This is a genomic window from Streptomyces sp. NPDC001851, from assembly GCF_040297165.1.
Classification (GTDB): domain Bacteria; phylum Actinomycetota; class Actinomycetes; order Streptomycetales; family Streptomycetaceae; genus Streptomyces.
On sequence record NZ_JBEOYR010000001.1, the window covers coordinates 114328 to 197870 of the forward strand.

At 71.8% G+C, this 83543-nt stretch carries 73 protein-coding genes, 2 tRNA genes and 2 pseudogenes; 28 read left to right on the forward strand and 49 right to left on the reverse strand.

Annotation, left to right across the window (positions count from 1 at the left end):
- Positions 1 to 73 precede the first annotated feature (73 nt).
- The 8 genes from def to ABT171_RS00560 form a co-directional block, all read right to left on the reverse strand.
- Positions 74 to 724, reverse strand: a complete 651-nt coding sequence (def, locus tag ABT171_RS00525; RefSeq protein ID WP_351238187.1) for a peptide deformylase — start codon at positions 722 to 724, stop codon at positions 74 to 76.
- A gap of 73 nt (positions 725 to 797) precedes the next feature.
- Positions 798 to 1778, reverse strand: coding sequence for a tetratricopeptide repeat protein (locus tag ABT171_RS00530; protein WP_351238189.1), 981 nt, complete (start codon positions 1776 to 1778; stop codon positions 798 to 800).
- A gap of 99 nt (positions 1779 to 1877) precedes the next feature.
- The gene (locus tag ABT171_RS00535; protein WP_351238191.1) at positions 1878 to 3170 is read right to left on the reverse strand and encodes an HD-GYP domain-containing protein; all 1293 of its coding nucleotides are present in this window, start codon (positions 3168 to 3170) and stop codon (positions 1878 to 1880) included.
- Positions 3167 to 4477 (reverse strand): HD-GYP domain-containing protein, encoded by a 1311-nt coding sequence (locus ABT171_RS00540; RefSeq protein ID WP_351238193.1) that lies wholly within the window; start codon positions 4475 to 4477, stop codon positions 3167 to 3169. Before ABT171_RS00540 ends, ABT171_RS00535 begins: the two co-directional genes overlap by 4 nt.
- Before the next feature lie 115 nt (positions 4478 to 4592).
- Entirely contained in the window at positions 4593 to 4895 is a 303-nt protein-coding gene (gene rsrA / locus ABT171_RS00545; RefSeq protein ID WP_351238195.1) for a mycothiol system anti-sigma-R factor, read from the reverse strand.
- Positions 4892 to 5587 carry an RNA polymerase sigma factor SigR gene (gene sigR, locus ABT171_RS00550; RefSeq protein WP_351238197.1) on the reverse strand — a complete coding sequence of 232 codons (696 nt, stop codon included), beginning with the start codon at positions 5585 to 5587 and terminating at the stop codon, positions 4892 to 4894. The genes rsrA and sigR overlap by 4 nt, the downstream gene beginning before the upstream one ends.
- A 256-nt stretch (positions 5588 to 5843) precedes the next feature.
- Positions 5844 to 6470 carry an alpha/beta hydrolase family protein gene (locus ABT171_RS00555; protein WP_351238199.1) on the reverse strand — a complete coding sequence of 209 codons (627 nt, stop codon included), beginning with the start codon at positions 6468 to 6470 and terminating at the stop codon, positions 5844 to 5846.
- A 1-nt stretch (position 6471) separates the two neighbouring features.
- On the reverse strand, positions 6472 to 7287 hold the full coding sequence (locus ABT171_RS00560; protein ID WP_351238201.1) for an SOS response-associated peptidase: 816 nt from the start codon (positions 7285 to 7287) through the stop codon (positions 6472 to 6474).
- A 50-nt stretch (positions 7288 to 7337) separates the two neighbouring features.
- Between ABT171_RS00560 and ABT171_RS00565 the strand changes: the two genes are divergently transcribed.
- The 4 genes from ABT171_RS00565 to ABT171_RS00580 all read left to right on the forward strand — a co-directional run bounded on the left by ABT171_RS00565 (position 7338) and on the right by ABT171_RS00580 (position 10836).
- Positions 7338 to 8060 carry a M50 family metallopeptidase gene (locus tag ABT171_RS00565; RefSeq protein ID WP_351238203.1) on the forward strand — a complete coding sequence of 241 codons (723 nt, stop codon included), beginning with the start codon at positions 7338 to 7340 and terminating at the stop codon, positions 8058 to 8060.
- A 29-nt stretch (positions 8061 to 8089) separates the two neighbouring features.
- Positions 8090 to 9406, forward strand: coding sequence for a 3-phosphoshikimate 1-carboxyvinyltransferase (aroA, locus tag ABT171_RS00570; RefSeq protein WP_351238205.1), 1317 nt, complete (start codon positions 8090 to 8092; stop codon positions 9404 to 9406).
- Between the two features lie 11 nt (positions 9407 to 9417).
- Positions 9418 to 10428: a ribosome small subunit-dependent GTPase A gene (gene rsgA / locus ABT171_RS00575; protein ID WP_351238207.1), complete on the forward strand. Its 1011-nt coding sequence runs from the start codon at positions 9418 to 9420 to the stop codon at positions 10426 to 10428.
- 84 nt (positions 10429 to 10512) lie between these two features.
- Positions 10513 to 10836, forward strand: a complete 324-nt coding sequence (locus ABT171_RS00580; protein WP_351238209.1) for a DMT family transporter — start codon at positions 10513 to 10515, stop codon at positions 10834 to 10836.
- An 18-nt stretch (positions 10837 to 10854) separates the two neighbouring features.
- Here ABT171_RS00580 and ABT171_RS00585 read toward each other — a convergent pair whose 3' ends face one another.
- Genes ABT171_RS00585 through ABT171_RS00595 form a run of 3 tightly spaced genes read right to left on the reverse strand, consistent with a single transcriptional unit; the run spans position 10855 to position 14536 of the window.
- A complete protein-coding gene (locus ABT171_RS00585; RefSeq protein ID WP_351238212.1) occupies positions 10855 to 12648 on the reverse strand; it encodes an ABC transporter ATP-binding protein in 1794 nt (597 codons plus the stop codon).
- The gene (locus ABT171_RS00590; RefSeq protein WP_351238214.1) at positions 12645 to 13550 is read right to left on the reverse strand and encodes an ABC transporter permease; all 906 of its coding nucleotides are present in this window, start codon (positions 13548 to 13550) and stop codon (positions 12645 to 12647) included. The genes ABT171_RS00585 and ABT171_RS00590 overlap by 4 nt, the downstream gene beginning before the upstream one ends.
- Entirely contained in the window at positions 13547 to 14536 is a 990-nt protein-coding gene (locus tag ABT171_RS00595) for an ABC transporter permease (protein ID WP_351238216.1), read from the reverse strand. Before ABT171_RS00595 ends, ABT171_RS00590 begins: the two co-directional genes overlap by 4 nt.
- A gap of 135 nt (positions 14537 to 14671) precedes the next feature.
- On the opposite strand from ABT171_RS00595, the gene ABT171_RS00600 reads away from it, so the two are divergent.
- Positions 14672 to 16357 (forward strand): ABC transporter family substrate-binding protein, encoded by a 1686-nt coding sequence (locus ABT171_RS00600; protein ID WP_351238218.1) that lies wholly within the window; start codon positions 14672 to 14674, stop codon positions 16355 to 16357.
- Positions 16358 to 16610: 253 nt separating this feature from the next.
- On the opposite strand, the gene ABT171_RS00605 is transcribed toward ABT171_RS00600, so the two are convergent.
- Entirely contained in the window at positions 16611 to 17216 is a 606-nt protein-coding gene (locus tag ABT171_RS00605) for a TetR/AcrR family transcriptional regulator (RefSeq protein WP_351238220.1), read from the reverse strand.
- 170 nt (positions 17217 to 17386) lie between these two features.
- On the opposite strand from ABT171_RS00605, the gene hisN reads away from it, so the two are divergent.
- Both hisN and ABT171_RS00615 read left to right on the forward strand, forming a co-directional pair.
- Complete coding sequence (hisN, locus tag ABT171_RS00610) at positions 17387 to 18187, forward strand: histidinol-phosphatase (protein ID WP_351238222.1); 801 nt, start codon at positions 17387 to 17389, stop codon at positions 18185 to 18187.
- 148 nt (positions 18188 to 18335) lie between these two features.
- On the forward strand, positions 18336 to 18731 hold the full coding sequence (locus ABT171_RS00615) for a CBS domain-containing protein (protein ID WP_351238224.1): 396 nt from the start codon (positions 18336 to 18338) through the stop codon (positions 18729 to 18731).
- Between the two features lie 117 nt (positions 18732 to 18848).
- Here the strand turns inward: ABT171_RS00615 and ABT171_RS00620 are convergent, their stop codons facing one another.
- On the reverse strand, positions 18849 to 20300 hold the full coding sequence (locus ABT171_RS00620) for a catalase (protein ID WP_351238226.1): 1452 nt from the start codon (positions 20298 to 20300) through the stop codon (positions 18849 to 18851).
- 156 nt (positions 20301 to 20456) lie between these two features.
- Here ABT171_RS00620 and ABT171_RS00625 point away from each other — a divergent pair, with 156 nt between their 5' ends.
- Positions 20457 to 20873: a Fur family transcriptional regulator gene (locus ABT171_RS00625; RefSeq protein WP_351238228.1), complete on the forward strand. Its 417-nt coding sequence runs from the start codon at positions 20457 to 20459 to the stop codon at positions 20871 to 20873.
- 119 nt (positions 20874 to 20992) lie between these two features.
- On the opposite strand, the gene ABT171_RS00630 is transcribed toward ABT171_RS00625, so the two are convergent.
- The 4 genes from ABT171_RS00630 to ABT171_RS00645 all read right to left on the reverse strand — a co-directional run bounded on the left by ABT171_RS00630 (position 20993) and on the right by ABT171_RS00645 (position 26180).
- Positions 20993 to 21066: transfer RNA gene (locus tag ABT171_RS00630), tRNA-Met, on the reverse strand.
- A gap of 76 nt (positions 21067 to 21142) precedes the next feature.
- Positions 21143 to 22954 carry a tetratricopeptide repeat protein gene (locus ABT171_RS00635; RefSeq protein WP_351238230.1) on the reverse strand — a complete coding sequence of 604 codons (1812 nt, stop codon included), beginning with the start codon at positions 22952 to 22954 and terminating at the stop codon, positions 21143 to 21145.
- A 204-nt stretch (positions 22955 to 23158) separates the two neighbouring features.
- Positions 23159 to 23232, reverse strand: a tRNA-Met gene (locus tag ABT171_RS00640).
- 41 nt (positions 23233 to 23273) lie between these two features.
- Positions 23274 to 26180: a UPF0182 family membrane protein gene (locus ABT171_RS00645; protein ID WP_351239079.1), complete on the reverse strand. Its 2907-nt coding sequence runs from the start codon at positions 26178 to 26180 to the stop codon at positions 23274 to 23276.
- Positions 26181 to 26344: 164 nt separating this feature from the next.
- On the opposite strand from ABT171_RS00645, the gene ABT171_RS00650 reads away from it, so the two are divergent.
- Entirely contained in the window at positions 26345 to 26890 is a 546-nt protein-coding gene (locus tag ABT171_RS00650; protein ID WP_351238232.1) for a PPA1309 family protein, read from the forward strand.
- Positions 26891 to 26968: 78 nt separating this feature from the next.
- Here ABT171_RS00650 and ABT171_RS00655 read toward each other — a convergent pair whose 3' ends face one another.
- The 4 genes from ABT171_RS00655 to ABT171_RS00670 all read right to left on the reverse strand — a co-directional run bounded on the left by ABT171_RS00655 (position 26969) and on the right by ABT171_RS00670 (position 30153).
- On the reverse strand, positions 26969 to 28066 hold the full coding sequence (locus tag ABT171_RS00655; RefSeq protein ID WP_351238234.1) for a YlbL family protein: 1098 nt from the start codon (positions 28064 to 28066) through the stop codon (positions 26969 to 26971).
- A 48-nt stretch (positions 28067 to 28114) separates the two neighbouring features.
- Positions 28115 to 28288 carry a hypothetical protein gene (locus tag ABT171_RS00660; RefSeq protein WP_351238236.1) on the reverse strand — a complete coding sequence of 58 codons (174 nt, stop codon included), beginning with the start codon at positions 28286 to 28288 and terminating at the stop codon, positions 28115 to 28117.
- Between the two features lie 182 nt (positions 28289 to 28470).
- Positions 28471 to 28929 (reverse strand): molybdenum cofactor biosynthesis protein MoaE, encoded by a 459-nt coding sequence (locus tag ABT171_RS00665; protein ID WP_351238238.1) that lies wholly within the window; start codon positions 28927 to 28929, stop codon positions 28471 to 28473.
- Between the two features lie 108 nt (positions 28930 to 29037).
- Positions 29038 to 30153 carry an SDR family oxidoreductase gene (locus ABT171_RS00670; RefSeq protein ID WP_351238240.1) on the reverse strand — a complete coding sequence of 372 codons (1116 nt, stop codon included), beginning with the start codon at positions 30151 to 30153 and terminating at the stop codon, positions 29038 to 29040.
- A gap of 191 nt (positions 30154 to 30344) precedes the next feature.
- Between ABT171_RS00670 and ABT171_RS00675 the strand changes: the two genes are divergently transcribed.
- Together ABT171_RS00675 and ABT171_RS00680 are read left to right on the forward strand one after the other, a co-directional pair.
- Positions 30345 to 31793 carry a zinc-dependent metalloprotease gene (locus ABT171_RS00675; protein ID WP_351238242.1) on the forward strand — a complete coding sequence of 483 codons (1449 nt, stop codon included), beginning with the start codon at positions 30345 to 30347 and terminating at the stop codon, positions 31791 to 31793.
- On the forward strand, positions 31790 to 32311 hold the full coding sequence (locus tag ABT171_RS00680; RefSeq protein ID WP_351238244.1) for an NUDIX hydrolase: 522 nt from the start codon (positions 31790 to 31792) through the stop codon (positions 32309 to 32311). The genes ABT171_RS00675 and ABT171_RS00680 overlap by 4 nt, the downstream gene beginning before the upstream one ends.
- A gap of 55 nt (positions 32312 to 32366) precedes the next feature.
- Here the strand turns inward: ABT171_RS00680 and ABT171_RS00685 are convergent, their stop codons facing one another.
- The 4 genes from ABT171_RS00685 to ABT171_RS00700 all read right to left on the reverse strand — a co-directional run bounded on the left by ABT171_RS00685 (position 32367) and on the right by ABT171_RS00700 (position 36226).
- On the reverse strand, positions 32367 to 33122 hold the full coding sequence (locus ABT171_RS00685) for an AIM24 family protein (protein WP_351238246.1): 756 nt from the start codon (positions 33120 to 33122) through the stop codon (positions 32367 to 32369).
- Between the two features lie 17 nt (positions 33123 to 33139).
- On the reverse strand, positions 33140 to 33820 hold the full coding sequence (locus ABT171_RS00690; RefSeq protein WP_351238248.1) for an AIM24 family protein: 681 nt from the start codon (positions 33818 to 33820) through the stop codon (positions 33140 to 33142).
- 12 nt (positions 33821 to 33832) lie between these two features.
- Positions 33833 to 35500 carry a TerD family protein gene (locus ABT171_RS00695; RefSeq protein WP_351238250.1) on the reverse strand — a complete coding sequence of 556 codons (1668 nt, stop codon included), beginning with the start codon at positions 35498 to 35500 and terminating at the stop codon, positions 33833 to 33835.
- A 129-nt stretch (positions 35501 to 35629) separates the two neighbouring features.
- Complete coding sequence (locus ABT171_RS00700; RefSeq protein WP_351238252.1) at positions 35630 to 36226, reverse strand: M48 metallopeptidase family protein; 597 nt, start codon at positions 36224 to 36226, stop codon at positions 35630 to 35632.
- Positions 36227 to 36526: 300 nt separating this feature from the next.
- On the opposite strand from ABT171_RS00700, the gene ABT171_RS00705 reads away from it, so the two are divergent.
- Both ABT171_RS00705 and ABT171_RS00710 read left to right on the forward strand, forming a co-directional pair.
- A complete protein-coding gene (locus ABT171_RS00705; protein ID WP_351238254.1) occupies positions 36527 to 37744 on the forward strand; it encodes a TOMM precursor leader peptide-binding protein in 1218 nt (405 codons plus the stop codon).
- Entirely contained in the window at positions 37737 to 39107 is a 1371-nt protein-coding gene (locus ABT171_RS00710) for an ABC1 kinase family protein (protein WP_351238256.1), read from the forward strand. Before ABT171_RS00705 ends, ABT171_RS00710 begins: the two co-directional genes overlap by 8 nt.
- A gap of 114 nt (positions 39108 to 39221) precedes the next feature.
- On the opposite strand, the gene ABT171_RS00715 is transcribed toward ABT171_RS00710, so the two are convergent.
- The 5 genes from ABT171_RS00715 to ABT171_RS00735 all read right to left on the reverse strand — a co-directional run bounded on the left by ABT171_RS00715 (position 39222) and on the right by ABT171_RS00735 (position 43125).
- The gene (locus tag ABT171_RS00715; protein ID WP_351238258.1) at positions 39222 to 39434 is read right to left on the reverse strand and encodes a hypothetical protein; all 213 of its coding nucleotides are present in this window, start codon (positions 39432 to 39434) and stop codon (positions 39222 to 39224) included.
- A 142-nt stretch (positions 39435 to 39576) separates the two neighbouring features.
- Positions 39577 to 39900 (reverse strand): putative WhiB-interacting protein, encoded by a 324-nt coding sequence (locus ABT171_RS00720; RefSeq protein ID WP_351238260.1) that lies wholly within the window; start codon positions 39898 to 39900, stop codon positions 39577 to 39579.
- Positions 39897 to 40265, reverse strand: coding sequence for a WhiB family transcriptional regulator (locus ABT171_RS00725; RefSeq protein WP_023546912.1), 369 nt, complete (start codon positions 40263 to 40265; stop codon positions 39897 to 39899). Before ABT171_RS00725 ends, ABT171_RS00720 begins: the two co-directional genes overlap by 4 nt.
- A 173-nt stretch (positions 40266 to 40438) precedes the next feature.
- Positions 40439 to 40765 (reverse strand): hypothetical protein, encoded by a 327-nt coding sequence (locus tag ABT171_RS00730; protein ID WP_351238262.1) that lies wholly within the window; start codon positions 40763 to 40765, stop codon positions 40439 to 40441.
- 164 nt (positions 40766 to 40929) lie between these two features.
- The gene (locus ABT171_RS00735) at positions 40930 to 43125 is read right to left on the reverse strand and encodes an ATP-dependent DNA helicase UvrD2 (RefSeq protein ID WP_351238264.1); all 2196 of its coding nucleotides are present in this window, start codon (positions 43123 to 43125) and stop codon (positions 40930 to 40932) included.
- A gap of 177 nt (positions 43126 to 43302) precedes the next feature.
- Between ABT171_RS00735 and ABT171_RS00740 the strand changes: the two genes are divergently transcribed.
- On the forward strand, positions 43303 to 43560 hold the full coding sequence (locus ABT171_RS00740; protein ID WP_351238267.1) for a mycoredoxin: 258 nt from the start codon (positions 43303 to 43305) through the stop codon (positions 43558 to 43560).
- Positions 43561 to 43629: 69 nt separating this feature from the next.
- Here the strand turns inward: ABT171_RS00740 and ABT171_RS00745 are convergent, their stop codons facing one another.
- Complete coding sequence (locus ABT171_RS00745) at positions 43630 to 43800, reverse strand: hypothetical protein (RefSeq protein WP_351238269.1); 171 nt, start codon at positions 43798 to 43800, stop codon at positions 43630 to 43632.
- A gap of 445 nt (positions 43801 to 44245) precedes the next feature.
- Between ABT171_RS00745 and ABT171_RS00750 the strand changes: the two genes are divergently transcribed.
- The 4 genes and pseudogenes from ABT171_RS00750 to ABT171_RS41835 all read left to right on the forward strand — a co-directional run bounded on the left by ABT171_RS00750 (position 44246) and on the right by ABT171_RS41835 (position 46274).
- A complete protein-coding gene (locus ABT171_RS00750; RefSeq protein ID WP_351238271.1) occupies positions 44246 to 44461 on the forward strand; it encodes a hypothetical protein in 216 nt (71 codons plus the stop codon).
- Entirely contained in the window at positions 44448 to 44957 is a 510-nt protein-coding gene (locus tag ABT171_RS00755; protein ID WP_351238273.1) for a DUF6879 family protein, read from the forward strand. Before ABT171_RS00750 ends, ABT171_RS00755 begins: the two co-directional genes overlap by 14 nt.
- A 50-nt stretch (positions 44958 to 45007) precedes the next feature.
- Positions 45008 to 45786, forward strand: a pseudogene (locus ABT171_RS00760) (helix-turn-helix domain-containing protein).
- Positions 45787 to 46067: 281 nt separating this feature from the next.
- Positions 46068 to 46274 (forward strand): DUF7848 domain-containing protein, encoded by a 207-nt coding sequence (locus ABT171_RS41835; protein ID WP_503072527.1) that lies wholly within the window; start codon positions 46068 to 46070, stop codon positions 46272 to 46274.
- Positions 46275 to 46505: 231 nt separating this feature from the next.
- Here the strand turns inward: ABT171_RS41835 and ABT171_RS00765 are convergent, their stop codons facing one another.
- From ABT171_RS00765 to ABT171_RS00780, 4 genes are all read right to left on the reverse strand, one after another.
- Complete coding sequence (locus tag ABT171_RS00765) at positions 46506 to 47090, reverse strand: recombinase family protein (RefSeq protein ID WP_351238275.1); 585 nt, start codon at positions 47088 to 47090, stop codon at positions 46506 to 46508.
- 186 nt (positions 47091 to 47276) lie between these two features.
- Positions 47277 to 48605 (reverse strand): hypothetical protein, encoded by a 1329-nt coding sequence (locus tag ABT171_RS00770; protein ID WP_351238277.1) that lies wholly within the window; start codon positions 48603 to 48605, stop codon positions 47277 to 47279.
- A 613-nt stretch (positions 48606 to 49218) separates the two neighbouring features.
- Positions 49219 to 49569 carry a hypothetical protein gene (locus ABT171_RS00775; protein ID WP_351238279.1) on the reverse strand — a complete coding sequence of 117 codons (351 nt, stop codon included), beginning with the start codon at positions 49567 to 49569 and terminating at the stop codon, positions 49219 to 49221.
- Positions 49570 to 49826: 257 nt separating this feature from the next.
- Positions 49827 to 51530, reverse strand: coding sequence for a recombinase family protein (locus tag ABT171_RS00780; protein ID WP_351238281.1), 1704 nt, complete (start codon positions 51528 to 51530; stop codon positions 49827 to 49829).
- 54 nt (positions 51531 to 51584) lie between these two features.
- Here ABT171_RS00780 and ABT171_RS00785 point away from each other — a divergent pair.
- Positions 51585 to 51680 (forward strand): annotated as a pseudogene (locus tag ABT171_RS00785) (thioredoxin domain-containing protein); the annotation flags it as partial.
- A gap of 88 nt (positions 51681 to 51768) precedes the next feature.
- Here the strand turns inward: ABT171_RS00785 and nudC are convergent.
- The 5 genes from nudC to ABT171_RS00810 form a co-directional block, all read right to left on the reverse strand.
- Positions 51769 to 52713 (reverse strand): NAD(+) diphosphatase, encoded by a 945-nt coding sequence (gene nudC, locus ABT171_RS00790; RefSeq protein WP_351238283.1) that lies wholly within the window; start codon positions 52711 to 52713, stop codon positions 51769 to 51771.
- 154 nt (positions 52714 to 52867) lie between these two features.
- Complete coding sequence (locus ABT171_RS00795) at positions 52868 to 54271, reverse strand: dipeptidase (protein WP_351238285.1); 1404 nt, start codon at positions 54269 to 54271, stop codon at positions 52868 to 52870.
- A gap of 47 nt (positions 54272 to 54318) precedes the next feature.
- Positions 54319 to 57897, reverse strand: a complete 3579-nt coding sequence (locus ABT171_RS00800; RefSeq protein WP_351238288.1) for an ATP-dependent helicase — start codon at positions 57895 to 57897, stop codon at positions 54319 to 54321.
- A 116-nt stretch (positions 57898 to 58013) separates the two neighbouring features.
- On the reverse strand, positions 58014 to 61364 hold the full coding sequence (locus ABT171_RS00805) for an ATP-dependent helicase (protein ID WP_351238290.1): 3351 nt from the start codon (positions 61362 to 61364) through the stop codon (positions 58014 to 58016).
- 254 nt (positions 61365 to 61618) lie between these two features.
- Entirely contained in the window at positions 61619 to 62005 is a 387-nt protein-coding gene (locus tag ABT171_RS00810) for an MGMT family protein (RefSeq protein ID WP_351238292.1), read from the reverse strand.
- A gap of 186 nt (positions 62006 to 62191) precedes the next feature.
- Here ABT171_RS00810 and ABT171_RS00815 point away from each other — a divergent pair, with 186 nt between their 5' ends.
- Both ABT171_RS00815 and ABT171_RS00820 read left to right on the forward strand, forming a co-directional pair.
- Complete coding sequence (locus ABT171_RS00815; protein ID WP_351238294.1) at positions 62192 to 65059, forward strand: lysylphosphatidylglycerol synthase domain-containing protein; 2868 nt, start codon at positions 62192 to 62194, stop codon at positions 65057 to 65059.
- Between the two features lie 83 nt (positions 65060 to 65142).
- The gene (locus ABT171_RS00820) at positions 65143 to 66690 is read left to right on the forward strand and encodes an alpha/beta hydrolase (protein WP_351238296.1); all 1548 of its coding nucleotides are present in this window, start codon (positions 65143 to 65145) and stop codon (positions 66688 to 66690) included.
- Positions 66691 to 66741: 51 nt separating this feature from the next.
- Here the strand turns inward: ABT171_RS00820 and ABT171_RS00825 are convergent, their stop codons facing one another.
- On the reverse strand, positions 66742 to 67308 hold the full coding sequence (locus ABT171_RS00825; protein ID WP_351238299.1) for a cupin domain-containing protein: 567 nt from the start codon (positions 67306 to 67308) through the stop codon (positions 66742 to 66744).
- A gap of 133 nt (positions 67309 to 67441) precedes the next feature.
- Between ABT171_RS00825 and ABT171_RS00830 the strand changes: the two genes are divergently transcribed.
- Positions 67442 to 68359 carry a LysR family transcriptional regulator gene (locus ABT171_RS00830; RefSeq protein WP_351238301.1) on the forward strand — a complete coding sequence of 306 codons (918 nt, stop codon included), beginning with the start codon at positions 67442 to 67444 and terminating at the stop codon, positions 68357 to 68359.
- A gap of 291 nt (positions 68360 to 68650) precedes the next feature.
- Positions 68651 to 68962 (forward strand): hypothetical protein, encoded by a 312-nt coding sequence (locus tag ABT171_RS00835; protein WP_351238303.1) that lies wholly within the window; start codon positions 68651 to 68653, stop codon positions 68960 to 68962.
- Positions 68963 to 69242: 280 nt separating this feature from the next.
- Here the strand turns inward: ABT171_RS00835 and moeZ are convergent, their stop codons facing one another.
- The 7 genes from moeZ to ABT171_RS00870 all read right to left on the reverse strand — a co-directional run bounded on the left by moeZ (position 69243) and on the right by ABT171_RS00870 (position 78376).
- Positions 69243 to 70421: an adenylyltransferase/sulfurtransferase MoeZ gene (gene moeZ, locus ABT171_RS00840; protein WP_351238305.1), complete on the reverse strand. Its 1179-nt coding sequence runs from the start codon at positions 70419 to 70421 to the stop codon at positions 69243 to 69245.
- Positions 70422 to 70484: 63 nt separating this feature from the next.
- Positions 70485 to 71234 carry a spherulation-specific family 4 protein gene (locus ABT171_RS00845; RefSeq protein WP_351238307.1) on the reverse strand — a complete coding sequence of 250 codons (750 nt, stop codon included), beginning with the start codon at positions 71232 to 71234 and terminating at the stop codon, positions 70485 to 70487.
- On the reverse strand, positions 71222 to 72181 hold the full coding sequence (locus tag ABT171_RS00850) for an NAD-dependent epimerase/dehydratase family protein (protein ID WP_351238309.1): 960 nt from the start codon (positions 72179 to 72181) through the stop codon (positions 71222 to 71224). Before ABT171_RS00850 ends, ABT171_RS00845 begins: the two co-directional genes overlap by 13 nt.
- Before the next feature lie 243 nt (positions 72182 to 72424).
- Positions 72425 to 73534 (reverse strand): hypothetical protein, encoded by a 1110-nt coding sequence (locus ABT171_RS00855; RefSeq protein WP_503073047.1) that lies wholly within the window; start codon positions 73532 to 73534, stop codon positions 72425 to 72427.
- Positions 73535 to 73752: 218 nt separating this feature from the next.
- Positions 73753 to 75459, reverse strand: coding sequence for a DUF3492 domain-containing protein (locus ABT171_RS00860; RefSeq protein WP_351238313.1), 1707 nt, complete (start codon positions 75457 to 75459; stop codon positions 73753 to 73755).
- Between the two features lie 237 nt (positions 75460 to 75696).
- Positions 75697 to 77385: a DUF3152 domain-containing protein gene (locus ABT171_RS00865; protein ID WP_351238315.1), complete on the reverse strand. Its 1689-nt coding sequence runs from the start codon at positions 77383 to 77385 to the stop codon at positions 75697 to 75699.
- Between the two features lie 7 nt (positions 77386 to 77392).
- Positions 77393 to 78376: an alpha/beta fold hydrolase gene (locus tag ABT171_RS00870; protein ID WP_351238317.1), complete on the reverse strand. Its 984-nt coding sequence runs from the start codon at positions 78374 to 78376 to the stop codon at positions 77393 to 77395.
- A 228-nt stretch (positions 78377 to 78604) separates the two neighbouring features.
- On the opposite strand from ABT171_RS00870, the gene ABT171_RS00875 reads away from it, so the two are divergent.
- From ABT171_RS00875 to ABT171_RS00890, 4 genes are all read left to right on the forward strand, one after another.
- Entirely contained in the window at positions 78605 to 78829 is a 225-nt protein-coding gene (locus ABT171_RS00875; RefSeq protein WP_351238319.1) for an Rv3202a family protein, read from the forward strand.
- A gap of 157 nt (positions 78830 to 78986) precedes the next feature.
- Positions 78987 to 79628 carry a TetR/AcrR family transcriptional regulator gene (locus ABT171_RS00880; RefSeq protein WP_351238321.1) on the forward strand — a complete coding sequence of 214 codons (642 nt, stop codon included), beginning with the start codon at positions 78987 to 78989 and terminating at the stop codon, positions 79626 to 79628.
- Positions 79629 to 79762: 134 nt separating this feature from the next.
- Positions 79763 to 79990 carry a DUF3107 domain-containing protein gene (locus ABT171_RS00885; RefSeq protein WP_351238323.1) on the forward strand — a complete coding sequence of 76 codons (228 nt, stop codon included), beginning with the start codon at positions 79763 to 79765 and terminating at the stop codon, positions 79988 to 79990.
- Between the two features lie 169 nt (positions 79991 to 80159).
- On the forward strand, positions 80160 to 80426 hold the full coding sequence (locus tag ABT171_RS00890) for a hypothetical protein (RefSeq protein WP_351238325.1): 267 nt from the start codon (positions 80160 to 80162) through the stop codon (positions 80424 to 80426).
- 106 nt (positions 80427 to 80532) lie between these two features.
- Here ABT171_RS00890 and ABT171_RS00895 read toward each other — a convergent pair whose 3' ends face one another.
- Positions 80533 to 81279: a ferritin-like fold-containing protein gene (locus ABT171_RS00895; RefSeq protein WP_351238327.1), complete on the reverse strand. Its 747-nt coding sequence runs from the start codon at positions 81277 to 81279 to the stop codon at positions 80533 to 80535.
- A 505-nt stretch (positions 81280 to 81784) separates the two neighbouring features.
- Here ABT171_RS00895 and ABT171_RS00900 point away from each other — a divergent pair.
- Positions 81785 to 83543, forward strand: a 1759-nt coding sequence (locus ABT171_RS00900) for a DEAD/DEAH box helicase (protein WP_351239081.1), incomplete at its 3' end; no start/stop codon positions are given.

Below are 83543 nucleotides of genomic sequence, written 5' to 3' on the forward strand. Positions count from 1 at the left end.
AGCGAGTCGGGGCATGCGAAGGGCGCCCGACCGGGAGTGATCCCGGCCGGGCGCCCCGACGAGCCCCTGCCGCCTAGTCGTTGGCGACCACCGGATAACGTGGCTCGTTCTCGGCCATCTGCCGCAGCGCGTCCTTGCGGTCCCGCTTGGACAGCCGGTCGATGTACAGGTAGCCGTAGAGGTGGTCGGTCTCGTGCTGCAAACAGCGTGCGAAGTAGCCGGTGCCGCGCACCCTGACCGGGTTGCCCTGCTCGTCCTGGCCGGTCACCTCGGCGTAGTCGGGGCGCGCGAGCGGCGCGTACGCGGTCGGCACGGACAGGCAGCCCTCGTTGCTGTCGTCCAGCCGGCGCCGGTCGGCGGGCAGGTCGACCAGCTTCGGGTTGCACACCACGCCGACGTGCCGGACGCCCTCGTCGTCCATGCAGTCGTAGACGAAGACCTTCAGGTCCACACCGATCTGGTTGGCGGCCAGGCCCACGCCCTCGGCGGTGCGCTGGCTGGCGAACATGTCGGCGACGAGCTGCTGCAGCTCCTCGCCGAACTCGGTGACGTCCTTGCACTCCTTGTGCAGCACCGGGTTGCCGACGACCGTGATCGGCCGCGAGGTCCCGCGCTCCCGCCAGGCCTTCTCGCGCTCCTCGCAGTCCTCCGTGTCGACGACATAGCCCTCGTCGTCGACAGGGAGCACGCCCGCGTGCTGCTGATCGGTGTCCTGCTGCGCCATGACCGACGTACGCCTTCCTGCAAACCTGTGAAAAGTCTCGGGTACAGCCTAAAGGCGGCCGGTCACCGTCGGCTCAGCAAACCTCTTCGAGATCCCGCCAGTCCCTGGAGTCCGGGCTGTCCGCGACCCACCCGTCCAGCAGCCCCCGGACCAGCGAAGCCGGCGCGGCCACCCCGCACTCCCGCTCGGGCACCCACAGCTGCCCGTCCGTCCGGTGCCCCAGCGGGCCGGGGTGACCGGGCTCGCTGTGGTCGTGCGGGTCGAGATGCACGCCTTCGCCCTCGTCCGAGGGCATCCGTGACTCCGAGCACATCCGGCACAGCAGCCGCACCGACGAGGACCAGTCCTCGGCGGCGAACCCCGCGTCGGCGGCCAGCTGCTCCAGCGCGTCCCGGTCCGCCTCCGTGGCCGCCTCCAGCAGGACCACCCAGGTGGGCACGGGCGAGGGCGCCCACAGCTCGATCTCGTCGAAGACCGGGTAGGAGTGCCCGGCGGAGGTCGTGCGCTCGCCGTGCGGGACTCCGTCGTGCAGCACGACCTCGCCCCAGCGCCGCCCGGACGAGGGAAGCGGGATGGACAGCACCTCCAGCCGCGCCGGGTCCAGCCTGCGGCCCCACACGACCTCGGCCTCGCCCTCCGGGGAGAGCCGTACGGCCGCGCTGCCCAGCTCCATGCCGAGCGGCTCGGCGGAGGCGGCGGCACCCCCGGGCACCTTCAGTCCGTACGCCTGCCAGGCGCGGCGGGCCAGCGGCCAGTCCTGCAGGGCGGTGGCGGCGATGCCGACGTTCCACCAGTCGGGCGCCCCTGTCTCCCGCTCCAGCAGCGCGACCGCCCGGAGCCCGGCCGCGCGGGCCTGCTCCCAGTCGTGCCGGAACTTGTGCAGCAGGGCCAGGTTGAACCAGGACTCCGACAGCCAGGGCTCCAGATCGGCGGCCCGTGTCAGCAGCTCGCCCGCGTCCTCGTATCGGCCGTCGCCGATCAGCGTGAACGCGCGGTCCGTGGCCTGCCGCCAGGAGGCGGAGGGCCGGTGCCGTCCCTTGCCGAAGATCCTCACGATTCCCGCCTGCCAGTTCCATTTCCCGCTGTGGGCTGGCTTGTGCCCCCGGACACCCTCTCCCTCGCATCCAACCACGTACGGCGGGAAAGGCGCTCATTACCCATGGGTTACCCACCCGCGCACGGGGTCAGACAGTGCTGTGCGTCTCCCGTCGCCCTCCGCCGGCGCGCCCTCGCGGCAGGCCCGCGACCGGGCGAGGACCCGGGCGAGGGACTCCACCACGTCGGGAGCGTAGTCACCCGCGGTGCCGAGGCGCAGCTCCTCCAGCGCCCGCAGGGGGCCCTCGGGTCCGGCGTCCCGGGCCTTCTCCTCATAGGCGTTCACGGCCCGGATGATCCGCGCGGCGACCGGCTGTTCGCGGTAGGGGTCCGCCTGCCGTTCCACCATCACGGCGACGGCCGCGGCCACACCGGTCTGCCGTACGACGGCCCCGCCGAGCAGCGCGATGCGCCGCTGCTCGGCGGGGGGCAGGCCGGCGGTGGCACCGGCCGGGACCGGGTCGACCAGGCTGAGCTGGCCGATGTCGTGCATCAGGGCCGCGTACTCCAGGACGGTCAGCTCGCCCTCGCTCAGGCCGAGGTCCCGGCCGACGGCGAGGCTGAGCTGGGCGACCCGGCGGGCGTGTCCGGCGGGGGTGTAGCCGGCGATCTCGGTGGCGCGGGCGAGGGAGGCGATGGTCTGCCGGTTGGTGGCACGGACGGCCGCGTACCGGCGCACGGACAGCTGGGTGAGCAGCAGGGGCAGGCAGAACACGGGCAGTGCCCACAGGCCGACGACGGCGACGGCGAGCGCGATCACCGCGCCGGTCGCGCAGACGGCGGAGCCGATGCCGAGCAGGCCGCGCAGTTCGTCGCGCAGCAGCGGGCCGAACGGCCAGCGGGTGCGGGAGTGGGCGAGGGCCGCGGCGAGGACGGCGTCGCACAGGGCGGTCAGGACGAGCAGGGCGACGAGCAGGAGGGCGTAGGCGGGGCCGCTCCAGGACGCGAACACGCCCTTGTTGAAAAGGGGTTGGAAGCACACGGCGGCGAATCCGACGCTCAGCACGCGGCGGGCGAGGTGGTCGAGGGTGGGGGTGCGGCCGCACCAGATGTGCGGGACGCCGCCGAGCAGGGAGGCGGCGAGGACGACCGTGACGACCTGCGGCGCGTCGTGCAGCGTCGGGTGCCCCGCGTCGGGTCCGAGCAGGGCGTACGACAGCGATCCCGCGGTGCCCAGCGGCGCGGCCTGCCGCACCGGGGCTCCGCTCCACCGGGTCAGCTCGCCGACGGCTATCAGCACCCCGAAGGCGAGCGCGACCCCCCGGTCGGCCATGCCGGTCCACAGGGTGACACCGAGGGAGGCGGCCGCGGTGAGCCCGGCCGCGGCGTGGATGGTCCGGACGCCGGTCATCGGGGTGCCCCGGTGCGGGGGCCGGGGACCGGCTGCAGGTCCGGGATGCCGCGGGCCGTCTCGTCGGCGGTGACGGCCGGGTGCCACCCGTGGCGCGCCAGGGCCCGGGCGAGCGCCGTGACCATGCGGGGGTCGAACTGCGTCCCGGCGCACCGCTCCAGCTCGGCGACGGCCACCTCGACCGGCCGGGCCCGGCAGTAGGAGCGGGTGGATGTCATCGCGTCGAAGGCGTCGGCGACGGCGACGACCCGGGCGCACTCGGGGATCCGGTCGCCGACCAGGCCGTAGGGGTAGCCGCTGCCGTCGAGGCGTTCGTGGTGGTGCAGGATCGCGGCGCGGGCCTCGCCGAGGAACGAGATCCCGCGGACCATCTCATGGCCGTACTCGGGGTGCAGTTCGATGATCCGGCGTTCCTCGGCGGTCAGCGGGCCGTCCTTGCGCAGCAGCCGGGTGGGGACGCCGAGCTTGCCGACGTCGTGCAGGATCCCGGCGAAGCGCAGCGTCTCGACGCGGTCGTCGTCCATGCCGAGTTCCCGGGCGATCATCACGGAGGCCTGGCCGACGCGTTCGCTGTGGCCGCGGGTGTAGCCGTCCTTGATGTCGACGGCCTGGACCAGCGCGCGGATCGTGGCCTGGTGGGCGGCGCGTTCGCGGTGGTACTGGGCGAAGACCCACCAGGACACGCACATCGGCAGCAGCACGAGCAGCGCGGCGACCGGGCCGTACGGGCTGCGCCACAGCACGGCCATCATCAGCCCGGCGAGTCCGTGCACCGCGACCGGCGCGAGCGCACGGGACAGCAGGCCGCGCCAGGCCCGGCGCAGCGGGACGCCCAGGGCGACCGCGCGCAGGCCGCCGTCGAGGAGGGTGAGGATCAGGCAGAAGACGAGGACGGCCGCGCCGGCGGGCAGCAGCGCGTACGGGAAGTCGCAGCCGACGACCGCGTCCCGGCCGCCGAGCGCCCAGTGCACCCGGGCGGCGCCCCACACGGCGAGCGCGGGCTGCGCGGCCCGCCAGACGCGCCTGGGCAGCGCGGGCCGGTGCTCGACCGGCGAGAGCAGGGCCGCGGGCACCGGGACGAACGCGGCGGCCGGCGGCGGCAGCAGGAACGCCCCGGCGAGCAGGACGGGGTAGAAGGTGCCGCCGAACCGTCGGCGTACGACGCGCTCGCTGGCGGCGCAGAGGACGGAGAGCAGGCCGACCGCCCACCAGGGGGTGCGGAGCGCGGGGAGCGGCAGGAGACAGAGCAGCGCCAGCAGGGCGACAGCGGCCACATAGCCCCGTGCCCTCGCCGGTACCGCCTCCATCGCACCCTCCCCGACCGTGCCGGTCCAGGCTCGGAGCCTAGGGCGGGGATCGGGGGTACGGGGCCTATGACCTGAGGATTAGCACATTCGGGTGACGGCGGTGGTGACCCGGCGGTCAGCTCTCCTGCGGGGTGGCGGTCACGTCGTGGTCCGGCACGGCCTGGCCGGAGCGGATCAGATCGATCCGCCCCATGACCTTGGCGCGCAGGTCGGCGGGCACGTCGTCATGCCCGCAGCACCGCTTGACCAGCTTCTTCACGGCCTGCTCCAGGCCGTACTTCTCCAGGCACGGAGAGCATTCCTCGAAGTGGTGCTGGAACTTGTCGCGATCGACGGCCGGCATCTCGCTGTCGAGGAACTCGTACAGGTGGTCGAGGACCTCACTGCAGTCCGTCTCGTGCGGATCTCCGCAGCTCATGAGCCCGAACCTTTCGCTTCGTCCGACTCTCCGGCGCCCGCCGGGACCAGCCCGCGCTCACGGGCGTAGTCCTCCAGCATGCCGCGCAGCTGACGGCGGCCCCGGTGCAGCCGGGACATCACCGTACCGATGGGTGTCCCCATGATGTCGGCGATCTCCTTGTACGCAAAGCCCTCGACGTCCGCGAGATAGACGGCGATGCGGAACTCCTCGGGGATCGCCTGCAGCGCTTCCTTCACGTCCGAGTCGGGCAGGTGGTCCAGCGCCTGCGACTCGGCGGAGCGCAGGCCCGTCGACATGTGCGACTCGGCGCGGGCCAGCTGCCAGTCCTCGATCTCCTCCGCGGCGGAGCGCTGCGGCTCGCGCTGCTTCTTGCGGTAGGAGTTGATGAACGTGTTGGTGAGGATCCGGTACAGCCACGCCTTCAGGTTGGTGCCCTCACGGAACTGGTGGAAGGACGCGTACGCCTTGGCGTACGTCTCCTGCACCAGGTCCTCGGCGTCGGCCGGGTTGCGCGTCATGCGCAGCGCGGCCGAATACATCTGGTCGAGGAATTCGAGCGCGTCCCGCTCGAAGCGCGCACTGCGCTCGGCGGTGGACTCGGAGGTCGTCTCCGCGCTCACACCCTGGCCCTCGGGCTGCTCCGCCTGGCCGTTGTCGGTCCCTGCGTCGGTACCGGTGACCGGACCCACCTCCTCAAGATCCCGGGCAGGACCGAGAGCGGTCCCACTCGATTCGGAGGATAGAACACGACCCGTGCCCGCCGCCCCTCGAATTGGAGCGGCCTTGGCCGCGTGCAGCACCGTCCAGTCCAGGTCAGTACGGCTGCGGCGGGCCGGGCAAGCGGTCGAACCCATGCGGCGGACTTCCTCTCCTGCGACGTCGGTGCCGAGGCCTCAGCACTTCTGTCCGCCTCAACAGAAGGTCATGGCGCAACATTCCCGGGGGTCACCCGAGTGACGCGGTCCACTGCACGACGCCCTCGGTGATGATCTCCAGGGCCCGCTCCTGGGTGATCTCCGCGCGCTTCGGGACCGCGAACCCGTGATCCCCGTACGGCACCTCGACCAGCCCGTAGGTCCCCTCGGGGAACTCCGCCGGCTTCCCGAAGGGGTCGTTGCCGCCCTGGACGACCAGCGTGGGCACCCCGGCGCCCAGCAGTTCCCCGGCGCGGGACTTCTCCGGCCTGCCCGGCGGGTGCAGCGGGAAGCTCAGCGCGAGCACCGCGTGCGCGCCCAGTTCGGCGGCGGTGCGGCAGGCGACCCGGGCGCCGGCGCTGCGCCCGCCGGAGATCACGGGCAGTCGCATCCCGGCCAGGGCCGGCCAGATGCCGCGCCAGCCGGTGTCCAGGGCCTTCGGCGCGGGGGCGACCTTCTTCCCGGCGACGCGCCAGGGCTGCTCCACCAGGGCCACGGTCACGCCGTGCGCGGGCAGGGCCCGGGCGAGCGCCTGCAGGTCGCGGGCTTCGACGCCCCCGCCGGCGCCATGGCTCAGGGCGAGGACCAGCCGGGGGTCCTCCGCCCGGTGCCAGGTGATGCGTGCGGTTCCGGCGTCGGTCTCGACAATCTCGATCACGCTAGAAGAGTGTGCCCTCTTCCGGCGCTTCCAGCTCCTTCAGCAGCTCCGGGCCGTTGTTGCGGACGTTGCTGACGGCCGTGGAGACCGGGTAGGCGCGCATCAGGCCGGGCGGGGGCGGGGCGAGCAGACCGCGCAGGCCGTCGGGGTCGGTGCGGGAGGGGTCGAGCCAGGCGTCCCAGCGGTCCGGGGTGAGCATCAGCGGCATCCGGGGGTGGATGTCGGCCAGGGCGTGCGGGCCCTCGGCGGGGGCCACGGCCAGCGGGGTCTCCTCGGCCTCCGTGGTGATCACCGAGCAGGTGACCCACCAGGCCCCCGGGTGGTCGTCGGGCAGGGTCCGGTCGCGCCAGAACTCGTACAGCCCGGCCATCGCGAACACCGAGCCGTCGGCCGGCAGCACGAAGTACGGCTGCTTGCGCGGCCTCTTCTTCTTGCCCTCGACCTCCAGCTCGCGCTCCTGGCTGCCGGTGACCCACTCGTAGTAGCCGTCGGCGGGAATGATGCAGCGCCGGGCGGCGAAGGCACGGCGGTAGGCGGGCTTCTCGTGCACGGTCTCGGCGCGCGCGTTGATCATCCGGGCGCCGCCCTCGGGCGTCTTGGCCCAGGACGGCACCAGTCCCCACTTCAGCTTGCGCAGCTGGCGAACCGGGCGCGGGGAGTCCGCGTCTTTCAGGGGACGGTCGAGGACGGCGTAGACCTCCTTGGTCGGGGCCACGTTGTAGTCCGGCTCCAGGGTCTCCTCGGGCTCCCACTTCTCGATCTCGAAGATTCCTGCGAGATCCTCGGGCCTACGACTCGATGCATACCGTCCGCACATACGTGCCACACTGCCAGACTCCGCACCACTACAGGGAGCCACTCGGACATATGGACAGCCTCGCCGCCACCGCGCTGCCCGGCCTCTGGGACCGGCTCACCGGTACCCAGCCCGATCCCGCCCTGTGGGTGGTGCTCGCCACGGCGGCCGCCGCCCTCGCCGTCGTCGTCCCGCACACCCCGTGGCGGATATCCCGCAACGCGATCACCATCGCGCACGAGGGCGGTCACGGTCTGGTCGCGCTGCTCACCGGCCGGCAGCTCACCGGCATCCGGCTGCACTCCGACACCAGCGGCCTCACGGTCAGCCGGGGCAAGCCGTACGGGCTGGGCATGATCCTCACGGCGGCGGCCGGGTACACGGCGCCCTCGCTGCTGGGACTGGGCGGGGCCGCCCTGCTGGCCGCGGGCCGGATCACCCTCCTGCTCTGGGTCGCGACGGCGCTGCTGGTGGTGATGCTGGTGATGATCCGCAACGCGTACGGCGTCCTGACCGTGGTGCTGGCCGGGGGCGCCTTCCTGCTGGTGTCCTGGCTGGCGGGGCCCCAGGTGCAGGCGGCGTTCGCGTACACGGTGGTGTGGTTCCTGCTGTTCGGCGGGGTACGGCCGCCGTTCGAGCTGCAGGCCAAGCGGTCACGCGGAGGGGCCGGGGACTCGGACGCGGACCAGCTGTCCCGGCTGACGCACGTACCGGCGGGGCTGTGGCTCTTCCTGTTCCACGCGGTGTCCCTGTGCTCGCTGATCGGTGGGGGCGGCCGGCTGCTGGAAGGTTGATGCCCGGCCCTCCTTATAAAGTGGGGCTCATGGCCCCAGACACCGCTTCCACCGCCCTTTGGCCCGCCCCGCACGCGAGCGGAGCCGTCGACGCGACGGTCCACGTGCCGGGGTCGAAGTCGGTCACCAACCGTGCCCTCGTGCTCGCCGCGCTCGCGTCCGAGCCCGGCTGGCTGCGCCGCCCGCTGCGCTCGCGCGACACCCTGCTGATGGCCGGCGCGCTGCGCGCGATGGGCGTGGAGATCGAGGAAGGGGTCGGCCCGGACGGCACCGGCGAGGCCTGGCGGGTGCTGCCGACGGGCCTGCACGGCCCTGCCACGGTCGACGTCGGCAACGCCGGCACGGTGATGCGCTTCCTGCCGCCGGTGGCCGCGCTGGCCGACGGCCCCATCCGGTTCGACGGCGACCCGCGGTCGTACGAGCGTCCCCTGCACGGCGTGATCGACGCGCTGCGGCAGCTCGGCGCGCGGATCGACGACGACGGCCGGGGCGCGCTGCCGCTGACCGTGCACGGCGGCGGGGCCCTGGACGGCGGCCCGGTGTCGGTCGACGCCTCCTCGTCCTCCCAGTTCGTGAGCGCCCTTCTCCTCTCCGGCCCGCGCTTCAACCAGGGCGTCGAGGTCCGGCACACCGGCGCGACCCTGCCCTCCATGCCGCACATCCGGATGACCGTCGACATGCTGCGCGCGGTCGGCGCCCAGGTGGACACCCCCGAGTCGGGCGGCGAGCCGAACGTGTGGCGGGTGACGCCGGGCGCGCTGCTCGGCCGGGACCTGACGATCGAGCCGGACCTGTCCAACGCCCAGCCGTTCCTGGCGGCGGCCCTGGTCACCGGCGGCAAGGTGCTGATCCCGGACTGGCCGGAGCGCACCACCCAGCCCGGTGACCGGCTGCGGGAGATCTTCACCGAGATGGGCGGCTCCTGCGAACTCACCGAGTACGGCCTGGTGTTCACCGGTTCGGGTGCCATCCACGGCATCGACGTGGACCTGGGCGACGTGGGCGAGCTGACCCCGGGCATCGCGGCGGTCGCGGCCCTCGCGGACTCCCCCTCCACCCTGCGGGGCGTGGCGCATCTGCGGCTGCACGAGACGGACCGGCTGGCCGCCCTCACCAAGGAGATCAACGAGCTCGGCGGTGATGTCACCGAGACCGCCGACGGTCTGCACATCCGCCCGCGCACGCTGCACGGCGGGACCTTCCACACCTACGACGACCACCGCATGGCGACGGCGGGCGCGATCATCGGTCTCGCCGTCGAGGGGGTGCGGATCGAGAACGTGGCGACCACGGCGAAGACCCTGCCGGACTTCCCCGAGCTGTGGACCGGGATGCTCGGGCAGTAGGGACGTACGTCATGCGCCGCTATGGCAAGCACACCGACGAGGACGACATCCGCAGCCGTCCCAACCGCAAGGGCAACCGGCCGCGGACGAACATCCGGCCCAAGCACGAGGACGCCGCCGAGGGCCTGGTCCTCACGGTCGACCGCGGCCGGCTGACCTGCCTGGTCGAGGACCGGGTCGTCATGGCGATGAAGGCCCGCGAGCTGGGCCGCAAGGCGGCGGTGGTCGGGGACCGGGTGGCCCTGGTCGGCGACATGTCCGGCAAGAAGGACACGCTCGCCCGGATCGTGCGGATCGAGGAGCGCACCTCGGTGCTGCGGCGCACGGCCGACGACGACGACCCGTACGAGCGGGTGGTCGTGGCGAACGCGGACCAGCTGGCGATCGTGACGGCGCTGGCCGACCCGGAGCCCCGCCCCCGGCTGATCGACCGCTGTCTCGTCGCGGCCTTCGACGGCGGTCTGGAGCCGCTGCTGGTGATGACCAAGTCGGACCTGGCCCCGCCGGACAAGCTGCTGGAGCTGTACGGCGCGCTCGACATCCCCTACGTCGTCACCAGCCGCGAGGAACTGGAGAACGGCACCGCGGTGGCCCGGGTGCGCGAGCAGCTGGACGGCAGGATCACCGCGTTCGTCGGGCATTCGGGCGTGGGCAAGACGACCCTGGTGAACGCGTTGGTGCCGGAGGACCAGCGCCGTACGACGGGTCATGTCAACGCGGTGACGGGCCGTGGCCGGCACACCACCACCTCGGCGCTCGCGCTGCCGCTGTCGGGTGGCGCCGGCTGGGTCGTCGACACCCCGGGCGTGCGGTCCTTCGGGCTGCACCACGTGAACCCGTCCCGGGTGATCCACGCCTTCCCGGACCTCGAACCCGGCACGGAGGGCTGCCCGCGCGCGTGCAGCCACGACGAGCAGGACTGCGCGCTGGACGCCTGGGTCGAGGAGGGCCACGCGGATCCGGCGCGGCTGTATTCGCTGCGCCGGCTGCTGGCCACCCGGGAGCGCAGGGAAGGCGACTGACCTCCGCGTTGTTTGGCCGGGTGGGAGGCCGGTAAGTGCATAATCGCACCGAGCCGGAGATCCGGATCAACGGGAGGACCGCACATGGCGTGGCTGCTGGTCATAGTGGCCGGAGTTCTGGAGACCGGTTTCGCCGTGTGCCTGAAGCTCTCGCACGGCTTCACGCGCCTGTGGCCGACGATCGCCTTCGCCTCCTTCGCCCTCGGCAGCTTCGGCCTGCTGACCCTGTCCCTGAAGAAGCTCGACGTCGGCCCCGCGTACGCGGTGTGGACCGGCATCGGCGCGGCCGGCACCGCGATCTACGGCATGGTCTTCCTGGGCGACCTGGTGTCCGCCCTGAAGCTCGTCTCGATCAGCCTGGTCATCATCGGGGTGATCGGGCTCCAGCTGTCGGGTTCCGCCCACTAGGCGCTCGTCACGCGCCCGCTACAGCACCTCCCGCGCCCTCGCGAAGTGGCACGCGGCCCCGTCTCCCGTGAACTCCGGCACCTCGTGCGCACACCGCTTCTGCTCGTCCACCGTGAGCTCGGCGTACAGCGGGCAGCGCGTACGGAACCGGCAGCCGTCGTAGCGGCGGGTCGGGCTCGGGGGATCGCCGGGCAGGAGGATCCGGGTGCGCTGCCGCTCCCGCGCGGGGTCCGGCAGGGGCACGGCCGACAGCAGGGCCTGGGTGTAGGGGTGCCGGGGCCGGGCGAAGACCTCGTCGACCGGGCCGGCCTCGACCGTGCGGCCCAGATAGACGACGCTCACCCGGTCGGCGATGTTGCGGACCACGGCGAGGTCGTGGGAGACGAACAGGTAGGCCAGGCCCAGCTCCTCCTTCAGGCGGCGCAGCAGGTCGAGCACCTCGGCCTGGACCGAGACGTCCAGGGCGGAGACGGGCTCGTCCAGGACCAGCAGCTCGGGTTCGACGGACAGGGCGCGGGCGATGCCGATCCGCTGGCGCTGGCCGCCGGAGAACTCGTGCGGGTAGCGGTCGGCGTGGGCCGGTTCGAGGCCGACCCGGGTGAGGAGTCCGGGCACCCGGCGCGCGATGACGCCCTTGTCGGCGCCCTGGGCGCGCAGCGGCTCGGCGATGATGTCACCGACGGGCATCCGGGGGTCGAGGGAGGCCATCGGGTCCTGGAAGACGATCTGGATCCGCCGGCGCAGGGCCCTGGCCTCGGCCTTGCCGAGCGCGCCGAGCCGCTGCCCGAACAGCTCCACCGATCCCCCTTCGGGCGCGGCGAGTTCGAGCAGTTCGAAGAGGGTGGTCGATTTGCCGGACCCGGACTCGCCGACCAGCGCGAGGGTCTCACCGCGCCGGAGGTCGAGGTCCACGCCGTCGACGGCGTACACGGTGCCGGTGCGGCGCCTGACGACGGTGCCGGTGTGGACGGGGAAGGTGCGGGTGAGACCCCGTACCGTCAACACCGGTTCCCCGGCCGCCGGTTGGGGCCGGCGTGGGGTGTCGATGCGGGGTACGGCGGCGAGGAGCTGCCGGGTGTAGGGCTCGCGCGGACGGTCGAAGACGTCCGTCGCCGCGCCCTGTTCGACGACCCGGCCCTCCCGCATGACGGCGACCCGGTCGGCCATCCCGGCGATGACGCCGAGGTCGTGGCTGACCAGCAGGACGGCAGCGCCGGACGCCCGCTGAGCGGTGCGCAGGACGTCCAGGATCTGCGCCTGGATGGTGACGTCGAGGGCGGTGGTGGGCTCGTCGGCGAGGATCAGGTCGGGTTCGGCCGCCAGCGCCATGGCGATCATGGCGCGCTGGCGCATGCCGCCGGAGAACTCGTGCGGGAAGGCCCTCGCGCGCAGGGCGGGCTCGGGGATGCCGACGAGGTCGAGCAGCTCGACCGCGCGGGAGCGGGCCTGCGCGCGGGAGACGTCCCGGTGGGCGCGGACGGCCTCGGCGATCTGGTCGCCGATGCGGTACACGGGCGTGAACGCCGACAGCGGGTCCTGGAAGACCATGGACACCCGGCCGCCCCGGATCCGGGTCAGCTCCCGCTCGCTCGCGCCGAGGAGTTCGGTGCCGTCGAGCCGTACGGAGCCGCGCGTGGTGGCGTTGCCGGGCAGCAGTCCGAGGACGGCGAGGGCGGTGGCGGACTTGCCCGAGCCGGACTCGCCGACCAGCCCCAGCACCTCGCCCCGTTCCAGCGTCAGGCTCACGTCCCGTACGGCCGCCTCGCCGTCGAAGTCGACGTCCAGGCCGGTCACTTCGAGCAGCGGGGTCATCGGGCCGTTCCCTTCGCGGTCGGGTCCAGGGCGTCCCGCAGTCCGTCGCCGACCAGGTTGACGGCGAGCACGAAGACGACGAGCAGTCCCGCGGCGAAGAAGAACATCCACGGGTAGGTGAGGGCGGCGCCGGTGCCCGAGGCGATCAGCGTGCCCAGGGACACATCGGGCGGCTGCACGCCGAAGCCGAAGTAGGACAGCGCGGTCTCGCTCATCACCGCGCCGCCGACCTGGATCGTCGCGTCGATGATCAGGAAGGAGGCCACGTTCGGCAGTACGTGCCGCCAGATGATCCGGAACGGTCCGACGCCCATGTAGCGGGCCGCCCGCACGAAGTCACGTTCCTTCAGGGACAGGGTCATGGAGCGTACGACCCGCGCGGTGATCATCCAGGCGAAGACGGCGAGCAGCCCGACGAACGCGATCCAGCCCGCGGAGCGCAGCCGGGGCGAGACGATCGCGATGACCAGGAAGGACGGGAAGACCAGGAGCAGGTCGACGAAGAACATCGCCAGCCGGTCGGTCCAGCCGCCGAAGTATCCGGCGCAGGCGCCCGCCAGCGCCGCGAGCCCGGTGGCCAGCACGGCCACCAGCAGCCCGATGACCAGCGACTTCTGCAGTCCGCGCACGGTCTGCGCGAAGACGTCCTGCCCGATCCGGTTGGTGCCCCACCAGTGCTGGGCGCTGGGCGCGGAGCGCAGCGCGCCGTAGTCGATGTGGTCGTAGGACCAGGGCGTGAGGTAGGGCCCGGCGAACGCGAGCAGGAACAGCAGGACGAGGACGACGGCTCCGGCGAGCGCGGACCTGTGGCGCGCGAAGCGGCGCAGGACGAGCGCGGAGCGGCCGGCCGGTGCCCTGGTCGGGATCGCGGTCGGGGTCGTGGCCGGGGTCGTGGTCGTCATGGCGCCCGCCGGATGCGCGGGTCGAGGGCGGCGTGCAGCAGGTCGGCGAGGAAGCCGGAGAGCAGCACGGTGACGGCGGCGAAGACGTTCACGGCGACCACCGAGTTCACGTCGTTCTTGCCGAGGGAGTTCACGAACCACTCGCCCATGCCGTGCCAGCCGAAGATCGTCTCGGTGAAGGTGGCGCCGGTGAACAGGGCGAGGAATCCGTAGGAGAAGTAGGTCGACATGGGGATGAGGGCGGTGCGCAGCCCGTGCCGCAGCAGGACGGCCCGGCGGCCGAGTCCCTTGGCGCGGGCGGTGCGCAGATAGTCGGAGCCGAGGACGTCGAGCATGGTGCTGCGCTGGTAGCGGCTGTAGCCCGCCACGCTGAAGAGGGCGACGGAGAGGGTGGGCAGCAGCAGGTGCACGGACCGGTCCTTCAGGACCGTCCAGAAGCCGCCGTCCACTCCCGGGCTCTGCTCGCCGGTGAACTGGATGAGATCGGTCCCCGTGGTCTGGTTGAACCAGATCGCCCCGGTCTTCAGCAGGACCGCCAGCAGGAACACCGGGGTCGACAGCAGCGCGAAGGAGGCGACGGTGACCGCGCGGTCGCTGGGGCGGTACTGCCGTACGGCGGTCCAGGCGCCGACGAGCACTCCGGCGACCGTGCCGAGGACGGTACCCGCGAGCAGCAGCCGCAGGCTGACCCCGATCCGCCGCCCGAACTCGGCGTTGACGGAGGTGCCGTCGATGGTCTCGCCGAGGTCGCCGTGCAGGAGGACGCGGTCGGCCCAGTGCAGGAAGCGGTTTCGAAGGGGCTGGTGGTCGTTGACGCCGAGCGCGGTGAGGTGGTGGTCGACGGCGGCGGGGGACAGCGGTGGCTGCCGGCCCGCGTAGTAGGCGCGCGGATCGAGGGCGAGCGAGGCCAGCAGATACGACAGGCAGACGGCGGCCAGCAGCAGGACGGCGTGATAGCCGAGGCGTTTGACCAGGTAGAGGGGCACGCATGAAATGGTCCAGTCCTCTTGTTGCGGAATTATGAAGAGAACATGTCAGTAATCGGGGAGCTCTCCCCTGCCCGGCCTGCGGCGTCCTACGTTCGGCGCATCCCCTCGTCGCCCCTCACGGAGGACACCGACATGCGTCCCATCCCCGCCGCCTGGATCGCCGCCACCGCGGCCACCGCGCTCCTGGTGACCGGCTGCGGCTCCTCGGGCCAGGACCACGCTCCGAAGAAGGCGGCGCCCAGGGCCGACGGCCAGGACATCAACGCCCGTCCGCTCGCCGAACTGCGTCAGGGCGGCACGCTGAGGCTGGCGATCGACCAGTGGATCACCCAGTACAACATCAACGACGTCGACGGCCAGCAGGGTGACGCCCAGGAGATCATCAAGACGGTCCTGCCCGACCTGTTCGACTCGGACGCCGAGGGCGCCCACCACGCCAACCCGGAGTTCCTGGTCTCGGCGAAGGTGACGTCCACCCGTCCGCAGACGGTCGAGTACGACCTGAACCCGAAGGCCAGGTGGTCCGACGGCAAGCCGCTGAGCTGGCGCGACTTCCGCGCCCAGTGGCAGGCGCTGAACGGCGCGGACAAGGCGTACGAGGCCGCCGACACCAGCGGGTACGACCAGATCGCCAAGGTCGAGCAGGGCGCCGGCGCGCACGCGGTCAAGGTGACCTTCAAGACGCCGTACGCCGACTGGCAGCGGCTGTTCGACCCGCTGTACCCGGCGCAGTACTACGACACCCCCGGCAAGTTCACCAAGAGCTGGGCCGGGCGGACGCCGGTCTCCGCGAACGCCTTCAAGGTCGGGCGGTACGACAGGACCGCGCAGACCATCACGCTCGTCCCGGACCCCAAGTGGTGGGGCCCGAAGCCCAGGCTGGACTCGATCGTCTACCGCGTCCTCGACTCCTCCGCGCGCCCCGACGCCTACCTCAACCATGAGATCGACTACACCACCGCGCTGCTGCCGGAGGACTACCAGCGGCTGGTCAAGGCGCCGCAGACGGACATCCGGCGGGGCGCGCGCTGGGACGAGGTGCACATCACGCTCAACGGCGGCCGCGGACCGCTGAAGGACCTGCGGGTACGGCAGGCGGTCCAGCACGCCGTCGACCGCAAGGGCATCGACGAGGCCTTCGCCAAGGACCTCTCCTTCGAACTGAAGCCGCTCGGCAACCACTTCTTCATGCCCAACCAGAAGGGCTACCGGGACACCTCCGGCGGGTACGCCGACTTCGACCTCGCCAAGGCGAAGCGGCTGCTCGACGCGGCCGGCTGGAAGGACAACGGCGAGGGCAGGCCGCGCACCAAGGGCGGCCGGCAGCTGACCCTCGACTACGTCCTCAGCGCCGGCGCCACCGCCGCCCAGACCGACCAGGCCGAGCTGGTGCAGCAGCAGCTCGCGCAGGCCGGGGTGAAGGTCGACCTGAAGAAGGTGCCGGCGAACGACTACTTCAACCAGTTCGTCAACCGCGGCAACTTCGACCTGACCAGCTTCCGCAACGTCGACGCCGTCTACCAGTCCATGCTCACCCCGGTCTTCGTCCAGCCGAAGAACGGCAACCTCTTCCAGAACTTCGGCTCGGTCGGCTCCCCGAAGATCGACGCGCTGCTGAGGAAGGCGGGGGAATCCACCGACCAGGCGACGGCGGCCGCCCTCTACAACCAGGCCGACACCGAGATCTGGCGCCTCGCCCACTCCATCGAGCTCTACCAGCGCCCGCAGATCCTCGCCGTCCGCTCCGGCCTGGCGAACTTCGGGGCGGAGGGGCTGGCGGACATCGACTACACGAAGGTGGGGTGGCTGAAGAAGTAGCCCGGCGTCCGGAAGGCCTCGGAACCACACCGGCCACCGGGACGACCACGCGGTCCCGCACCGGCCGCCGGGACGACCGCTCCGGATCACACCGGCTGGTGCGGAAGCACCGCCCGGACCAGCTCCGCCACACCACCCTCGCCCGGCGGGGCCGGGGCGGGACAGTTCGGCGGTGTCTGCGGGAGTCGCGGCGGGGCCCGCCAGGGCGCTGACCCCGCGGTCCCGCACCAGCCGCCGGGACGACCGCTCCGGATCACACCTGCTGGTGCGGAAGCACCGCCCGGACCAGCTCCGCCACACCGCCCTCGCCCGGCGGGGCCGCGACGCAGGACAGGGCCAGGCGCACGACCAGCTCGCAGGGGCCCGTCAGCTCGGCGGTGGCCGCGGGGGTCGCGGCGGGGCCCGCCAGGGCGCTGACCGCGCGGTCCCGCACGGTCCGTACGAAGTCGCGCGGCGTCGGCAGCGGCCCGTCCGCGCGGCGCTGCGCCGGAACCGAGGAGGAGGACGGCACGGCGGCGAGCGGCGGGGCGGGCAGCCGTTCGCTCCAGCAGCCGGTGAGCATGGCCCGGATCAGCGCGTTCTCCCGCGCGGCCGCACTCGTCCACTCGACCACGGCGGTGAGCCGCTCCCCCGGCTCGCCCGGCCCGGCGAGGGCCCGCTCCACTCCGGCGAGGTATCCGTCGGCCTCCCGCCGCACCAGCGCCCGCGCCAGCCCGTCCTTGCTGCCGAACTCGTTGTACAGGGTCTGCCGGGACACCCCGGCCGCCGCGGCCACGTCGACCATGCGCACCGTGGACCACGGCCGGCGCGCGAGGGCCGTGTAGGCGGCGTCCAACAGGGACTCCCGGGCAGCAGGCATCCTCGCCTCCCCGACACAGAGCGGCTCTGCGCCCAGATTTGACGCGCTTGTATGCACTGTCAAGGGTTCGCGGGGGTTCGGCGGGCGCACTTCCGCCAGGCGAGGCGGGGCACCCCGACACCCCCCGCCCTGCTGGCCCCGTAGCAGCGGCGGCAGATACCGTTCCTCACATGCCGGACTATCTCGACGACCTGCGCCTCGCCCATGTCCTCGCGGACGCCGCGGACGCCGCCACCATGGCCCGCTTCAAGGCCCTCGACCTGAAGGTGGAGACGAAGCCGGACATGACCCCGGTCAGCGAAGCGGACAAGGCAGCGGAAGAACTCATCCGCGGCCAGCTGCAGCGCGCCCGCCCGAGGGACGCCATCCTCGGCGAGGAGTACGGCGTCGAGGGCACGGGCCCCCGCCGCTGGGTGATCGACCCCATCGACGGCACCAAGAACTACGTCCGCGGCGTCCCCGTCTGGGCGACCCTCATCGCCCTGATGGAAGCCGGCGAGGACGGCTACCAGCCCGTCGTCGGCGTCGTCTCCGCCCCCGCGCTGAGCCGCCGCTGGTGGGCCGCGAAGGGCTACGGCGCCTTCACCGGCCGCAGCCTGACCTCCGCGACCCGCATCCACGTCTCCCGTGTCGGCAAGCTCGCGGACGCGTCCTTCGCGTACTCCTCCCTCTCCGGCTGGGAGGAGCGCGGCCACCTGGACGGCTTCCTGGACCTGACCCGCGAGGTGTGGCGCACGCGCGCGTACGGGGACTTCTGGCCCTACATGATGGTCGCCGAGGGGTCCGTGGACATCTGCGCCGAGCCGGAGCTGTCGCTCTGGGACATGGCCGCCACCGCGATCGTCGTCACCGAGGCCGGCGGCACCTTCACCGGCCTCGACGGCCGCCCGGGCCCGCACAGCGGCAACGCGGCCGCGTCCAACGGCCTGCTGCACGACGAGTTGCTGGGGTATCTCAACCAGCGCCAGTGAGACACGGGTGAAGCCTGCGCACGCCCCCAACTGGCGTCGCGCGCCCTCTTGTTGACCCGTCCTTTGCCTGTCACCCTGATCCCACCCCCACTTGTGAAATTGTGAATCCCCTCGTGACCGCGGGGATTCGTAGGAGGTGGCCCCTTCCATGCTCGTCCGAGACGCCATGAGCACGGCGATCCTCACCGTCGGCCCCGCCCACACCCTCCGCCAGGCAGCCACTCTGATGTCCGCCCGCCGTGTCGGCGCCGCGGTGGTCCTCGACCCGGACGCCGGCGGCATCGGCATCCTCACCGAACGCGACATCCTGAACTCCGTCGGCCTCGGCCAGAACCCGGACACGGAGCACACGCACGCCCACACCACCACCGACGTCGTCTTCGCGGCCCCCTCCTGGACCCTGGAGGACGCCGCTCGCGCCATGACCCAGGGCGGCTTCCGGCACCTGGTCGTCCTCGACCGCGGCGAGGTCGCCGGCATCGTCTCGGTCCGCGACATCATCCGCTGCTGGGCCCCGGCCCGGCAGCCCGCCCCGGCGCTCTGAACACGCGGAACGCCTGAACACGCGGAACGGGCCGGACCCCGAGCACCAGGGGATCCGGCCCGCCCGGCAGCACGGGACGTGCCGCCGCTTCAACCGCGCCGGCTCACCCGCGCCGGCTCAGCCGCGCAGCGCCTGCACCGCCGCCTCCAGCCACTTGCCGAAGCCGGCGTCGGCGTTGCGGAAGTTGCCGATCGCCCGCTCGACGATGTCCTCACGGGAGACCCCGGAGATGGCACCCGCCAGGTTGGCGACCAGCCGCTCCTTCTCCTCCTCCGACATCAGCCGGTAGAGGTTGCCCGCCTGCACGAAGTCGTCGTCCTCGGCGTGCACCGGCGTCGGGTGGTTGCCCGTGGAGCCGTCGACGGAGGTGGACAGCCACAGCGGCCGGCCGGTCTGCCGCGGCCCGCCGAAGCTGTTCGGCTCGTAGTTCTTGGTGCCGCCGTGCCGGCCGTCGTACAGGAAGCCGTCACGGGAGTTCGTACGCGCCTCGGTGGCGTGCGGACGGTTCACCGGCAGGTGGTCGGCGTTGATGCCGACGCGGTAGCGGTGCGCGTCGCCGTACGCGAAGAGACGCCCCTGCAGCATCTTGTCGGGCGAGGGACCGATGCCCGGCACGAAGTGCGCGGGGCTGAAGACGGACTGCTCGACCTCGGCGAAGACGCTCCGCGGGTTGCGGTTCAGCTCCAGCCTGCCGATCTCGACGACCGGGTAGTCCGCGTGCGGCCACACCTTGGTCAGGTCGAACGGGTTGAAGCGGTACGTCGCCGCGTCCGCCGCCGGCATGATCTGCACGCCCACGGTCCAGCTCGGGAACTCCCCGCGCTCGATCGCCTCGCGCAGGTCGCGCTGGTGCGAGTCGGGGTCCTTGCCCGCGAGGACCTCGGCCTCCTCGGCGGTGAGGTTCCTGATCCCCTGGTCGGTCTTGAAGTGGTACTTGACCCAGAAGACCTCGCCGGACTCGTTGTTCCACTGGAAGGTGTGCGAGCCGAAGCCGTCCATGTGCCGGTACGACGCCGGGATGCCGCGGTCACCGAACAGCCAGGTCACCTGGTGGGTCGACTCCGGGGACAGCGACCAGAAGTCCCACACGTTGTCCGGTTCCGTGGAGCCGGTGTACGGGTCGCGCTTCTGGGTGTGGATGAAGTCCGGGAACTTGATCGCGTCCCGGATGAAGAACACCGGGGTGTTGTTGCCGACGAGGTCGTAGTTGCCCTCCTCGGTGTAGAACTTCAGCGCGAAGCCCCGCGGGTCGCGGACGGCGTCCGCCGCGCCGAGGTTGCCGGCCACCGTGGAGAAGCGCAGGAAGACCTCGGTCTCCTTGCCGACCTCGGAGAGGAAGGCGGCGCGGGTGTACGGCGTGACGTCGGCGGTCACCGTGAAGGTGCCGTAGGCGCCCGCGCCGCGTGCGTGCACGACCCGCTCGGGAATGCGCTCCCGGTTGAAGTGGGCCAGCTTCTCCAGCAGCAGCTGGTCCTGGACGAGGACCGGCCCGCCGACGCCCGCCGTCTCGCTGTTCTGGTTGTCGGCGACCGGAGCACCGGCCTCCGTGGTGAGCGGTCCCTGCGTCACGTGCGCCTCCTGCGTCATCGCTGACTACTCCTGTCCCAGTCCTGCCCTGTGGCCAAAGCCGTCACCGATCCTACATTGGACTAGATCTAAGTCAAACAACGTTCCAAAGTCACACCTGTTCCCATCCTGGTACGCCTTCCTGTTAGGCTGGTAGCTATGAGCGACCTTCTGGAACGGCTGCGTGGACGCGGATGGCGGATGACCGCGCAGCGGCGCGTCGTGGCCGAGGTCCTCGACGGCGAGCATGTGCACCTGACAGCCGACGAGGTCCACGCGCGGGCCGTCGCCAAGCTGCCCGAGATCTCCCGGGCGACCGTCTACAACACCCTGGGCGAGCTGGTCTCACTCGGCGAGGTGCTGGAAGTCACGACGGACAGACGGGCCAAGCGCTACGACCCGAACGCGCACCAGCCGCACCATCACCTGGTCTGCGCCCACTGCGGCGCGATCCGCGACGTCCGCCCGACGGGCAACCCGCTCGCCGATCTCCCCGACACGGAGCGCTTCGGCTTCACGGTGTCGGACGTCGAGGTGACGTACCGGGGACTGTGCCCGGACTGCGCGAGCGCCTGACACACCCTTTTCCCGAGCCCCGGCCCACGCCGGGGCTTTTTCGCACGCCCACGGAAACGGCCAAGGGCGGAAACGACCGAGGGCCGGAACCCAATTGGATTCCGGCCCTCGGCCTTCAGTAGCGGGGACAGGATTTGAACCTGCGACCTCTGGGTTATGAGCCCAGCGAGCTACCGAGCTGCTCCACCCCGCGTCGGTGAACACGACATTACGTGAGGGAGGTCGACGGAAGCAAATCAGTTCCCCGGGACGTGGCCGGGCTCACTTGTTCACGCCGAAAGTTCCTCCCGCAGCGCGTCCCGCAGCCGCCCCGCCCGCTCCGCAACTTCCGCCGGCCCCAGCGCGACCGCCCGATCCGCCCACTTCTGCCCCTCCGCCAGCTCGCCGCGACGCGCGTAGACAAGGGCCAGCCGAAGAGCCGCCCGGCCATGCCCCGCATCGGCCGCCCGCGTCCACCACACCGCCGCCTCCGGCTCACTGCCCTCCCGTGCCAGCAGCAGCCCCAGATTGAAGGCGCCGTTGCGCGACCCGGCCTCCGCCGCCGCCCGGTACCACCGCGCCGCCTCGACCACGTCCCCGCGCGCCGCAGCGAGCATGCCGACCCGGACCTGCGCCCGCCGGTGCCCCTGGGTCGCCGCCCGCTCGTACCACTCCTCGCACTCGGTCTTCTCGTGCACGATCTCGCCCAGCTCGTGCGCCGGCTCCGGCGGCCGGCGCGCGTCGAGCAGCGTGGCCAGCCGGTACGCCGCCTCCGCGCTGCCCGCGCCCGCCGCGCACCGCAGATGCCGTTCGGCCTCCTGCTCGTCACCCTCGCGCAGCCTGGCGATGCCGACCTGGAGCGCCGCCTCGGTGTGCCCGGCGGCGGCGGCCCGCTCGTACCAGCGCAGCGCCGTCGCCTCCTGGCCACGCCCGGCGTAGAGGATCCCGAGGTTGAACGCGGCGTCCACGCTCCCGGCCTCGGCGGCCTTGGAGAACCACGGCTCGGCGCCGGTGGTGTCGCCGCCCTGGAGCAGCAGGATGGCGAGCGCGTTGGCGGCCTCCCGGTGCCCGGCGTAGGCGGCCCGCCGGTACCACTGCTCGGCCTGGGCGGTCCGCCCCTGCTCGGCGCAGAGCAGCCCGAGGTTGTACGCGCCGTTGTCGTCACCGGCGTCCAGTGCCGCCCGGTACCAGCGCTCGGCGGTCTGGGTCTCGCCGCGCTCGGCGTGCAGCGCGCCGAGCGCGTTGGCCGCGTTGCCGTCGCCCTCCTGGGCGGCGCGCAGCCACCACACGGCCGCGCTCTCGGTGTCCCCGGCGTCGCGCAGCAGGAAGCCGAGCGCGCAGGCGGCCCGCGGCTCGCCGTCCTTGGCGGAGGTCAGGTACCAGCGCCCGGCCTCCTTCAGCTCTCCGCGCTTCTCCAGGATCGCGCCGAGGTGCAGCGCGGCGCGCCGGTGTCCGCGGGCGGCGGCCTGCCGGTACCACTGTTCGGCCTCCGCGACAGCGTTGTCACCCCCGCTCTCGTCCTCGCGCCCGGCTCTGGGGTCGAGCGCGCGGGCGAGCCGGTAGGCGGCCTCCCGGTGGCCGCGCTCGGCCGCGGCCCGCATCCAGTGCTCGGCGCCGACGTCCCCGCGGTGCTCCAGCAGGTCGGCGAGCGCGTAGGCACCGAGGACATGGCCCTGCTCGGCGGACTGGCGCAGCCAGTACTCGGCGGCGGGCTCGTCCCCGCGCTCGCGGTGGTGGCGGCCCAGCGCGTGCGCGGCGGCGGCGGACCCGGCGACGGCGGCGACGCGCCACCAGCCGGCGGCCTCCTCCGGGTAGCCGCGCTGGTGCAGCAGGACACCGAGGTTGTTGGCGGCGGCCCGGTCGCCGGCCGCGGTGGCGGCCCGCAGATGGGGCTCGGCTCCGTCGAGGTCGCCGCGGCGCAGCAGCAGGGCTCCGAGGACGCTCGCCGCCTCGGCGTCGCCGCTCTGCGCGGCCAGCCCGAGGCGTACCTCCTCCGCGGCGTCCCCCATGTCGCTCAACTCGTCCCGGGACGGCTCTTCACCGGCAGACTGCACAAATCGCCCCGACTCGAACAGAGTTGCCTTGTCCCCCATAACGTCCATCGTCGCACCACCTGCAACCTGGGTACACCCGGTATACCGCAGCCCGTGAGGTCACTTCAGCGTTTTGTCGACATGCCCACAGGGAGACAAGTCAAACACACACCACTCGACTCCCCACGGCGGCGCGGCCGTCCCTCCCCTCTGTACATGAGTTCGCACACCACGAAGGCCCGGATCCCTTGGGATCCGGGCCTTCGACTGCAGTAGCGGGGACAGGATTTGAACCTGCGACCTCTGGGTTATGAGCCCAGCGAGCTACCGAGCTGCTCCACCCCGCGCCGTTGCCCGGTAACCGTACCACGGCGCGGAGGGGGCTTGATCAACTCTTCTTGTCACCGCCGGACCGGCCGGCCTTGGCCTCCGCGTCCTGCGCCCGCTTCAGCGCCTCGCTCAGGTCCTTCTGGGCCTTGTCGTACGCGATCCAGTCCGGTCCGTCCCGCAGGGCCTTCTGCCCGGCGTCGTAGGCCTTCTGGGCGTCGGCCAGGGCCTGCTGGACGGTCGGGTTGGCGGACGTGGGCGGCGTGGTGGTGCCGGTGTCCGGCGGGGTGGTGGTCGCCCCCTGCGTACCGAAGACCTTGTCGAGGGCCTCGCCGAGGGTGTTCTCGAACGCCGTCCTGCCCTCGTAGGTGACCAGCACCTTGCGCAGCAGCGGGTACTTCAGTCCGCCGCCGCGTACGTACACCGGCTCCACGTACAGCAGTCCTCCGTCCAGCGGCACGGTCAGCAGGTTGCCGTACTCGACCTCCGAGTCGCCGCCCTTGAGCAGCTTGATCGCGGCGGCGATGTCCTGTTCGGAGTTGAACTGGCTCTGCACCTGTTTGGGCCCGTCGACCGTCGTGCTGGTCGGCAGTTTCAGGATTCTGATCTTGCCGTAGTCGCTGCTGCCGGCCTCGGAGTCGACCGACATGAAGGCGCTCAGGTTGTAGCGGCCGTTGGGGGTGAACGTCGTCGACAGCGAGAACGCCTGGGTGCTCTGGTCCGGCATCTTCATGCTCAGGTAGTACGGCGGCACCGCGTTGCCCGACTTGTTCGTCGGATCGTTCGGCACCTGCCACACCTCGCTGCCGGTGAGGAACGTCTGCGCGTCGGTCACGTGGTAGCGGGTGAGCAGCTCGCGCTGGACCTTGAACAGGTCCTGCGGGTAGCGCAGATGGGCCATCAGCTCCGGGGAGATCGCCGTGCGCGGCTGGACCGTGCCGGGGAAGGCCTTCATCCAGGTCTTCAGCACCGGGTCCCGGGTGTCCCACTCGTAGAGCCTGACCTCGCCCGTGTACGCGTCGACGGTCGCCTTCACCGAGTTGCGGATGTAGTTGACCTGGTTCTGCTGGGCCACCACCGCGCGGTTGTTGTTGGCGGCGGTCAGCGAGTCGGCGGTCGTGTCCCCGAGCGTGGTGCGGGAGGAGTACGGGTAGCCGTTCGACGTCGTGTAGGCGTCCACGATCCACTGGATACGGCCCTTGACGACCGCCGGATAGGCGTCGCCGTCGATGGTCAGCCAGGGGGCGACCGCCTCGACGCGCTCCTTGGGCGTGCGGTTGTACAGGATCCGCGAGCCCTTGCCGATCGCACCCGAGTAGAGGATCTGCGGCTCGTTGAAGGCCACCGCGTACGCGGCGCGGTTGAGCGGGTTGTCGAGGTCGACGCCGCTCTTGCCGGCGTAGCTGGTGGTCTTCTCACCGCTGTCGTCGGAGTAGTCGATCTCCTTCTGGGGACCGCCGACGATGGAGTAGGTGGTGGTCTTCTCGCCGTAGTAGATCCGCTGCTGGTACGTGGGCAGCTCGCCCCGGGACGGCAGGTCGTACTCGGTGAAGACGGGCTGGCCCTGGGAGTCGGCCTCGGTGCCCTTGGCGGCGACCACGCCGTAGCCGTGTGTGTAGCGGAAGTGGTCGTTGATCCAGTTGTTCTTCGGGACGCCGTCCAGGTTCAGCTCGCGCAGGCCGATGACCGTGTCCTGGTCCTTGCCGTCCTTGGCGGTGCTGTACCGGTCGACGTCCAGGTTGGTCGGGAACCCGTAGTAGTTCTTCATCTGCTGAAGCTGCTGGAACGTCGGCGAGACGATGTTCGGGTCCATGATGCGGATGCTCGCCGCGGCGTCGGCGTCGGCCCGCAGCTTGGCCTTCTCCGCGGCCGTGGCCTTGTCCGAGGCCGCGGACTTGCCCGCGTACTCGGTGACCTTGGTGTCGTCGATGCCGTACGCCTCGCGGGTCGCCTTGAGGTTCTTCTGGACGTACGGGGCTTCCTTGGCCTGCTCGTTGGGCTGGACCTGGAACTTCTGCACGATCGCCGGGTACAGGCCGCCGATCAGGATCGCCGAGAGGACCATCAGACCGAAGCCGATCACCGGCAGCTGCCAGGTGCGCCGCCACAGCGTGGCGAAGAAGAGCAGCGCGCAGATCACCGCGATGCAGAACAGGATCGTCTTCGCCGGCAGATAGGCGTTGGCGTCGACGTAGCGCAGGCCGGTCCAGTCGTCGGTGGCCTTGAAGTCGCTGGACTTGACGGCCAGGCCGTACCGGTCGAGCCAGTAGGCGACCGCCTTCAGGGCGACGAAGAAGCCGAGCAGCACCGACAGGTGCCCGGTCGCGGCGGCGGTGGCGCGCGCGCCGGGACTGGTGACGCGCAGCCCGCCGTACAGGTAGTGCGTGAGCGCGGCGGCGATCAGGCACAGGACGGCGGCGGCGAAGCCGAAGCCGAGCAGGAAGCGGTACCAGGGCAGGTCGAAGGCGTAGAAGGAGACGTCGAGGTGGAACTGGGGGTCCTTCTGGTGGAAGGGCACGCCGTTGACCCACATCAGCCAGGTCCGCCACTGGCCGGCCGCGGAGGCGCCGGCGATCAGCCCGACGAGCGCGGTGACGGCGAGCAGCAGCCACCTCTTGTACGGCGCGATGCCCATCCGGTAGCGGTCGAGGCTCTGCTGCTCCATGGACATGGCGCTCAGCGGGGGCCGCAGCCGGTGCGCGAGCCAGATGTTGACCCCCACGGCGACCGCCATCAGCAGACCGAAGACGAAGAAGAGGCCGATCTTGGTCCACAGCACGGTCGTGAACACGGACGAGTAGTGCACCGACCGGTACCACAGCCAGTCCGTCCAGAAGCCCGCGAACATGGTGAACGCCATGCCGAGGACGGCCAGGACGCCCAGTGTCATGAGCAGGGTCCTCGCCCGCCGGGACGGACGGCCCGCTCTGATCCGCGGCCCCGTCGGGCCCCCGCCGCGGTCCGGCATCTGGAAAGCCAAGGTGCGCACCTCGAAGTTCGCTGTCGATCCGTCAGGCCCTCGTGTTCGCGGGCCCTCGGTTGCCCCCCGTGATCGCGGGCCAACACCTATGCAACTTACTCAGGCACCGCTCGGTTCCCGATTCCGGCGGGGAACCAGGCAGGATTGTGACCATGTCCAACACTCCCATGGCAGCGAGCCCGCTCACCCGGGCCGTACTCGAGATCGACGAGTACGTCTCCGGCCTCGGCTGGGACCAGCCCGCTCGCCTCTTCGCCCTTGTCGACACCGCACGGCTGCGGGCCCAGGAACCCTCGCTCGCGGCCCAGCTGGGCCTGGACGGGGACGAGTCCGAGACCGCCGGTCTCACCCCGATCGAGCAGGACGAGATCCCGTCCGGCAAGCCGCTGGACGAGTTCCTCGGCACCATCGCCTGGCCCGACGCGGTGGTCGGCTGCGCGCTCTCGGTGGAGCGCCTGATGCTGCCGCCGTCCGCCGAGGCGCAGGTCCCGCAGAACCTGAGCGAGGCCAAGCTGGCCAGGTGGGTCGCCGAGCACCCCGAGCGCCAGGAGGTGCGCATGACGGTCGCGGTGCTGCGGGCCGGCGGCCGCGAGTCGGCGCTGCGGCTGCGCGAGAAGGACTCCCCGACCGAGGTCCTGACGGGCCCGGACCTGGTCCCCGGCCTGGCGGACGCCCTGGCGGCGACGTTCGAGGACTGATCCCGCCCGGTGCGGTACGGCGATGGGGGCGCCCCCGCTCTGCGGGGCGCCCCCAGCCGTGTCACACGCGGGTGCCGGTCAGCCGTTGGTGGTGCACCTGGGCAGCGCCGCGGTGTCGCCGCTGCGGATGTCCTTCAGCGCGTCGAGCGCGTCCCCGATCGTCTTGACCTTCACCAGCGTGAGCCCGCTCGGGGTGTCCTTGGCGGCGGCCGCGCAGTTGTCGGCGGGCGTCAGGAAGTACTGGGCGCCCTTGTCGCGCGCGCCGACGGTCTTCATGTCGATGCCGCCGATCGGCCCGACGGTGCCGTTGTCGTCGATGGTGCCGGTGCCGGCGACGAACCTGCCGCCGGTCAGGCTGCCCGGGGTCAGCTTGTCGTAGATGCCGAGGGCGAACATCAGGCCGGCGCTCGGCCCGCCGACGTCGGCGAGCTTGATGTCGATGGTGAACGGGAAGGTGTGGTCGGTCCCGGCGGAGATCCCGACGACGGCCCGCTTGGCGCCGCTGTCGTCGGAGGTGGTCGTGGTGATGGTGACGTCCTGGGTCTTCGTCGCCGTCCTGTGCGCCTTCTCGGCGGCGACCTGCTCCTTGGCCGGGACGACGGTGAACACGACCTTCTGCCCGGGCTTGTGCCGGGTGACGAACCTGGCCACGTCGGAGGGCTGCTTCACGGCCGCACCGTCGACGGCCTTGATCACGTCACCGGCGTGCAGCCTGCCCTCGGCCGGTGAGCCCTTGACGACGGTGGAGACGATCACCCAGGACTTCACGGGGACGCCCAGCTCCTTCAGGGCGGCGACCTTGGCGCTCTCCTGGGACTGGCTGAACTCCTCGGCGTTCTCCTGGGTGGACTGCTCCTCGGTCTTGCCGTCCGGGTAGAGCGTGTCGTGCGGCACGATCTTGCTGTCGTGCGCCAGCCAGCCGTAGACCGCCTCCACCAGGTTCATCCGGAAGTCCGCGCTGGTCACCCGGACCGTCGTCATGTTCAGGTGACCGTCGGCCGGGTATGTCTTGTGCCCGGTGATCTGCAGCACCGGCTCGCCGTCGTGGTCCCCGAGCGTGTTCACGGTCGGGCCGGGAGACATCTCCGCGTACGGCACGGGGATGAGCACTCCCGCGCACAGGAGCGCGATCAGCATCAGGGTGGAGGCGAGCATCGTCGCGGTGCGGCGTGGCATGCCACGACAGTACGGGACGCCTGTGTCAGCGGACCGTCAGGGCACCCGTCACGCGCCGCCGGCGCCCGTGCGGGACCGCTCCATGGCTTCGCGGAACCGGGCATAGCCGTCCAGCTCGGGGCCGTCGCCGCGCACCTTGCGTGTTCTGTTGGCCCAACTGCCCCACAGTCCGCCGCCGATCGCAGCCAAGAGCGGAATCAGCAGCCAGACAAGCGCCCCCATGCCGACCTCCCAACGCCCTGAGCGTCCGCAACTGACTGATCAGCAGATTAACCATCCGCACTGACAACGCTCACGCCAGGGGGCCGGTTACGCAAGTCGGGGGGTACAGATGCCCCGAGTGACGGAGTCGGCGGGCTCCCACCCGCCCTCCCGTCGCCCGGCCGCCCTCCTCAACGAGGGCGCTACGCGCCGACCCATTCGTCGGTCCCGTCCGAGAACTTCTGGTGCTTCCAGATGGGCACCTCGTGCTTGAGGTCGTCGATCAGCTTGCGGCAGGCGTCGAAGGCCTCGGCCCGGTGCGGACACGCCACGCCGACGACCACGGCGAGATCCCCCACGTCCAGGTCGCCCACGCGGTGCACCGCGGCCAGCGCCCGCACCGGATACTCGGCCACCACCTTCTCGGCGATCCGCCGCATCTCGGCCTCGGCACTGGGGTGGCAGGAGTACCCGAGCGCGTCCACATCGGCGCCCCCGTCGTGGTTCCGCACGGTCCCCACGAACAGCGCCACGCCCCCGGCCGCGGCGTCCCCGAGGGCCTGGAAGACCTCGTCCACGGAGAGCGCGGTCTCCCGGACACCGATCAGCTTGATGGGATCCTGCGCCGCCTGCTCACCGGGGTGCTCGTTCGCATGTGCCATGCCCCCATCGTGCCGCACGCCTGTGACACCGAGGAATACGAGATTCACCAGGCACGCGCGTGGAGCGTCTTGGAGGCTCGTACGACGTGAGGACGCATCGGACGGGCCCTAGCGTCGCCGGGCCTTCCGGGCCCGCCGGACCACAGCGGCAGCGCCCAGCAGGGCCACCGTCGCCCCCGCGGCCCCCGCGGCCGTGGCGTCCTTGCGCCCCAGCCGCCGCCCCGCCACCGTATGCCGCCCGGAAACCTCCTCCAGCAGCTCGGCCAGCACCTCTTCGTTGGTCCACCGCGGCCGCCACCCGGCGTCGTGCAACCGGCTCCCGCTGACCACCCACGGGTACATCGTGTACGCCAGGTCCCCCGCCGGAGACGGTGTGAGCCCGATCCGGTGCAGCCGGGCCGCCGCGCCGAGCGCCACCGCCGAGGGCAGCTCCATCCGCCGGATCCCGCTGAGCTCCTCGACCTCCTCCTGCTCCAGCCACCCGTCGCAGCCGACGGCCAGTTCCCCGTCGACCTTCTCCAGGACGGCGTACTCCAGGGCACTGCACAGGTCCTCGACGTGGCAGAACTGCCACGCGGGCCGCGACCCGGCGACGACGAGCAGCCGCGGGGACTCGAAGTACCGGGTCAGCGCGGTGTCCGTGCCGCCGACCAGCACCGCGGGGCGTACGACGGTGACGTTCAGCCCCGGATGCGCCCGCGGCGCGCGCCGCGCCAGCCGCTCGATCTCCAGCAGGTCCCCGACGCCGGTGGCCTCGGCGGTCGCCCGCAGCTCGGCGTCCTCCGAAAGGGGCAGCTCGTTGTCCGGCAGCGCGCCGTAGACCATCGCCGAGGTGCACAGCACGACCCGGTGCACGCCGGCCGCCGCGGCGGCCGTGAGGACGGTCTGCGTCCCCCGGACGTTGTAAGCGGTACGAGCCGCCGGATCGGTTTCCAGATCGAGATCGAGCGCGAGGTGGACGACCACGTCGGCGCCCCGTAGCTTGTCCGCGATGGCGGGGTCGCGCACGTCGAGGATGTGCCAGGTGGCATCGGCGCACTCGCCGCGCCGCTCGTCGATGGCGATGACCTGCTTGATCTCCTCGGAGGCGGCCAGCCGCTCGGTGAGCAGGGCACCGACCCCGCCGGCGGCTCCGGTGACCGCGACGACGGGTCCGCGCACGGCGGGTGTGGACGGGGTTGAGGGGTTTCGCGCTGCGCGAACCTGCGGATCTGGGGAACTCACCGGGCGTCTCCAGCGGTTGTCTTCAGTACGAGCGCGAGTGACGCGTACGTACCAGGTGCATCCATCCTGCCGCAGGCCTGCTGTGGGCGAAGCACCGAGGCCCGATCGGGTCCGGGTGTCTACGCTGGGTGGTGTTGTCGGGCAGCCGCGCCGCCGGAGAGAACCGGCGGCCTTACCAGCCGAGGAATCCCGTGAGTGACACCCCATTCGGTTTCGGCCTTCCGCCGGAGGAGCCGGAAGACGGCGACGAGGGCAAGAAGAAGGACCAGCAGAGCGGTGGTGAGCAGGGACCGGCCAACCCGTTCGGCTTCGGCGGCCTGCCCGGAGCCGGGGGCTTTGGCGGCCCCGGCGCCGACAATCCGCTCGCAGCCATGTTCGGGTCCCTGAACCCCACCGACCTGGGCGCCGCGTTCCAGCAGCTGGGCCAGATGCTCTCCTACGAGGGCGGTCCGGTGAACTGGGACATGGCCAAGCAGATCGCCCGCCAGACAGTCGCCCAGGGCGCCCCGGACGGCACGAAGGACGCCAGCGTCGGCCCGGCCGAGCGCAAGGCGGTCGAGGAGGCCGTCCGCCTGGCCGACCTGTGGCTGGACGACGCCACGTCCCTGCCGTCGGGCTCGGCCTCGGCGGTGGCCTGGTCCCGCGCGGAGTGGGTGGAGGCCACCCTCCCCGCCTGGCAGGAGCTGGTCGACCCGGTCGCCGAGCGGGTCGGTGCGGCCATGGGCGACGTCCTGCCGGAGGAGATGCAGGCCATGGCGGGCCCGCTGATCGGCATGATGCGCTCGATGGGCGGCGCCATGTTCGGCACGCAGATCGGGCAGGCCGTCGGCGTGCTCGCGGGCGAGGTCGTCGGCTCCACCGACATCGGCCTGCCGCTCGGCCCCGCCCGCAAGGCCGCGCTGCTCCCGGCCAACGTGGAGGCGTTCGGCAAGGACCTCGGCGTGCCGCAGGAGGAGGTGCGGCTCTACCTGGCCCTGCGCGAGGCGGCCCACCAGCGTCTGTTCGCGCATGTGCCGTGGCTGCGCTCGCACCTGTTCGGAGCGGTCGACGGCTACGCGCGCGGGATCAAGGTCGACACGGCGAAGCTGGAGGACGTGGTCGGCCAGTTCGACCCGCAGAACCCCGAGCAGCTGCAGGACGCCCTGCAGCAGGGCATGTTCCAGCCGGAGGACACCCCGGAGCAGAAGGCCGCCCTGGCCCGTCTGGAGACCGCTCTGGCGCTCGTCGAGGGCTGGGTGGACGCGGTGGTCCACGCGGCGGCCAAGCCGCGGCTGTCCTCCGCCGACGCCCTGCGCGAGACCCTGCGCCGCCGCCGTGCGACCGGCGGCCCGGCGGAGCAGACGTTCGCCACGCTGATCGGCCTGGAGCTGCGCCCGCGCCGGCTGCGCGACGCCTCCCGTCTGTGGGCCTCGCTCACGGACGCGCGCGGGGTCGACGGCCGGGACGGCCTGTGGGCCCACCCGGACATGCTGCCGACCGCGACCGACCTGGACGACCCGGACGGCTTCGTGCACCGCGAGCAGCTGGACTTCTCCGAGCTGGACAAGATGCTCGGCGAGGCGGCCGGCGGCTCCGCCGAGAAGCCGAACCTGAAGAAGGACGACGAGAAGAGCGACGACAAGGGCGACGACACCGAGTGAGCCTGTACGACGACGCGGTCCTCGTCCTGAAGGGGTTCGAGGGCCAGGACGAGCTGCGCCAGGCCTACCTGGACCATCTGGCCGCCCACCCGGACGGCATGTGGAAGGCCTGCCACGCAGGCCATGTCACGGCGAGTGCGCTGGTGATCGACCCCGAGCGCGGCCGGGTGCTGCTGACCCTGCACAAGAAGCTGCGGATGTGGCTGCAGATGGGCGGCCACTGCGAGCCGGGCGACGTCTCGCTCGCGGCGGCGGCCCTGCGCGAGGCCACCGAGGAGTCCGGCGTCCCCGGGCTGACCCTGCTGCCCGGCGGCCCGGTGCGCCTGGACCGGCACCCGATCCCGGCGCCGTGCCACTGGCACTACGACGTCCAGTACGCGGCCCTGGCCCCGGCGGGCGCCGCCCACGCGATCAGCGACGAGTCCCTGGACCTGCGCTGGTTCGCCTACGACGAGGTGGCGGACGTGGCCGACGAGTCGGTCGTACGCCTGCTGGAGGCGACCCGCGCCAGTCTCTGAATGTGTAAGGGGCGACCGCTGGGGAGGTCGCCCCTTACGTTTGCTCGCTGGACGCTCAGTTCCAGACATTCCCCTGGTTCTGCCCGCGCGCCCCGTGCTGCCCCATGCCGAACTGGGCGGCGAGCCCCTGGCCGATCACCGCGTTCTGCGGCGGCAGCAGTTCGCTGGGCTGGACCAGCGCGAAGCCGGAGCCCATGAAGCTCAGCTCCCAGCCCTCACCGGTGTTGCCGCGGCGGCGCCACACGCCGGAGGAGTGCGTCTGGGCCTGCATCTGCACGCGCAGCCCGGTGGACCAGGCGACGATCGCGTCCGCGTCGCAGTTGACGTACTTGTCGGGCGTGACCTGCATCAGCAGCGGCGCTCCGGAGGTCATCAGGGCGACCTTGCCGCGGCCGGTGATGTTCAGCTGGTACTTCCCGGAGCCGGAGATGCCGTAGAGGCTGTCCACGGCGATGACCTCGTAGTGCAGCGAGGAGTCCATGGCGAGGACGTAGGAGCTGTCGACGGTCAGCCCGTCCTGCTCGACGTCCATGATGTGCGCGTGCTGGCCGAGGTTGGCGAGGTACACCGTGCCCTGTCCGTGACAGCGCATCAGGTCCAGGCCCTCGCCGGTGTGCGCACGCGCACGTGCCTGGCTGTTGCTGCGGTACTCGGCGTCGAACTCGACCAGGCCCTGGTAGGCGACCATGGTGCCCTTGCGGGCCAGGATGTCGTCGTGGCCCTCCAGGGTGACGCGGAGCATCTGCTTGTTCTGCAGGCTCCAGCGCTCCTGGGTCTGGACGTCGTTGTGTGCGAAAAGCGGGCTCTGCATGGCGTTCTGACTCTCCCTCAGCCCCGGATCCGGATGCGGTCGGTGCTGTCCTCGCTGGGCTGGACGACGACGATGCCCTGGCCGGAGAAGGCCATCTGGTAGGCCTCGCCGCTGCCGCGCCCGATCAGCGACTGCGCCTTGAAGCTGCGCTTGCCCTTCACCTTCAGGTTCGGCGACCAGGCGACGAGCGCGTCCGGGTCGACGTACGTCTCGTCCTCACCGCCGCCGCAGTCGACGACGATCGGCTTGCCCCGGGAGGTCAGCGCGACCCAGCCCTGCCCGGAGATCCTGGTGTTCCACAGCCCCTGGCCGGCGAACTTCGCGAGCCCCTTGACCCGCTCGACGCCCCACGTCAGATGGGCGTCGAAGGCGAGCAGATTGGTGGCGTTGACGGAGATGCCGTCGCCGTTGAGGTTGATCACGACGACGTTCGCGCCGTAGTCGGCGAGGTAGAGCAGTCCGTCACCGGTGCACTTCATCAGCGGGGCGCCCTCGCCGGTGATCCAGTCGCGGGCGATCTGGCGGACGGCCGGCGGGTTGGGCTCGTACTGGACGAAGCCTTCGTAGGCGACCATCGAGCCCACGCGCGCGAGGAGGTCGTTTCCGGTCTGCATGGCGACCTTCAGCATGTGCTCGCCGTGGTTCTCCATGCGGGCGGTGACGGGTGCGGGGGCGTAGCCCGCGAGCGGCTGGTTCATGACGGGCTCCCTCTAGACCTCGTACGGCTGGACGACGATGAAGTTGCCGGGTGCGCCCCGGAACTGGAGGTTGACGCTCTCACCGGTGTCGCCCGGGTAGGCGTTGCGGCGCATGCGGACCTGGCTGGAGACGATCACCTGGGAGGCGGCCGACCAGGCGACGACGGCGTTGCAGTCGGCGAAGGTGGTCGGCGTGACCGGCAGGACCACGGGTGTGCCGTGCGTCTTGACGACGATCGTGCCGGTGCCCTGGAACTGCATGGTGAACAGCGCGCCGCCGGGGATGCCGTGGCCCTCGATGCGGCGGACCTCGTACTGCAGGGTCTCGTCGAAGGCGAGGACGTTCTCGGCGGAGACGCAGATCGCGTCACCCTGCAGTTCGACGGGGTGCAGGTGGGTGGAGTTCTCGGCGAGGAACACCTGGCCCTGGCCGGTGCAGCGCATCAGCTGCATCTCCTGGCCGGTGGCGTTGCCGACGATCCGCCCGGCGAAACCGGCGCCCTTGTAGCTGAAGTCGACCTTGCCCTGGTAGAGCACCATGCTGCCCTGCTTGGCCAGCACGGGCTGGCCGCCGATGCCGAGGTCGACGCGGATGAGCTTCTTGTTCTGCTGCGTCCAGCGCTGCCCCGTGGGCGTCTCCTTGAACGCCTGGAGCGCGGCGGTCACCCCGGCACCGCCCTGCGGGGCGCCCTGCGGCGCTCCGTAGCCGGCGGGCTGCTGGCCGGGGAGCTGCCCGTAGGGCTGCTGGCCGTATCCGGGGGGCGCGGGCGGCTGCTGCCCATAGCCGGGTGGCGGGGTCGGGGCCTGACCGTAGCCAGGGGGCAGCGGCATGGTCGACTGCCCGGGGTGCGGACCGTGCGGGGGCGGCGGTCCCCCGAAGGGGGCGGGCGGCGGGGGCGGGGGCGGCGGAACCTGCGTCCCGCCCGGCGGTGTCATGGGCGCGACGATGGTGGGCTGGGCGTGCACGGAGGGCGCCGGGGACGGGGTGGCTCCCGGCGGGGGCGCGAAGCCCTGCGCGGCAGGCTGCGGGGCGGGGGCGGGGGCGGGGGCGCCCGGGACCGCGAACGCGGGCGGTGCCGTCGTCTGCGCGGGCGGGGCGAAGCCGGGGGCGTCACCGGGCTGCGGCTGCTGCGGGGCGGCGGGAGCCTCCTCCTCCAGCACCTCGCCGCCGAAGTTCTTCAGCAGGGCCTCCAGGCCGCCGTCGAAGCCCTGCCCGACGGCGGCGAACCGCCACACGTCCTTCAGGTAGATGTCGCCGAGCATCACGGCCCGCTCGGTGGAGAACTCCGCGCCGGTGAAGGAATACCGCGCGATCTCCTCGCCGCCGGCCACGATACGCAGATAGCCGGGCACGATCTGCGACATCTGACCGGCGCCGTCGATGGTCGCCGTGAAGGACAGCTTGTGGATGTGCGGGGGTATCCGGTCCAGCGTGACCCGGAACGACTCCGTGTCGCCCGCCTGGGCACCCAGCAGCTGGACGGACTCCTCCGGGGACTTCGGCTGGTTGAAGAAGACGAAGTACCGGTCGTCCGAGAGGCGCTCGTCGGCGTCCAGACCGAAGCAGCTGATGTCGAAGGTGAGCCCGGGAGCGGAGATCTGCACGCCTACGTACAGATCCGTGCCCGCCGTGAGGTCACTGATCCTGGCCTTGTGGCCGCGTTGGAATTCCCTGGCCATGCGTAACGACCGTCCCCCATCCCGAATGTGAGTGCGTCGCGCCAGGCTAACGGCAAAGACCGACATCACACGCAGCCGGTACACACCCGGTACACAACCGCACCGGGAGGCGGACGGACGGTGCGCGGCTCACTCCCCGCGCGCCCCCGGCACATGCGGCAGCCGGTCGGCGGCGACGACCCCTTCGAGATAGCCGCGCGCCCGCTCGGTGCGCGGGTACGCGTCCAGCAGCCGCCAGAAGTCGGGCCCGTGACCGGGAACCAGCAGATGGGCCAGCTCATGGCAGAGGACGTAGTCGATGACGTACTCGGGCATCCCCTGCAGCCGGTGCGAGAGCCGGATGCTGCCCTCGGCCGGGGTGCACGAACCCCAGCGGGTGTTCTGGTTGGTGACCCAGCGCACGGAGGCGGGCCGCGCCCGGCCGTCGAAGTACTGCGCCGACAGCCGCTCGGCACGCTCGCCCAGCTCGGCGTCGCCCAGCTTCCGCTTGCTCTCCTGGGCGGCGAGTTTGTCGAGCATGACGGTGATCCAGCGCTGTTCCTCCGCCTTCGACATCCGGGCGGGGATCAGTACGACGGTGCGATCGCCCTCGCGGTACGCGGAGACCGTCCGGCGGCGCCGGGTGCTCCTGCGGACCTCGATCGCGCTCGCCCCCGAGCCGCCGGGCGGCTGGCTCGTCGTGCTGCGCTGTGGCTTTCCGGCGCGGTGCAGTGGGTCGGCGGGCACGCCCCGACGTTACCCGCTGTACAGGGCCGAAGTCCCGGCTCCGGAACGGTTCGGTACCGATCCCCCACCATGTGTTTGATTCCTATGACTCCTCCGACCGATCCACACATCCGCTTTATGCCGCTTTTAGCGGAAGTAACCCCCTTCACCAGCAGGTTTATACGACAAACAGGCCCGGCCTGTGGATAACTCTCGGCACCGGACGGACCGGCACGGCATGCTGGCAGGCGTCGGCGGAGCACGACCGGCTCCGCGGACGACGAGAGGTGGAAATGCCTTCAACGGATACGGGGGCCCGTCATGCATCCAGTGATGAAACCCGCGCTGCGGCGCGGCTGGCGTGATCGCGACACCGTGCAGTTCGGGATGACACCGGCACACGCCCTGACGCTGGGCCCGATGGACCCGGCGACGAGCGGCTTCCTGGACCTGCTCAACGGCACGCGCGGGCTGCCGCTGCTGCGCGAGGAGGGACACCGCGCCAACCTGCCGGCCGGCCGCGTCGACACCCTGCTGGCACGGCTGACCCACGCGGGCCTGATCGACGACGCGCGCGGCGGCGGACCGGCCGCCGACGCCCTGCGCGAGAAGGAGGACGTCCTGCGGCGGCTGCGCCCCGACCTCGCCGCACTGTCCCTGACCACGGCCGAGCCGGGCGCCGCGCTCGCCCGGCTCGCCGCCCGCCGCGCGCTGCACGTGCAGGTGCGCGGCGCGGGACGGGTCGGCGCCGTGCTGGCGTCGGTGCTGTCCGGCGCCGGAGTCGGCGAGGTCGACGTGCGCGACGCGGGACGCGTCGAACCCTGGGACCTGGCCCCGGGCGGACTGGCCGCCGAGTCGCTCGGCGAGCGCCGCGAGACGGCGGCGCGAGCCGCCGTGCGCCGCGCGGCACCCGACCGCCCGCCGCGCCACGCCCACTCCCCCGGGTCCGGCGCCCGGGACACCGGGTTCTCCCTGGTGGTCCTCGCCCCCCGGGACGACGTGGCCGTGCACGCACCCGACCCGGCCGACGCCGAGCCGCTCATGACCGCCGGAACACCGCACCTGTACGCCGGCGTGGTCGAGGGCACAGGCGTCGTCGGCCCGCTCGTCCTGCCCGGCGAGTCGGGCTGCGCCCGCTGTCTGCACCTCGACCGCGGCGACCGGGACCCCGCCTGGCTCCGGCTGACCGCCCAGTGGCGGTCCCCGAAGGCCCGCCGGGTCGGCGCCTGCGATCTGACGCTGGCCACCGCGGTCGCGGGACTGGCCGCGGCGCACGCACTCGCCTTCCTCGACGGGCGGACACCGTCCGGCCTGGGCACCCGCTGGGAGGTGTCCCTGCCCGGCCTGGACTGGCGCAGCCGACCGGTCCGGCCGCATCCGGAGTGCGGGTGCGGTGCGGCGCAGAGAGGTAAGAAGGGGGAGCACTCCCCAACGGGCGGCGAACGGCGCGCGACAATGGCGGTGCAACGGCCGTCGGCGAAGCGACGACGCGAGTCAGGCGAGGCGCGGCCGACTGGGACTTGGAGGGCGCATGTCTGATCTTCCCCGGAAGGCGGTCACCCGGACCGCCAAGCTCGCCGCGCTCCCGCTCGGCTTCGCCGGCCGGGCGACCTGGGGGCTGGGCAAGCGGATCGTGGGCGAGTCCGCGGAGATCGTCGGCCGGGAACTGCAACAGCGCACGGCGGAGCAGTTGTTCAAGGTCCTCGGCGAGCTGAAGGGCGGTGCGATGAAGTTCGGGCAGGCCCTGTCCGTCTTCGAGTCGGCGCTGCCCGAGGAGATCGCCGGGCCCTACCGCGCGGCCCTGACCAAGCTCCAGGAGGCGGCGCCGCCGATGCCGACCCGCACGGTGCACGCGGTGCTTGAGGAGCGGCTGGGCCCGGACTGGCGCGATCTGTTCGAGGAGTTCGAGGACAAGCCGGCCGCCGCGGCCTCGATCGGGCAGGTGCACCGGGCCGTGTGGCACGACGGCCGTGAGGTGGCGGTCAAGGTGCAGTACCCGGGCGCCGGCGAGGCACTGCTCTCCGACCTGGGCCAACTGAGCCGCTTCGCCCGCCTGTTGGGGCCGCTGATTCCGGGCATGGACATCAAACCGCTGATCGCGGAGCTGAAGGACCGCGTCTCCGAGGAGCTGGACTACGGACTGGAGGCGCAGGCCCAGTCCGCCCACGCGGAGGAGTTCGCGGACGACCCGGACGTGGTGGTGCCGGCGGTGGTGCACCAGTGCGAGCAGGTCCTGGTGACCGAGTGGATCGACGGCATGCCGCTGTCGGAGGTGATCTCGGACGGCACCCAGGAGCAGCGCGACCGGGCCGGCCAGCTCCTGGCGCGCTTCCTCTTCTCGGGCCCGGCCCGCACCGGCCTGCTCCACGCCGACCCGCACCCGGGCAACTTCCGGCTGCTGCCCGGCGGCCCGGCCGGCGAGGACGACTGGCGCCTAGGAGTCCTCGACTTCGGCACGGTCGACCGGCTGCCCGGGGGCCTGCCCCTGCCGATCGGCACCTCCCTCCGCATGACACTGGACGGCGAAGCCGAGTCGGTCTACGACATGCTCTGCACCGAAGGTTTCGTGAAGGAGTCCATAGAGCTGGACCCCGACGCGGTCCTCGACTACCTGCTGCCGATCATCGAACCGGCCCGGGTCGAGGCGTTCACCTTCACCCGCACCTGGATGCGCAGCCAGGCGGCCCGCATCGCCGACCCCCGCTCCCCCGCCTACCAGCTGGGCAAGCGGCTGAACCTGCCGCCTGCCTATCTGCTGATCCACCGGGTGACCCTCAGCACCATCGGCGTCCTGTGCCAGCTGGGCGCCACGGTACGCCTGCGCGAGGAACTGGAGGAGTGGCTGCCGGGCTTCGTGCCCGACGAAGACCTGAGCGAGGAGGAACCGGCGGCGGAGGCCTGATCCGTGATGCCTTGAAGGCGGAGGCCTGATCCGTGGTGCCTTGGAGTTGGGGAGGGGAGGGAGGGGGGAGGGGGGGAGGGGGGGGAGGGGCCCCCAGAAAGGTCAAGGAAAGCCTCACCACCAAGCCGAGTCCAGGCGCCCCTCGATCGCCCGCAGGTTCTCCCTGGAGCAGGTGTCGCAGAAGTACTGGCGGATGCCGTTCTCCACGGAGCAGGTCCAGGTGGTCGGCGGGGCGCCGTCGGCGGGGGTGCCGCAGCGGGCGCACACGAGCACGCGGCGCTCCGGAGTGGAGCCGCCCTGATCACTTCCTCCGGGAAGACTCGTCACCCGGCGACGATAACTCCGGCGGCGGCTGATCGCCGTGCACAACGCACCGCGGGGGCCGGTCCGTTCGACCGGACCGGCCCCCGCGCAGAAGGTTCCGCCTCCCTGACGGGCCGGGAGGCCACCACTTCCTGAGGTGTGATCGTTACTGCATGACCGCCATGGCGAGCGCGCGCCGGGCGCGCAGCGAGGCCCGCTCGGCCCGGCGCTGCATCCGCTGGGCGACCGCGAGGCGCACGGCCCGGCGCTCCCGCACGGCGTAATGGAGTCGCTCGTGCATATGCGCACGAGCCAGGGCTTCTTGCATGAGTTGCATCTCCCGGGTCCGGTTCTGGCGCGCTTCGGTCGCGCCGGTGGTGGTGACGTCAGGGGTCGCGGAGCCTGCGAGCTCGCTGGTGGACGGCTTCATCGGGGCCTGCTTCTTGGGGTCGTGCGTGAGGGGGCGGTCGATCGTTCCTGCGGTGTTCATGCCGTGACCGGGTTCTTCCGCGGGCGACCACGCGGCCGCTTCCGGGCGACGACGACACCCTGGACGAACAGCTCGCCGCCCCAGACGCCCCAGGGCTCACGCCGCTCCTTGGCGCCGGCGAGGCAGGCCTCGATCAGCGGGCAGGTGCGGCAGAGGGACTTGGCGTACTCGACGTCCGCCGGCGACTCGGCGAAGAAGACCTCCGGGTCGTAGGAGCGGCAGGGGACGGGTACGCCGAGGTTCTCGATGGCGTCGTCGAGCGCGGTGAGCGCGGTGAGGGGGGTCAAGGTGGAGTCCTCCGTGAGGCCGGGCGGGGGGATCGTTTGCGAAGGCGGTACGGACGGGGCGTGCGCTTCGAGTTGCACGGTTGGTCTTCCTCGTCTGGTCGTTCCGGCCGGTTGACCGGGTGTCGGCTTGGTACCGGGTTCTTTTCTTGTCCCGAGGCCCCTTCGCTCCGTCCTCCCCGATTCGGGGAAAACAGAAGGGCCGCGGATCCCGGATGGGGTTCCGCGGCCCTGAAGGCGCCGGCCTGATCGGATCAGGCTGGATCACTCCAGGGTTCTGGCCCACGGAAGGCCCACATCAGGTGGTGCTGCGTCGTCAGCTTCCGGAATCCGGCACCGGCCGCCGCAAAGGCATAGGCCTGCGCCTGTGCCGCTACCGCTTCCAGTGCCTTGGTCGGTCGCTCATTGCGCTCACGGACGGGAAGGTCCGTGAGAGCGGGGGAGGACGCCGGACGCGCGGCACGAATGCCGGACAGACCGGTGCCCTGGGAGGAGGCGCCGAGCATGCACAGGGAGACGGCCGAGCGATCGGTCAGTTTGGCCGTGCTGATGGTGCTGGTGCTGGTGTTGATGCTGATCACTGGACTCGCCTCCTCTCGGCGTCTCTGGGACTGGGGTGAGCCAGTCCGTTCGGATATGCAAGTACATCACGGAGTTGGGGCCTTCGAGAAGGCCGCTGCTTCCGTGCCTAGAACCTATGGGGATTGCTGGGGCATGCGCAAACTATTTTTTCGACGAGTTCGTATCAGTCGCCCTCGTGGGCTTCCCCGGCCTCCTGGCCTGCGCAGATGGCCAGCACGTCGGTTCCGTAGCTGCGCAGCTTGCGGCTGAGGACACCGGGGATGCGGGAGAGTTCGGCAGGACTCCCGGGCCGCGCCTCGGCAATGGCCATCAAGGTGCGGTCGGTGAAGACGCAGAAGTCGGGCTGTCCGCTGCGCTCGGCCTGGACCGCGCGCCACTCGCGCAGCCGTTCGTAGAGCCCTTCGTCCATGTCCGACGGGCAGTCCTCACAGCGCATCAGCTTCATCTCACCCGCGTCGGTGAGCGTGCGGCCGCAGACCCGGCAGCGGGCGGGGGTGCGCTGGGCGCGCCGGGGAGCGGCGGCGCCGCCCCGGGCGGTCCCGTGCTCGACGCCTCCGCCGGCACCGGTGCCGATGCGGCCGACCGTGGCGGTAGTGCCGGGACGCAGTCCGTCGAGGAAGCGGCTCGGTCTGCGGTTCGGCCGGCCGCCCGGGGAGCGGGACAGGGCCCAGGAGAGGTGGAGCCGTTCCCGCGCGCGGGTGACGCCGACGTAGAGGAGCCGGCGCTCCTCCTCGATCTGTTCGTCGGTCCTGGCGTAGGTGATGGGCATCATGCCCTCGGCGATGCCCGCCAGGAAGACGACATCCCACTCCAGTCCCTTGGCCGCGTGCAGGGAGGCGAGGGTGACGCCCTGGACGGTCGGGGCGTGCTGGGCGTTCGCGCGCTCGTCGAGTTCCGCCACGAAGTCGCCGAGGGTGGCGCCGGGCCGGGCGGCGGCGAGGTCGTGGGCGAGGTTGACGAGAGCGGCGAGGGACTCCCAGCGCTCTCTGACGGCGCCGGAGCCGGCCGGGGGCTCGGTGGTCCAGCCTTCACCGGACAGGACGGCACGCACCTGGGAGGGCAGGTCCACGGCGTCGTCCAGCAGCGAGTCGTTGCCGCCGAAGCGGGCCGCGCCGCGCAGGGCTATGCCGGCCTTGCGCACCTCGGGGCGGTCGAAGAAACGCTCGGCGCCGCGCAGCTGGTAGGGGACACCGGCGTCGGCGAGGGCCTGCTCGTACGTCTCGGACTGGGCGTTGGTGCGGAACAGGACGGCGATCTCGGCGGCGGGGACGCCGGCGTCGATCAGCTCGCGGATGCGGCGGGCGGCTCCTTCGGCCTCGGCGGGCTCGTCGGTGTACTCGGTGTAGACGGGCTCGGGGCCGGGGGCGCGCTGCGAGACCAGTTCCAGCCGGTGGTCGGCGGCGCGGCCGCGGGCCTGGGCGAGCAGGCCGTTGGCGAGGTGGACCACCTGGGGGGTGGAGCGGTAGTCGCGGACGAGTTTGACGACGGTGGCGCCGGGGTGGCGGGCGCGGAAGTCGAGGAGGTGGTCGGGCGTCGCTCCCGTGAAGGAGTAGATGGTCTGGCTGGCGTCGCCGACGACGCACAGGTCGTCGCGGTCGCCGAGCCACAGCTCCAGCAGCCGCTGCTGCAGGGGGCTGACGTCCTGGTACTCGTCGACGACGAAGTGCTGGTACTGGGCGCGGACCTGTTCGGCGATGTCGTGCCGGTCCTGCAGGATGGCGACGGTCAGCAGCAGGACGTCCTCGAAGTCGATCACCGCGCGGTCGCGCTTGAGGTCTTCGTAGGCCGCGTAGAGGTGGGCGATCTCGGTGGGGTCGCGCGGGGTCTCGCGGCCGGTCTTCGCAGCCGCGTGCGGGTAGTCGGCGGGGATGGTCTGGGTGACCTTGGACCATTCGATCTCGGCGGTGACGTCCCGCAGCTCGCCCCGGTCGAGCCGGGTGCCCAGGCTTGCGGCCGCTTCGGCGACGAGCTGGATCTTGCGGTCGATCAGCCGGGGCATGCCGCCACCGATCGCTTTCGGCCAGAAGTACTGCAGCTGGCGCAGGGCGGCGGAGTGGAAGGTGCGGGCCTGGACGCCGTGGGCGCCGAGCTGGCGGAGCCGGCCGCGCATCTCTCCGGCGGCGCGGTTGGTGAAGGTGACGGCGAGCACGCTGGACGGCTGGAGGAGGCCGGCCCGCACTCCGTAGGCGATGCGGTGGGTGATCGCCCGGGTCTTGCCCGTGCCCGCTCCGGCCAGGACGCACACCGGGCCGCGCAGGGCGGTGGCCACCGCACGCTGCTCGGGGTCGAGCCCTTCCAGCACCGCGTCGGCCGAGTCCGGTGTCTGCGGGAAAAGGGTGGAATGCGTTGCTGCTGTCACATGGCCATGCTGCCAGGTCGTACGAGACTGCCGTGTCGGTTGTCCACAGGCGGGGACCGATAGTCGTATGAATGCGGCAGGCGTCACAGTCGCCTGTGGATACGCGGGAATGACCGGCGGCTCGCGTACGTTCCTTCCCCGGACGATTTTTCCAGCGGCCCGAGGAGCACGAGAGACATGCAGGGGACTGTGACGATGTACAGCACCACTTGGTGCGGATACTGCCGGCGGCTGAAGAGCCAGCTGGACCGGGAGGGCATCGCCTACACCGAGATCAACATCGAGCAGGACCCCGAGTCCGCGGCGTTCGTGGAGAAGGCGAATGGCGGAAACCAGACGGTCCCGACCGTTCAGGTAGTTCCCTCCACTGGTGGCACTGAGGTCGTGATGACGAACCCGAGCCTTGCCCAGGTGAAGCAGGCGCTCGGCGTCTGACCTCGTCATCTCGCACAGCGGCCCTCGCCTCTGCCTTGAGCGCGGGGGCCGCTTCGTTCGCCGGGTCTTCTACCGCCGCTTCCAGAAGCTCATCAGTTCGGCCAAGGCTCGGATGATCTCCGGTCGGTGCCCTGGCTCGGCATCCCTCAGCGCAATGACCAGAGCCGACAACATCATGACGGCCAAGAGCGCCACGAAGGCCAGCAATACATACGGCCCTGAAATGGCCAGCTCCTGCATGACGGCCCACACAGCGCCCCCTCCTCGACGGGTCTGACCGCCGTCTTCGAGAAGGGTGAGCTGACTGCCTCAACCTCAACGAAGACAGCCGGAAATCTGTCTGTAGTCGCAGCCACCCGCGAGCTGCGCCCCACGTGCCAGTGGGGTGTTCGTTGAGGTCGTGTAGGACCGACCAGTACTTCATTTGAGCGGGTGTGGCACGCCTCTCCATGGTGCCAACCGCGCAACCCTGCCCATGCCGACACGGCGGGACGCCGACTAGCACATGAGCCCAGGGTCAAACGGCTTGCACGTTACGTTACATGGGGCCCGGCTTGCACCACCAACCGTCCTGGAAACACGGCCGGGGGTCTTTCCTGTTCTGGAAAGCCGGGGATCTTGACCCTGCTGTCGGCAGGTCGGGAGCATCGAACGGGACAAGTACTGTCGACGCGAGGGGGAAGCCGTGGGCACACCGCTGCGGAAGCTGTCGGGAGACCCGGAGTGCAAGAACGGCACGTGCCCGACGCTGTGGGGTACGGACGATGGCAAGGACTACGTGGTGCAGGGTTACGTGATCACCGACCCTGAGCGGCTGGCACAGCTCGATCTCCCCATGGGAGAGGCAGCCGTCATGGTCCCGGCAGCCGTACTTGAGGAGTTCTTCCGTGCTCAGCGGTGAGGAGTTCGGCCGTCTCTTCGAGACCTTCGAGCGGACCGCGTTCCGGCTGGAGACGCTCGACGTGTATGACGTGGAGGAGGAGCGGGAGGAGATCGCTCGGTTCCTCGCGGGTGAGGACATGGGCCCGGAGTGGAGCGACAACCCATGGGTGCGCTCGATGACCGACAAGGGCAAGAGCGTGTCCCGCGTTCATGTCCTGCGCTCCCCTCTGACTGACTACCTGCGTTACGAGCTGTCGGCTTACGCCGGCAACATCAAGGCCGGGGAGTCCATCGGGATCATCGACCTTGCCGAGCAGAAGGTGACCGGCCTGCCCGATCACGACTTCTGGCTCTTCGACGACCGTGACGTGTACCGCATGCACTACGCCCCCGAGGGCAAGTTCATCGGCGGTGAACTCCTGCCTGCCGACCGGCTGAGGGAGTACCAGGGTTACCGCGACCTGGCGCTCACCCGCGCCGTGCCGTTCGCGGCCTACTGGGAGCGGCATCACTGACCACGGAGTCGATCGGGAGAGCCCTGCGGGCACTGCGGGAAGCATCGGGACTGACCGGTGACGCGGTAGCCCGCAGGGCTTCCATGTCCGCAGGGAAGCTCTCGAAGATCGAGAACGGCCGGACCCTGCCCACCGTTCAGGACGTCGACCTGATCCTGTCGGCGCTCGGCGTCTCGAACGCAGTGAAGGAACAGTTCCTCGCAACTGCCCGAGCCGAGGTCACCGAGGCCACAGCGTGGCGCCTGCTGCGCCGTATGGGCCCCTGGAAGCACCAGAACACCATCAAGGCCATCGAGGCCAACACAGCCGCTCTCAGGCTGTTTCAGGGGCAACTCATCCCCGGACTCCTCCAGACCCCGGAGTACGCCACGGCGGTGTTCTCCCTACCCCCAGCTTTGCCGGACGAGACCAGGGCTCGGACGGTGGCAGCGAGGATGGAACGGCAGGCGACGCTCTACGAAGACGGCCGGTCGTTCTACTTCGTGATCTGTGAGCACGTCCTACGGTGGCTGATCTGTGAGCCAGTCGTGATGGCGGTACAACTGATCGGCTCGTGTCCCTGTCCCGCCTTCCGAACGTGACCGTTGGGGTGGTGCCCCTGGCTGGTCGGATGCCGGACTTTCCCATGACGTGCTTCAGCATCCACGATGACCGGCTTGTGATCGTCGAGACGTTCCACTCGGAGATCACGACACGGGACCCCAGGGACATACAGACGTACGTCGACACCTTCGAGCGGTTCGCCGACGTGGCGCTCGTCGGCGATGGCATGCGCACCCTGGTTGAGAGCATCCGAGACGAGTTCTTGCCTCAACAGGAAAGAACGTAGGGCCGCTTCACTGGAGCCCCAAGGATGGATCGCAGTGAGATCCAGGCGGGGAGGCCGTACAGGATGAGCACACCGAAGACGACGATGGCGGAGCCAGTGCACCTGACAGCTCCAGCCCGGGAGCCGGACCCCGTGGCAGGCTGCCGCGAGTGCCTCGGCATCGCGGTGACCCGAACCAACGCCCGATCGGTCGGGGACTACTCAAAGGCGTCAGACGCGAACGTCGTACTCCGTACGCACCTGCGGGAAGACCACAGGGCCGAGTGATGGTGCGCTCCGTCATGCGGTACGTGAAGCACAGGATCACGCAGCACCCGGACACTGACGTGACCTTCGAAGCGGAGTGCCTTCACTGCAAGTGGATGGCCACGCCCTCGACGGATGGCGCGGCCGTCGACGTGGAGTGCATGAGCCACACAGGCCGGAGCGGGCACAAGGGCTTCCGACGGATCTGCACATCGTTCGCAATGGTGGTCCGGGACGAGTAACCGACAGACGCCCGGCGCTCTGTGGGACGGCGAGCACCACGACCGAGGTGCACCGAAAGGGGTGCCGGCGGACGCGAGTTCGAGCGACACGCGCCCCTGTGCCTGCCTGTGTCGGCTCCTCCCATGGGCAGGGGCAGGCATCTTCACGCCCGTCAGACGGCGTCAGACACCCATGCATCCCAACGGCCCCGGCTGCAACCGAGGGCCTGTCTGCGCCGCTGTGCGCCTGTCTCAGGTGGTCTCGCCCAGGTGGCGGTACAGAGTGGCTCGGGAGATCCCGAGAGCCCTGGCGATGGCGCTCACGCTCTCGCCCTTCGCCTTCCTGGCACGGGCCACGGTGAGCACGTCCTCATCGACGACGGACGGCCGTCCGCCTGTACGCCCCTGCGCCTTGGCTGCGTCGAGTCCTGCGCGGGTGCGCTCCTTGATGAGGCTGCGCTCGAACTCCGCCATGGCTCCGACCACCTGAAGCATGAGACGGCCGTCGGCTGTACCGGGGTCGATGTTGGCCAGCGCACCTGTGAGCACCTTGAACCCGATGCCCCGCTCTCGAAGGGTGTCGACCATGGTCACAAGGTCGATGAGGGACCGGGCGAAGCGGTCGAGCTTCCACACGCACACGGTGTCGCCGGGTCTGGCGTAGTCCAGTGCGGCCGTCAGTTCTGGCCGGTTGGTGTTCTTGCCCGATGCCTTGTCCTCGAAGATGCGGGCGCACCCGGCGGCCGTAAGTGCGTCGCGCTGCAACTGCGCTTCCTGGTCATCGGTGGAGACGCGGGCGTATCCGATGAGCTGACCACTGATCGTGTTCGTCGTCACGGCCGGGACTGTCTCAGAACTCGTCTCAATACGTCAAGCCTGAGACGGAAGTTTCGAGACGGGTTTTGAACAGTGCTGCGCCCCCTTCCGGGGTGCCTGACGTCTCGTCTCACAAACCTTGGTTTTCGAGACGGATCGCCATGATCGCTACTACGGCTGTTGGCCTGCCAATACCTTGGGGGTCCGTCACTTTCGGTCGGCGCCTCGCAGCACATCAATCAGGTCCATTGGATGCGTCAGCTTGTGCCTGAAGAGCCAGGAGCCGGCCAGCAACAGGGCCAGGCCGACCAGGACACCGTTGGCTTCCTCCGGCAGGTTGGCCATCGACGCCACAACCAGTGCTCCGACGCCGAACGCGCCGACACCCAGGAGCCGCAGCCACTCGTAATCGGTGGCGGCATCCACGGTGTCGACATCATCCAGGAGCTGGCCGATGCGCCCTTCCGCGTACCGCTCGGCGATGGTGAGCAACATGTCGGCCAGTTCTTGGAGGACCATGCCAATGTCGGGATCTGTGTACTGGCGAGCTTCGACCGTGCGAAGAGCCCCGATCACCTTTGCGGCGTGGGCCTTGAGAGCGTGACGCTGTCGCGCGCGTTCTGACCAGGAGTTGTATGCGCATCCGGTTCGCCAGGCATTCCGGATGACGTATTCGGCACGGCGAACAGACACTCTCGGCGTGTTCAGCGGGGAGCCTTGACCCCATGCGCGCCAGGTGCGAGCGCAGTCGGCGGCGGTGAGCAGGAGCACCACGACGGGCCTGTAGCGGGCCTCGTCATCAACGGTGGCGGGATGCCGTGCGCGACGCGGGGAACGCTGTCGACTGGAGTTCTCCGGCGGGATGTGTCGTGCCCCGTTCGTCAGGGCGATTGCGAACGGGTAGAGCGCCTTGAGCGCGAGGAGAATCGTGAGGATCAATACGAGGTAGGTCAGCGGCGTGAAGATCCCCCAGGAGGGGGCAAGGGACCAAAGATGCTGGATCGCTGACACTCCGTCCGCCAATTTGTGAATGATCCACGCGGCGGCGTCCTTCATGCCCTTGAAGAGTGCGCCCAGAGGGTCTGGCGGCGGAGCGTCTCGCGTGTAGCTGTGCCCGGAGCCGCTGGCGGCATCACGTGGAAGGCCATCGTTGTACTTCGGCGGGTTGCGGATGAAGTCGACGATCGCTTCGAGGTTCGCCGTGCAGTAGACGAGGATCAGGAGACTGAGCGCCCGGGCTGGAATGCCCCACAGGGCGGCTCGCCACCACTTCAAGGCGGCTTCCGCGATGAGGGGGCGTGCCCGCAGGCCGCTGTCCGGGAGAGTTTCGGCAATCACGGGGGCGACCTGGTTGATCATGCGGCCCATGAGCGTGTTGACGAGGTCGTCGTAGCGGGCACGTATCGCACTCCTCCTGCGGCGTAGCCAACGCCGTATCGGAATCCGCACCCGGCGCAACAGCCATCGCTGGAAGGGGACGTAGGAGAACGCGAAGAGCAGGACCGCGCAGCACAGCAGGAACAGGACGCTACGCACGAGGGCGAGGGCAGGTGGCATGGCTACAGGCACGTGGACCATCTTGCCGACGGTAACCACAGGGGCCACGCCTTTCCTCCGAGGGGCGTATCGGTCGGCGGCGAAGGGGTGGGGTATGACCCCCTCAGCCCGTCGTGGCGCACCGCCGGGTCTTACCGGCTCAAATCCTGCCACGGTTTCAGGGCCTTTCAGGCTGGCCCGTGCTCCAAGCCGGCTGCGGCGTAGCACCTGGTCAAAGGCTTGTGCTGCCTCCTTGGCGACGGCGAGGGAGTGCACAGAACGAAGCCTTACGTCCTTGCCTGTGGGGCGCGGCAGCGCCCCCCTTGGGCTTGCTCCTGTCGGCCCCTGCGGGGCCGCACTGTCGTAGAGGCTTCGGGCTGTGGCGGCCATCCGGCCGCCCATGCCGCCTACCGCTTCGCCGATGCTTGTCTCTTGGGGCGCTGCCGCGCCCCCGCTCTGCTTGCCGTGGGCAGCGAAGCCGCTTCCTTCTGTCGGCCCCTGCGGGGCCGCAACTGCGAGGGGTAACAGAAGAGAGAGCGAGCGAACCTTTCCGCAGGTCACTGCCCCTGTCGCTACACGTACGGCGTGTGTTGGCTACACCTGCGGTGTGTGGTCACCGGTCTTGATGGACGCGGCACGGTACCGGTGCGCCCTTCCCCTTCTGGAAGAGGTGAGAGGGCAGGACCAGGCAAGCGGCACCCGACCGGGGCGAGACGAGCCCAAACCTCTTGGCGCGGTTGACCGCGTTGGTCGTGCTCTGGTCGGACAGGGGCTTGCCCTCCTTGCCCAGCAGAGCGGCCAGCTTCCCAGGGTCGAAGGCTGCATGACCCTGGCGGTCAGCCCAGCCCAGCGCAGCGAAGTGCACTCGGTAGGCGAGCGGGTGCCAGGGTTCCTGCGCCATGCGCCGGTACTCGCGCTGGGAGACTCCGCCCCACGGGCGGTCATGACCGAAGCTGATGGCCACTGGTTGCGGCTCCTTCCTGTGAGGCGCACACGGGTGCGCCAGCGACCCCCGCCGGACGGCGGGACATGTGTCTCCCTTCTTCGCGGGGGTGGCCCTGCGGAAGGCACGGCGCTTCACAGGTGGACGCCCAGGCTTCGGGCCTGGACTCGGTCTCGTGCAGTCGGGAGCGACGGCGGCGACCTGGCCCGGCATCGTACAACATGCTGAAACGGGGAAGGCCCTCGTGGTCGGGGGCCTTCCTTGCTCGCTCGGCAGCATCAGACGGGAGCCGTAACCTTCTCAGCCTCGCCTGCTCCCTTGGCTTCATCTTCGGCCTTCGCTTGCTGCGCCGCGCGTTCAGCCTCGAAGTCCTCCCAGCGGCTGACGATCTCCCATTCGGCGCCCGTAAGCGTCGTGGGCTTCTCGTACGGCTTTCCGGGCAGCGATACCGGTGTGATCGGTGCGAGCACTTGAGAAGCCTTCACGGGGGTGTCCCACCACGAGACGCCCTGCTGCCGGATGTTCTCGATGAGGTCGCCGGGATCGATGGCAAGGGCGTCGGGCCGGAAGTGCGCCTTCACCCTGTGCTTCTTCAGAAACTCCCGCCGCTCGTCGACGCTCGACCGCACCCACCACTCCGCGTAGCTCTCGCCCGTACCGGTCCACACGGTCACCGGCTTCGGCCCCTCCTGGCTGGTGACCTTCTCTCGGTCCTGGGCAAGGCCGGCGACTTGTGAGGCGTACGCGACGGCGCTGATCTCGTCCTGCTGGAGTTCCTTCAGGAGCTGGTTCATCTTGCCGTCGATGACGGCGAGCTTCGCCGCACGGCTGTCGTCGATGGTCGTCTTCGACTCCATCCGTTCCAGGTGGCCGATCTCTCCCAACAGAGCCGACTCCAGCCAGGGGTACAAGTCCTCTGCCCAGAACCTCTGCCTCGGGCATGCCTGAATGCCCTTGCTCTTGTTTCCGTGGCAGCGGTACCGCTCCCGCTTGCCCTTGGCCGGGTCGCCCTTCACGAAGTACAGGGAGCTGCCACACAGCATGCAGAACGTCACACCCACCGTCGGCGACGTAGAGCCCTTCTGCTTCTTGTACTTGACCGACGCGACGGCTTCCGACAGCTTCGCCCACTCCTCCTCGTTCAGCACCGGCTCAGACCGCATGACGGGAGTGCCGTCGTCATTGCGGACCACGGCGCCATTCGCGCGTACGTACTCCCCGAGCAGAGACCGGCTGACCAGTACGGCTTGCACTGTGGTCGGCGTCCATCTGGCGCCCCGAGGCTTCGGGTCCGCCAGCCGAGTCGTGCTCTCGCCTGCCGCCGCGCGGATACGAGCGATGTCCTGAGCCGTGGGTACGCCTTGCTCGTTCAGCCAGTCGGCGACGGCCGAGAAGCTCGGCTTCTCGATGAAGCGCCGGATCATCTCGATCAGCGTCGGGCCGTACTCGGGGTCGAGTTCCAGGGTGAAGCCTGCGTCGCCCTTCACCGCTCTGCGTCCGAAGGGGACAAGGCCACCCGGCCAGCGGCCGGTCTTCCGCATGGTCTCCCGGGAAGCCTTGTTGCGGGCCTTGATGGCGTCCAGTTCGGCCTCAGCGACCACAGCCAGGATCTTGGCGATCGTCTTGCCCCACGGCTTCGAGAGGTCGAATCCCTCCTCGCAGGAGATGAGGCCCTTACCGTTCGCCTCGCACCACTCGATGATGTCTGAGAGATGGCGGACCGACCGCGCAATGCGGTCGATTTTCAGGATGATGATGTGATCGAACTGGTCCTTCTTGTTGTTGAGCCAGTCCCCCAGGGACGGACGCACCCACGGCGAGATGGACGCCGACACGTCGATGTCGACCGCAAAGTCGACCAGCTCCATTTCCTCCGCGTCGGCCCGCTTGCTGATGCGGGTCCGCTGCGTTTCCTCGCCGGTCTGGTTCTCGTTGCCTACAGACAGACGGACCACGCCAAGCGCCCTGGGCTTGTCGCTCACCCTCGCCCCTCCCCAAGACAGGGGCGGCCCTCCCTGGCCGCCACAAGTAAGGAGGGAAGTCTACAGACCGTGCCGACCGTTCTCTTCGCGGACGGCACGACGCTCACGAACCCGTCGCTGGCCCAGGTGAAGCAGAAGATCGCGGCGTGACGGTCCGCGGGATTCCCGCGGTGACGGCAGCAGGGCGGCCCCTGATGGGATCAGGGGCCGCCCTGCTGGTTCCCGGACGAGGCCGGGCTCAGACGAAGCTGCGCATCGGCAGCGGCTTGCCGTACCAGGTCTCGATCAGGCGGGCCGCGATGGAGATGCCGTAGGGCGGCAGCACCTCGCCGGACTCGAAGGCCTGGTGGAGTTCCTCGCGGGAGAACCAGCGGGCCTCGTGGATCTCGTCGCCGTCGACGTTGATCTCGGTGGAGGTGGCGCGGGCGACGAAGCCGAGCATCAGGCTGGACGGGAACGGCCAGGGCTGGCTGGCCACGTACTCCACGGGACCGACGGTCACGCCGACCTCCTCGGACACCTCGCGGCGCACCGCCTGCTCGATGGACTCGCCGGGTTCGACGAAGCCGGCGAGTGTCGAGAAGCGGCCCTCGGGCCAGTGGACCTGGCGGCCGAGCAGGATGCGGTCGTCTGCGTCGGTGACGGCCATGATCACGGCCGGGTCGGTGCGCGGGTAGTGCTCGGCGCCGCAGGCGGGGCAGCGCCGGATGTGACCGGCGGCGGCGATGACCGTGCGTTCGCCGCAGCGGGAGCAGAAGCGGTGGGTGCGCTGCCAGTTCTCCAGGCCGACGGCGTGCACCATGAGCCCGGCGTCGCGCGGCGAGAGGAGCAGGCCCGCCTCCCGCAGCCCGGCGGGGCGTGCGGACTGGTCGATACGGCCGGGCAGCGCGTCCTTCTGGAGCGCGAAGTAGCTGACGCCGTCCTCGTCGATGCCGAGGAAGTAGCGGTGCGCTTCGGTGAGCGGGGCCTCGAAGGACGGGGTCATGACGAGTTCGGTCCGGCCGTCCGGTGTCTCGTCGATGAGTACCTGGCCGCCGGAGACCACGAAGCAGCGGGTCGTGGGGTGGCTCCACGCCGCCGCGAGCCAGGCCTCGTCGAGCCGGTGGTGGGCGGCGCGGTCGATGCCGCTCGGGGCGGTCAGCGAGATGGGTCGGTCGGCTGTGTCGTCGGTGCAGGTGGTCACGGGTGCTTCCAACTCCCCCAGGGCAGCGGTTCGTTCGGCGGGCGGTTCGGCGGGACGTACGGCGGGAGGGCACCGGGCCGGGCGCGGGCGGGTCGGCGGGGCGGTTCCTCCAGTGTGCCCCGCCCGTGGTGCCCGCCCGTGCGGCGTCGGCCGGTCAGGGCGTGGGGCGCCAGTGCTCGGCCAGGTCATCCCAGAGGTAGGCGCTGGTCTCGACGCCCTTGAGGAGGAGGTCCAGCTCGACCCTTTCGTTCGGGGCGTGCCAGCCGTCGGAGGGGACGGAGATGCCCAGGAAGAGCACGGGGGCGCCGAGCACCTCCTGGAGGTCGGCGGCGGGTCCCGAGCCGCCCTCCCGGGTGAAGCGGACCGGCTTCTCGAAGGCGCGGCCCATGGCGCGGACCACGGACTGCAGTGCGGGGTGGCCGAGCGGGGTCAGGCACGGGCGGGTGGCCGGGCCGAAGCTGATCTCGTGCCGGATCCCGGCGGGCACCTGTGCCGCGGCCCAGGTGCGGACGGCCTTCTCAAGGTGGTCGGGGTCCTGGCCCGCGACCAGCCGGAAGGAGAGCTTGACCATGGCCGAGGACGGGATGACCGTCTTGCTGCCGGGGCCCTGGTAGCCGCCGCCGATGCCGTTGACCTCGGCGGTCGGGCGGGCCCAGATGCGTTCGAGGGTGCTGTATCCGGCTTCGCCGTGGGTGGCGCGGGACTTGGCGGTGTCCAGCCAGCGCTGCTCGTCGAAGGGCAGCTCGGCGAACAGCTCGCGCTCGCGGTCGGTCAGCTCGACGATGCCGTCGTAGAAGCCGGGGACGGCCACGCGCGCGTGCTCGTCGTGCAGGGCGGCGACCAGGCGGGCGGCGGCGGTGGCCGGGTTGGGTACGGCGCCGCCGAAGGAGCCGGAGTGGATGTCCTGGTCGGGGCCGTGGAGCCGGATCTCGCACTCGGCGAGGCCGCGCATGCCGGTGCACACGGTCGGGGTGTCCTCGGACCACATTCCGGTGTCGGAGACGATCACGGCGTCGGCAGCGAGCCGGCCCGCGTGCTCCTCGACCAGGGCCCGGAAGTGCGGGGAGCCGGACTCCTCCTCGCCCTCGATCAGCAGCTTGAGGTTGACGGCGGGGGCGGTGCGGCCGGTGGCGGCGAGGTGGGCGCGGACGCCGAGTGTGTGGAAGAACACCTGGCCCTTGTCGTCGGCGGCACCGCGCGCGTAGAGCCGGTTTCCGCGGACGACCGGCTCGAAGGGGTCGCTGTTCCAGCCGTCCTCGCGGGCGGCGGGCTGTACGTCGTGGTGGCCGTAGACGAGGACGGTGGGCGCCTCGGGGTCGCCGGAGGGCCACTCGGCGAAGACGGCCGGGGCACCCGGGGTCGGCCAGACCTCGGCGGTCGGGAAGCCGGTCTCCTTGAGCTTGGCGGCGAGCCAGTCGGCGCTGCGGCGTACGTCGGGCGCGTGGTCGGGCTGGGCCGACACGGACGGGATGCGCAGCCATGCGGCGAGGTCGTCGAGGAAGGCGGCGCGGTGCTGCTCGATGTACGTGCGGACGGCGCTGTCCGGGGTCTGGCTCATGCTCACGAGCCTATCGGCCCGCACCGGCATCCTCGGCGGGCGGTTCGTCACACTCGGGTCGCCTGGTGTGCCGCTTCGGCGTCTTCCGGTCCGGAGTCCGCCGGTCCGGAGTCTTCTGTTGCGGGGTCCTCCGTGAGGAGCCGTTCCAGGGCGGCCCGGTCGGGCAGGTCGTGCGGTCGTACGACCTCGCCGTCGCGCACGTACAGGAAGGCGGCCGTCACGGACTGCGGCGGCACGCCCTGCTGCTCGGCCCAGGCCAGCCGGTACACGGCGAGCTGGAGCGGGTCGCCGGTGCGGGTGCGGCTGGTCTTCCAGTCGACGATCTCGTACGTCGCCTCGTCGCCGTCGCCGAGTTTGTAGACCGCGTCGATGCGGCCCCGTACGACGCGGCCGGCGAGGGTGAGCTGGAAGGGGGCCTCGACCCGGTAGGGGGTGCGCTGGGCGTACTCGCTTCGTTCGAAGGCCTCCTTCAGGGCGTGCAGGTCGTGTTCGTCGGCGATCTCGGCGTCGCTGCCGGGCAGCTCGTCCGGGTCCGGCAGGGGCAGCGTCAGTGCCTCGAAGCGGGCTTCGACCCAGGCGTGGAACCGGGTGCCTCGGCGCGCGGCCGGTTGTGGGGGGCGCGGCATGGGGCGCGCGAGTTCGCGCGCGAGCCCGTCGGGGTCCTCGGCCAGGCGCAGCAGCTGGGTCGCGCTGAGCGTGGCGGGCAGCGGGACGTCGGTGACGGCCTGCCGGGCCCGCAGCAGCTCTCCGGAGAGGGCGTCCAGGTCACGGTCCCAGGAGGCGATGGTGCGGACCTCCTCGGGGGTGAGGGAGGTGTCGGGCGCCCAGTCGCCGGGGGCGCGAGGGGCGTGGGCACCGGGTGCGGGGGACTGGTGGGGGACGGTCGGCCGCTCGGCGGTCCAGGAGTCCCATCCGTCGGGGTCCTGCGCGTCGCCGTGCTGGGCATGCTCGTCCTCGTACGGGTCCTCGTCGTACGGGCCGTCGGCGTAGGGACCGCCCTCGGGCGGTTCTCCGCCGTACGGGTCCTGGTCGTCCCCGTCCTCGTCGTCCGGCGGTGCGGGCCAGTCCGGGTCGTCGAGGGCGGCCGGGTCGTGTGCGGCCGGCGGGTGGCCGGGGTCCTCGGCGGTGAGGGCGTCCAGGTGGGCGAGGACGGTGTCGGCGGCCGCGCGGCGGCGGGCCAGGGCGGCGTCGTCCAGCGGGAGCGGCCACACCTGGTCGGCGCCGGCCGTGTGCAGGGCGGGGTTCTCCTCGTCCTCGGCGGGCTCCTCGGCCCACGCCTCGATCTCGCCGTACCCGGCGGCGCAGTGGTCGTGGAGGGCCTGGAGGAAGTCGGAGGGGCCGCGCGGCTTCTTCTGGCTGGGTCCCCACCAGTGGCCGGAGCCGAGCAGCAGGGAGCGGGGGCGGGTGAAGGTGACGTAGCCGAGGCGGAGCTCCTCGGTGTGCTGGTGGTCCTTCATGGCCTCGTGGAAGGCCTTCATGCCGCGCGCGTCCCAGCCGTCGACGTCGGGCAGGGTGTCTTTGTCGCCGCGCAGGGCGTGCGGCACCACCTTGGCCTGCGCCGTCCACTTCTCGCGGCCCTGGGCGCTGGGGAAGGTGCCCTTGACCAGTCCGGGGACGGCGACGACGTCCCACTCCAGGCCCTTGGACTTGTGGGCGGTGAGCACCTTGACGGTGTTCTCGCCGCCGGGCAGGGCGTTGTCGAGGCCCTTCTCGTACTGGGCGGCGGTGCGCAGGAAGCCGAGGAAGGCGAGCAGGGTCGCGTCGGCGTCGCTCGCCGCGAAGGAGGCGGCGATGTCCAGGAAGTTCGACAGGGTCTCGCGGCGGCGGGCGGCCAGGGCGTGCGGGGACGCCGAGAGCTCCACCTCCAGGCCGGTGACGGCGAGCACGCGGTGCAGGACGTCCATCAGCGGGTCGGACAGCGAGCGGCGCAGGTCGCGCAGTTCGGCGGCCAGCCGGGCGAAGCGCACGCGCGCGTCGGGTGAGAACGGCAGCCCGTCGTCATCCGCCTCGGCGTCCATGGGTGCTTCGAGGAAGGTGTCGAGGGCGTCCGCGAGCGATATCACCTCGGCCGGGTCGACCCCTTCGACGGCGGCGGCGAGCCGGCGGTCGGGGTCGTCGCCGCCGTCCCCGCGCGCGTGGCCGACGAGCAGCCGGGCGCGGCGGCCCAGCAGGGCGAGGTCGCGGGGGCCGATGCGCCAGCGCGGGCCGGTCAGCAGGCGCACCAGGGAGGCGTTGGCGCCGGGGTCCTGGAGGACTTCGCAGACGGCGACGAGGTCGGCGATCTCGGGCAGGTGCAGCAGCCCGGACAGGCCGACGACCTCGACGGGGATGTCGCGGGCCACGAGGGCGCCCTGGATCTCGGCGAAGTCGGTCGCCGTGCGGCACAGGACGGCGATCTCGCCGGGGGGCGTGCCGGTGTGGACGAGGTGGGCGATCGAGTCGGCGATCCAGGCGGTCTCCTCGGCGTGGGTGCGCAGCAGGGCGCAGCGGACCGTGCCGTCGTGCTCGGCGCCGGGGGCCGGGCGGAGGGCCTCCACGCCCGCGTGCAGGGCGCGCAGCGGTTCGGCGAGGCCGTTGGCGAGGTCGAGGAGGCGGCCGCCGCTGCGGCGGTTCTCACTCAGCGCCTGCCGGGTGGCGGGCCGGCCGTCGGCGTGCGCGAAGTGCGCCGGGAAGTCGTCCAGGTTGGCGACGGACGCGCCCCGCCAGCCGTAGATCGCCTGGCAGGGGTCGCCGACCGCGGTCACCGGATGGCCCGTACCGCCGCCGAACAGGCCCGCCAGCAGGACGCGCTGGGCCACCGAGGTGTCCTGGTACTCGTCCAGGAGGACCACGCGGAACTCCTCGCGCAGCAGGCGGCCCACCTCGGGGATGCCGGCGAGGCGGGCGGACAGGGCGATCTGGTCGCCGAAGTCGAGGAGGTCACGTTCGCGCTTGGCGGCCCGGTAGCGCCGGACGAGGCCGGTCAGTTCCCGGCGGGCCGCGGCCGTCTCGGGGACCTTGCGCAGATCGGCGTTGGTGAGCTTGGCGCCCTGCAGGGTGTGCAGCAGACCGGCGTCCCAGGCGCGCAGCTCCTCGGGCTCGACAAGGTGTTCGGCGAGCTCCGAGTCGAGGGCGAGCAGGTCGCTGACGAGGTCGGCGAAGGAGCGGGTCAGCGCCGGGTAGGGGCCGGGGGCCTCGCGCAGCACGCGCGCGGCGAGCTGGTAGCGGGTGGCGTCGGCGAGCAGCCGGGAGGTGGGCTCCAGGCCGAGGCGCAGACCGTGGTCGGTGAGGAGGCGGCCGGCGAAGGAGTGGTACGTCGAGATCACCGGCTCGCCGGGCGGGTTGTCCGGGTCGATGACATCCGGGTCGGTCACGCCGGCCTTGATCAGTGCCTTGCGGACGCGCTCGGCCAGCTCACCGGCGGCCTTGTTGGTGAAGGTCAGGCCGAGGACCTGCTCGGGGGCTACCTGGCCGGTGCCGACCAGCCAGACCACACGGGCGGCCATCACGGTGGTCTTGCCCGACCCGGCTCCGGCCACGATCACCTGCGGGGCGGGCGGCGCGGTGATGCAGGCCGTCTGCTCCGGGGTGAACGGGATGCCGAGGAGCTCCTTGAGCTGCTCGGGGTCGGTGATACGGGCGGGCATGGTGAAAGAGGCTAGCGGCGGGGACTGACAACCGAGGACGCGGCGAGCTTCCGCGACGGAAGAAGCGCAGGTCAGCACGGATGGTGCCGTGCGTCACCGCGCCCCCTCCCGGTGGCTCACTCGATCACGTGCCGCCCCTCGGGACGGGCGCTGCACGAGGCGCGGAACGCGCAGTGGGTGCAGTGCTGGCCGGTGTTCGGCGCGAACCGCTCGTCGAGGACCTTGCCGGCGGCGGTGGCCAGCAGCTCGCCGACCCACTCCCCCGCCACGGGCTCCTGCACCTGCACCTTGGGCAGGCTGTCGCCTCCGTCGCGCTTGGCGGCGCCCTGCCTGAGGTGCACCAGTTCCGCGCCGCCGGGTTCGGGGCGCACCCCGTCGAAGGCCTCGTCGACGGCGCCTTCGCGGACGGCGAGCTGGTAGACGGCGAGCTGGGGGTGGCGGGCCACCTCGGCGGCGCTGGGCGCCTGTTTGCCGGTCTTGAAGTCCACCACGTAGGCGCGGCCCTCGGCGTCCGTCTCGACGCGGTCCATCTGGCCTCGGATGCGGACCTGGTAGTCGCCCGCTTCGAGGGTGACGTCGAAGTCCTGCTCGCTGGCCACCGGGGTGCGCCCGGTACTGCGGTCCAGCACGTGCCAGTTCAGGAAGCGTTCGAGTGCCACGCGCGCGTTGTCCTTCTCCTGCTGGGACTTCCAGGGCGCGTCGAAGGCGAGCGCGTTCCACACCGTGTCCAGGCGTTCCATGAGGACGTCGAGGTCGGCCGGGCTGCGGCCGGAGGCGACCTCGTCGGCGAGGACGTGGACGACGTTGCCGAAGCCCTGCGCGGCGGTGGCCGGTGCGTCGGCCTTCACCTCGCGGCCCAGGAACCACTGGAGCGCACAGGTGTGGGCGAGCTGGTCGAGAGCGCTGCCGGAGAGCACGACCGGCCGGTCGCGGTGGCGCAGCGGCACCTTGCTCTCGGTCGGGTCGTACATGCCCCACCAGCGGTAGGGGTGCGCGGACGGCACCAGCGGGCGGCCGTCCTCGTCGGCGAGGGCGGCGAGCCGGGCCAGGCGGCGGGCGGCGGCCTCCCGCAGGGCGGCGGAGGCGCGCGGGTCGACCGTGGTGGCGCGCAGCTCGGCGACGAGCGCGGCCACGGACAGCGGGCGCCGGGGGCGGCCGGTGACGTCGCGGGGCTCCACGCCGAGCTCGGTCAGGAAGCGGGACGGCTGGTCGCCGTCGTCGGCCGGTGCCTTCACCGCGGTCACGACGAGACGTTCACGCGCGCGCGTGGCGGCGACGTAGAACAGGCGGCGCTCCTCGGCGAGCAGCGCGCCCGGGGTGAGCGGTTCGGCGAGGCCGTCGCGGCCGATGCGGTCGGCCTCCAGGAGGGAGCCGCGGCGGCGCAGGTCGGGCCACAGGCCCTCCTGGACGCCGGCGACGACGACGAGCCGCCACTCCAGGCCCTTGGCGCGGTGCGCGGTCATCAGACGGACGGCGTCCGGGCGCACCGCGCGGCGCATGAGCGTGTCGGCGGCGATGTCCTCGGCCTCGATCTCCGCCAGGAAGTTCAGCGCGCCGCGTCCTCCGGTGCGCTCCTCGGCGCGCGCGGCGGTGGCGAACAGCGCGCACACGGCGTCCAGGTCCCGGTCGGCGTTGCGGCCGGCCGCGCCGCCGCGCCGGGCGGCCCGCTCCAGGCGTGCGGGCCAGGGTGTGCCCTCCCACAGGTCCCACAGCGCCTCCTCGGCCGTACCGCCGCCGGCCAGCCGTTCGCGGGCCTTGCGGAGCAGCGCGCCGAGGCGCTGCGCGCCGCGCGCGTACGCCGGGTCGTGCACGGCCAGGCGCTCGGGTTCGGCGAGCGCCCGTGCGAGCAGCACGTCGGAGGGGGGCGGCACCGGGTTGCCGGCCGCCCGCTCCTCCTCGCGCAGGGCACGCCCGAGGCGGCGCAGGTCGGCGGGGTCCATGCCGGCGAGCGGGGAGGCGAGCAGGGTGAGCGCGGTCTCGGTGTCGAGCCAGGAGGCGTCCGGGGGGTGCTCCTCGGTTGCTTCGGCCGCCTCGTCCGGGCCGGGTGCGGACCGGTCGTCCGCTCGCCCGCGGGCCTCCGCTCCGGCCACCGCGCGCAGGGCCGTCAGCAGCGGCGTGACCGCCGGTTCGTGACGCAGGGGCAGGTCGTCGCCGTCGATGTCCAGCGGGACGCCGGCCGCGGTGAGGGCGCGGCGCAGGGTCGGCAGGGTGCGGGAGCCGGCCCGGACCAGGACGGCCATGTCGCTCCAGGCGACGCCGTCCTCCAGGTGCGCGCGGCGCAGGATGTCCGCGATGTTGTCCAGTTCCGTGCCCGCTGTCGGGTACGTGTAGACCTCGACGCGGCCGCCGTCCCGTACGGCGGACGGCTCCCGGTGGGCGCGGACCTTCTCGGCGGGCAGCCGGGGCAGCGGCATGCGCTGGGTGATCAGGCGGGTGGCGGCCAGCAGGGCGGCACCGGAACGCCGGGAGGTGCGCAGCACCTCGACGGGGGCGGGGCGGCCGTCCACGCGCGGGAAGGCGGCCGGGAAGTCGAGGATGCCGTTCACGTCCGCGCCGCGGAAGGCGTAGATCGACTGGTCGGGGTCGCCGAGGGCGACCAGGGTGCGGCCGCCGCCGGCCAGCGCGTGCAGGAGCCGTACCTGGGCGGGGTCGGTGTCCTGGTACTCGTCGACGTACACGGCGTCGTACTGGGCGGCGAGCCGGGCGGCGGTCTCGGGGCGGCGGGCGAGCAGGACCGCGCGGTGGACCAGTTCCGCGTAGTCGATCACGCCCTGCATGTCGAGCACGTCAAGGTACTCGGCGAGGAAGGCGGCGGCGGCGCGCCAGTCCGGGCGCCCGATGCGGCGGGCGAAGGCGTCCAGCGCCTCGGGGCCGAGGCCCAGCTCGCGGCTGCGGGCGAGGACCGCGCGGACCTCGTCGGCGAAGCCGCGTGTGGTCAGGCAGGCGCGCAGTTCGTCGGGCCAGCGGACGTGGGTGAGCCCGAGCCGCTCCAGCTCCGGCTGCCCGGCGAGCAGCTCGCGGACGGCGACGTCCTGCTCGGGGCCGGAGAGCAGGCGCAGCGGCTCGGCGGACGGGCTGTCGTCCCGGTGGGCGCGGAGCAGGGCGTAGCAGTACGAGTGGAACGTGGTCGCCCAGGGGGCGCGGGCGGCGCCGATGCGCAGGGCCATGCGGTCGCGCAGGTCGACGGCGGCCTTGCGGCTGAACGTCAGCACCAGGATGCGCTCGGGGTCCGCGCCGCGGGCGATCCGCGCGGCCACCGACTCGACGAGGGTGGTGGTCTTGCCGGTGCCGGGTCCGGCGAGGACGAGCAGGGGCCCGCTGCGGTGGTCGACCACGGCGCGCTGGGCCGCGTCCAGGCGAGGGGGCGCCGGGGCGGCCGGCGGGGTGCGGACCAGTCGGTAAGCGCCACGGCCCCGCTGCCGCACCTGGGGGTGCGGCAGACGCCTGGTGGTGGAGGAGGAGCTCACGTGATCGGCCGGTCCTGGTGGTTGTGCTGGTGGGCGGGCGGTCACGCGTGTGTGGCGGTGGCCGCGGGGTGGGGGCGCGTGCGGCAGACGCTACGCCGCCGCACCGGACGGAAGCCGGGCTTCGGCTTCTTTCCTCACGGCGCCTGCGTCACGCCGGTCCCTCATCTCACGAACGTACGTCATGCCACGGAAGTCCCCGATGTCACTCGTACGGGCCATGGGTGCGCCCCCGAGGCATCCGATGGCGGAAGCTGTCAGATGTGACCCTCCGCGCCCGCCCCGCCGTCCCAACGGGCCCGCCGCATGTCCAGTCGCGGCAGATGGCCCTCGGCGCTCCTGGCCGCCTCCCTCAGCGGTGTGCCCTCCGCGCGGTAGTGGGCCAGTGCGCGCAGCTCGTGGCCGGGCAGCAGCAGCCCGTCGGCGCGGACCACCCGCCACCACGGCACCGCGCCTCCGTAGAGGGACATCACCCGCCCGACCTGGCGCGGTCCCCCTTCCTGGAGCCACTCGGCGACGTCTCCGTACGTCATGACCCGGCCCGGCGGAATCCGCTCGGCGACGTCGAGGACCCGCTCGGCGTACTCCGGCAGGGCGTCCGCGTACTCCCCCGGGATGTCCTCGGCAGCGCTCTGCTCGCTCATTCGTCCCATCCTGCCGCATGCCACCGACATCGCGGCGCGGGCCGCGAGGGGCGCCCCTCTCGCCCCGGGGCGCCGCTTCCGGCAGACTGTGCGCCCACGCATCCACACCCTGATGCCCGCGCGCGCCGACGGGGCATGCCACCATCGTGCGGGCGGTGACCGGTGATACGAGACCAAGAAGAGACCATGAAGCAGCAGGGTGTGCACCCCGAGGGCGGGTCGGGCACCCCTGGCGCCGGCGCGCGCCCCGGCACCGGTCCGCGCCGGCGTGACGACACCCCGGACGCCGGTCCGCCCAAGGACGACGGCTCACGCGCGCGTGAGGACGACGACCGCGCGCCGGACGGCGACGACCATGCGCGTGGCGGCGACGACCGTACGCGTGGCGGCGACGACACCGAGGGGGCGCACGTCCCGGAGAACACGCCCCCCGACCGCGGTTCGGGCGCAGACGACGATCCGCACGCCGAGGCCGTGGAGGGCGACGAACCGCTGCTCCCCGCGCGCGTGCACCGCCCCTCCGACCTGATGCGTCTGCTGGTGGGCCTGCTCGCCATCGTGGTGCTGCTCGCGATCGCCGCGTTCGCGCACGGCACCACCTCGGGCCTCGAACAGGACATCAACAAGGGCACCGGGCAGGCGCCCGACCTGCTCATCAGGTTCGCGGGCCTGGCGTCCAGCATCGCGATCCTGCTGGTACCGGTCGCCTTCGCGATCGAACGGCTGATCAAACGCGACGGGCTGCGCATCGCCGACGGCGTCCTCGCGGCCGTCCTCGCCCACGGAGTGACCCTCGCGACCGACCTGTGGGTCGCCCGGGCCGCCCCGGACTCGATCCAGGAGGCGCTCACCCAGCCCTCGCCGAGCGACCTCCACGCCCTGACCGACCCGGTGCACGGCTACCTGGCCCCGGTCATCGCCTACATGACGGCCGTCGGCATGTCCCGCAGACCGCGATGGCGCGCGGTGCTGTGGATCGTGCTGCTGCTGGACGCGTTCTCGATGCTGGTCACCGGCTACACGACCCCGTTCTCGATCATCCTGACCGTGCTGATCGGCTGGACCATCGCCTACGGCACGCTGTACGCGGTCGGCTCCCCCAATGTCCGCCCCACCGGTCAGACCCTGATGGCGGGCCTGCGGCACGTCGGCTTCCACCCGGTCAGCGCGGCCCGCGAGGAGGTCGTGGAGACGGAGAACGGCGACCGCGGCCGGCGCTACTTCGTCACCCTGGAGGACGGCCCGCCGCTGGACGTCACGGTCGTCGACCGAGAGCAGCAGGCGCAGGGCTTCTTCTACCGCGCGTGGCGCAATCTCACGCTGCGCGGTTTCGCCACCCGCTCCAGCCTGCAGTCGCTGCGCCAGGCGCTGGAGCAGGAGGCACTGCTGGCCTACGCGGCGATCGCGGCCGGCGCCCACGCGCCCAAGCTCATCGCCACCTCCGAACTCGGCCCCGACGCCGTCATGCTCGTCTACGAGCACACCGGCGGGCGCACCCTGGACTCGCTGGCCGACGACGAGATCACCGACGAGCTGCTGCGCAACACCTGGCAGCAGGTGCGGGCGCTGCAGTCGCGGCGCATCGCCCACCGCAGACTCGCGGGTGACGCGATCCTGGTGGATCGTTCCGGCAGAGTGATCCTCACCGAGCTGCGCGGCGGCGAGATCGCGGCCGGGGAGCTGCTGCTGCGCATGGACGTGGCCCAGCTGGTCACCACGCTCGGCCTGCGGGTGGGGGCCGAGCGGGCGGTGGCCTCGGCGGTCGGGGTGCTCGGACCCGACGCGGTCGCCGACTGCCTGCCGATGCTGCAGCCGATCGCGCTGACGCGCTCCACGCGCGCGACCCTGCGCCGGCTGGCCCGGGAGCGCGCCCAGCGCGAACGGGAAGCGGTCCTGGAGGCGTCCCGGCAGGCCAAGCAGGCCCGCCTGGAGGAGGCGTCCGAGACGGACGGGGCCGCCCTCGAAAAGCCCGACAAGAAGACGGTCCGCGCCGAGCAGCGCGCGGAGCGGCGGGCCATCGACGAAGCCCTGGACGAGGCCCGTGAGGAGGACCTGCTCACGCAGATCCGGCACGAGGTGCTGCGGATCAGGCCGCAGGCCCCCGTGGAGCCGGCCCGGCTGGAGCGCGTACGGCCGCGCACGCTCATCAGCTTCATCGCGGGTGCGATCGGCGCGTACTACCTGCTGACCCAGCTCACCCACATCAGGTTCGGCACCCTGTTCGCGCAGGCCGAGTGGGGCTGGGTGATCGCCGCGGTGGCGTTCTCGGCGCTCAGCTACGTCGCCGCGGCGATGGCGCTGCTCGGGTTCGTGCCGGAGCGGGTGCCGTTCCTGAGGACGGTGGCGGCCCAGGTCGCCGGGTCCTTCGTGAAGATCGTGGCGCCGGCCGCGGTCGGCGGTGTCGCCCTCAACACGCGCTTTCTGCAGCGCGCCGGCGTGCGCGCGGGGCTCGCGGTGGCGAGCGTCGGCGCGTCGCAGCTGTTCGGGCTCGGCTGCCACATCCTGATGCTGCTGTCCTTCGGCTATCTGACCGGCACCGAGAAGACCCCGTCGCTGTCGCCGTCCCGGACGGTCATCGCGGGTCTGCTGACCGTGGCGGTGCTGGTGCTCGTGGTGACGTCGGTGCCGTTCCTGCGGAAATTCGTCGTCACGCGCGTGAGGTCGCTGTTCGCCGGTGTCGTACCGCGCATGCTCGACGTGCTGCAACGGCCGCAGAAGCTCGTCACCGGCATCGGCGGCATGCTCCTGCTGACGGCCTGTTTCGTGATGTGCCTGGACGCCTCCGTCCGGGCGTTCGGCGACGGTACGACCTCGCTGAGCATCGCCAGCGTCGCCGTCGTCTTCCTCGCCGGCAACGCGCTCGGGTCAGCGGCGCCCACCCCCGGCGGCGTGGGCGCGGTCGAGGCGAGCCTCACCCTCGGCCTGATCGCGTTCGGCCTGCCCAAGGAGGTCGCCGCCCCGGCCGTCCTGCTGTTCCGCCTGCTGACGCTCTGGCTGCCGGTACTGCCGGGGTGGCTGGCCTTCAACCAGCTCACCCGCAAGGGAGCCTTGTAAGCACCCTCCGCACGGCAGGGCGCGCGTACCTCGTACGGCCCGCGCCCCGCGCGCGCCTGGGGGCGCGCCCCCAGGATGGGAACATGGCGAACCCCTCCCGGCTGCGCGCCGCCGCCCTGGCCAGCACGGCCGTGCTGCTCTCCGCCCTGCTGGCCGGATGCGGCGACGGTACCCCCAAGGACGGCGACCTCACGGCGCAGAAGCTGGACTGGAAGGACTGCCCGGCTCCGTCCGAGGCGGAGGGCGGCGGCAGCGCGCCCTCTCCGCTGCCGAACGGCACCACGTGGCAGTGCGCCACCATGAAGGCACCGCTGGACTGGAGCAGACCGAAGGGCGACACCATCGGCATCGCCCTGATCCGCGCCAGGGCCACCGGCCCCGCGAGCCGGCGGATCGGCTCGCTCGTGTTCAACTTCGGCGGCCCCGGCGGCAGCGGCGTCAGCACGCTGCCCGCGTTCGGAGCCGACTACGCTGCTCTGGGCACCCGCTACGACCTGGTCAGCTTCGATCCGCGCGGGGTCGGCCGCAGCGCGCCGGTGAAGTGCGAGAGCGACGCCCAGCTGGACGCGTACTTCCAGCAGGACGCGACCCCCGACAACAGCGCCGAGCGCAGCGCGCTCCTGGACCGCACCAAGCAGTTCAACACCGCCTGCGACAAAAACTCCAAGAAGATCCTGCCGCACGTGGCGACCACCGACGCGGCCCGCGACATGGACCTGATGCGCCAGGTCCTCGGCGACGCCAAGCTGCACTACTTCGGCATCTCCTACGGCACCGAACTCGGCGGCGTCTACGCCCATCTGTTCCCCCGGCACGTCGGCCGGGCCGTGCTCGACGCCGTCGTCGACCCCACCCAGAACCCCGAACAGAGCGCGCTGGGACAGGCCAGGGGCTTCCAGCTGGCGCTCGACAACTTCGCCGCGGACTGCACCTCGAAGCCCAAGGAATGCCCGATCGGCGACACCGCGCAGGACGTGAAGAACCGCATCGCGAAACTCCTGGACGACCTGGAGAAGAAGCCGATCTCCGGCATCACGCCACGGCAGCTGACCCAGACCGCCGCGACGAACGGCATCGCGCAGGCCCTGTACTCCAAGGACTTCTGGGAGTACCTCACCGAAGGCCTGGAACAGGCCTACGCGGGCGACGGCAAGATCCTGATGCTGCTGTCCGACTCGTTGAACGGCCGCAGCGAGAACGGCGAGTACAGCAACATCACGGCGGCGAACATCGCCATCAACTGCGCCGATGACAAACCCCGGTACACCGCCGCCTACGTCCAGCAGAAGCTGCCCGAGTTCCGCGCCGCCTCCCCGCTGTTCGGGGACTACCTGGCCTGGGGCATGGTCAGCTGCACCGACTGGGCCGTGCCGGGCGCCGCCGACCATCCCGACGTCAGCGCGCCCGGCTCGGCACCGATCCTCGTCGTCGGCAACACCGGCGACCCGGCCACCCCCTACGAGGGCGCGAAGAAGATGGTGGACGCACTCGGCAAGGGCGTCGCCGTCGAGCTGACGTACAAGGGACAGGGGCACGGCGCGTACGACAGCAAGAACAAGTGCGTGCAGAGCGCGGTCAACGACTACCTGCTCAACGGCAAGGAACCACAGACCGGCACGGTCTGCTCCTGACCCGGACCGGGCCCCCGGTGCGCAGGCCGTCCGCGAAGGCCCTGTTCGTGTTCAGCGGGTCTTGAAGGACTTGCGCAGGGCCGCCCGGTCCTGCCACGAGTCGGCCGCCGGGCCCTTGGTCATGTCGGTGAAGAAGCTGTCGTGGCGGACGAAGAACGCGGCCCGTTCCTCCTCGGTCATGGTCGCGACGTCGGCCAGTCCCTCGAAGTAGCCCTCCCGTGCGGCACCGGGGGCGAAGAGCATGAGGAACTCGGCCGGCTCCCCGGAGATGTTGCCGAAGGAGTGCACACCGCCCGGCGGGATGTAGAAGTAGTCGCCGCGGGAGGCGTCGAACCAGCGCTCGCCGTCGAAGATGTGAATCTCGCCGGAGAGGACGTAGAACGACTCGGACATCGTCTTGTGAAAGTGCGGGCTGGTGCCGCCGATCTGGCCGGTGAGCCGGTTCTGGTAGAGCCCGTACAGACCGTTCGTGGTGAGCTTGGTCGAGAGGTAGTGGAACGCCGCCCCGTCGGGCGCGACGTAGTCGGGCGGCGTACTCGCCGGGCGGAAGCTGGCGTTGACCTCGCCCTCGTCCCGGTCGTAGAGGATCTCGGGGTAGTCGGGCGACAGGAACGACATGGCGGCTCCTCGGGGACGTCGGAGGTCGGACGGGCGGCTCCACCCTTCCGTCGCAGCGAGCGGCGATCAACGACGACACCGGTAACGTTCTCTTCACCGGATACGAAGAATCACGGGGGCCTGGCGAGTGGAAATGCGGGACATCGAGATCTTCCTGACGCTCGCCCAGGAACTGCACTTCGGCCGTACCGCTGAGCGGTTACACGTCTCCCCGGCCAGTGTCACCCAGTCGATCAAGAAGCAGGAGCGCCGGATCGGGGCCCTGCTGTTCGACCGCACCACCCGCGCGGTCCGGCTGACCCCGGCCGGACAGCAGCTGTACCGGGAACTCGACGCCGGCTACCGCCAGATCATGGACGGCATCGAGACCGTCTCGGCCACCGCGCGCGGGATCTCCGGGATGCTGACGCTGGGCTGTATGGGCCCGCATCCCTGGGCGGTGGCCGACGCGGTCGAGCTGTTCCGCACCCGCCACCCGGGTGCCGAGGTGCGCATCCGTGAGATCCAGCCGCCGGCTCCCCTGGATGCCGTCCGCGCCGGTGAGGTGGACGTCGCCCTGGTGTGGTTGCCCGTCGACGGGGGCGATCTCACCGTCGGCCCGGTGCTCCACACGGCTCCCGTGTTGCTGATGCTCTCCGCGGAACACCCCTTGGCCGCCCGGCAGTCGGTCGGTCTGGAGGACCTCGGGGACTGCGTGTTCGTCCGCGGGGAGTCGATCTCCGAGACCATGGACGCGACCTTCAACCCTCTGCACACGCCCTCCGGCCGGCCCGTCCGGCGCGGGCCACGGGCCGCCACCTGGCACGAGATCCTCCACCTGGTCGCTTCGGGCCGCGGGGTCGCGGGGGTGTCCGCCGAGGCGGCCGACTTCTACCCGTGGCCGAGCCTGGCCTTCGTCCCGGTCCGGGACGCCCCCGCCTGCCGGTGGGCGCTGGTGTGGCGCACGGTCGCCGAGACGCCCCTGCTCGCCGCGTTCGCCCGGGCCGCGGCCGACGCCGTCTCCGCCCGCGCCACCGGGTACCCGGGCAGAGCTGCCGAGGTCTCTGCGTAGGACACGCCCCGGGGCCGGGCCGCCCGCCGCCCGTGCCGCGCGCGGATGGTTCCGTTGCCACCAGAAGTGAGCTGTAGCCGCGGGGCGAGTGTCTAAGTGCGTGACAACGCCGGCGAACATCGGCGGACGAGCACGAACGTCTGTGAACCATCAACGCAGGTGAGGCCGAGGCGGATCGACATGACCGAACCAGGTGGTGGCCCATAGGGCGGATCACCCAGAATGCGGGGGTGAGCGAGTGGAGAGCAGCCGTATCGGCTTGGCTGCCGGGCAGTCGGAAGGTGCAGCCTGATGAGCAAGGTCCCGGAGAACGGTGAAGAGACGGCGCCCGAGGCCTCCAGTCCTGTAGCCGACGAGGCTGCTCAAGCCAAAGCCAGCCCGGTCAGGTCCGGGCCGTCCTGGAAGCGGATTGCCGTAGCGGCCGGCGGCTTTGCTGTCACCGTAGTGGGCACGGTGGTCGTCACCCTCGTCGCGACACACAACTCCGCACGTAGGGCGAACGCGGCGGCTTACGCCCACGGCCTTCTTGACGGGGCCGAGGCCGCGAGGAACGAATACGACTTCGACGAGGACGACGACTACTTCGACGAGGACGACGACTAAGACGAGCTGGCGAACGGCGTGCTTCGTCCTCTCCAGGGCGACGACGATGGCCGGCGGAGCTGCCGGACGCTGTGGCGGTGTCCGGCCAGGCGAGCCACTGGAGATCTGCCCCGTCCCGGAGCTGTTCCGACGGCATCTTGCGAAGAAAGAGGTGCTGCCCCGGGCCGTCGCTGGGCCGTCCGACGTCAGTCGACGCCAACCAACAACGACAGAAGCCCACAGGCCTGAGCAGCTCAGAGCCGTGGGCTTCGTCAGGTCCGCTGGTCGGCGGGACCGGTGATCAGTAGACCGGCTTGTGCGGTTCGATCTGGTTGACCCAGCCGATGACGCCGCCGCCGACGTGGACGGCGTCGGCGAAGCCCGCGGACTTCAGGACGGCCAGGACTTCCGCACTGCGGACACCCGTCTTGCAGTGCAGGACGATCTTCTTGTCCTGCGGGAGGCTCTCCAGGGCGGTGCCCATGAGGAACTCGTTCTTCGGGATCAGGCGGGCGCCCGGGATGGAGACGATCTCGTACTCGTTCGGCTCGCGGACGTCGATGATGTCGATGTTCTCGCCGTCGTCGATCCACTCCTTGAGCTGCTTCGGAGTGATCGTGGAGCCGGCCGCCGCCGCCTGGGCCTCCTCGGAGACGACGCCGCAGAAGGCCTCGTAGTCGATGAGCTCGGTGACGGTCGGGTTCTCGCCGCAGACCGCGCAGTTCGGGTCCTTGCGGACCTTGACCTGGCGGTAGGTCATCTCCAGGGCGTCGTAGATCATCAGGCGGCCGACCAGGGGTTCGCCGATGCCCGCGAGGAGCTTGATGGCCTCGTTGACCTGGATGGAGCCGATGGACGCGCACAGCACGCCCAGGACGCCGCCCTCGGCGCAGGAGGGGACCATGCCGGGGGGCGGGGGCTCCGGGTAGAGGCAGCGGTAGCAGGGTCCGTGCTCGGACCAGAAGACCGAGGCCTGGCCGTCGAAGCGGTAGATCGAGCCCCACACGTACGGCTTGTTCAGCAGCACGCACGCGTCGTTGACCAGGTAGCGGGTCGCGAAGTTGTCCGTGCCGTCGACGATCAGGTCGTACTGGCCGAAGATGTCCATCACGTTGTCGGCTTCCAGCCGCTCCTCGTGCAGGACCACGTTCACGTACGGGTTGATGCCCTTGACCGTGTCGCGCGCGGACTCGGCCTTGGAGCGGCCGATGTCGGACTGGCTGTGGATGATCTGGCGCTGCAGGTTCGACTCGTCGACCTCGTCGAACTCCACGATGCCGAGGGTGCCCACGCCCGCGGCGGCCAGGTACATCAGCGCCGGCGAGCCCAGGCCGCCGGCGCCCACACAGAGCACCTTGGCGTTCTTCAGCCGCTTCTGCCCGTCCATGCCCACGTCGGGGATGATCAGGTGGCGGGAGTACCTGCGGACCTCGTCTACGGTGAGCTCAGGAGCTGGCTCGACCAGGGGTGGCAGCGACACGGGGACTCCGTTGGTCGGTCAAACAGTACGGTTGTTCTCTCCGTAACACTGCCACGGCCTTTTTCATTCCGAGACACCCGTCCCGATACGCGAGACGATGTCGTCCCAGTAGCCGGGCATCGTCTCCCAGGGGTCGGCGCGGCCGCCGCGGTCCGTGCGGTCGGTGAAGTAGATCGTTGCCGCTCCCTGCCAGCGGGCGATGCGCAGTGCCTCCTCCAGATGGCCACGGGGCACGCCGTGCACGAAGTGGCAGAACCGGTCCGGCGGATAGTCGGCGGTCCACTCGGCGGCCTGCGACCAGCGGTAGTCGGACCAGGACCCGGAGAAGGTGACCAGCTGGTCGGCGTTCTCGGCATAGCCGGGGTACGGGTGGCTGCCGTGGCCGAGGACGATGTGGGCGGTGTCGCTGATCGCCCGCAGGGTGGTGACCGCGCGACGGACCTCGGGGAGCGCCGCGCGGTCGGTGGGGCAGCGGTCCAGCAGGAACCCGTCGACGTGGTACCAGTCGAGGTGGCGGTGGGCGTCGGAGAGCAGATCGGCGAAGGCGCGGGCGCCATGGGTGAGGTCCAGGTGGCCGAGGACCCGTACGCCCGCGCCGCGCAGCCTCGCCGCCGCTTCCAGGCAGTGCGGGTCGGGGCGGGTGCCCGGTCCGGCGGCCACATTGAGGACCACCCAGTCCAGCGGGGTGCCGGGGCGGGCGAGTTCCGCCCACTGGGCGGGGGCCACCAGTGGGTGGGCGTAGCCGGGGATGCCGAGGGCGGTGCGCAGTCCGGTGCTCGTGGCACCCGCTGTGCCGCTGGTCAGATGCGGCATGCCGCCTCCATCCAGATGTCGGCCAGGGACTCTTCGAGGTTGATGCGGGGGCGCCAGCCGAGCCGGTCGCGTGCGGTGCGCACGTCGGCCTGTTGCCAGCTGCCGCAGCCGTCCGGGTACGGGTAGGCCACCGGCGCCGCGTGGTCGGAGTCGGGCCGGGGGTGGCCGATGGTGCCGCGCAGCGGGCCGGGCGGGGCGTCGAGTTCGTGCAGGGCGCCGCCGTAGCCGGCCACGCGCGCGAGGACGGCGGCGGCGTCGCGCAGGCGCACGGCGCGGCCGGAGCCGATGTTGATGACCCCCTGCGCGGCGGAGAGCGAGGCGGCGTGCACGGCGCGCGCGACGTCGCGTACGTCGACGAAGTCGCGCTGGGCGCCGAGGCCGCCGAGCTTGAGTTCGCCGTCGCCGGACTGCATGGCGCGCCGCATGGCCTCGGCGAGCCGGCCCAGCGGGGAGCCGGCCGGGGTGCCGGGGCCGGCCGGTGAGAACACCCGCAGCACGACGGCGTCCAGGCCGGAGCCGAGGACGAGTTCGGTCGCGGCGAGCTTGCTGACGCCGTACGGGCCGCCGGGGCGCGGTACGGCGTCCTCGGCGGTGGAGGAGCCGGGCTGGCTCGGCCCGTACTCGGCGCTGCACCCGATCTGCACCAGCCGGGCTCCGCAGCCGCTGCGGCGCAGGGCCTCGCAGACGGTGGCGACGGCCACGGTGTTGTGCCGGGTGAGTTCGCGGGCGCCGCCGCGGATGGCGCCGGCGCAGTTGATGACGACCCCGGGGTGGACCGCGTCCAGGAAGCGGGTGAGTGCGCCCGGGCTGCCGGTGGCGAGGTCGAAGCGGACGTCGGCGTCGTCGCCGCGGCCGAGCGCGGTGAGCTGGACGGCCGGGTCGGCGAGCAGGCGGTCGGCGACGAAGCGGCCGATGTATCCGTTGGCTCCGATCAGCAGGACCCTCATCGGGCGGCTCCCGGGGTGTGGGCGCCGGCCTGAGCGGCGATACCGGCGTGGCGGGCGGGGCTTGTATGGCCGCTGGATCCTGCGTGACAGACGGGTCTGCCGGCGGATCCGGTCGTTCCCCGGACTCCGGCTCCGGCGGTCCCGGGGGCTCCGGACGTTCCGGGTCGGGAGGTGGTCATCTGGTGTTCTCCTTCAAGAGGGTGGTGCGGTCGCCTCCGGCGGTCCGGGCCGGCGGCGGAGGGTTCAGTCGGGGGCTCCCGTGGGGGGCGCGTACGCCGAGGCCCTGGTCAGCGTGCGGGCGGCGTGGAGCAGCAGGGCCAGCGCCGCGGTGCCGCACGCCAGGGCCGGTACGGCGGCCTCGCCCCAGGCGTGGACGAGGGCCCGGACGGGGGCCGCCAGGACGGCGCAGCCGGGCAGCCTCGCGGCCAGCGGCAGGGCGAGGGCCGCCGCCTCCGTGGCCGCCGCGGCACCGAGCAGCACGGCCGGGGCGTGCCGGTGGTGGTGCACGGTGAGCAGCCGGGCGAGCAGGAGCAGGGCGCCGAGGGCGAGGGTCTGCGCAGCGGCCGCGGGTGCGTGCAGGACGGTGCCGCACGCCAGGAGCAGTGCGGTGAGCGCGCCGAGGAAGAGCGCGAACGTGCCGAACAGCAACGGTCGGGCGGCGGCCGTGAAGTCCGCCAGGCCCCTGCTGCCGGCGAGCCTGCGGCGGGCGCCCACGGTGAGCAGGTGGGCGCACCAGGCGGCCGGGGCGCAGGTCAGGGTGAGGGCGAGGGCGGGCGCTTCGGCCGTGGGCCAGGGGCCGTCCGGGGCGCCGGTCGGCAGGGCGTGGGGGCCGCCCGTCAGGACGGCGTGCAGCAGGCCGTCACCGAGGAGGGCGTACGTGAGGAGCCAGAGCGTCCACACGCGCGTGAGGTGTGCCGTGTGCCGCGCGCGCGTGCCGGGCGCCGTCCGCCACGCGGGTGTGCCGGACGGGCCGGCGAGGGGGCCGCGGCGCAGCGCGGCCCGTGTCGCGAGGGCGAGCGCGAGGACGCCGGCGAGGGCGACCAGGAGACGGGGCCCGCCGTCGGTGAGGCGCAGTCCTGCCACGGTGGCCGCGCCGAGGGCGCCGGGCAGGAGGGGGAGCAGCGTGCGGTCCGTGCGGACACGGGGCGGGGGCAGGGGCGCGGTCTCGGGTTCGCGGGCACCGGTGCGCGGCACGCGCGCGTAGAGCTCCTCGGCGAGCGAGAAGACGTCGCGGTGGCGGAAGCGGGCGGCGGTCCGGTCGGTGACGCCGTGCGCCTCCAGCCCGGCGGCGATCTCCAACGGGTCCACGGCCCGCTCACACAGGTCCCGGTGCCGGTGCAACAGGGCCTTCACGGGGTCGGCGGCACCACGCCGGGGTACGGCGACGCGCCGCCTGCGCGGTTCCGCGCCGCCCGCATGCCCGTCATCGGCGGGCGAGTCGTCCCACTCCCCCGGCCGCGTGTCCCAGGGCTCGGCGCCGCCGGGCATCCCGGGGCGGTCCAGCCCGACCGGCGTACCTCCCTGGCCCGGCTCGCTCACCGCGCCGCTCCCGTGTCCGTCCCGTACGCCCATCACGCCCCCTCCGCAGCGGCCAGCGGTGTCGCGCGTACGGGTGGCGCCGTGGCCCAGCCGGGGGCGGTCCGGGGCAGGACACGGGCCGTGGGGCCGGTCCAGCGGCCGGGGACGCGGGACTCGGCGGGGGCGGCGAACGGCCGTGGCTCGCCGGCCTCGTCGAGGACGACCCGGCGGACCGGGCAGTGCGAGACGATCCGCAGGTAGATGTCGTGGAACGCCGCGATGTTCTGCTCGACGGTGAACAGTTCGAGCGCGCGGGCGCGCGCGGCGGCGCCGAGGCGCGCACGGCGCTCGGGGTCGCGCAGCAGCGCCACGCACGCCTCCGCGAGCGCCCTCGGATTGCGCGGGGGTACGACGAGTCCCGTACCCCCGATGACCTCGACCACGGCGCCGACGTCGGTGGACACCGTGGCCCGGCCGCAGAACATGGCCTCGATGAGGCCGATCGGGAAGCCCTCGACGACGCTGGACAGCACGACGACCGCGCCGGCGGCGTACGCGTCGGGCAGTGTGGGGGCCTCCGGGCCGCCGATCTCCTCGAAGGAGACCGGGTTGTCGCCGACCGAGTGCACGCCCTCCGCCTCGTCCGGGAAGAGCTGCGCGGCGAGCGCCCGGCAGTGGCCGAGGTAGGCCGCGCCCTCGGGGCCCGCGGGCGAGCCGACGATCCTGAGGCGCGCCCCGGGTTCCTCCTTGCGGACCCCGGCGAAGGCGTGCAGCAGCGAGATCAGGTCCTTGGCGGGTTCCACGCGCCCGACCCACACCAGGGTGTCCGGGTCGGCGCGGTCCGGGGCCTCGCCGACGTCCGCGAAGCGGGCGGCGTCCATGCCCGGATGGACGGTGCGGATCCTGGCCCGGTCGGCCCCGCACCGTTCCTGCCAGCGGCGGGCGTGGGCGTTGCCGGGGGTGAGGATCTCGGCCCGCCGGTAGACCTCGGTGGCGAGGCGGCCGTGGAAGGCGCCGAGCAGCGCGCGTACGGCGGGGGCGGCGGTGTCGGGGCCGACGGCGAGGTAGTGCGTGCGGAGCGGGACGCCGTACTCGGTGACGAGCAGCGGCACGTCGCCGAAGTGCCGGGCGAGCAGTCCGGGGAGGGCGGCCGGGCCGCCGGCGGTGGCGTGACAGAGGTCGGCCGCGCCCAGGCCGTCGTCGCCGTACCAGTCGAGGGAGAGGGGGCGCAGGGCGCGTTCGAGGTGTGCGGTGACGGTGAGCAGGTCGGGTACGCGCGCCTCGTGCGCCGTGCGCGGCGCGCCGGGGGCGCGGCAGGCGCGTTCGAGGGTGCGCACGGCGGCGTCCGAGCGCAGCGCGCCGACCAGTCCGCCCGTGTCACGGGCGAGTTCGGCGAGTCCGTACAGCGCGCTGCCGAAACGGTCCGTCAGAGCGGTGGCCCCCTCCTGGGAGGCGGCGTCGGCGCCGGTCCCGGCGCACACCGCCGCGACCAGTTCGCCGTAGCACTCGGTGAAGCGCCGGCGCGCACGCCGCCCGTGGGCGACCCCGTCGTCCTCGGCTGTCCACAGCGGCGCCGTACGCACCGTGCTGACCTGCGGTGGGAGGGCGACCCAGCCGTCGTCCTCCTGGCGCCGGCTGCGGCTGAGCGCGTAGACGTCGAACTCGTGCTGCTCAAGGCCGCGCACGAGCCGGTCGCACCAGAGTCCGGCGTCACCGCCCACAAACGGGTAGCCACCCTCGGTAAGCAGTCCGATACGCACGCGTGCACCCCCGATCTCCCGTCCGGTGAGCCGCCCTGACCGGCGGCCCGCAGCGGGATGAACGTAAGGGGACAAGGCGGTGGCGCGACGGACGGTTGTCCATCGCGCCACCAAAAGGGGTGAACGGTCGTAACTTTCGCGTGCGGATCGCGTTCGATCGCGCTAAGGCTTCCCACCGCGGTCAACCGTGTACGAAGGGTTACGCCGCGGCGGGGCCGACGCGTTGAGCGGCGCCTGTCAACTCCGGGGATACGGCCAGGGGTTGGGCAGACAGTGGATTCCGTCATGGTTCAGGAACTTGGTCTGCTGTTGCATGACGGGGGCGAGTTCGCCGTCCTTCTGGCACGTCACATGGCCGTGACCGAGCCGGTGGCCGACCTCATGGTTGATCAACATCTGCCGATAGGCATGGATCTTGTCCCCATATGTCTTGCTGCCCTGCGCCCATCTGTACGCATTGATCATCACGCGTTCGGTGGCCGCCGAGTCGCAGGAGACGTTGTCCTCCGTGGTGTCCAGCCCCGACTTGGCGCACCACTTGGCGGTCGTACCGGGGCTGGCCAGCGTGATCACGAAGTCCGGCTTGCCGGAGGAGATCCGCTCGAAGGTACGGGCACCGCCGTGGGCCCAGCTCCGGTCGTCGTTCAGGGTCTTCTGCACGGCCTCGGCGAACAGCTCGCCGTCAAGTCCCAGCCCCTGCTCGACGTCCACGCGGTAGGTGTACTTCTGCCCCTTGCCGGGTGCCTTGGCGAAACCGGGCACCGCGTCGAACTTCCCCGGGCCCTTCAGCGTGGCGCTGAGCGGGTACGTCCGGCCCATCTTCTGCTCGTACGACAGCGCGGCCGTGCCCGGCGCGGCCGACGGGGCCGGTCCGCCGGGGGTGCGGGCGTCACGGGCCTGGTCGGTGGCGGCGTGCGACGGTGCGGCGCCGCCGTCGCGCGACTCGGCCACCTGCCCGGCGACGACCACCGCGAGGACCGTGGTGACGGCGGCCGCGGCGATGCCGGTGAAGGTACGGGCGCGCGGCGTTCCCTGCTGGGCGGTGCCGCCGTCCGGCGACAGCGGCTGCGTCGTGGCCGCCCGCGCGCCTTGCGGGGCGCTGTCGCCGGGGCCGTCCGTCTCCGGAGGGTCTGCCGGGTGCCGCTCGGCGGGGCGGGACCTCGCCGAGCGGGGTGCGAAGACGTCGACGTCGTCCTCGGTGCCGACAGCGCCGGCGCGCCCGTCGGCGAAGGCGTCGAGGTACTCCTGCCGGGGCCCCGTGCCGGACCCCGGCCCCGCCGGCCGCTGTCGTTGCCGCTGCTGCGGAAACTCGACGTGGGGACCGGCCGCCCCCGCGAACCGCCCCCAGCCGCCCCCGGCTTCCCGCTGCTCCGGGTGCCCTACACGCGCGGGACCACCGTCACGAAGGCGGGGCACACCGTGCGCGGGGGTGCCGTCGGGGAGCCCCGGCATGCCATGCGCCGGGGTGCCGCCACCGAGACCCGCCACCCCAGGAGCCGGGGTGCCCCCGGCAAGCCCCGGCACGCCACGCCCCGACGCGCCGTCAGGAAGACGCGGCACACCACGCGCGGGCGTGCCGCCACCGAAATCCGGCACGCCATGAGCCGGGGTGCCGTCCGGGAACGTCGCCGGTCCCTGGGGGGCGCTCGGCGGATGGCCGGCGGTGGCGTTCACCCCGCCCAGGGGCGCCTGCCGCTGCCCTTGCGGCGGCCGGCCCTGTTCCTGCGGCGCCGGTCGCCGTCCCGGCTGCGCGGGTCGCCGTCCCTGCGGTGCCTGGCGTTGCCCCGGCAGCAGCGGTTGTCCGCCGCTCTGGGCCGGGATGTCCCCGCCGTCGTCCGAGCGGGTGTCCTGCTGTTGGCTGCGCCTGGCGATTATGTCCGCGGCGTCGGCCTTGGGGGCCGGGCCGCGGCGGCTGTGGCGTCCCACGCCGGCCTCAGCTCCCCGCGCCCGAAACGGTGCCGCGGGCCTCGGTCTCCGCGAGGAGTTCCCGGAACGCCGCGGCCACCACGTCCGGGTACTCCATCATCGCCACGTGCCCGGCGTCCGGCAGGGACAGCAGCCGGGAGTCGCGGAAGGCGCGGGCGGCCCGGTGGGCCATGCGGAAGCCGACCAGCTGGTCACGGCCGCCGTAGACGAGCAGGGTCGGCGCGAGCACGCGCTCGGCCTGGCGCCACAGTCCGTGCTGGCCGCCGAGCGTGTAGGCGTTGACGATCCCGCGCGCGGAGCGGGCCATGGCGTCCCAGAAGTACGGCAGCTGCAGCCGCCGCTCCAGTTCCTCCACGGCGTGCCCGAACGCCTCGGGCGACACGCGCGCGGGGTCGCCGTAGCAGAGCGCCAGGACACCGCGCACCCGCTGCTCGGCCGTCCACTCCCTGGTGAGCCGGGTGAACAGGGCGGCGACACCGGGCACGCCGAGCAGGGCGGTCGGCGCCGCGGTGCGCTGGATGCGCAGCTCCGGCAGGGCGGGCGACACCAGGGTGAGCGTCCGGACCAGGTCGGGTCGTACGGCGGCCACGCGCGTGGTGACCGCGCCGCCGAGCGAGTTGCCGAACAGGTGGACCGGGCCGCGGCCGGCCGCGTCGAGATAGCGGATCACCGCGCGCGCGTGCCCGGTGACCGAGTAGTTCCCGTCGTCCGGGGGCGGGGAGTCGCCGAAGCCCGGCAGGTCGACCGCCTCGCTGTCGACGACCCCCTCCAGCTCGGCCATCAGCGCCGACCAGTTCTGCGAGGAGCCGCCGAGGCCGTGGACGTACAGGGCGGGCGGCAGGCCCTCGCGCGCGGGCGGGCGGGAGCGGATCGACAGGGTGACGCCGGGCAGCCCCACGGACCGCAGCCGTTCGCCCTCACCGACCCGGACGGGTGCCACCTTCGGAAGCACACTGGCGGCCGGCACGGAGGGCGACTCGGTCGAAGACATGCGGCAATGTTACGAGGTGATCACGCCGAGGTTCGTGTGGCGGCCGTCACAGAGTGAAGCGCGAGTGGCGGGTGAACCGGACTGCGCGCGGGCCGTCCGCGGCCGGTGAACAGGGGCAGCGAACGGACGAGACAGCATGGCGTCCGGATCTGCTGTCTCCTAGGCTCGTACAGAGGGCACCCGCATGTGGCCCCTGCTTCAGGGACGTTCGTAGGAAGGGAGCCCACCATGGCCCATGACCCGACCGAGCCCGACGCCATCGACGACCTGGAGGCCGACACGAGCCCCGAGATCGATGTGGAGGCCCCCGAGGTGGACGCCGCCGAGCAGCACGCGGACATCAAGCCGGAACGGGACGACCCCCTGACGGAAGTGGATCCGGCCCGCGCCAACGAGGCCGATCTGGTGGAACAGGCGCGCGTGGTCTCACTCGACGAGGACGACTACCGCTGACCTCGGCGCACTCCCGCGGCCGCACCCGGGACCCACTGCCGCTTCCGCCGCCGTCCGGTACGTGAAATTCTGCGCTCGCACCGCGCACACCACGGTTACCGAAAAGTACGATGGCGGCGCGGCTGACACCGCGAAATGGACGACTTTGGGAGGCGGCGTGACAGCCATCGAGCAAACTGAGGCGGTACGCCCGCGTGGCACCCGTCTGCCGCGCCGAGCCCGACGGAACCAGCTGCTGGGCGCCGCCCAGGAGGTTTTCGTCGCGCAGGGCTATCACGCGGCCGCGATGGACGACATCGCCGAGCGGGCCGGCGTGAGCAAGCCGGTGCTCTACCAGCACTTCCCCGGCAAGCTCGACCTCTACCTCGCCCTGCTGGACCAGCACTGCGAGTCGCTGATCCAGGCCGTGCGCAACGCGCTGGCCTCGACGACGGACAACAAGCAGCGCGTACGGGCGACCATGGACGCCTATTTCGCCTACGTAGAGGACGACGGCGGGGCGTTCCGGCTGGTCTTCGAGTCGGACCTGACGAACGAGCCGGCGGTGCGCGAGCGCGTCGACAAGGTCACCAACGACTGCGCCGAGGCGATCTGCGACGTCATCGCCGAGGACACCGGCCTGTCGCGCGCGGAGTCGATGCTGCTCGCCTCCGGCCTCGGCGGTCTCGCCCAGGTGGTGGCCCGTTCCTGGCTGCACAGCGACCGCAGCGTGCCCCGCGACCAGGCGGTGCAGCTGCTCACCTCGCTGGCCTGGCGGGGCATCGCCGGCTTCCCCCTGCACGGCAGCGAACACCACTGACGGCCGTTTGTTCCCGTGCGCTGTTCGCTGACGGCGTTCCGCCTCGCAGCGTGTACGTCCCCTCGCCGGACTAATGTGTGCTGGGTACGGCGCGGAAGATCGCGCACATCACTGACCGTCGGAGGGACAAAGCCGTGGAGGTCAAGATCGGCGTGCAGTACGCGCCCCGTGAGATCGTTCTGGAGAGCGGTCAGAGCGTCGAGGAGGTCGAGCGTCTGGTGTCGGACGCGCTGGCCGGCAAGACGCAGCTGCTGAGCCTGCAGGACGAGAAGGGGCGCAAGGTCCTGGTGCCGACGGACCGCCTTGCCTACGTGGAGATCGGCGAGCCGACCGTGCGCAAGGTGGGGTTCGGCGCGCTGTAGGCCGACCTCGTGAGAAGGGCCCGGCGGCCTGCGCCGCCGGGCCCTTCCGCATGCGCATCGCACACATGTGGCGCACAAGTTCTCCACAGCGGAGGATTGTGCTCCGCAGGTCACGGGTATGACGGGCTACGACCGTTCAAGGCAGACCGGCCGTGGGAGGGACCCCGACATGATCCTGGAAGCACTCGGCTCCGCGGTGCTCGGTCTGGCCCTCGCCCTGATCGCGGCGTACCGCCTGTCCCACCGGCTGCCGGCCCGCCCGCTGGTCCTCTCGACGGGCATCGCCGGCGCCCTCTTCGGCGACTTCGTCACCCACACCGCCCTCGGCTCCGCCGCCACCTGGCCGAGCCTGCTGGGCGCCGCGATCATCTCAGCGGCGTCCTTGTCCCTCCTGCTCCGCCCGGCGGGCAGACTGCGCCGATCAGCGACGGCGTAGCGGGCCGGCGCCCGAAGGGGCGCGGCGACTGCGCGAGCAGCCACACCGCACCCGCAGCCGCGCGACCCACCGCACCCGCACCCGCCCCCGCAGAGCGGACCCGCTCTCAGGCCGCGAGGCCCAGCGCAGCCATCCGCTTCGTGTGCGCCTCCGTGATCCGCGAGAACATCCTCCCGACCTCCGCGAGATCGAACCCGTCGGCCACCCCGCCCACGAGCATCGTCGACAGCGCGTCCCGGTCGGCGACCACCCGCTGGGACTGCGACAGCGCCTCGCCCATCAGCCGTCGCGCCCACAGCGCGAGGCGGCCGCCCACCCGCGGGTCGGCGTCGATGGCGGCCCGCACCTTCTCCACCGCGAACTCGGCGTGCCCCGTGTCGTCGAGGACGGCGAGGACGAGCTCGCGCGTGTCGGAATCGAGACGTGCCGCGACCTCCCGGTAGAAGTCGCTCGCGATCGAGTCGCCGACGTACGCCTTGACCAGGCCCTCCAGCCAGTCCGAGGGCGCGGTCTGCCTGTGGAAGCCGTCCAGGGCCGCGACGAAGGGGTCCATCGCGGCCGTCGGCTCCTCGCCGATCTCGGTCAGCCGGTCCCGCAGCCGCTCGAAGTGGTGGAACTCGGCCGAGGCCATCTTGGCCAGCTCCGCCTTGTCCGCGAGGGTCGGAGCCAGCTTGGCGTCCTCCGCGAGCCGCTCGAACGCCGCCAGCTCGCCGTAAGCGAGCGCCCCGAGCAGATCCACGACGGCGGCGCGGTACTGCGGGTCGGCGGAGGCCTGCGCCCAGTCCTGGGCGGCGACACCGGTGGGTCCGGCGGAGGCGGCGGACCCGTTCTCAGGCTTGTCAGAGCTAGTCATGAGCCGCACAATAGCCCGCTCGGCTCCCTTCGGAGGCCCTGGTCAACCACTGTGACGACCATGACGTGACCAATTCGGCCATCGCATGTGCGCGAATCCGGGGTATGGTGGTAATGCGCCTGCCAGAGTGCGTCGACACTGCTCGACGTCTCCCGACAGGGCGCACGCATGAGGATGCCCGGTCGGTGGCCCGATCGGCTCCGACCCGACAGCCCTCCCTGGCCGTACGTGAGAGTACGTACGACGACCGGAGGGACACCCTCAGCGGTACGAGCGCTAGAGCGTCGGCAGAGGTCCCGTGTCATACGGCTTGCCTTGGATGGTTCGCCCGTACGGCAGCCGACGTCCCCGGCACGGTCGCACACGATCCCCCGCGCTCGCCTCGCACCGCGCACACAGAAGAGGCATGACCCTGACTACGACGTTCCGCGAACTCGGGATCCTCCCCGAGACCGCCGAGGCCCTGGAGGCCGTCGGCATCATCACCCCCTTCCCCATCCAGGAGATGACGCTCCCCGTCGCCCTTTCCGGCACGGACGTCATCGGCCAGGCCAAGACCGGCACCGGCAAGACGCTGGGCTTCGGTCTTCCGCTCCTTGAGCGCGTCACCGTTCCCGCCGACGTGGAGGCCGGACGCGCCGCCCCCGAGGCCCTCACCGACGCCCCGCAGGCCCTCGTCGTCGTCCCCACGCGCGAGCTGTGCACCCAGGTCACCAACGACCTGCTGACGGCGGGCAAGGTCCGTAACGTGCGCGTGCTGGCGATCTACGGCGGCCGGGCCTACGAGCCCCAGGTCGAGGCCCTGAAGAAGGGCGTCGACGTGGTCGTCGGCACCCCCGGCCGGCTGCTGGACCTCGCGGGCCAGAAGAAGCTGAACCTGAAGCACGTCAGGTGCCTGGTCCTCGACGAGGCCGACGAGATGCTCGACCTGGGCTTCCTGCCCGACGTCGAGAAGATCATCAACATGCTGCCGGCCAAGCGGCAGACCATGCTGTTCTCGGCGACCATGCCGGGCGCGGTCATCGGCCTCGCCCGCCGCTACATGTCCCGGCCCACGCACATCCGCGCCACCGCGCCGGACGACGAGGGCGTGACGGTCGCGAACATCAAGCAGTTCGTCTACCGCGCGCACAACATGGACAAGCCGGAGATGGTCGCGCGCATCCTGCAGGCCGAGGGCCGCGGACTGGCGATGATCTTCTGCCGGACCAAGCGCACGGCGGCCGACATCGCCGAGCAGCTGGAGCGCCGCGGTTTCGCCTCCGGCGCGGTCCACGGCGACCTCGGCCAGGGCGCTCGCGAGCAGGCGCTGCGCGCCTTCCGCAACGGCAAGGTCGACGTCCTGGTGTGCACCGACGTCGCCGCGCGCGGCATCGACGTCGAGGGCGTCACCCACGTCATCAACTACCAGTCCCCCGAGGACGAGAAGACCTACCTGCACCGGGTCGGCCGCACCGGCCGCGCGGGCGCCAAGGGTACGGCGATCACGTTCGTCGACTGGGACGACATCCCGCGCTGGCAGCTGATCAACAAGGCGCTGGAGCTGGACTTCAACGACCCGGTGGAGACGTACTCGTCGTCCCCGCACCTGTTCTCCGACCTCGGTATCCCCGAGGGCACCAAGGGCACCCTGCCGCGTTCCGAGCGCACCCGCGCGGGGCTCGACGCGGAGGAGCTGGAGGACCTGGGCGAGACCGGCGGGCGTGGCGCACGCGGCCGCGGCCGTGGTGGCCGGCCTGAGCGCGGCGGCCGTCCTGAGGCGGGCACCGCCGAGCGCGAGCGTACGAGCCGCACCCCGCGCCGTCGCCGCCGTACCCGCGGCGGAGCACCGCTCGACGCGGCTGCGGCCCCCGCGGCGCCGACCGCCGAGTCCGGCACCGCGGACGCCGCCGGCGTGGCGGAGTCCCAGGAGCCCCGCACGCTGCGGCGCCGTCGCCGTACGCGCGCCGGTGCCCCGGCGCAGGCCGCGGCGGCCGAGGCCGCCGTCGAGTCGCTCGACACGGCGGAGGGCGCGCCCGCGCCGGCCACGCCCGACGAGGAGGCCGCGGCGAAGCCGCGCCGCCGCCGCACCCGCAGGAACGCGGACGCCCAGGCCCCGCAGCCGGCGGAGTCCGTGGTCGCGGAGGTCCCGGCCGAGCCCGAGCCCGTGGTTCCCGCCCCGGTGGTCGAGGACAGCCCGGCGCCGGAGCCGACGGCCGAGGCCAAGCCGCGCCGCACGCGCAAGACGGCCGCTGCCGCCGAGACGGCCACGGCCACCACCGAGA

Bases quoted from the DNA above. Each gene is read 5' to 3' on its own strand.
- ABT171_RS00830 (WP_351238301.1), top strand. From the start codon at position 67,442: ATGCGGGACATCGAGATCTTCCTGACGCTCGCCCAGGAACTGCACTTC.
- ABT171_RS00685 (WP_351238246.1), bottom strand. From the start codon at position 33,122: ATGCAGAGCCCGCTTTTCGCACACAACGACGTCCAGACCCAGGAGCGC.
- def (WP_351238187.1), bottom strand. From the start codon at position 724: ATGGCGCAGCAGGACACCGATCAGCAGCACGCGGGCGTGCTCCCTGTC.
- ABT171_RS00580 (WP_351238209.1), top strand. From the start codon at position 10,513: ATGGCGTGGCTGCTGGTCATAGTGGCCGGAGTTCTGGAGACCGGTTTC.
- ABT171_RS00795 (WP_351238285.1), bottom strand. From the start codon at position 54,271: ATGAGCCAGACCCCGGACAGCGCCGTCCGCACGTACATCGAGCAGCAC.
- ABT171_RS00890 (WP_351238325.1), top strand. From the start codon at position 80,160: ATGATCCTGGAAGCACTCGGCTCCGCGGTGCTCGGTCTGGCCCTCGCC.
- ABT171_RS00705 (WP_351238254.1), top strand. From the start codon at position 36,527: ATGCATCCAGTGATGAAACCCGCGCTGCGGCGCGGCTGGCGTGATCGC.
- rsgA (WP_351238207.1), top strand. From the start codon at position 9,418: ATGCGCCGCTATGGCAAGCACACCGACGAGGACGACATCCGCAGCCGT.
- ABT171_RS00660 (WP_351238236.1), bottom strand. From the start codon at position 28,288: ATGGGGGCGCTTGTCTGGCTGCTGATTCCGCTCTTGGCTGCGATCGGC.
- ABT171_RS00815 (WP_351238294.1), top strand. From the start codon at position 62,192: ATGAAGCAGCAGGGTGTGCACCCCGAGGGCGGGTCGGGCACCCCTGGC.
- ABT171_RS00710 (WP_351238256.1), top strand. From the start codon at position 37,737: ATGTCTGATCTTCCCCGGAAGGCGGTCACCCGGACCGCCAAGCTCGCC.
- ABT171_RS00600 (WP_351238218.1), top strand. From the start codon at position 14,672: ATGCGTCCCATCCCCGCCGCCTGGATCGCCGCCACCGCGGCCACCGCG.
- ABT171_RS00800 (WP_351238288.1), bottom strand. From the start codon at position 57,897: ATGCCCGCCCGTATCACCGACCCCGAGCAGCTCAAGGAGCTCCTCGGC.
- ABT171_RS00585 (WP_351238212.1), bottom strand. From the start codon at position 12,648: ATGACCCCGCTGCTCGAAGTGACCGGCCTGGACGTCGACTTCGACGGC.
- ABT171_RS00850 (WP_351238309.1), bottom strand. From the start codon at position 72,181: ATGAGGGTCCTGCTGATCGGAGCCAACGGATACATCGGCCGCTTCGTC.
- ABT171_RS41835 (WP_503072527.1), top strand. From the start codon at position 46,068: ATGCGGTACGTGAAGCACAGGATCACGCAGCACCCGGACACTGACGTG.
- ABT171_RS00810 (WP_351238292.1), bottom strand. From the start codon at position 62,005: ATGAGCGAGCAGAGCGCTGCCGAGGACATCCCGGGGGAGTACGCGGAC.
- ABT171_RS00745 (WP_351238269.1), bottom strand. From the start codon at position 43,800: ATGCAGGAGCTGGCCATTTCAGGGCCGTATGTATTGCTGGCCTTCGTG.
- ABT171_RS00650 (WP_351238232.1), top strand. From the start codon at position 26,345: ATGTCCAACACTCCCATGGCAGCGAGCCCGCTCACCCGGGCCGTACTC.
- ABT171_RS00740 (WP_351238267.1), top strand. From the start codon at position 43,303: ATGCAGGGGACTGTGACGATGTACAGCACCACTTGGTGCGGATACTGC.
- hisN (WP_351238222.1), top strand. From the start codon at position 17,387: ATGCCGGACTATCTCGACGACCTGCGCCTCGCCCATGTCCTCGCGGAC.
- ABT171_RS00565 (WP_351238203.1), top strand. From the start codon at position 7,338: ATGGACAGCCTCGCCGCCACCGCGCTGCCCGGCCTCTGGGACCGGCTC.
- ABT171_RS00695 (WP_351238250.1), bottom strand. From the start codon at position 35,500: ATGGCCAGGGAATTCCAACGCGGCCACAAGGCCAGGATCAGTGACCTC.
- ABT171_RS00560 (WP_351238201.1), bottom strand. From the start codon at position 7,287: ATGTGCGGACGGTATGCATCGAGTCGTAGGCCCGAGGATCTCGCAGGA.
- ABT171_RS00835 (WP_351238303.1), top strand. From the start codon at position 68,651: ATGAGCAAGGTCCCGGAGAACGGTGAAGAGACGGCGCCCGAGGCCTCC.
- ABT171_RS00820 (WP_351238296.1), top strand. From the start codon at position 65,143: ATGGCGAACCCCTCCCGGCTGCGCGCCGCCGCCCTGGCCAGCACGGCC.
- ABT171_RS00535 (WP_351238191.1), bottom strand. From the start codon at position 3,170: ATGACCGGCGTCCGGACCATCCACGCCGCGGCCGGGCTCACCGCGGCC.
- ABT171_RS00605 (WP_351238220.1), bottom strand. From the start codon at position 17,216: ATGCCTGCTGCCCGGGAGTCCCTGTTGGACGCCGCCTACACGGCCCTC.
- ABT171_RS00645 (WP_351239079.1), bottom strand. From the start codon at position 26,180: ATGCCGGACCGCGGCGGGGGCCCGACGGGGCCGCGGATCAGAGCGGGC.
- ABT171_RS00870 (WP_351238317.1), bottom strand. From the start codon at position 78,376: ATGTCTTCGACCGAGTCGCCCTCCGTGCCGGCCGCCAGTGTGCTTCCG.
- ABT171_RS00615 (WP_351238224.1), top strand. From the start codon at position 18,336: ATGCTCGTCCGAGACGCCATGAGCACGGCGATCCTCACCGTCGGCCCC.
- ABT171_RS00875 (WP_351238319.1), top strand. From the start codon at position 78,605: ATGGCCCATGACCCGACCGAGCCCGACGCCATCGACGACCTGGAGGCC.
- rsrA (WP_351238195.1), bottom strand. From the start codon at position 4,895: ATGAGCTGCGGAGATCCGCACGAGACGGACTGCAGTGAGGTCCTCGAC.
- ABT171_RS00665 (WP_351238238.1), bottom strand. From the start codon at position 28,929: ATGGCACATGCGAACGAGCACCCCGGTGAGCAGGCGGCGCAGGATCCC.
- ABT171_RS00590 (WP_351238214.1), bottom strand. From the start codon at position 13,550: ATGACGACCACGACCCCGGCCACGACCCCGACCGCGATCCCGACCAGG.
- ABT171_RS00655 (WP_351238234.1), bottom strand. From the start codon at position 28,066: ATGCCACGCCGCACCGCGACGATGCTCGCCTCCACCCTGATGCTGATC.
- ABT171_RS00540 (WP_351238193.1), bottom strand. From the start codon at position 4,477: ATGGAGGCGGTACCGGCGAGGGCACGGGGCTATGTGGCCGCTGTCGCC.
- ABT171_RS00690 (WP_351238248.1), bottom strand. From the start codon at position 33,820: ATGAACCAGCCGCTCGCGGGCTACGCCCCCGCACCCGTCACCGCCCGC.
- aroA (WP_351238205.1), top strand. From the start codon at position 8,090: ATGGCCCCAGACACCGCTTCCACCGCCCTTTGGCCCGCCCCGCACGCG.
- ABT171_RS00825 (WP_351238299.1), bottom strand. From the start codon at position 67,308: ATGTCGTTCCTGTCGCCCGACTACCCCGAGATCCTCTACGACCGGGAC.
- ABT171_RS00625 (WP_351238228.1), top strand. From the start codon at position 20,457: ATGAGCGACCTTCTGGAACGGCTGCGTGGACGCGGATGGCGGATGACC.
- ABT171_RS00895 (WP_351238327.1), bottom strand. From the start codon at position 81,279: ATGACTAGCTCTGACAAGCCTGAGAACGGGTCCGCCGCCTCCGCCGGA.
- ABT171_RS00720 (WP_351238260.1), bottom strand. From the start codon at position 39,900: ATGAACACCGCAGGAACGATCGACCGCCCCCTCACGCACGACCCCAAG.
- ABT171_RS00845 (WP_351238307.1), bottom strand. From the start codon at position 71,234: ATGCCGCATCTGACCAGCGGCACAGCGGGTGCCACGAGCACCGGACTG.
- ABT171_RS00635 (WP_351238230.1), bottom strand. From the start codon at position 22,954: ATGGACGTTATGGGGGACAAGGCAACTCTGTTCGAGTCGGGGCGATTT.